The sequence below is a fragment of the Novosphingobium colocasiae genome, assembly GCF_014652555.1.
In the GTDB taxonomy this organism is placed as follows: Bacteria; Pseudomonadota; Alphaproteobacteria; order Sphingomonadales; family Sphingomonadaceae; genus Novosphingobium; species Novosphingobium colocasiae.
In genome coordinates, this window is sequence record NZ_BMZA01000007.1 from 1 (window position 1) to 115,343 (window position 115,343).

Here is a 115,343-nt window from a genome sequence, read left to right on the forward strand (position 1 = left end):
TCAACCACACGGAATCACACCTGCTCCCTCCTTTCAATCACGATGTGTGCATCCGGTAGCTTACGGACGGGGAGCCGAGTGGCTCAAGAGGCGGGGTGAGCTGCCGCCTGCTGCGCGCTGTCGGCACCGTGCGCGGCAATGCCCGGCCGCGCCATGGCTTCTCCGATCAGCAGCAGCGCCGGGCCATCGCCGAGCGCCGTGCGGGCGGCAAGCGGCAGCAGGTCGAGGCGGGTGTGGAACTGCCGCACGTCCGGCAGGCTGACATTCTCCACCAGCGCCACCGGCGTTGCCGGAGGGAGGCCGGCGGCGATGAGCCGGGCGGAGACTTCGGACGCCGCAGCCTTGCCCATATAGACCGCCAGCGTGGCTTCGGGATCGGCCAATCGCTGCCAGTCGATGTCCAGCGTTTCGCCGGCGCGGGCGTGCGCGGTGACGAAAGTGAGCTTGCGGGCAAGGCCGCGCAGGGTGAGCGAAGCTCCCAGGCTGGCGGCCGCGCCGCTGGCGGCGGTCACCCCGGGGCAGATCCGGATGGGCACCCCGGCCGCGCGCGCGGCGTCCAGTTCTTCGGTCGCGCGGCCGAAGATCGAAGGATCGCCGCCCTTGAGCCGCACGACATGCTCACCCGCCAGCGCCGCCTCGACGATCAGCGCGTCGATCGTCTTCTGGTCCTTGGAATGACGGCCCGAGCGCTTGCCGACGGCAACCCGGCGGGTTGCAGCGGGGATGAGGTCCATGATCCCGGCACCGACGAGGGCGTCGTAGAAGATGACCGTAGCGCTGCGGATCAGCCGTTCGGCCTTGCGGGTGAGGAGTTCGGGATCACCGGGACCGGCACCGACCAGCCAGATCGAACCTTGGGGGAAATCGGTCACTGCGCAGCCTCCATCAGGGGGGTGGAGAAAGAATCGAGCAATCGGGCGATGGCCGGGCGGCACGAGCCGCAGTTGGTGCCCGCGCGGGTGCATTCGCCGACCTGGGCGACGGTGGAGGCCCCGCTTTCGGCGGCGGCGGTGATATCGTTCTCGCCCACCCCGTGGCAGACGCAGACGATCGGCCCGCGATCCGGCAACGGCGTGCTGGGGCGACCGGCGAGCAGTTCCGCAGCCATCGCTTCATCCGAACCGAGCTGCGCGGCGATCCAGGCACGCGGCGGCAGTTCGCCCGATCGCGTGACATAGGCCGCGCCGACCAGTTCCCCGCCCTGCCCGCGCACCGCGATCCGACGCATGCCGCGCACCAGATCGACCACTTCGAAACGCTCACCCGCAGGCAGCAGCGCATCGACATCGATCGCGCCGTCCCCGGCCAGTTCGTAAAGCCAGCCTGCACCTTGCCGGCTCCGCGCCCAGTAGACCAGTCCTTCCGGCTCGAGCACATCGGTGGCCACCACGAAGGCCCGCCATTCCGGGTTTACCGGGACGACACGCGCGGCGCTGTTCTTGAAGCCGGGCTGGCCGGACACCGGATCGACCGCCTGCGACGGCACCCGGTTCGACCGGCCACCCCCGGCCATGGTGTCGGTCCAGTGCATCGGCACGCATAGTTCGCCGCGCCGCTGGCCCTCGCTGAGCGAAACCCGGAACACCGCCGATCCATGCGTGCTTTCCACGCGGGCAAGGCCACCGTCGGTCAGCGCCGCGGCCAAGGCGTCTTGCGGGTGGATTTCCAGCAAGGGCTCCGGCCGGTGCTGCGAAAGCGTGCGCGACAGGCCGGTGCGGGTCATCGTATGCCACTGATCGCGATAGCGCGCGGTGTTGAGCCGGAACGGATAGACCGGGTCCGCCGCGATCGTTGCCGGTTCCACCCGCACCATCCGCGCCTTGCCGCTGGCGGTCGGGTAGCCGGCGGCCAGCGGATAAGTCCCGCCCCACTGGAACGGCTCCATCGCCGCATATTCGGCATCCGTCACCGCGCCCCAGGCGGTAAGATCGAGCAGCTTGCCGCGCGCTGCCGCGAGCGCGGTCATCTGCGCGTATTCACGGAACACGTCGGCCGCCGAAGCCCACCCGAAGCCGTCGCCCCAGCCCATCCGCTGCGCGACCTGGGCGATGATCTGCCAATCGGCCCGCGTTTCGCCGGGCGCGGCGAACAGCGCGCGCTGGCGGCTGATGCGCCGTTCCGAGTTCGTGACGGTGCCGTCCTTTTCGCCCCAGCCGTGGGCGGGCAGCTTGATATGGGCAAAGCGCGCGGTGTCGGTATCGGCGATGATTTCGGACACCACCACCGTCGGGCAGCGCGACAGCGCCTCGCGCACGAAACCGCTGTCGGGCAAGGACACCGCCGGGTTCGTCGCCATCACCCACAGGAAGCGGATGCGCCCGTCATGGACGGCGCGGAACATCTCCACCGCCTTGAGGCCAGGACGGGTGCAGATGTTGGGCGCGTTCCAGAACCCGGCGACGTCGGCCAGTTCGTCTTCGCCGAAGCCCAGGTGGCAGGCCAGCATATTGGCCAGCCCGCCCACCTCGCGCCCGCCCATGGCGTTGGGCTGGCCGGTGATGCTGAACGGTCCCGCCCTGGCGCGGTTGATACGTCCGGTGGCGAGGTGGAAGTTGATGATCGCGTTGCCCTTGTCGGTCCCGCTGACAGACTGGTTCGCGCCCTGGCTGAACAGGGTGATCGTGCGCGGGGTGGCGGCGACCAGATCGCACAGTTGCGCGAACAGGGCGTCGGGGATGCCGGTTTCACAGGGCAGCGCGTCCCAGAACCCGGCATCCGCCTCTACGTGTGCGGCGAGGTATTCCTCGTCCACCAGATCGCGCCGTCGCATCTCTGCCAGCAGCGCGTTGAACAGGGCCACATCACCATCTGGGGCAACGGGAATGTGCAAGTCCGCCTGCTCGGCGGTTTCGGTGCGGCGCGGATCGACGACAACGATCTTCGTGCCCCGGCGCTGGCGGCTCTCCTCGATACGCTGCCACACGACCGGATGACACCACGCGGTGTTGGAGCCCACCAGCACGATCAGATCCGCTTCGTCCAGATCCTCGTAGGAACACGGCACCACGTCTTCACCGAAGGCGCGATTATGCGCTGCCACGGCGCTCGCCATGCACAGCCGCGAATTGGTATCGATGTTGCCGCTGCCGACATAGCCTTTCATCAGCTTGTTGGCGGCGTAGTAATCCTCGGTCAGCAACTGGCCCGAGACATAGAGCGCCACGCTGTCTGGCCCATGCTCGGCGATGGTCTGGCGCATGCGGGCGGCGACGCTGTCGAGCGCTTCGTCCCAGCCGACCTGTCGGCCGTCGATAACCGGATGGAGCAGCCGCCCTTCCAGCCCCACCGTCTCCCCCAGGTGCGTGCCCTTGGAGCACAGCTTGCCGGCGTTGGCGGGATGCGAACGGTCCCCGGCGATGGAGACCCCCCGATCCCCACCGCCGGAAACCTCGGCCACGATCCCGCAGCCGACCCCGCAATAGGCGCAAGTGGTTCGGACCGCCCCCATGGGACCCGCCCCCCTCAAGCCGCCCGGGCGCCGGCTTCGCCGCCGCCGATCACGGCAGAGCGGAGAAGATAGAGCCGCCCGGCATCGACCTTGAGCGGGATGGTCGGCACGCAGCCTTCATCCTCGCCCAGCGCCTTGCCGTTGCGCAGCGAGATGTTCCAGTTGTGCAGCGGGCAGGTCACCACATCGCCATGGACGATGCCCTGGCTGAGCGGCCCCTGCTTGTGCGGGCACTTGTTGACGAGCGCGAAGAATTCGCCGCACAGGGTGTGGAACACGGCGATCTCTTCACCGCCCTGCACCGGCAGGGTGCGCGCGGTGCCCGCTTCGATCTGGTTGATCGGGCCGATATCCAGCCAGTTGCCGATCATCACGCGTTCTCCATCTGGATCGCAGGGAAAGGACGCACCTCCGCCAGGTGCTGGTGCAGCTTGGCTTCATCGCCTGCGGCGCGTTTCGCCCAGGGATCGTCCTGCATGAACTGCTGCGAATGGCGGAAGCGGGCGGCATACCGGCCTATCGCGCCTTCCGCCTCCAGCTTGTCCTTGACGTATTGCAGCCCCACCCGCTCGATCCACGGCGCGGTGCGTTCCAGATAGTGCGCATCCTCGCGGTAGAGTTGGATGAACGCGGCGCACACCTCCAGCGCCTCCTCTTCGGTGGCGACCTTCATCAGCAGGTCGGTAGCGCGCACCTTGATGCCGCCGTTGCCGCCGACATGCAGTTCGTAGCCGGAATCGACGCAGACAATGCCGAAGTCCTTGATCGTCGCTTCGGCACAGTTGCGCGGGCAGCCGCTGACGGCGATCTTGAACTTGTGCGGCATCCAACTGCCCCAGGTCATATGTTCTATCTTGACGCCCAGCCCGGTCGAATCCTGCGTTCCGAAGCGGCACCATTCCGAACCGACACAAGTCTTCACCGTGCGCAGCGACTTGCCGTAGGCGTGGCCCGAAACCATGCCGGCGGCATTGAGATCGGCCCAGACGGCGGGCAGGTCTTCCTTCCTGATCCCGAAGATGTCGAGTCGCTGGCCGCCGGTCACCTTGACCATCGGCGCGTTGTACTTCTCCACCACATCGGCGATCGCGCGCAGTTCCTGCGGATTGGTAAGCCCGCCCCACATGCGCGGGACGACCGAATAGGTGCCGTCCTTCTGGATGTTGGCGTGCATGCGTTCGTTGACGAACCGGCTCTTCTGGTCATCGACATACTGGCCGGGCCAGGCGCACAGCAGGTAGTAGTTCAGCGCCGGGCGGCACGAGGCGCAGCCATCGGGGGTGGACCAGTGCAATTCCTGCATGACCTGCGGGATCAGCCGCAGTTCCTTTTCGACGATCAGGCGGCGCACATCGTCATGGGTGAAGCTGGTGCACTTGCACAGCGTCTTCGGCCCGCTGTCGACATTGCCGCCCAGCGTCAGCGCCAGCAGGCTCTCCACCAGCCCGGTGCACGACCCGCACGAGGCCGAAGCCTTGCAGCCGGACCGCACCGCGTCGAGCGAGTGCGCGCCACCTTCGATGCAGGCGACAACCTTGCCCTTGGACACGCCGTTGCAACCGCAGATTTCCGCATCGTCGGAAAGGGCGGCAACGGCGGCATTAGGGTCCGCAAGGGCACCCCCGGCGGCAAACGCCTGGCCGAAGATCAGCGCCTCGCGAATGTCCGAGACATCCTCGCCGCGCTTTATCATGTCGAAATACCAGGAACCGTCCGCCGTATCGCCATAGAGCACGGCACCGACGATCTTCGCGTCCTTGACGATGACGCGCTTGTACACCCCGCGCGAAGCATCGCGCATGACGATATCCTCGCAGCCTTCGCCGCCCGAGAAGTCGCCGCCCGAGAACAGGTCGATCCCCGAGACCTTGAGCTTGGTGGACGTAACGGAACCCTGGTAGCCGGCCGATTCCGGGGCAGCCTCGGTCGCCTTGTCGGCCAACACGCGGCACATGTCCCAGAGCGGCGCGACCAGACCGTAGCAGGCACCGCGATGTTGCACGCATTCGCCGACCGCCATGACCGCCGGATCGGATGTCACCATGTGATCATCGACGACGATGCCCCGCTCGACCGTGAGGCCGGATGCCGCTGCCAGCGCGGTGTTGGGGCGGATGCCCACCGCCATCACGACGATATCGGCATCGATGACGCTGCCGTCCTCCAGCCGCACGCCGGTGACCTTGCCGTCTGCCCCGAGGATTTCCTTGGTGTTCGCGCCGGTCAGGATAGTCTGGCCGCGGCGTTCCAGTTCGGTCTTGAGGAGATACCCCGCCGCTTCATCAAGCTGGCGTTCCATCAGCGTGGGCATGAGGTGGATGACGGTGACCTTCATCCCGCGCAGGTTGAGGCCATGCGCCGCTTCCAGCCCGAGCAGGCCGCCGCCGATGACCACCGCGCTCCCGCCGCGTTCCGCTGCGGCGAGCATCTTGCCGACATCGTCGAGGTCGCGGAAGGTGACGACGCCTTCGAGATCCTTGCCCGGTACCGGGATAATGAAAGGATCGGAACCGGTGGCGATCAGCAGCCGGTCGTAAGGCTCGGCGCGCCCAGAAGCGGCGATGACGGTCTGCGTGGTGCGATCGATCTCCACCACCCTGTCACCGGAGACCAGGGTGATGCCGTTATCATCGTACCAGCCTTGTGGATTGATGACGATCTGTTCGAAGCTCTTGTCGCCGGCCAGCACCGGGGAGAGCATGATCCGGTCATAGTTGACGCGCGGTTCGGCACCGAAAATGACGACATCATAGCGGCCCGGATCGCGGGCGAGGATTTCCTCTACCGCGCGGCATCCGGCCATGCCGTTGCCGACCACCACCAGCCGCTCGCGGGGCGGGCCGGACTGGGGGCCCGGCGCATCGCCCGCCTCGATCTTGCTCGGTGCATTCACGTCACGTCTCCATCCGCAACGCGCACAAAAAAACCGCCTCGGGCATTCCCCTGAAGGGCAATGCACGGGCGGCTTCGTTGCCACGCGTATGTCAATCTGAATGCGAGGGCACCGTAACGGTCCAACGCTGGACCGGCGCACTCAATCGCTGATTACTCTCTAACCGATTCGGCAGGCCGGGAGCAAGCGGGTTTTTGCATTGCAGCAGACTTTGGCGATCACGCCAAAGTCTGCCGAAATCCGGGAGAGCGCGGCGTGCCCTCCCGGATCGGTGCCAAGGGGATAGCCTGGCGAGCCGGAAAAACTGTGCACCGCAAAATGCGCGGCGGGCGGATCAGTAGGCGAATTCGAGCTGCAGCCAGAACACGTCCTTGTCGGCCAGCGCGAACGGACCGGAATTGTTGCCGTTGAAGCTGGCGTATTTGCCCAGCACCGAGAACTGCTGAAACTTGAAGCCGAGCTGCGCATCCCATTCGGTGCCGTACTTGAGGTTGGCGATGGCGCTATCGAACTGATGGTACACCACCGTCGCGGCCACGCCCTTGATCGCCCCGAAATCGCCGACCTTGTAGGATGCCGAACCATAGGCGTCCTGCAGGCCGTTGACGGGGGTGTTCAGGAACACGTCGGCCCAGCCGTTGAACTTGTGCAGCGTCGCCATCGGCGTCTGCATCGCACGGCCCTTGTCCGTCCCGAGCTTTTCGTAGCCGCCGGCCAGCCGGAAGCCGGAGACCGTCACCCCCGCCTCGGCAGCGATATAGACCGCGTCGAAGTTCAGGCTGCCCTTGTAGTCCGACTGGCGGGCATAGGAGCCCATCAGGTCAAGCTTGACCGTCTTCGCCAGCGGCAGCTCGGTGGTTGCCCGCGCGCCCAGGGTCTTGCTGGAAAGCGGTGCGCCCGGCTCCAGATCATAGTCGAGATAGTACCCGAAGCCCTTGAGGTTGACCGGCCCCAGCTTGACCCCGGCCCCCATCATCAGGAAGCTGCCACCCCATGACTGGCGGTTGGCGGCATCGACGCCGAAGATCGTGCGCTGGCCCCAGGAATAGATCGCATCGAGCGAAACCGGCCCGACCTTGGCCTCGCCGCGCACGGCATCGAAGGTCTGCTCGTCCTGACGCCAGGCGACCGAGCCGACCCAGCGCTGATCGTCCAGATTGATCCGCTGCCGGCCGAAGGTCACGCCATTGCCCTTGTTCTTGTAGGAGAATTGCAGGCGGTTGAGCCCGATCGTCTCCGGATCGGGAACCACCGAATAGAGGCCCGGCTTGGACTGGCTTTCGCCCGGCACCGGGAACGGAAAGGCGTTGTAATCGTGGCCGAACGCCAGGGTCCCCTCACCCTCGACCAGGATCGAGAGGTTGTTCATCTTGAACTCGGCCCCGGCGCGCAGGCGCATAGTCACCGCATCGGCATCGAGCGGCACGGCCAGCTTGTCCTGATCGACATGCTCGTAGCGCAGCCGCCCTTCGACGATCGGATCGATCGTCAGATCGTCGCTCACCTTGATCGGATCGCCGGGCTTCGCGAATGCCGGCGCGGCGGCAAGCGAAAGCGCGAGAACGCCAGCGGAAAGAATGGTCGTCTTCATGGTTTGCGTCCCTCCAGAGGCGTCCCCCACGGACGCCTTTGCAAAAGCGGTGATGAAGACAGACGCCGTTGCCTGCCGATGCGTAGCGCCGGTTCCCTGACCGGCGTGGTCTAGCGCGTCGGACAGCGGAGCGCCTTTGCCCCGCCGCCGCCCCTCATGAGCGCGCGCATCGTCCTGCCGGTTCGTTGACCGGCGCGAATTGATTGCCCTGCGACAGGTGCCGTGGGGCGAAACGATGTGGGTCAGGTCGAGCCCCAAGTGGGCTCGCCTCCCCTGTTCCGTTCGTGTCGAGCGAAGTCGAAACACCTTGCTGCAGCGTGTCTCGACTTCGCTCGACACGAACGGGGTTATGTCAGGAAACCTGCCGAGCCTCAGGCCGCCTTGGCCGTCGGGCCGTGATCGTATTCGGCAAGGAAATGCAGCACTTCCTGGCGGTATTGGTAGAACTTGGGGTGTTCCAGCAGCTCCTTGCGGTCGCGCGGGCGCGGCAGGTCCACCTTGAGGATCTTGCCGATCGTGGCGTTCGGACCGTTCGTCATCATCACCACGCGATCGGCCAGCAGGATCGCCTCGTCGACATCATGCGTGACCATGATCGCGGTGACCTTGGTGCGGTTCCACGTTTCGACAAGAACGTCCTGCAAATCCCAGCGGGTCAGGCTGTCCAGCATGCCGAACGGCTCGTCCAGCAGCAGCAGGCGCGGGCTGAGGGCGAAAGCACGGGCGATGCCGACGCGCTGGCGCATGCCGTTCGACATTTCCGCCGCCATTTTGTCCTTTGCATCACCGAGGCCCACCCGATCGAGATAGTAATCGACGATATCGCGCCGTTCCGCCTTGGAAGCGTGCGGATAGACCCGCTCCACTCCCAGCGCCACGTTCTGGCGCGCGGTCAGCCATGGCATCAGGCTGGGGGCCTGGAACACCACCGCCTTGTCCGGCCCGGCCACGTCGATCTCGCGGTTGTCGAGGATGATGCCGCCCTTGCTGATCGCGTTGAGACCCGCCGCCATCGTCAGCACGGTCGATTTGCCGCACCCCGAATGGCCGATGAGGGAGATGAATTCGCCCTTGTCCATCAGGAGGTTGAAGTCCTCGACCACGGTCAGCGGGCCGTTGGGCGTGGGATAGACCTTGTGCAGCTTGAAGAATTCCAGATAGCGCCGCTCCACCGCAGACTTTCCGGCCGCCAGATAGGCGGCGGGCAATTCCACCGAAGGCGCGGCGGCAAGGTCCAGCGGCGTCACTTCGGGCAGCGCCACCGAACTTTCGCCCACGCTGGACCCTTCCTCGTTGAGAATGCCGAGGTAGCCGACGATCTGCTTGCGCAGCGCCTGGAAATGCACGTCATCGTTGACCGCCTCACGATCGCGCGGGCGCGGCACATCGACGGTGAAGATCTTGCCGATCCGCGCCGCCGGAGCCGGGGTGAGCACCGCCACCCGGTCAGCCAGCAGCAGCGCCTCGTCAACGTCGTTGGTGACGAGGATGATGGTGCGCTTCTCTTCCTTGCGGATACGCTCGATCTCGTCCTGCAGCTTGGCCCGGGTCAGCGCATCCAGCGCCGACAGCGGTTCATCGAGCAGGAGGATTTCCGGCTCCATCGCCAGCGCCCTGGCCACCGCCACGCGCTGGCGCATGCCGCCGGAAAGCTGCGCCGGCTTGCGATCCATCGCGTGGCCCAGGCCGACGAGCTGCACCTTCTGGCGCACCAGCGCGGCGCGATCTTCCTTCGAACGATCCTTGTGGACGGAGTCCACCGCCAGCGCGACGTTCTTCTCCACCGTCAGCCAGGGGAACAGCGAATAGGACTGGAACACCAGGCCGCGATCCTTGTCCGGCCCGTCGATCGCCTTTCCGCGCAGTTCGATCGTCCCGTTATCCGGCTCGATCAGGCCCGCAACGGCGGAAATCAGCGTGGTCTTGCCTGCGCCCGAAAAGCCCAGGATGGCGATGAACTCACCCTCTTCCACATCGAGGTCGATACCGTCGAGGACGTGGCTCACCGCACCGGTCTTGCTGCGGTAGGACTTGGTGACGCCCTTGAGCGAAAGGATCGTGGCCATGGCTGCTGTTCCTGTGCTGGTCGCTGGATCGGGGAGGAAAGCGACGGATCGGGTCAGACGGTGCGGTTGCGGCTGACGAAGGTCTGGAGGGCCATCATGATCCGGTCGAGAGCGACGCCGATCAGGCCGATCACCACCACCGCCACCATGATCCGGGCGAGCGACTGTTCGTTGCCGTTCTGGAACTCGTCCCACACGAACTTGCCGAGGCCGGGGTTCTGGGCGAGCATTTCGGCGGCGATCAGCACCATCCAGCCCACCCCCAGCGACAGCCGCATGCCGGTGAAGATGAAGGGCAGCGAGGACGGCAGGACCAGCTTGGTCAGGCGCTGGAACCAGGACAGGCGCAGCACCCGGCCAACATTGATCAGGTCCTTGTCGATCGAGGCGGTGCCGATGGCGGTATTGATCAGTGTGGGCCAGAGCGAGCACATCATGACGACGATGGCCGAGATGATGAAGCTCTTGGGCAGTGCGGGATCATCGCTGGAGACGGCGGAGGAAACCACCATGGTCACGATCGGCAACCAGGCCAGCGGGCTGATCGGCCGCATGACCTGCACCAGCGGATTGATCGCCGCGTTGAAGCGCTTCGACATGCCGGCGACGAGACCGAGCGGCACGGCAGCGATGCTCGCCAGCACAAAACCGAGACCGACCGTCTGCAGCGAGGTCAGGATCTGGTCGAAGAAAGTCGGCGCGCCGGTGTAGATCTGGCCGGCGGCTTCGGTCGCGGCCTGATCGGCGCGTGCCGCCGCATACTCGGTGGTCAGGCCGAGAAACGCATGCCAGACGTCGAGCGGTCCGGGCAGCGCGCCCAGCGACGTTTCGACCATCGGCGCGAGCAGGCCCCAGAGCAGGATAAAGGACATCACGCCCACCACCGGCGGCCAGGCGGCGTCGAACGTCGCCTTGCCGATCGGCAGCTTGAACGGGGCAGCCTTGGGCGCAACCGGCTCCGGTGCGCTGGCGGCTTCGGCCACGACCGCGGTGTCGACGGAGGGTTCGACTTGTGAACTCACGGTGAAATCGCCTTTGACGAGAACTGCGGCGGTCATGGCTCTACCTCTTACTTGACGCCTGCGGGCGTAACTTTTTGACCGTCCTTGAGACCGATCGCGAAGCCTGCGGCATAGGCGGCAGGGTGATGGGCATCGAACGCAACACCATCGATGGCCTTGCGCGAATAGGCGCGGAACCCATCGGTCTTCGGGAAGGCATCGGCAGGCGCCTTGCCGCCATCGACCAGCGCCTTGGCGGCGGCGTCGTAAAGGTCTGGGCGGTAAGCGGCCTTGACCGTATCGAGGTACCACTGATCGGGCTTGGATTCGGCGATCTGGCCCCAGCGGCGCATCTGGGTCAGGAACCAGATGCCGTCCGAATACATCGGGTAGCTGGCCTGCTGGTCGAAGAACATGTTGAATTCGGGCGTGGCGACCGTCTTGCCACCGGCGAAGGTGAACTTGCCGGTCATCGACGCCAGCAGCACCTTCTCGTCAGCGCCCACATACTTCGAATTGCTGAGCAGCTTCACCGCTTCCGGCCGGTTCTTGCCGCCATCGGCGTCCAGCCACATCGACGCGCGGATCAGCGCGCGCAGCAGTGCCTGCACCGTCTTGGGGTTCTTCGCGGCGAAAGCTTCGGTCATGCCGAAAACCTTGTCGCCGGTGGTGCCGGCAATATCGGGATCGACGATCACCGGCGCGCCGATCTTCTTGGCGACCGCCGCCTGGTTCCAGGGCTCGCCCACCGAATAACCGCTGATCGTGCCCGCCTCCATCGTCGCCGGCATCTGCGGCGGCGGCGTGACGGAGAGCTGGACATCGGCACCGGTCAGACCGGCGGTATCGCCGGGCAGATAGTATCCCGGATTCATGCCGCCGGCGGCAAGCCAGTAGCGCAGCACGTAGTTATGGGTCGAGACGGGGAACACCATCCCCATCTTGAACGGCTTGCCCTCAGCCTTGAACTTGGCGACGACGGGCTTGAGGACCGCGGCCGAAACCGGCCCGTCCGGCAGCGTGCCGACCATGCCGAGGACCTGGTTGGACAGGGTGATGCCCTTGCCGTTAAGATCGAGGCTGAACGGTGCGATCAGCCTGGTCTTCGCGCCGATGCCGGCGCTGGCGGCGAGCACCTGGCCGGCCAGCATGTGCGAAGCATCGAGATCGCCACTGACGACGCCGTTCAGAAGAACCTTCCAGTTCGCCTGCGGCTCCAGCGTCACGCTCAGGCCTTCGTCCGCGAAAAAGCCCTTTTCCTTGGCCACCACTAGGGGCGCGATGTCGGTGAGCTTGATGAAGCCGAGCTTGAGGTTGGGCTTCTCGACCGCGCCGGCGGTCGCAGCGGGCTTGGCCGCATCATTGCTCTTGCCGCAGCCTGCCAGCGCAACGCTGGCCATGAGCGCGACAACCGCTGCCCTGCGCGTGAAACCGTACCCCCGAACCTTGCTCATCTGAACCCAACCCCGCGATGTGTGAGCAAACGCAAAAAAGCCGCCTCGACGTTGGTCTTGGAAGACCACATCGGGCGGCGACGTTGCCACTGATTGCTGAAAACGCCGCAGATCGGCCATCGGTTTGTTTCCGTCCTTGGAAACCGACCGGTCTGCGTCGAGACCTGTTTAAGCGATTCGCACGTGAAGCGGCAAGCGTTTTTTGCAGCGCAGCAGATTTAGCCGGTCACGGCAGGCTGGCGAAATAGTCCGCGATGTGATGCGGATCGAACACCTTCCCGTCGAAGAAACTGTTCTGTTCCAGAACCATGGAACCCTGCTGCGTTCCGACCGCCGTGGGCGCGCCAAGGCTGCCTTCAACCTTCGAACTGGCCCCCGGCAGCGGCTCTCCGGTGCCCAGCAAGGCGCTGCGATAGACGTCCGGGCGGAACACCCGCCCGGCCCGCGCGGCATCCTCGCCATCGAACGCCATCCCGTCCCAGCGGACCATCTGGGTGTAGAGCCACTCGGCCTGGCTGACCCACGGGAAATTGGCGGCTTCGCGGTACTGGAACATGAAATCGGGATATTCCACGACCGCCCCGCCGCGCGCGATCAGCATCTGATCGGCGATGGCGCGCTGGATCAGCACCGCCGAGCCATCAAGGTATTCGGCCCGCGCCAGAATCGCGGCATTCTGCGCCGAATTCACCGGATCGACGAAGTGCGCGGCTGCCTTGCACAGAGCCCGGATCAGGCGCTGGACCTGATCGCGCTTCTCGTCGAGCACCGGTTCGCGCAGCGCCAAGACCTTCTCCACCCCGCGCCGCCAGATCTGCGACGTAGCCAGGATGATCTCGCCCGCCCCCTGCTCCACCGCCACGCTGTTCCACGGCTCGCCCACGCAGATGCCGTCAACCTCGCCCTGCGCCAGTGCATCGGCGCAGAACGGGGGTGGCACGGTGGTGATCTCGACGTCCTCGTCCGGCTTCACGCCGCACGCGGCCAGCCAGTAGCGCAGCATGTAGTTGTGGCTCGAATAGCGGTGGACGACCCCGAACGTCAGCGGCCGACCCGCCGCCTTGCGCTCGGCCACGATCGTGCGCAGCGCCGCGCCCACCTTGAACGGATCGCCGATATGGCCTTCCGGGCGCACCTGCCGCGCCAGTTCGGGGCGCAAGGTGATGGCATTGCCGTTAAGCCCCAGCACGAACGGCACGCTCAGCGGCTGCGCCGGCCTGCCGCGGCCCAGCGTCGTCGCGATCGCCAGCGGGGCGATCATGTGCGCGGCGTCGGAATGGCCATAGAGCAGGCGATCGAGCACGGTGGCCCAGCTCATGTCCTTGACCAGCCGCAGCGCGATCCCTTCGTCCTCGGCGAACCCGTGCTCATGCGCGAGGATCGGCAGGCAGGCATCGACCAGAGGCAGGAAACCGATCGTCAGTTCGTTAGTCACGTCAGCCATCTCCCAGCAGGCGCTGCGCCGTCACGATCGCCTCGGCAATATCGACGATGCGCTTGCCCTGGTTCATCGCCGCCTTGCGCAGCTCGGCATAGGCCTTGGGCTCGGGCATGCCGCGCGATTCCATGAGGATGCGCTTGGCCTTGTCGATCGTCTCGCGCTCGGCCAGCTTGCCCTGCGCTTCGGCCAGATCCTGCTGCAGGCGCGAAAAGGCATGGAAGCGCCGCACCGCCAAGTCGATGATCGGGCGGATGCGGCCCGGTGCCATGCCATCGACCACATAAGACGACACCCCGGCATCGACCGAGGCGGCAATCGCCTCGTCATCCGATTCGTCCACGAACATGGCGATCGGACGCGCCAGCGCCCGGCTGACCGCAAAGTATTCCTCCAGCACGTCGCGCGAGGGGTTTCCGAGGTCCATCAGCACGATGTCGGGATTGATCTCGCCGATGCGCGACAGCAGCCCGCGCCGTTCGGTCAGCACGAACAGTTCGCAGTCGTCGAAGGTCGCGAGGCCTTCCTGGATGATCGAAGCGCGCGCGGCGCTTTCGTCGATGATGGCAATGCGCATGGCTTCGTGTCTTTTGCAGCGCAGCAGGGCACATGCGCAAGACGGGAATTTCATGTGATACGCGATTGGCCGACAACAACGCCCAGATCGTGAAATATCGGGAGATGGACCTAATTCGCCATATGGATGCGACGTTCCTGACTTCCCGGGGGGCCATAGCGAAGCACAACCGATGCGTGCTCGGAAAAGGAATTGTGCCTGAGAATCTTCCGTAGATGAGCGTAGATTTCGTCGGCGCTCTCTCCGAAAATGGCGCCAGTGGCCATTTCTGCATTTACGCTGACGTCGCGTACTTCGCCCCTATTTCCTAACGCCCATTGCAGACGATCCACGAAATTCTCAAATTCCAGTCGATTTTTATGCCTGCTTTCAATTGTCGCTCCGTGCATAAAAAGTGTAACCGCCTGATCATCAGGCTCTTCAAGAGCGGTGAAGGCTTTCCGTTTCTTGATGAACGCAATATATACAATATAGGCCACGATCCCGGCAGGAAGCGCGAATCCGATCACCAACAGGAGCAGTACAGCCATACCTCCGTTTGCCTTCCGTGAATGCAAGGCGCAATATCGGATTTCCTATCGAGGCCAATCGCTATCAAGCCCCCCGCGTTCGCGCCGCTGGAGTTCTAGGCTTGCTCGGCTGATTAAGTATTCGCCCTCATTTCCAAGGCCCCGCCGCGCTTCTATCCTGCCCACTGTCGAGGAGCAGGTCCGGCATGTTCGGCAAGGCGTTCACTACCGGTTCCCTGCTCAGACGCCGATCGCCTGGCGCGATGCTGCGGGTGCGCGATTGTGATGAAGCGGCGGTCAGGCCCGGCGATCTGTCGCAAGAGCCGTTCGCCGGCCGGGCCATTCCCGCCGGCAAGCGCATCTACGCGATCGGCGATATCCATGGCTGTGCCGAGCAGTTTGAACATCTGCTCGATCTGATCGCCCGCGACAGTTGCGGCATGCCCACGCGCGATACCGTGATCGTGCTGCTGGGAGACCTGATCGATCGCGGACCTGCCAGTTGCCGGGTGCTGCAACTGGTCCAATTGCTGCGCGCGTCGGGCCTCCACGTCGATGCGATCATGGGCAATCACGAGGAAGTCCTGCTCAACCTGCTGGCCGCACGCACCGCACCGCTGGGCAATTTCTTCCTGCGCATCGGCGGCCGTGAGACGCTGCTGAGCTATGGCGCACCGCCCGAGCTGATCGATCGCCTGCCGCCCGAAGCGATCGCCGACGCGGCGGAGCTGTGCGTCCCGCCCGATCACATCGCGCTGATGGCAGGATTTGCCGATGCGGTGGAATGGGGAGACTTTTTCTTCACGCACGCCGGCATCGATCCCGCCCGCGATCTGGCCGATCAGAACCCGGAGACGCTTCGCTGGATTCGCGGCCCTTTCATCGATTGGCGCGGCCGCAAGGACAAGACCGTGGTCCACGGCCACACGGTGATGGCGCAAGTCGGCACCGCACCGGGCCGGGTCGGCATCGATACCGGCGCTTACCTCACCGGCACCCTCACCGCGCTGGTGCTGGAACAGGACCGCCACTGGCTGCTGCAAACGCCGCCTGCGGACTGACCGGTTCGCACCCCTCAGGCAGCAGTCGCGCGGGCGGCAGCGGCAACGGCGGGCGGGCAATCGCTTCGCGCAGGAAACCCCAGGACCAGCCGAAGTGCATGATCGCAGCGGCAACGCCCGAAGCGCAGGCACAGCGATCGCCCTGCTTCATCCCCAGCGCCACTCCGCCAACCAGCACCAGCGCCAGCCAGATCAGCCCCGGCGCGGCCAGCACGGCAGCGGGCCGGAGCCACGGCACCAACGCCGCGCCGAGCACGGCTGCGGCCACCGCCGGCACCACGCCCACCGGCAGCATCTGGCGCAGCCGCAGCGGCACCCGATGGCGGCGCAGGTTGCGGGCGCGGCCGATGCCGTAATGGCGGTACTGGCGGAACAGCGCCAACGGGCTGCGGCGCGGATAGTAGGTGATGGCGCAAGCCGGCTCCAGCCATATGCGCGCGCCGGTAGCCGCCAGCCGCCGGTCCAGCTCGGCATCCTCGTTCGCGGTGAAGTGCTCGTCATAGCCGCCGACGGCAAGGTAGCGCGCCATATCGAACAGCGCATGGTGGCCATGATCCACCCATTGCCCCCGGCCCAGGTGCCGATGCGGCGAGCCGCCCGTGCCCAGCACCGAATTCTGCGCCGCCGCCGCCGCGCGCTGGAAGCACCCGCGCCCGACGGACACCATCGGCACCACTACCGAGGTCGCGCGCCGAGCCATGGCCGCAGCCAGCAGCGCGCCGACATAATCGTCCGGATAATCGCAATGCGCATCGATCCGCACCAGCCAGCGCGCCCCTGCCCCGAACCGCCGCGCGGCAAGGTTGACGGCGGCACTCTGCAACTTCGCCGGATTGTCCAGCAGGTGCAGCCGGGACGACCGGCGCGCCAGATCGGCGACGATCCTGCGGCTGCGATCGGTGCTGCCGCCATCGGCGACGACGATGGTTTCGCCGCGTGCATGGCGCAGCAGGCCGTCGAGCAGCCGGGGCAGATGCGCCTCCTCGTTCAGGCAGGGGATGACGACCAGCACATCCTCACGCATGGCCGCCGCCCAGGATTGCGGCCATGATCGCGCGGCGCTCCGCCCCGGTCTGGAACACCGCCGCCGGATCGATCGCGCCAACAGCGGCGCGCATTGTGGTCAGCGCCGGATCGCCGCGCAGCGGCAACCGGCCGGGCAGATCGCGGGCGGGATCGTCGATCAGCAGGCCCACTTCATGCCGCGCCAGCCAGCGGCCGGTTTCCACCCTCGCCAGCGCGATCGGCACCGCGCCGTGCGCCAGCCCTTCGTAAAGCCGGTTCGGCAACAGCCAGTCCGAGTTCAGCCCTTCCTCAAAATAGTCGATCGCCCAGACGTAATCGACGCGGGCATAGAGGCCCGGCAGATCTTGCGGCTGGTAAGGGCCCAGGAAGGTGACGCCGGCCATCCCGGCCACTTGCGCCGCGAAGTCAGGGAATTCCGCCAGGCTGGGCCGCCCGGCGATGACGACGCGCACGCTTCCGGCGGACTGGCGGACGATCCGCGCCAGGTGATCAAGCGTGCGCCGGCACCGCAGCATTCCGAACCAGCCGATCACGCATGTACCCTCGGGCCGGACTGCCCCGGCTTCCTGCACGGGTTCGACCACCGGCGCTGCCGGCACCTTGTTTTCCACCAGCAGAACCGCATTGCCGCGCCCTTGCCGCTGCTGGAAATAATCGCGCGCGAACGCCGGGGAGCTGACGATCACCAGATCGGTGCAGGCCAGCAGCCGCCGCTCGATCCAGCGGATGAGCCGGGATTTTGATCCGTTTCCGAGCATGATCCGATGAACGTCAAGGCACTCGTACACCAGCCGCTGGTTCCCGCGCCGCACCCGCGCTGCCAGCGCCAGCATTTCGAGGTTCCGCGCGACAAGCACCTGGGCATCGGCCCCCAGCGCACGGATGGCGCGTGGTGACAGCAGGTGGCGCAGCACCGCGATTGTGCGCTGCAACAGCCGGGCGTCGCCGGTCTGCCCCAGATCGACCACCCTGCCCCCGCAGGCACTTGGCACCGCCGACACAGCGCGCCGGAAACCACCCAGGCGCACCGGAATTCCGGCCTCTGCCAGCATCGCCACCCGGCGCTGGATAGCGGCATCGTTCACGTCATGACCGAAATACGCGACGCCGGACGCCACCGTCTGGTCCGATTTCATCGTGTTCCCCCTCAATTCACGCTCATTTCCGAGCAAACTCGCGTTCCCTCCAACGGTGGACGCGGGCACTCTACTGAGCGGCGCAGGACAAATATCTTGCGCACCCAGACTTTGCGAAAGCGCCATGACTTTCAATCGACACAAGATCAGTTTTGGAGATAGACCTTGAAGAACGCGGCAATCACTGCCCCTTCGGACGAGGTGTACACCGCATCGAAAGGTGGAATACTTCCTGATCCGGGACGAATTCAGGCGTTCTTCATGCGACGGCGCAGGATCATGATGGTCGTCTTCATCGTCACGGCGCTGGTCGCGGCGGCTGGCCTGGCGCTGATGCCGCGCACCTATTCCGCCACGGCCGCACTGCTGCTTGAACCGCGCGAGGAGCAGCCGGTCAAAGTGGTCGATCGCGGCGTCCTCGCTCCGGCGGATGACAATCTGATCGATACCGCCGTCCAGATCATCCGTTCACCCACCGTCGCACTTGCCGTGGTGCGCCGCCTGCACCTGGCCCGCCGGCCCGAATTCGCGGCGACCGGCGATGCCGATGCGGCCCCGGACGCGCCCGCATCTGCGCCCGGCGGCGAAGGCACATCCGCTGCCGAGCGCCGTGCGATGGCGCATCTGCTGGGATCGACGGCGGTCAAGCGGATCGGCGTTACCTATTTGGTCGAGGTGTCGGCTTCGTCCCGCGACCCTCAGCTTGCTGCGGGCATCGCGAACGAGATCGCGCAGGCCTACATCGATCTGGAGACCGAGCAGCGCCTTGCCAGCAGCTCGCGCACCACCAGCCTGGTGCAGGACCGCGCCGGCAGCCTGCGCCATCAGGCGGTGTCCGACGATGCGGCGCTGCAGACCTACATGGTCCGCAACAACCTGATGAGCGCCGAAGGCGCGACGATGGCCGAGCAGGAGGTTTCCGAACTCAACCGCCAGATCGCCCAGGCCCAGGCCGAAGTGGCCGAACAGCGCGGCCGGCTTGCCGCGGCCACCGGCCAGATCGCGCGCGGCGGCGGCGGCGCGGATATCGGCGCCGCGCTGGCTTCGGATACCGTGCGCCAGTTGCGCCAGCAGGAGGCGGAAACCAGCGCGCGGCTGGCCCAGCTTGATGCCCGGTACGGCGATCGACACCCCGAAGTGGTCCAGACCCGCGACGAGCTTTCGGACATCCGCAGCCAGCTCAACAGCGAACTTGGGCGGATCGTTTCGGGCCTGCGCGGCGATGTCCAGATCGCCGAATCGCGGCTCTCCTCGCTGCTCGCCAGCCGCAACCGGGCGCGCGGCGCGCTGGCGCAGAACGGCTCGGCGCAAGTCGGCCGCTTCGAACTGGAACGCCGCGCCGAAGCCAGCCGCGCGATCTACAACGCCTATCTCACCCGCGCCAAGGAGACCGCAGAAGCGGGCGAAATCCCGGACACCGAGGCCCGCATCGCCTCGCCCGCCCGCACCCCCGGCGCGCCGTCATCGCCCAACTACCCGCTGGGGGCGCTGGCCGCGCTGGTCGCGGCGATAATGGTGGCGGGGCTCGCGGCCGGGGTTGCCGAATACGTCGAAAGCTCGGTGTCCACCAAGCATGACATCGTCGATGTGCTGGGCGCGGCTTACGCGGGCGCTGTGCCCAGCCTGGAATCGGCGACGAAGGCGCAGATCGCCGGGATCGACCCGCAGGACTATGTGCTGATGCGGCCGATGTCGCTGTTCACCGAAAGCCTGCGCGCGCTGGCCACCTTCCTCGATCTTGGCACGCCCGATGGCAGCCGGGTGGTCACCATCACCTCGCCGCTGCCGCGCGAAGGCAAGTCAACCCTGTCGATGAGCCTGGCCCGCACGCTGGCGATGGGCAAACGCCGCGTCGTGCTGATCGATGCCGACGTGCGCCACCATTCCACGTCAGACGCGCTGGCTCCCGATCGCCGCGCGGAAGGGCTGTTCCGCGTACTCGACGGGACGCGCGCGTTGGATGAGGCGCTGATCCTCGATAAGCGCAGCGGTCTCCACGTGCTGACCACCATGGGGCAGACCGGCCCGGAAGACGCTATTACCGAAGATGCGCTGGCCGCACTGATCGCGGCCTTGCGCGCACGCTTTGACATCGTAATGTTCGATTCCGCGCCGCTGCTCGGGATTGCCGAAACCCGCGTCGTCACCCGGCTTTCGGACGTGACGCTGGTGGTCGCGCGGTGGCGGCGGACGCCGATCAAGGCAATCCGCGCCGCGCTCGACCTCTTGGGCCAGGGCGGCACCCGGATCGGCGGCGTCGCGCTCAACGTCGTCAACATCCAGGAATACGCCAGCGCCGGGCTGACCGACGCTTTCAGCTACTACAAGAAGTTCAAAGGCTATTATGTCGATTGAGCCGGGCGCGATCGAGCGGGGCGGGGTGGCCGGTCGCGAACGCTATGTCGCCTTGGACGCGATCCGGGGCGCGGCGGCGCTGGCGGTGCTGTTCTATCATTTGCGCAACCTGAAGCCGGACGGGATCACGCAACCGGACGGTGCAGAGGGCGCGATGTTCGCCTCGGGCTATCTGGCGGTCGATCTGTTCTTCGTGATGAGCGGGTTCGTGATCGCGCATGCTTATGGCCACCGGCTTGGCCCGGCGCTGCCGCCCGGACGGTTCCTCGCCTTGCGCTTCGTCCGGCTGCAACCGGTGATGGCGATCGGCGTCCTGATCGGCTTCGGCTTTGCCCTCGTCCAGCGGCTGGCCGGGCTGCCGGACGCGCCGGGGCTGTTCGCCATCGCCACCTCGCTGCCGTTCAACCTGGCGATGCTGCCGAACCTGCTGCTGCCGTGCAGCCTGTTCCTGTTCAACGCGCCGGCATGGTCGCTGTTCTTCGAATTGGCCGCCAATGCCGGGTATGGCGTGCTGTTCGCCAGAGCGCGACCGATCGCGCTACGGGTATGCGCCGGAACCTGCATGGGCGGACTGGTTGGACTGGTGATCGTCGGCTGGCAGATCGGCGATATCGATCATGGCGTCGATCTGATCCACTGGCCGGTGGCGCTGGTGCGGATCGGCTTTTCGTTTCCGCTCGGGGTGCTGCTCTACCACGCGCGGGACCGCTGGGCGCGGCATATCCCGCGCTTGCCGGTCTGGCTGCTGCTAGCGGCTTGCGTTGCCGCGCTCGCCCCGTCGCCGCAAGGGATGTGGCGCGGGCTCTATGACATCGGCTTCGCCACCGTGCTGTCGCCGCTGCTGGTCATGCTGGGGGCGGTGGCGCGGCCCGGCTCCCGCAGCCTTGCCGCCGCGTCGTGGCTGGGTCTCATCTCCTATCCGCTTTATGCCCTGCATGCGCCGATCAAGCACATCGTCGAAGCAGCGGTGCCGCTGGGCTTCGCCGGATTGTACTGGACCGCCACGGTTGCCGCGCTGATCGCGGCGCATGTGGTGGCGACGCGGGTGGACGAGCCGGCGCGGGCGCTGCTCGGTCGGCTGCTTGATCGGCTGATCCAGTCGCCGCCGGCAGCCGCAACCACGCGGCGCGGGGCTCAGCCATGAGCGCCATAGCAGAGCGCGCCACCGCATCCCGCGTTATCGCCGAAGCCCCGGAGCCAGCCCAGCCCCGCGCCACGCCATCGCCCCCGCGCGGCGATGTCCTGTTCGTCAGCCGCCAGCGCATCACGGGGCCCAGGAACGGCAGTTCGGCCTACCTGCTCGATCTGGCGCAGGCGGTGCGGCGGGCCGGATATACCCCCCACCTGTTGCAACCCTCGCCCGATCTGATGGGCCGCTGGCCGTGGCTGCGGCTGGGATCGGAGCTGAGCGTATTCGCAAGCCATCGCATTCGCGGCGTGATCCGGATGGGCCGGTGGGTTATCGCCCCCGATCCCCGCGTTGGGCTGGCTGGGCTGCGGGGCCTTGCCGGCCGGCTGCTGCGCCGCCTCGGGTTCGCGCACCCGCTGCTGGCAGACCGACCACACCCTTACGCCGTCGCCGCCCCGTGGACCGCGCGCGATCACGCCTTTCTGCGGCACGGGCAGCGGCGCGCGCCGGCCATCGTGATCGCCGATTATGCGTTCCAGACCCCGGCCTTCGCCGCCTTCCCCGGCGTCCCGACCGCCGTGGTGATGCACGACCTGTTCCACCGGCGCGATGGCAACGGGCAGGATTCAGTCGCCCTGCTGACACAGGAACAGGAACTGGCCCTGCTCTCGCACGCCGATGCAGCAATCGCGATCCAGTCGGCCGAGGCCGGCTTCGTTCGCGATCATCTGCCTGGCGTGCGACCGCTGCTGGTGCCGATGGCCGTGCGTCCCGCCCCCGCTCCGCAGCCCGGAGCAGACGATCGCCTGCTGTTCGTGGGCAGCAACACCGCCCCCAATGTGGTCGGACTGCGCTGGTTTTTCGATCAGGTCTGGCCCTCCATTCGCCGGCAACGTCCGGATACGCAGCTCGATATCGCCGGCTCGGTCGCTTCGGCCTTTCCCGGCGGGGGACCGCCGGGGGTGCACTTTCACGGCATGGTCCCCGACCTTGCCCCGCTCTACGCTGCCGCCGGAGTGGCGATTTCGCCGCTGACCTTCGGCTCCGGCCTCAAGATCAAGCTGGTCGAAGCGCTGGCACACGGCAAAGCCGTGGTCGCGACGGCGACCACCCTGCAAGGGGTGGAGGACACGTGCGGTGGTGCCGTCATCCAGGCGGACGATGCGGCGCGCTTCGCCGATGCCGTGGTGGCGCTGGCGCAAGCGCCGGATCGCCGCGTGGCGCTGGCGGCGGCGGCGCTCGATTGCGCGCGGCGGCACTTTTCATCGCAAGCTTGCCACGCCGCCTTCATCGCCTGGCTGGAAGAACAGACTTCGCCCGCGAAGGTCCGGCGTTGACCACAGCCGCCCCGTCCGCCCCGGCCATCGCCGCGCCGTTGCTCTGGTCCACGCTGGCGAGCCTGGGCACGCAAGTGCTCGGCTTCGGGACCTTCGCCATCCTCGCCCGCCTGCTCGGCGCTCAGACGTTCGGACTGGTGGCGCTGGCAGCGCTGGTGATCGATCTGCTGCTGGTCATCAGCACCGCCGGCATCAACGAAGCGGTGATCCAGCGCCGCCATCTTGACGAGGTGGACGCCGATACCGCGTTCTGGGGCAATCTGGCGATGGGCACCGCGTTCTGCATCGCGACCATTGCCGGTGCCCCGCTGATCGCCACCGCGTTTCACCAGCCCGCGCTGAGCCAGGTCATCATGGCGCTGGCGGCGATCTTCGCAATCACCCCGCTCGGCGCGATCCACACCGCGCGGCTGACGCGCGACTTGCGCTTCCGCGCCGTCGCTTCGCGCAACCTGATCGCGGCGCTGGCGGGCGCGATCGCCGGAATTCCGCTCGCCTTCCTAGGCTTCGGGGTATGGGCGCTGGTGGCGCAACGCATCGCCAGCACCGCCGCGCTGGTCCTCGCGTCCTGGTGGTCATACCCTTGGCTGCCGCGCTTGCGCTGGCACCGGCAAAGCCTGATCGAGATGGTCCGCTTCGGTGCCTATCTCGGCGCATCGCGCACGCTCAACCAGCTCAACATCCGCGCGGCGGAGATGATCAGCGGCGCGCTGGTCGGGCCGGTAGCGGTCGCCTTCATCCGCGCCGGATCGCGCGTGGTAGAGGTGGTCAACCAGGTGACGTACATGCCGGTCCAGCAGATCGCCATGCCGATCCTGACGCGGGTGAACCACGATCCGGCCGCCCTGCGCGAAGCTTATCTGAAGCTCAGCCGCCTGTCCGCATTTCTGATGTTTCCCGCATTCTTCGGCTGTCTCGCCATTGCCCCGTTGATCGTGCAACTGGTGTTCGGGCCGGGTTGGGAGCCGGTGGCCGATGCCTTGCGCATCTTCACGCTGGCCGTGGTCGCCTCGCAGATCAACAACCTGATCGTGGCGGTCATTGCCGCGTTGGGGGAATCACGCGCGGTGCTGTCGTGGACGGGGGCGCAGATCGGACTCGGCATCGCCGCAGCGGTGGCGGTGGCACCCTGGGGCTGGCAGGCCATGCTGCTCACCGGCGTGCTGCGCGGCTATCTGGTCCTGCCTTATGGCTTCCACCTGCTGCGCCGCCACGCCGGCATCCGCTTTCGCGACGTGCTGTCCAGCATCGCTCCGGCGCTGGCCAGTTCGCTGCTGATGGCGATGGCGGTTGCCGCCGGGCTGCACTGGTCTCCTGCCGCCTTACCATTGCCGGCACTGCTGGCGCTGTGTTTGCCGGCGGGAGCGCTGGTCTATCTTGCCGCTTACCTGTGGCAGGATCGCACGATTCTGGCCCAGCTTTCGGCCCTCCTCGCCACGCGCCGTGCCCGTGCGGGGGTGTAACCCCCACATCATCCACAGCCGCCGATTGGCAGATTGTAACTTGTCCGCCGCTGCGCCATCCTTGATGCCATGACGCTGCCGCGAAAGGCGGGCGAAGGGGGACGAGGGATGAGGTATCTTTGGGCATGGCCCACGATGGCGCTGCTGGCTTGCACACCGGCGCTGGCCCAGGATCAGGACGATCAGAACCAGATCTATCTGGGCGACATCATCGTCACCGCCGCGGTCCGGCAAGGCGGCGCGCAGGACATCCGCCATTTCCGCCAAACCGCAGCCACCGGCATGCCCCGGCCGGAGATGCTGACGGTCGAAGGGTTGATGGGCGAACATGATCTGACCATCGCCCCCGCCCATCCCTGCAACCAGATGTTCTGCCTCGTTACGGAAGCCATGTCCGCAGACCTGCCGTTGCGGCCCCAGGACAAGCTGTTCGTCGGGCTGGGTTTCGCCACCAACATTGATGAAAAATCGTACCGCCGCCCGCCGCTCAACCTTGTCGCCGTGGTCGACAAGTCGGGCTCGATGGATGGCGAGCCGCTGGAACTGGTTCGCCGGAGCCTGCGGCAGATCGTCGGGCAGATGACCGATGAGGATCAGCTTGCCATCGTCCTCTATGGCGATCGTTCGCACGTCTGGATGACCCCGACCCGGATCAAAGGCCACCGCCAGGATATCCTTGCCAAGATCAACGAGATCGAAAGCGCCGGATCGACCAACATGGAGGAAGGGCTCAAGCTGGGATATGCCACCGCCTTTTCCGGCCAGGCGAGCTTCAAGGGCCAGACCCGGCTGATGCTGTTCACGGACGAAAATCCCAATGTCGGCGATGTTTCCGCCGAAGGCTTCATGGGCATGGCGCAGGCCGCATCGGCGCGCAATGTCGGGCTGACCACCATCGGCGTCGGCCATATCTTCGACGATCAACTGGCCACCCGCCTGTCCAGCGTGCGCGGCGGCAACCAGTTCTTCATCGATAGCGCCGCCGCCGTAACGGACGTGTTCTCGAAGAATTTCGACATGATGGGCGGCGAACTGGCGCATGACCTGACGATCACGATGAAGCCGGCCGCCGGCTGGGCGGTTACCGGGGTGTTCGGAGTGCCGGACAACCTGATGACCAGCGGCCAGGACGGCGCGATCACGGTCTCGGTTCCCACGGTTTTCCTCAGCACCAACGGCGGCGGCATCTACGTAACGCTGGGCAAGGCAGGCGAGCGCGCCGACTTGCCCGCCGCCCCGCTCAGCGGCGGCACCCCGCTGCTCGACGCCAGCCTGCGCTATACCGAAGCTCGATCGCGTCAGGTGGGCACGGAGCAGGTCAGCGTTGCCCCTCCCGCACAAAATGCCAGCGCACCGCTGCGCATGGCGCAACGGCTGGTGGATCAGTTCCTCGCCATGCGCGATGCCACCACGGCCTATCACATCAACCACGATCCCAAGCGCGCGTTCACCCTGCTGTCCGAGCTTCAGGCGCGGCTGGGATCGGCACAGCTCCCCGGCCTCAAGCCCGAGATCGCGCTGGTGGACACGATGCGCGCCGAAGCCGCCTATTTTTCCGGTTACTCCAGCGAACTCCCCAAGGCGGTGCGCCAGATGGGGCTGGCCGGCCGCTGGCTGGTGATCAACGCCGATGGTTTCACGGACATCCGCAACGGCGATGTGCTGACGTTCGCTGACGGCACCATGACCACCACCCGCAACGGCAAGCCGCATGGCGATGACGAGGAAGACGAAGACTTCCAGGCCAACGAGCACCAGGTATTCCTGCGCCAATCGGACATCGTGTTCAACTATGTGCTCAAGGGCGATCGGCTGACGTTGTCCGATGCAGAGGCCGGCAGCACCGCCCGCATCGCGCTGAAGCGTGAGCGGGACGGTGCCGAGGCGAGGGTCAAAGCGCCGCCGAAGTAGCCGCGCCCGTTCAGGCGTCCGCGCGGTGCGAGCTGGCGGCGGCGTGCATCCTGTCGCCGAAGGTGTTGGCCCACTGTTCGGCGGTAAGCTGCGCGCGTTCCTGCATGTATTCGGGCGGGACGCCGGTTTCCTTGCCGGCCAGCGCCGCGGCAACGGCGGGGCGGGCCCCGACTTCGGCGTGCCAGCGCGCCAGCGAGGGGAACTCGGCGATGTCGATCCCGATCAGCGCCGCGCCGCCTGCCCACGGCCAGGCGGCCATATCCGCGATCGAATATTCATCGCCGGCCAGAAAACGCGCCTCGCTCAACCGATAGTCCAGCACGTTGAGCAGGCGGCGCGCCTCGCGGGTGTAGCGGGTCACCGCGTAATCGATTTTTTCGGGTGCATAGCGGACGAAGTGGTGCGCCTGCCCGTGCATCGGGCCCAGCCCTGCCATCTGCCAGAGCAGCCATTGCTGCGCGACGGCGCGATCGCGCGGGGCGGTGGGCAGGAAGCGTCCGGTCTTTTCCGCCAGATACATGAGCACCGCGCCGCTTTCGAAAACCGGCAGCGGCTCGCCGCCATCGGCTGGGGCCATGTCGATGATCGCGGGCAGCTTCGAATTGGGATTGATGCGGCGGAATTCAGCGGTCAGGTGCTGGCCACCGAACAGATCATAGTTGACCACGCGGTAAGGCAGACCCAGCTCGGCCAGCATGATGGCAACCTTGAGACCATTGGCGGTCGCCACATAGTGCAATTCGATCATCGGCCACTTCTCCTGCCCCATGGCACCCGGCCGCGATCTGCGCGGCTCTTGCCTTACGAGCGTGAGGGTCGCCTAATTGGACCTTATGGTCAATGGTGAGTAGTGGGACGGGTGTGCCTCACTATGCTCGACACGAACGGAGCTTGGGGTAAAGCAGAATGACCTTCCCCCTCCCGTTCGGGTCGAGCGTAGTCGAGACCCGTTGCGCTGGGTTTATCGTGGGCGCAGAAACTTAAGCCTCTGCGGGATAGACCGCGCCCAGCACCTTGTGGAAGTGTTCGGCCACCTGATCATTGCAGCTACAGGCGCGACCGCTCAGTGCATCGCGATCAAGCACTTCGATGCCGCCGCGCCGGGTGCGGACGAGGCAATCGGCCTTGAACCGCTGCAGCACGCGGCTGGCATAGCTGCGGCCGATGCCCATCATGGAGGCGAGTTGTTCCTGCGTCATCGTTACCTGGTTGCTGCCGATACGATCGACAGCCGCGACCAGCCACTTAGCGGCGCGTTCCTCGATCGTGTGGACAGCGTTGCAGGCGATGGACTGGAAGACCTGCGCCATCACGCAATCGGCATAGCGGTTGAACAGGTGCGCGATGGACGGGCGATCGAGCTTGATCGCCTCCAGATCGCGGATCGAGATCTTCAGCGCATCGCCGCCGTGAAGCACGTTGGAGCGGGCGAAGGCAGGCAGATTGCCGTGGCTGACGATCCCCCCCAATGCACCCTCGCGCCCGACCATTATCGTTTCCACCGCGATGCCGCTATCAAGCAGCACGAAGTAGGAGCACAGGGTCCCGCCCAGCGGGAAATAGCACCACTCGACGTTATCGCCCGGCTCGAAAATGACCGCTCCCGATGTCAGCCGGCAAGGTGCCATGTGGGCGCGCAGGGCGGCGATATCTTCGGGGTGAAGGGCGCTCAGCAAGTCGCTGCTTTCAGTCATGCTATTCCCTGGCGCTTGGCCGCCACGATGGGTGCGGCGCCCTGTACAAAACAATTATCGAGCGCGACCGGTGCGCGTTCGTCCGGGTACAACTTCCGGAAACTTCGCAAGTTCCCCGCAAAAGCGGTCAAAAGTGGACAGACAGTGCCGATCGGGCTTGCTAGTTGCGTGACTCAGGAACATTTCCCGGCGCCGAGGGTTGTTCAGCACGTGGGAAGCGGCGCGCCTTGCCGCCTTTCACGATCGACCAGCCTTGCACGGGAGCGCCGATGTCGCGCAGTGATAATGCCTTGAATGCGACCTCCACCTCACCCCCGGTAGTGCTGGAAGCGTTGCGTTGCGCGACCGGCCCGGCCCACGACAAGCTGGACGCCGCGTTTGGTTCGCTGGACTTGACCCGCAAGGACGACCTGGCCCGCTTCCTGCGCGGTCATGCTACCGGCATGGCGGCGATTTTCGCCCCATTCCGCGCTTTTGTAGCTGGCGAACTGGATTTGAGCTGCCCTGATTATCCCGCAGCCCTGCGCGCCGATCTGACGGAGCTGGGCGAAGATACGACCACCCTGCCCCGCATTTCCAGCCCATGGCTGGCTGCAGACGGTGCCGCGCTGGGCCTCGCCTATGTCGTTGCCGGATCGCGCCTCGGCCTCGCGATGCTGCGCAAGCGCGGATATCACGGCCAGTCGGCCGGGCTGCGCTCGCGCTACATGGAGGACGAAAGCGGCATCGGCATCTGGCGGGCGCTGCTCGCACACATGCGCGCGGCAGAGCTGGACGATGCGCACATCGCCGCCGCCTGCACCGCCGCGCGCGATACCTTCACCTGCTTTGCCGAGGCGTTCGATGCATCCGCCCGCAGTGGCGAACGCATAGTCGAGCCTGACGCTGCATGATCGACGCTGCCCCCCCGGTAGACCTCACCACCTGCGACCTCGAACCGATCCACGTGATCGGCCGCATCCAGAGTTTCGGCTGGCTCCTGTCGTTTTCGAGCGACTGGATCATCAACCACGCCTCGCTCAACTGCAGCGATCTGTTCGGCTGCGATGCGCGCGAGCTGATCGGCGTTCCTGCCACGCGCTTCCTTGCGCCCAGCGCGCTGCACGATCTGCGCACGCGGTTGCAGATCCTGGGGGCAGGCAGCGCGGTGGAGCGGGTGTTCGAAGTGGACCTGCTGGGTGACGGGCGCGTGTTCGATGTGGCCGTGCACCCTTCGGGCCGTTCATTCGTCCTCGAAATCGAGCCGCACGAAGGCGGCCGTCGGCGCGATTATGTCAGCTATGTCCGGCCGATGATCGATCGCATGCGCCAGGCCCCCACGGTCGAGCAACTGTGCGCCAGCGCGGCGCGCCACTTGCGCGGGCTGACCGGGTTCGACCGGGTGATGATCTACCGCTTCGAGCCGACCGGCGCGGGCGAGGTGATTGCCGAAAGCCGCAACGGCACGGTAGACAGCTTCAAGGGCCTGCATTTCCCGGCGAGCGACATCCCGGCGCAGGCGCGGCGGCTTTATGCCCGCAACATGCTGCGGATCATCACCGATATCGATGATCCGACGGTGCAGATTTACCCCGCCGTCGGCCCCAATGGCGATCCGCTCGACCTGTCGATGTCCGGTTTGCGCGCGGTATCTCCGATCCACATCGAATACTTGCGCAACATGGGCGTCAAGGCGTCGATGTCGGTATCGATCATGCATCGGGGCAAGCTGTGGGGGCTGATGGCCTGCCACCATTATGCGCCGCTGGTGCTGTCCTATTCGGTCCGCACTGCCAGCGAACTGTTCGGCGAATTCTTCTCGTACCTGCTGGAACAGCGGGTGGCCGACAGCACCATGGAAAAGCGCATCGACGCCGTGAAGCTGCACGACGAGATCATGGCCCGCGTTGCCGGTGGCGGCACCCTGCTCGAAGCCTTCGGCGAGTTTTCGGAATCGATCCGCAAGGTGATCCCGCACGATGGCATCGTCGGCTGGGTCCACGATGAATATGTGTTCGAAGGCGAAGTGCCCACCCGCGCGCAGTTCGAGGAACTGGCCCGCTTCCTCAACACCGCTGGTGCCAGCAGCGTCTGGGCATCGGACAACGTGGTCAGCGCGTTCGAACCGGCGGCCGCATGGCTGGACAAGGCGGCCGGGGTGCTGGCCCTGCCCGTCAGCCGCAGTCCGCGCGACTATATCGTGCTGTTTCGCCGCGAACAGCTTCGCGAGGTGCATTGGGCCGGCAATCCCGAAAAGCCGGTGGAACTGGGCCCTAATGGGCCTCGGCTGACCCCGCGCAAGAGTTTCGAGTTGTGGAAAGAGGAAATGGGTGGCCACGCCCGTCCCTGGACCATCGACGAGATCAACGCGGCGGAATCGCTGCGGATCACCCTCTTGGAAGTGGTGCTGCGCTTGGCCGATGCCGCCAATGCCGAACGGGATCGCGCGCATCGCCAGCAGGACATGCTGATCGCGGAACTGAACCACCGCGTGCGCAACATCCTCAACCTCATCCGCGGCCTGGTCAGCCAAAGCAAGGAAGGGGCTGCCTCGATCGACGATTTCGCCGAGATCATCGGCAGCCGCATCCAGGCCCTGGCCCGCGCCCACGATCAGGTCACCCGCACCGACTGGTCGCCCTCCTCGCTCTACAACCTGATCCGCACCGAGACCGACGCCTACGCTAGCAAAAGCCAGGATCGCGTGCGTATCAGCGGCCCTGATGCGCTGATCGCGCCCACCGCCTTCACCACGCTGGCGCTGGTGATCCACGAACTGATGACCAATTCGTGCAAATACGGTGCCCTGTCAGACTCGCGCGGGCTGGTGCAGGTTACGCTCAGCCGCGGTGACGATGGCGGGTTGCGGATCGACTGGCACGAAAGCGACGGCCCGGCCGTCAAAGCGCCTACCCGGCGCGGATTCGGCTCAACGATCATCGAACGCACGATCCCGCATGAACTGGGCGGGTCGGCGGCGGTGGACTTCCCGACGGACGGCCTGCGCGCCACCTTCCTCGTGCCGGACGAGCACATCTCCTCGTTCGAAACCCCCAGCGCCGTGGTGCGCGAGCCGCAAGTCGAGCCCGACTCGGGTGCCAGCATCGCCGCCGGGCTTGGCGGCGGCACCGCGCTGATCGTCGAGGACAACGTCATCATCGCCATGGAAGCCGAAGACCTGCTGCGCTCGTTCGGCTTCCGCGATTGCCGGATCGCCGGCTCCGTCGCCGAAGCGCTCCACCAGATCCGCGACGGCGAGGTGAGCTTCGCCATGCTCGACGTGAACCTGGGCAAGGAAACCAGCGACGCGGTGGCCGCCGAACTGATCGCCCAAGGCACTCCCTTCATTTTCGCCAGCGGCTACGGCGAACGCCTGTCGACCACCAGCCGCTTCGGCAACGTCCCGATGGTGACCAAGCCGTACAACGAACGCGACCTGCGCGGCGCGGTGACGAAACTGCTGCGTGGGCGGGGGTGAAACGCAGGGGCTAACTTAAAATGCCGGTCTAAGCGGTCCGCGCGCTTTTCCCGTTCGCCTCAAACAAGCGCTCCTCCAAACCACCCACATCTAACCGCGCTATTCACTGGTCCTTAAGCGAGGCGCTTCCTATACCGTCGTGATGACCAGATCCCCGCGCGCCGCCCGTTCGCTCGTCCTCTCGCTCCCGCTGCTGTTCGTCCTGCCTGCGGCAACGGCGGAGGCGCGGGCCAAGCCGGTGGCTTCGGCACCTTCGAAGGCGCAAGCACCCGCTTCTTCGGGGGCGCAAGTGCCGTGGCTCTACAAGGGCAGCGACGTGCCGCCGGATCGGGAGTGGATCTTCGGCCGGCTGCCGAACGGGCTGCGCTATGCGGTGCGGCACAACGGGGTGCCGCCGGGGCAGGTATCGATCCGGGTGCGGGTCGATGCCGGGTCGCTCTATGAGGCGGACAGCGAGCGCGGGTTCGCGCACCTGCTCGAACACATGCTGTTCCGTCAGTCGAAATATATCGCCGAAGGCAGCGCGATCACCACCTTCCAGAAGCTGGGCGCATCGTTCGGTTCGGACACCAACGCCGAGACGACGACGACGCAGACGGTGTTCAAGCTGGACCTGCCCGATGCCAATGCCGCCTCGCTCGATGAAGCGATGAAGCTGCTTTCGGGGATGGTCTCGGCCCCTACGCTTTCGGCTGCCAACCTCAAGTCCGACCTGCCGATCGTGCTGGCCGAAATGCGCGAGCGCGGCGGGGCGTCGAAGCGGGCGCAGCAGGCGATGCAGGATACGCTCTATGCCGGCCAGCCGCTCTCGGTGCGCGAGCCGATCGGCACGGTGGAGACGCTGACTGCCGCCACGCCGGAAGCCGTGCGGGCGTTCTACCAGCGCTGGTACCGGCCCGAAAACGTCGTGGTCATCCTTTCGGGCGATCTGCCCCCGGCCGAGCTGGAGGCGGCGGTGACCAAGTGGTACGCCGGGTGGAAGGGCGTCGGCCCGCTGACCCCGCAGCCGACGTTTGGCGATCCGGTGGTGCATCCGGCCGCTGTAACAGCCGATCCGGCGGCACCGGCCGGCGATCCCGCTGCCGCCCCGGTCGATATGGCGCGGGTTCTGGTCGAGCCGGATCTGCCGCCCTCGCTGCTCTATGCAGTAGAGCGGCCATGGCGGCAGAAGAACGACACGATCGTCTACAACCAGGGCAAGATGATCGACAATCTGGCCCAGTCGATCATCAACCGCCGGCTGGAAACCAAGGCGCGGGCCGGCGGCAGCTTCCTGACCGCGCAAGTCAACCAGGACGATGTATCGCGCTCGGCCGATGTCACGTTCGTCTCGCTCACCCCGCTGACGGACGACTGGCAGGCGGCGCTGCGCGATGTGCGCGCGGTGATCGCCGATGCCATGCAGCGTCCGCCGACGCAGGAGGAGATCGATCGCGAGGTGGCCGAGCTTGACGTCGCCTTCCAGGTGCCGGTGGAACAGCGCCGCATCCTTCCCGGCAGCCAGCTTGCCGACGATCTGGTGATGGCGCTCGATATCCGCGAGACAGTCGCCTCGCCCGAGGCGGTGCTCGATATCTTCCGCCGCTCGCGCCCGCTTTTCACCCCGCAGGCGGTGCTTGAACATACCCGCAAGCTGTTCTCGGGCACCGTCAGCCGCGCCGTGTTCACCACACCCAAGGCCGGGATGGCCGATGCCGGCGCGCTCAAGCTCGCGTTGCAACAGCAGGTCGCGCCCGATGCGCCGCCCACCGCCGTTGCCGCCGCGCCGGTCTCGTTCGACAAGCTGCCCGCCATCGGCAAGGTCCAGACCCCGGCAGCGCAGGTGCAGACCGGGCTGCTCGGCATCGAGGAAGTGGTGTGGCCCAATGGCGTCAAGGCGCTGCTGTGGCCGGTGGTCGAAGAGCCCGGCCGGGTCATGGTCAAGGTCCGTTTCGGTGGCGGCACCCGCGCCATCGATCCGGCGGACGCGCCCTATATCGCGCTCGGCAAGATCGCGCTGGTCGGCTCGGGCCTCGCCAGCCTCGATCAGGAGGATCTCGATCGCATCTCCACCGGGCGCAAGATGGGTTTCGATTTCGACGTCGATGACGCCTCGTTCCATTTCTCCGCCGAAACTCGGCCCGCCGATCTCGCCGATCAGCTCTACCTGTTCGCGGGCAAGCTGGCACTGCCCCGCTGGGACCAGTTGCCGTTCCAGCGCGCCAAGGCTGCAGCGCGCATCCAGTATGCCACTTTCTCCACCTCGCCGCAGGGGGTGCTGAACCGCGATCTGTCGTTCTACCAGCGCGGCAAGGACGCCCGCTTTGCCACCCCGACACCCGAACAGACCGAGGCGGCCACGTTCGAGCGCTTCAAGAAGGTCTGGGGCGATGCTCTGGGCCAAGGCCCGGTCGAAGTGCAGATATTCGGCGATTTCGACAAGGCGGCCGCGATCACCGCGCTCAACCGCACCTTCGGCGCGCTCCCCGCACGGGCCGCACAGCCTGCCGGCCCGCCGCCGACGCGCGATGTCGCCGTCTCCAAGCCCTCGGCCCAGCCGGTGGTGCTCTATCACCACGGCGATCCCGATCAGGCGGCGGCGGTGGTATCCTGGCCCACCGGCGGCGGCTCGATGGGCATCAGCGAATCGCGCCAGTTGGAAATCCTGACCCAGTTGTTCTCCAATCGCCTGCTCGATGCCGCGCGCGAGAAGCTGGGCGTCAGCTATTCGCCCTATGTCTATTCAAGCTGGCCGGTGGACCTCAAGGCGGGCGGGGCGATCACCGCCGTCGCACAGGTCGATCCCAAGTCGGTCCCGGTGTTCTTCCAGACCGCGAGCGAGATCGCGCAGGACCTCATCGATCACCCGCCCAGCGCCGAGGAACTGGCGCTGGTCACCGAACCGATGCGCCAGCAGGTCACCCGCGCCGCTTCCAGCACCGCGTTCTTCATGAACCAGCTCGAAGGCGCGACCACCGATCCGGTGCGCTTCGGCAGCATCGGCACGGTGCTGGCTGACTATACCGAAACCACCCCGCAAGCAATGCAGGCGCTGGCCGCGCGCTACCTGGGCAAGGGCAATTCCTGGCGGCTCGAAGTGCTGCCCGCCGAAGGACAGGGCGACGGTACTACGGTGGCGAGCGCGAAGGTGACGGCGACGCCGTGATGTGTATTTCCAAAAACAATATCGTCATTCCCGCGAACGCGGGAACCGATCTGATGCCGGTGCAATTTGAAGCGTCAGGAGATGGGTCCCCGCCTGCGCGCGGATGACGAAGGGTAAGAGGCGGGTGGGCTCCCCCCTCCCCCCGATCACAGTGATCGCCCAAACCGCCTTTGCAAATCGGTCGCCGCCCCGCTAAAGGGCGCCCCTTGTCCCGCGCGCGGGCGATCTTACGTTCGGCGCAGGGCTTCGGGGAAACCTCCCCTTGAGGAGTAGCGTGACGTGGCGAGCAAGTGGAACCCGGAAAGCTGGAAAGCGCAGGAAGCGCGCCATCTGCCGGACTATGGCGATCTGGAACAGTTGAGCGCGGTCGAAGGCCGGCTCGCCACTTTCCCGCCGCTCGTCTTTGCCGGTGAGGCGCGCGCGCTCAAGGCGGACCTCGCCGAAGTGGCGGCCGGGCGCGGTTTCCTGCTCCAGGGCGGGGATTGCGCCGAAAGCTTCGTCGAATTCAGCGCCAACAACATCCGCGATACCTTCCGCGTGCTGTTGCAGATGGCAGTGGTCCTCACCTTCGCCAGCAAGCAGCCGGTGGTGAAAGTCGGCCGCATGGCCGGCCAGTTCGCCAAGCCGCGCTCCGCGCCGACCGAGACGGCAGGCGGGCAGGAACTGCCCAGCTACTTCGGCGACATCATCAACGGCATCGAATTCGATCCCGAAACCCGCCGCAATGATCCCGAACGCATGGTGCGCGCCTATGGCCAGTCGGCTTCGACGCTCAACCTGCTGCGCGCCTTCGCCAACGGCGGCTATGCCAACCTGCGCCAGGTCCACCAGTGGACGCTGGAGCATATCGGCCGTTCGCCCTGGGGCGAGAAGTTCGCCCAGATGGCCGATCGCATCGGCGAGGCGCTGGACTTCATGCAGGCCTGCGGCGTCGATCCGATGACCGTGCCGCAACTGCAGGGCACCAGCTTCTACACCAGCCACGAAGCGCTGCTGCTGCAATACGAACAGGCGCTGACCCGGCAGGATTCGCTGACCGGAGACTGGTACGACTGTTCGGCGCACATGCTGTGGATCGGCGATCGCACCCGCTTCGAAGGCTCGGCGCATGTCGAGTTCCTGCGCGGCGTCGGCAACCCCATCGGCATGAAGTGCGGCCCCAGCCTGGAACCGGACGCGCTGCTGCGCATGCTCGACACGCTCAACCCCGCGCGCGAGCCCGGCCGGATGACGCTCATCAGCCGCTTCGGCCATGACAAGGTCGAAGCCGGCCTGCCCAGGCTGGTGCGCGCCGTCCAGCGCGAAGGGCACCCGGTGGTGTGGTCATGCGATCCGATGCACGGCAACGTCATCAAGTCCGAAAGCGGCTACAAGACGCGGCCGTTCGAGCGCATCCTCGCCGAAGTGCGCGGCTTCTTCGCGGTCCACCGGGCAGAGGGCAGCCATGCGGGCGGCATCCATGTCGAGATGACGGGGCAAGACGTGACCGAATGCACCGGCGGCGCCGTCGCCATCACCGACGCCGCGCTCGCCGACCGCTACCACACCCACTGCGACCCCCGCCTCAACGGTGCTCAGTCGATCGAACTGGCGTTCGAGATGGCGGACCTGCTGAACCTGGAAGCAGACGCGCGGCATAAGCAGGCGGCTTGAGGGGGGGGCGGCGTGGACGGCCCTCCCGGTTGCGGGAGGGCTGATTGGTAACGGCATGGATAGTCGATCAAGGGATCGATTTCGAGGATGTGAAAGTATAACCCGCCTCTGCACGCTGAGCGTCAAAGCGGAATCCCACGTCGTCCCTTATCCTTGATCCAAGCACCAACCTTGTCGAGAAATGCCCAGACATCGTCGTCATCGGGATGAACATAGTTGGGAGCTTTCGGGTCGTTGCCCAGTGCCTCGAAGATGTTCCGCAGCCACCTTTTGCTTCTGGCGACATTCAATTCAGGCAGCCAGTGCTCAACCTCGCCATGCCTCGTGACGAACAGGCCATATTGATCGAGGCGATCGAAAAGGTTCTCAGCCTTTTCCTTCGCAGCGCCAGTGAGCAAGGCAATTCCGCCATCCGACTTGGGTTTTTTGTCGTTTGAAACAAGGTCTGACCAGACGTCCACGCGCTCCGAACTTATGGATCGGTGGGGCTTCGGGTAATTTGTGGCTTTCAGAAGAACTGGGAAGTTGGTCTCGGGGTTGAGTGCGTCGATGTCCAGAATTGCGGCAACGGGTATGCCGAGTGCCCGAAGCGGCCCGACGATCTTGTTCACTGAATCCTTCCCGTTGGCGTTGAGGAAGAGGGTGTTCGGCGCGCCCCGTCCAGATTCCCCCGCCAAAAGCCGCTCGTTGAGCTCTTGGTAGAAGGCGCGGTCCGCGTCCGCTTCGGCGACCACGACGCCTTCGTAAAAGACGCCCGACAGAGCATTCGCAGACCGCAAAAGGGGTTCTTGCATCATGACACGGATATCGTCGTTCGAAAGCATGCGAGCAGTGGCACTGCCTTGCTGATAGGTCAGGCGGACGACATTGATCTTCGCGCCCGACTGGATCGCGCCCATCAGGAACTGGCTGCTATGGGTCGATACAAAAACCTGCTTCTCGCCTTGGCTCGCAGTCTGGGCAATTTCGCGACCAAGTTTGTAAGCCAGGGTAGGGTGCAGAAAAGCTTCCGGCTCGTCGATTATTATAATCTTCGGGTCGCCTGCGCGCAGTACCAACAGCATGCCCGTAAATGCCTTCATGCCGTCGCTCCACTGATGGACGGGACGAGCATTCCTCATCCATTCCAGTGTAGCATCCTCTACGGTGCGCTCGTTTGGGGGGGCACTATTCCCGTATCGCAGGTGGATTGACGCACCTTCGGAAATGTCCATACCTAAATAAAGGCCGAACGCATCGAAAAGTACATCCCGTAGCGATTCACGGCGAGGATCGTCCGTTAGAAGTCGAGCAAAAGTGCTTTGCGGGTCCTTCAGGTCGCCTCTTTCCTGTGCCGCGGTCAGGCCAATCCTGCTTGGCCCATCGAGAATGAGCATATGATGGGCCGCGTATTGTTCAGCGAAGAAATTTGTGTCCTCCTCCGGATTCTGCAGAACTCGGCGGAAATCCGGAACGTGGATTAGCGTCCGCCAGGCCCCAAACTTGAGGTACTCGTGATCAGGGTAGTCCATTTCTCCCGGACTGCGACTGTCGTCAATCCAGACTTCAAGGATCGCATCGATTTCTTCAACCGATTGCTTGCGGAACTTGAGCCCACCAAGAATGGTACGATGCGTATCTCCGTGGCGGCTGAATTCGGCAATTTCGCGCAGAACCATACTCTTCCCCGAGTTGTTTGGTCCGACGAAGATGGTGACGGCAGGCTCATCCAAAACCAGTGGGCCTGATTCTTGCCCCGCACCAAAACGAAGCCTTAATTCTTTAATGAGCACCGAAACCCTTTCAATCCTAATCATTGCACAACGGAAGTTGACAACGTATCAACACCTTCGCCTCCCATGCGTTTGGCTGCAAGTTGTATGCCGGTCTGGCGGTTCTTATCCCAATGATGGACCGTCCGTTAGCACCGGTTACCCCCCAATGCAGACATCTGTCGCCGTCGGAGCGATCAGCAGAAATGTCCCGACACCCCCACCAAACTCCCCCCTATCCCCCCGCGCATCCCGCGCCTATCCTCCCCCCACCGGACTCAAACAGACACCGCGATCACGCGGGGCAACCGGGGGAGAATTGCCATGGCCATTTCGGACCACGTCGATTTCAATACGTTCATGGAAGGCGTCAAGCGCCGCAATCCGTATCAGCCTGAATTCGTCCAGGCGGTGCAGGAAGTGGCCGAGGACATCTATGCCTTCATCGCCGACAAGGAGGAATACCACGCCCAGCAGATCCTGCGGCGCATCGCCGAGCCGGATCGGGTGGTTTCGTTCCGCGTCTGCTGGGAGGACGATGCCGGGCACATCCGCGTCCAGCGCGGCTGGCGGGTGCAGAACAACAACGCCATCGGGCCTTATAAAGGCGGCATCCGCTTCCACCCATCGGTCACCGAAAGCGTGCTCAAGTTCCTCGCCTTCGAGCAGACCTTCAAGAACGCGCTGACCGGCCTCCCCATGGGCGGCGGCAAGGGTGGTTCCAACTTCAACCCCAAAGGCAAGTCGGTGCGCGAGATCATGCGCTTCTGCCAGTCGTTCATGACCGAGCTCTATCGCCACATCGGCGCCGATGTGGACGTGCCGGCGGGCGATATCGGCGTGGGCGGGCGCGAGATCGGCTTCATGTTCGGCCAGTACAAGCGCATCACTAACAACTTCACCGGCGTGCTCACCGGCAAGGGCCTCGAATGGGGCGGCTCGCTGATCCGCACCGAGGCAACCGGCTATGGCGCGGTCTATTTCCTCGAAAACATGCTCGCCACCCGGGCCGACGGGGTGAAGGGCAAGGTGGCGGTCATCTCCGGCTCGGGCAACGTGGCGACCCATGCGGCGGAGAAGATCGTGCAACTGGGCGGCAAGGTCGTCACGCTGTCGGACTCGGCCGGCTTCATCCACGATCCCGATGGTATCACGCAGGACAAGATCGATTGGGTGAAGGCCCACAAGACCCACCGTCGCGGCCGGATCGAGGACTATTGCGCCGCCTTTCCCGGTACCACCTTCCACGCCGGCAAGACCCCGTGGGGCGTCCCCTGCGATCTTGCGCTGCCCTGCGCCACGCAGAACGAGCTGCTGGGCGACGACGCTCGCACCCTGGTCGCCAACGGCTGCATCGCCGTCTCCGAAGGGGCCAATATGCCCACCGATCTCGATGGCGTCCACGTGTTCAAGGCGGCCCGGCTGCTCTATGCGCCGGGCAAGGCGTCGAACGCGGGCGGCGTTGCGGTCTCGGGGCTGGAGATGAGCCAGAACTCCGGCCGCCGCGCCTGGAGCGAGGCGGAACTGCAGCAGATGCTCAAGGACATCATGGCCGGCATCCACAAATCGTGCCTTACCTGGGGTGATCAGGGCGGCGGCTATGTCGATTACGTCAAGGGCGCCAATATCGCCGGCTTCAAGAAGGTGGCCGATGCGATGCTGGCGTTCGGGGTGGTGTAGGATTGCGTAAGGACAGGCCCTCCCCCGACCCGTCCCGTAAACGGGAGGGGAGAAGGTGACTTGCCCTCCCGTGTACGGGAGGGCCGCGAGACTTGGGCCGCAGGCCGTAGTCGCAGCGGGGTGGGCCGCGCGCCCGCCTTCCTTGACTCCGCGCACCTTCCCGCTTAAGTGGCCGGTTTTCCCGCTTTACCGCTTTTGCACGGAGTGCCCATGGCGCGCGTTACGGTCGAAGATTGTGTCGACAAGATCCCCAACCGCTTCGATCTGGTCCTGCTGGCCGCCCAGCGCGCGCGCGAGATTTCGGGCGGCGCGGAGCTGACGCTGGAGCGCGACCGCGACAAGAACCCCGTCGTCGCCCTGCGCGAAATCGCCGAGGAAACGGTGACCCCCTCGATCCTCAAGGAAACGCTGGTCTCCTCGATGCAGCGCGTCCTGCCCGAGGATGACGACGAGATGGACGATGTCGGCTCGCTCAGCCAGTCGGCCGAAGCGCTGCGCATCACCGCCGCCGCGCCGACCCGCAACACCTCGCTGGGCGGCGATTACGACGGTTGATCGTTTTCGTTGACTGTTGCGCAAGGCCGGTGAAACCTGCCTTGCGTGAATACGAGAAAGTCGAAGTTACCGCGTATTGCGGGCCTTTCCGCAAAAGCCTTCGCCAAAGGGCAGGACCCCGCGCCCGCCCCTGAAGCGCCTGCTGCCGGTGCGGTCATTGCGGTCTACAGCGTCAAGGGCGGCGTCGGTAAGACCACGCTCGCTGCCAATCTCGCATGGGTTTCGGCCACGGCGGGCAGCCATTCCACCTTGCTATGGGATCTTGATGCCGCCGGCGGATCGGGCTTCCTGTTCGGCGTCGAGCCGAGCGAGCGGCGGCTGGCCGAAGAGGTATTCTCGCGCGATCGCCCGGCCGCCAGCCTGATCCGCCCCACCGGGTGGGAGCGGCTCGATCTGCTCCCGGCCGACGAAAGCATCCGCACGCTCGATGCGCAATTGCTGCGCATCGGCAAGCGCAAGCGGCTGGCGCGGCTGACGCAGGAACTGGCGGCCGGCTATGCCCGCGTCGTCCTCGATTGCCCGCCGGTGCTGAACGAGCTGTCGGCCCAGATCATCCGCGCCGCCGACCTGGTGATCGTCCCGCTGCCGCCTTCGCCGCTCTCTGCCCGCGCCTTCGATCTGGTGGTGCGCGAGATCACCGGGGCCGGCCGGGGCCATCCGCCGATCCTGCCGGTGCTCTCGATGCTGGACTTGCGCCGCGCCTTCCACCGGCAGGCGCGCGAAGCCCACCCGGACTGGCCCGCCGTTCCTTACGCCAGCGCCGTGGAACAATGCGCCGTCCACCACCAGCCCGTCGGCGCGCTGGCCCCGGCCAGCCCGGCGGCGCAGGCCTTCGCGGCGCTGTGGCAGGCGATCGACCGGAAGCTGGCGGAGCGGGGGTAAGGGCCGGCCAGCCGCGGGGCATCGCGGACAACCGTCCCAAAACCTTGCCCCTTGCGCCCACTAGGCCTACATGCACAGGCACCATGTATATCGAAACCGAAACCACGCCGAACCCCGCCACGCTAAAGTTTCTGCCGGGCCGCGAAGTCATGCCTGCGGGCACGCGCGAGTTTACCTCGCACGAGGATGCCGAGGCGTCGCCGCTGGCCGAGGCGCTGTTCGCGCTGGGCGATGTCACCGGGGTGCTGTTCGGTGGCAGTTTCGTCGCCGTCACCGCCGCGCCGGGCGTCGCCTGGGCCGAACTGAAACCGATGGTGGTTTCGATCCTGCTCGATCATTTCGTATCCGAAGCGCCGCTGTTTGCCGGGGGCGATGCCAGCGGGTTCGCGGTCCCGGCCGACGACGCCGACACCGTTGTGGACGATGATCCCGCCGATGCGGATGTGATCGACCAGATCAAGGACCTGATCGAGACACGGGTGCGCCCGGCGGTGGCGAACGACGGCGGCGATATCGTCTATCGCGGCTTTCGCGAAGGGGTTGTCTACCTGGCGATGAAAGGGGCCTGCTCCGGCTGCCCTTCGTCCACCGCCACGCTGAAAAACGGGATCGAGACGCTGCTCAAGCACTATGTCCCCGAAGTGACCGAAGTCCGCGCCGCCTGATCCTGACGGCGATGGGCATGGCCGAACGCACCCTCGTCATCGACAGCGCGACCGAGGCCTGCTCGGTTGCGCTTTTCGATGGCGCGGCGCTGATCGCGGGTGATTGGCAGAAGCTCGGGCGGGGCCACGCCGAACGGCTGGTGCCGATGATCGCCGCGCTGCCCGCCAACGGCCGTGCCGATCGAATTGTTGTCGCGCTGGGTCCGGGCAGTTTCACCGGCGTGCGCGTCGGCCTTGCCGCCGCCCGCGCGCTGGGGCTGGCGTGGGGCGCGGCGGTGCTGGGCTATTCCACGCTGGCGCTGGTTGCCGCTATGGCACGCGATAGTGCCGAGGCCGAGGCGGGGATCGACGTGGCGATGACCGGTGGGCACGGTGAATGGTTCATCGAAAGCCATGGGCCCGATGGTGCGGCCGGCCTGCCGCTCGCATCCCTGCCCCCGGATGAAGCTGTATCCGCCTGCCGCAACCTGCTGGTCGCCGGTTCGCAGGCGCGCGCGCTGGTGGAGCGGCGGGGGTTCGGTACGGCGCTGGATGTGCTGCCCGATGCCCGCTGTTTCGCGCTGCTGCCCGCTACTGCGCTGCTGACGGACACGTCTCCGCTTTACGGCCGCGCGCCCGATGCTCGCCTGCCGGGCGCAACCGCAGTCCGGACCGCAGCCCAGCCCGCGCAATGATGGACGATGTCGACCGCATCATGGCGGTGATGGCCGCCGCGTTCGATCCGCATTATGGCGAGGCCTGGAGCCGCCGCCAGATCGAAGACGCACTGACGCTGGGCAATTGCCACTATCTGCTGATCGACGCCGCAGAAGGCCCCGCCGGCTTCGCGCTTTCGCGCACCGGGTTCGAGGAAGAAGAACTGCTGCTGCTCGCGGTGCGGCCCGAATTTCGCGGCCGGGGACTGGGCCGCAGCCTGCTGGATCACCTGGAACAAGCCGCGCGGAAACGCGGAGCGCGGCGAATCCTACTCGAAATGCGCAGGGGAAATCCTGCAGAACGCCTTTATAGTACCTTTGGGTTCCTCAAAATCGGCGAACGGAAAGACTATTACCGCCTATCTGACGGCAGCCGCGTTGACGCGATTACATTTGCAGCCGCCCTCTCTCCTGCCACCCCAGCCGGCTGATCCCGCCGTCGCAGTTGTTACAATAAAAACCGACGATAGTTTGTAAAACAACCTTGTAATCTTGGCTGAAATGGTACAGGGACCGTGCGCAGGTAATTCTGCCCCCTCATAACAATGACAAAACAGGTCGCCCCAAAAAGAGGTTACGATGGAAACGGTTCAAACAGACACCAACGAAACGCTGATCACGCTGACGTCCGATATCGTCGCCGCGCATGTCAGCAACAACAGCGTCACTGTCGATGATCTCCCCACGCTGATCACCGCCGTATACGGTGCGCTTTCCGGTCTTGGCGGCCCCGCCCCGATAGTAGAGGAAAAGCCTGAGCCCGCCGTTTCGGTGCGCGCCTCGGTAAAGCCTGACTACATCGTCTGCCTTGAAGACGGCAAAAAGCTCAAGATGCTCAAGCGCCATCTGATGACGCACTACAACATGACCCCGGAAGACTATCGCGCTCGCTGGAATCTGCCGGCCGATTACCCGATGGTCGCCCCGAATTACGCCGAAAAGCGTCGCGAACTGGCCAAGAAGATCGGCCTGGGCCGCAAGCCCAACGCCAAGCGCGGCCGTCGCACCAAGGCTGCTGCTGCAGCCGGCTGATCCGGGGAAAGCCCGGCACCGGCGAACTTGTGATTGCAGGCGCACCGGCCTAGAATAGCCGGTGTCGCCTCTTTCGCAGCCATAGGGTTCCCGTGCACCAACCTATCGACATCGAAGCTCTCTGCGCCGAGCGCGGCCTGCGGATCACCGAACAGCGCCGGATCATCGCCCGCGTCCTGTCGGAAAGCACGGACCATCCCGATGTCGAGAAGCTGCATGAACGCGCTACCGCGATCGATTCCGGCATCTCCATCGCCACCGTCTATCGCACCGTGCGCCTGTTCGAAGAAGCCGGCATCCTCGATCGCCACGATTTCGGCGATGGCCGCGCCCGTTACGAAGCGTCGCCCGAAGCGCATCACGATCACATGATCGACGTGGAAACCGGCGCAGTGATCGAATTCGTCGACCCCGAGATCGAGGCGCTGCAGCGGCAGATCGCCGAAAAGATGGGCTTCCGGCTTGTCGATCACCGCATGGAACTGTTCGGCGTGCGCATCGAGAGCGACCGCTCGACCCGCAAATGAGCGCAGGCCGGGCCATCGGGCCCGCCGGCTGGCTGCGCATCATCCTGCGCGCACTGGCCATGATCGCGGCGCTGGCCCTGGCGGTGCCGGCCTTCTACGTGTTCAAGCCGTTCACCCGCCGCAACCCGGTACCACGCCGGTTCCTCGCCGCACTCGGCCGGATTTCCGGGATGACCGTGCGGCGCACCGGCCCGGCACCACAGCCGGGCAGCTTCCTTATCGCCAACCACGTAAGCTGGCTCGACATTCCGGCGCTGGCCGGAGCCACCGGCAGCGCCTTCGTCGCGCACGATGGCCTTGCCGCTTTTGCGCCGCTGCGCTGGCTGTGCGACAAGAACGACACCGTGTTCATCGCCCGCCACGACCGCGCGAGCGTCACCCGCCAGATCGAACAGGTGCGCGCGGCGCTCGCCGAAACCGGCGCACTGACAGTGTTCCCGGAAGGCACCACCAGCGACGGCACCGGCCTGCTGCCGTTCAAGTCCGCGCTGCTTTCGGCATTGGAAACGGATGCCGACCATGTCCCGGTCCAGCCGGTGTGGCTGGACTATGGTCGGGAGGTGGCGGACATCGCCTGGGTCGGGGTAGAGCCCGGCCTCGACAACGCCCTGCGCGTGCTGGCGCGACGCCGGCCTGTGACGCTGACTTTGCACTTCCTGCTGCCCCTGGAACCGGCAGCGCGGGCTAACCGCAAGACTATGGCGAAGGCGGCGCAGGATGCGATCCAGGCGGCGATCGACAGGCCCGCGTAGAAAGAAGAATTGGTTCGCGCGGAGGCGCGGAGGCGCAAAGGGGTTGCGCAACGCACTCCGGCATTTCGCCGCTTTGACTGTGCGCCAAATCCACTGTTGACGTATTGGTCACGGTACACTCCCCCAAAACGCAACACCTTTGCGCCTCTGCGCCTTTGCGCGAACCTCAACGGTTTTAGCCCATTGGGTGCAGCGCAGCATGCTGCTATGGGGCCGTCATGCTTACGATCGACGGTATCACAGTCCGGCTTGGTGGCCGGCCCATTCTTGAGCGCGCCAGCGCCACTATCCCGCAGGGCGCGCGCGTTGGCCTGATCGGGCGGAACGGGGCGGGCAAGTCCACCCTGATGAAAGCGCTGATCGGCGAGATCGAGCCGGACGACGGCACGATCGGCAAGCCGTCTCGGGCACGGCTGGGCTATATCGCGCAGGAAGCGCCGAACGGAGCCATCACGCCCGAGGAAGCGGTGCTGGCCGCCGATACCGAGCGCGCCGCGCTGCTGATCGAGGCGGAGACCTGCACCGATCCGGATCGCCTGGGCGATGTGCACGAGCGGCTGCTGGCGATCGATGCCTATAGCGCCCCGGCGCGGGCGGCGCGCATCCTGTCGGGCCTGGGCTTCGATGAAGAGATGCAGCGCCGCCCGCTCGACAGCTTTTCGGGCGGGTGGAAGATGCGCGTGGCGCTCGGCGCACTGCTGTTTTCCGAGCCCGATGTGCTGCTGCTGGACGAACCCTCGAACCACCTCGATCTCGAAGCGACGCTGTGGCTGGAGAACTTCCTCAAGTCCTATCCGGCGACGCTGCTGGTGATCAGCCACGAGCGCGATCTGCTCAACAAGGTGGTGGACCATATCCTGCATCTGCAGGGCGGCAAGCTGACGCTCTATCCCGGCGCTTACGACGCCTTCGAGAAGCAGCGCGCCGAGCGCGCGGCGCAGGCCGCCGCCGCCAAGGCCGCGCAGGATGCCCAGCGCGAGCGGTTGCAGGACTATGTGGCCCGCAACAGCGCCCGTGCCTCCACCGCCAAGCAGGCGCAATCGCGCGCCAAGATGCTGGCGAAGATGCAGCCGATCGCGGCGCTGATGGAAGACCCGTCGCTCTCGTTCGACTTCCCCTCGCCGGGCGAATTGCGCTCGCCGATGATCAACGTCGATGGTGCCGCGGTGGGCTATGACCCGGCGGTGCCCATCTTGCGCCGCGTCTCGATGCGGATCGACGCTGACGACCGGATTGCACTGCTGGGTCGCAACGGCAACGGCAAGACCACGTTCGCCCGCCTGCTGGCCTCGCAACTCCAGCCGCTGGAGGGCACGGTCAACGCGCCCGGCAAGCTCAAGGTCGGCTATTTCACGCAGTATCAGGTGGAGGAACTGCCCCGCGATTCGACCCCGCTCGATCTGATGACGCGGGCGATGGAGGGCAAGACCCCCGCCGCCGTGCGCGCGCAACTGGGCCGCTTCGGCTTTTCCGGCCCCCGCGCCACCGGGGTGGTGGAGAAACTGTCGGGCGGCGAACGGGCGCGGCTGGCGCTGGCGCTCATCACCCGCGATGCGCCGCACCTCTTGATCCTCGACGAGCCGACGAACCACCTTGACGTCGATGCCCGCGAAGCGCTGATCCAGGCGCTGAACGACTATACCGGCGCGGTGATCCTGATCAGCCACGATCGCCACATGGTGGAACTGACCGCCGACCGCCTGGTGCTGGTCGATGGCGGGACCGCCAAGGAATATGCGGGATCGATGGACGATTACATCGACTTCGTACTGGGCCGCAATCAGCCGAAGAAGGACGTAAAGCCGGCGGCTGGTCAGGCGGGGACTAAAGCACCGGCACCGAACCGGGCCCGGTTGAAGTTCGTCCAGTCGGAACTGGCGCGGGCGGAAAAGGCGATGGCGAAACTGCAGGCTGCCTGCGCCGATCTCGACAGCGCGCTATGCGACCCGGCCCTGGCCAGCGATCGCGAAGGCGCGCGCAAGATGGAAGAACTCGCCGCGCGCCGCGCCAGGGCAGGCGACCAACTGGCCGACGCGGAAGCCCAATGGCTCGACTTGGGCGAGCAGTTGGAAGGGCTCGGCCTGGTATAACGCCTCTCGTTGCGCGGGTGATGGCCGGCCTTCGTGGTTCGCGAAAACCACGAAGGCGCAAAGCATCACAACAGAACGAAATCGTCCGCAGTCAGATTGGCCTTGTCCGTCCCGACCAGGATCAGCGTCGCATCGGTGGACAGGCGGAACACGGTGTCGGACCCCACCGTCTCAGCGATCCCGATAAGCTGATCGGCCGAGGTGAACGCGCCGTTGAGATCGAGGTAGATGGTGTCGTCGGCGATGGAGAAGTCCATCACCCGCTCTTCGCCTGAATCGTAATTGAAATAGAAAATATCGTGGCCTTCGCCGCCGAACAGGCGGTCTGACCCGCCGCCGCCGTTAAGGAAATCATCGCCCGCGCCGCCCTCGATCCGGTTGGCGCCGGCGTTGCCGACGAGGGAGTCCCCGAAGGCGCTGCCCCGGATGTTCTCGATATCCGTGAAGGTATCGCCGAAGGCGTCACTGCCGAACACGAAACCGCCATCGAGCACCACGGTGACAGCGGTCTGCGCGTTGGCATAGCTCACCGTGTCTATGCCAGCGCCGCCATCAAGGTGATCCGCACCGGCCCCGCCTTCCAGCACATCGTTGCCGCCGCCGCCCATCAGCGTATCGTCGCCGGCGGAGCCGCGCAGCTCGTTGTTGCCGGCATTGCCGGTAATCAGGTCGTTGCCGTCACCGCCCTCGACGCTCTCGATGTCCGAGAAATGGTCACCCTGCGCATCGCCGCCGCTGGCGGTTCCGGCACCAAGGTCGATCGTGACCGCCTGCGCCGAACCGAGGTAGGAGATCATGTCGATGCCGTCGCCGCCGATCAGCACATCCGCGCCGGCTCCGCCACGAAGGGTATCGTTGCCACCCCGGCCATCGAGCGTGTCCGCGCCCGCGCCGCCGATCAGCACATTGGCGATGCTTGACCCGTATAGCTTGTCGTTGCCAAGCCCACCCTCGACCCGCTCGATGCCCAGCAGGGTATCGCCGGCGGCCTCGCCGCCGAGGGCAGTCTGCGCCTGCAGATCGACGATCACTGCGGATCGCGATGCGGCGTAGCTCACGCCGTCCATCCCGCCGCCGCCGCTCAGAACGTCCGCTCCAGCGCCGCCCACCAGCCAATCGTCGCCATTACCGCCGATCAGCACGTCGTCGCCAAGGCCGCCCTCCAGGCGGTTGGCACCGGCATCGCCGGTCAGCCGATCGGCGAAGCGGCTGCCGATCAGGCCTTCGATGCTGTTATAGGTATCGCCCAGCGCCTCGCCCGAAGTGCCCTGCCCGCTCTGCAGGCTCGCGGTGACGCCACCGGTGGCGTGGGCGTAGCTCGCCAGGTCGAAGCCTGTGCCGCCGATCAGATGGTCGGCACCGGTATTCCCCTCCAGCACGTCATCGCCGGCACCGCCGTCCAGCGTGTCGTCGCCGGCCAGGCCGACCAGAATGTCCGTGTTATAGCTGCCTGTCATGCTATTGGCAGCGGCGTTGCCGGTACCCTGGAAAGACGCTCCGCTGCCGATATTGACGAGGTTTTCGACCCCGCCCTGCAGCATGTACGACGCCAGCCCCAGCACGCGCGCGGTATCGGTGCCGCCGTTCGTCCGCTCGATAATCTTGTCGCCGGCATTATCGACCACGAACGTATCGTCGCCGGCATCGCCGTACATCAGGTCCGCGCCTTCGCTGCCGTCCAGCGTGTCGTTCCCCTCGCCACCGCGCAGCGTGTCATCACCGCCGTTTCCGACCAGCAGGTCGTCCCCGCCCCGACCCGAGAGCAGGTTCGCATCGGGCGTGCCGTAAATCCAGTTCTGCTGGTCATTACCCACGCCGGTGTCCGGACCGGCTCCGGTCAGGTAAAGCTCCTCGACATACGCGCCGAGCTGGTACGAGACGGACGAGAACACCCGATCACGGCCCTGGTCCGCCAGCTCGACCACGACGTCCGCGCTGTCATCGACCCAATAGGTGTCATCACCATCGCCGCCGGCGGAAGTATCAACGCCGAGCCCGCCGATGAGCGTATCGTTGCCGTCGCCGCCGTCCAACTGGTCGGCCCCGTCGCCGGCATCGATATAATCGTCCTGACCGCCGCCCGAGAGGATGTCAGCGCCGTAGCCGCCGATGACAATATCCGCATCCACGCCGCCCGCGATCGTCACGCTGCCTTGCGAAAGCCCGGAATTGAGGATGTGCCAGCGGTACGAGACATTCTCGCCGCTGAACCAGTTCATCGCGCTCAGATCGAGGGTGGCATCGGTGACGATGCCTTCGCCGGGAAACCCGAGGTCGATATAAGCGGTTCCGGAATCCCACCCGGTGCCGCTAGTCCCCCCGGTGTTGCCGGTTACCGTGTCGGTGTACGTGAAGTTCCAGTAGGTCTCATAGAACGATTCGCCCGTTTCCGGATCGTTATAGCCGGGGACGTAGTAATCCGCATTTAGGTAGAAATACCCGGATTCACGTTCGATGTTCAGGCTGTAGGAGGTTAGATAGCCGGTCATGAGCACTCTCCTGCAATGGATTGCGGCATGGTATGTCGCACCTCACGCCGTCTTCCTCTAAGCTATTGACTAGCTGGATGACATTACTTTGGCGAGTCCCAACAATGTACTTTGCGCGAAACTGTTTTGCGCCAATGCTGCTACCGCGGGCGTGATCCGGTTGGAGGAGCTTTCGCCCAATTGCGGTTCGGAACGCCGGCGTCTCAAAGTGCTGAAATGTCGCGGCCGCAAGGTCTGGGGCGGCTTCCACGACTATGTGATCGACACCGAATGATCGAGGCGCATTCGGGCAAGGCAGCGCTGGACCTGCTGCAAAAGTACCCGGACATCGAACTGCCGGTGACCGACCAGGCCATGCCCGGCATGACCGGCGCGCAGCTTGTCCAGGAAGCGACGGTCCACCGCCCCAACCTCCCGGTCATCCTCGCCACCGGCTACGGCGAACTGCCGCCGGGGTTCAAGCCGACGGTCGTCAAGCTGTCGAAGCCGTTCAGCCAGGCGGCGCTGGAAGCGGCCCTACTCCAGGTTATGGGGTCTGTGGCGTAAGGCGGGCGGCCCCTCTCTCCGCTTCGCCTACTCCGCATCACCGGCTATGGGCGGGCATGCTGCAGATTCTGATCGACGCCGATGCCTGCCCCGTCAAGGACGAGACCTACAAGGTCGCCGGCCGCTACAAGGTGCCGGTGGTCGTGATCAGCAACAGCCCCATCCGCGTCCCTCAGGACCCGCTGATATCGCGCAAGGTCGTGAGCGATGCGTTCGACGCGGCGGATGACTGGATCGTCGAGCACACCGATCCCCGGACGGTGGTGGTCACAGCGGACATCCTGCTGGCGGATCGCTGTCTGAAGCTGGGAGCGACCGTCATCGCCCCGAACGGCAAGGCTTTCACCCCATCATCCATCGGCAGCGCTATCGCCGTGCGGGCGATCATGGCGGACTTGCGCGCCGGGGGCGACGTCGTGGGCGGACCGCCACCGTTCCGCAACACCGATCGCTCGCGCTTTCTGTCCGCTCTCGATCAGGCGCTGGTGAAATTGCGGCGCTCGCTTTGACCCGGCGTCGGCCGCGCGCCGGCTCCGAGTTCAACGGCAGGGAAACACCCGTCACGATCGGGCGCACGCTTGTATCGACCAACCAGATACCCGACATTGGCGACTGGACCGCGCCCGAGGAGACTTGACCATGAGCGTAGCTTTTCGCCGCGAGAATGACGACGAACACCTTGAACCCAAGTTCGAAATACCCATCCCGCCCGGCCCGAACCTCGTCACCACGCGGGGACTGGCACAGATCCGGACCCGCGTTGCCGAACTGGAAGCCTTGCTGCCGGAATTGGCCGACGAAGACGCGAACAAGGCTGCGCGGCGCGAATTGCGCTACTGGAGCACGCGCCAGTCCACGGCGCAACTGGTGGAGAAGGCGGACGGCTCGCGCGTTGCGTTTGGCTGCACGGTCACCTTCAGGATGAACCGCAAACAGCGCATGATCACGATCGTCGGCGACGACGAGGCCGACCCTGCGGCAGGCCTGCTCTCCTTCTCCGCCCCGCTCAGCCGCGCCCTGATGGGTGCCGAGGCGGGCGAAGTGCTGGATTTCGCAGAACGACAAGACGCGATCGAGGTCATTTCCGTCGGCGTGCCCTACGACTAATACGTAGTCTCAGTAAATTTGGCTCATGCCGGTCTCTCCCCTTGAGGGGAGAGATATGCAGGCTTGGCGGCTTGTCCGTCTAGCCGGAGTAGAGAGGGGAGGAAACGACACCATCCCCCTCTCCCAACCCTCTCCCCTGAAGGGAAGAGGGCTATGCCGGTGAAACCTCCGACGGTTGATCGTCCGAGGGCGGCACGATGCGGTACCAGAGCGCATAGAGCGCAGGCAGGAACAGCAGCGTCAGAACTGTCCCGCCCAGCGTGCCGCCGATAAGCGTAACCGCCATCGACCCCCAGAAAACCGAACTGATGAGCGGAACGAAGGCAAGCACTGCCGCCAGTGCAGTCAGGATGACAGGCCGGGAACGCTGGACCGTCGCCTCGACAATCGCATCGAACGGATCAAGGCCCGCCCGCTCATTGTCATGGATCTGACCCATCAGGATGAGCGTATTGCGCATGAGAATGCCGGCGAGCGCGATCAGCCCGAGGATGGCGTTGAAGCCGAAGGGCTGCCCGGTGACCAGCAGCGTCGGGACAACACCGATCACGCCAAGCGGCGCGGTCAGGAGCACGATCCACATCGCCGAGAGGCTGCGGACCTGGATGATGATGACGATCATCATGAGGATGATCATGATCGGGAAGATCGGGGCCAGCGCGGCGTTGGCTTTTCCTGCCTCCTCGATCGAGCCCGCCATGTCGATGTGATAGCCGGCAGGCAGACTGTCGATGATGGGCTGCAACTTCTTCAACATGGCCGACGAGACATCCGGCGGTTGCAGGCCATCGGCAATATCGCCGCGCACGGTGATCGTGGGCACCCGGTCGCGGCGCTGGAGGATCGGGTCTTCCATGCGCACTTCGACCCGCCCGATCTGGCTGACCGGCACGCGCTGTCCGGCATTTCCGACGAGCGTGTAATCGCCGATGCGCGCCGGATCGAGCCTGTCCGCCCCGGCCGACCGGACCACGACATCCACGGTGCGGATATCCTCGCGCACCTGGCTGACTGTCACTCCATTCAGCAGGAACTGCAATTGCTGGGCGACATCAGCAGAGGTCAGCCCCATGGCGCGGACCCGGTTCTGGTCGATCACCAGATGCACGGCCGGCGCCCGTTCGCCCCAATCGGCGTTGACGGTGCGCATCATGGGGTCATCCTCCATGACCTTCTCCACCTTTGCGGCCACCTCCCTGACCGTGGCAAGGTCCGGACCGCCAACCCTGAAGGCCACGGGGAATGGCGATGGAGGACCGAACACAAGCTGGGTTACCCGCACCCGTGCTGTGGGGGCGAGCCCATTGGCAGCCACCTTGCGCAACCGGGCTTTCAGGGCATCGCGGGCGTCCTGATCGGGGGTGCGGACGATGATCTTGGCAAACGACGGGTCCGGCAGCTCCGGCGAGAGCGACATGAAGAACCGCGGCGCGCCTTCGCCAATGTATGTGGTCACGATCCTGGCCTCGGGTTGGCGGCGCAGCCATGCTTCCACCTGACGCGCGGCGGCGGCGGTCTGCGCGATGGCAGTGCCCTTGGGCATCTGCACCTCAACGAGCACTTCAGGTCGATCCGATGTCGGGAAGAACTGCTTCTTCACCAGCGGCATGCCGGCACCGGCGATCAGGAAGGCTGCCAGCGTTGCAGCCGCCACCAGGCGCTTGCGTCGCACCGCCCACCCGATGAGGCGGCGAACCTTCTGGTATCGCGGCGTTTCGTAGATGGCCGAGTGCCCGCCTTCGACCGCCTTGATGTCGGGAAGCAGGCGAACGCCCATATACGGCGTGAAGATGACGGCCACGAACCAGGAAGCGATCAACGCGAAGCCGACCACCCAGAAAATGTTGCCGGCATATTCACCAGCACTAGACTGCGCGAAACCGACCGGCATCAATCCGATCACGGTGAGCAAGGTCCCGGCCAGCATGGGCGCAGCGGTGTGGCTCCATGCATAGGCCGATGCGGTGATGCGATCGAAACCTTCCTCAAGCTTCACCACCATCATCTCGATGGCGATAATGGCGTCATCGACGAGCAGGCCGAGCGCCAGGATGAGAGCACCCAGTGTGATCCGGTCAAGCACGCGGCCGGTCGCCCACATGATTACCAGCACGACCGCGAGCGTCAGCGGCACGGCAGCCGCCACGACTATGCCTACGCGCCATCCCAGGCTCACGAGGCTGACAATCATGACAATTGCCAGCGCCTCAAGGAACGTGTGCATGAACTGGTCCACGGCAGCACTGATGTTCACCGATTGGTCGGTCACGGGCGTGAGGCTCATGCCCAGCGGCAGTTCCGCAGTGATCTTCCCGATTTCCGCCTTGAGTGCCTTGCCAAGGTCAAGTCCGTTCCAGCCCTGGCGCATGACGACGCCGAGCAGGAGCGCCGGCTCACCCTCGCTACGCACAAGGAACGTGGCGGGATCCTCGTAGCCCCGCTCGACGCTCGCGATATCGGCCAACCTTAGCGTCCGGCCGTTCGACACGATCGGAATCTCGCGAATCTTCGCGAGGTCATCGAACGCGCCATCCAGACGCAAGACCGTCTGCTGACCCTTGGTTTCTATGGCCCCTGCCGGCGTTATGAGGTTCTGGCTGGAGAGGGCCGCGAATATCTCGCGGGGGGATACACCCAGCGTTGCCAGTCGTTCCTGGCTGAATTCCACGTAGATGCGCTCGGGCTGTTCACCGACGATGTTGATCTTGTTGACGCCGGGCACATGAAGCAGCCGCTGCCGCAAAGCCTCTGCCTCGCGCGCCAGCAACCGTTGTGGCTCGCCCTTGGCCTTCAAAGCGTAAAGCGCGAAAGTCACATCGCCGTATTCATCATTGACGAAAGGGCCGACGACACCCTGCGGCAACCTGGCCGCTTCATCGCCCAGCTTCTTGCGCGCCTGATAGAATTGCTCGGGCACTTCGCGTGGCGGAGTCTTGTCGAGCAGCGTCAGGGTGGTGAAAGCAAGGCCGGGCCGCGTAAAGGTTTCGCTGCGGTCATACCAGCGCAACTCCTGGAGCCGCTTCTCCAGCGGCTCGGCGACCTGGTCCTGCATTTCCTGCGCGGTCGCTCCCGGCCAGGCGGTGACGACGGTCATCACCTTGATGGTAAAGCTGGGATCTTCGGCGCGCCCAAGGCTCAGGAATGAGAAAATCCCCGCGCCGACGATGGCGATCAGAAAGAACAGAGTGACGGATTTCTCGCGCACGGCGAGCGCCGAGAGGTTGAACCCGCTGCTCTGAGGGGTCGGCTCATTCATCGTGCTGCTCCCGGTGCGGGAGGGGCGATGCGGACGGGCTGGCCCTGATGCAGCAGGTGCGCCCCCATCGCCACGAACCGGTCACCGGTGTTCAGTCCGGACGCGACGGTCGCAGTCTCGGCGCCGATCGCGGAAATCCGCACCGGCCGCCAGACGACTGTGGCGGGCGATCCCGCCCGGATCAGCCAGACGCCCGGCCCCTTGCCGGCATCGCGGATTGCGCCAAGTGGGACAGTCGTGGCGCGAGCGTCACCCGGTGCAGCAAGTGTAACGGTCACGGTTGCACCGAGCGGTGCGCCGGCAGGTGCCCCTTCGAGCACATAGCGCGCCTCGAATGTCCGCGTTGCCGGATCGGCGGCATTGGAAAGCTGCCGAAGGTGCGCCGGCCCGGTGGCACCGCTGTAAGTCCGCGCGATCGCGCTCGATCCGATCGCAGGCCGAACCGTTTCGGGCAACTGGATCAAGGCCTCGCGGGCACCGGACCGCGCCAGCCTGACCACGACCTGTCCCGCGGCTACAACCTGCCCCGGTTCGGCGAGCGTCTCGACGACGGTTCCGTCAGCATCCGCAACAAGAACGCTATATCCGGCCTCATTGCGGGAGACGCGCGCCTGCGCTTGCGAAGCGGCTAGCTGGGCGCGCGCGGAATCGGCTGCAGCCTTCGCCTGATCGTAAGCCGACGCGGAAACCGCTCCCGCTCTTACCAGATCGCGCAGCCGCTGTTCATCGGCGGCAGTCTGCAATGCGCGGGCCCGTGCCGCCTGTACGGATTGCTGGGACGCCTGGGTGGCAAGCGCCAGATCGGTAGAATCTATTCGCATCAGCGGCTGCCCGCGCCGCACGAACTGCCCGGCGTCCACCAATCGCGCGATCACCTTTCCGCCGACGCGGAACCCCAGATCGCTCTGAACACGCGCCGCGACCACGCCTGAAAACTGGTGATCCGATCCGGCATCGCCGGACGGGGTCATGACCCGCACAAGGGGGGGAAGCGTCCGCGGATCGACTTCGGCGCTGTGGCAAGCGGACAGGGCAAGTGCAAGCGTGGCACAAAGCGACCCCGCTACGATGATACGACTCGACAAGGCGTGAATCCTCCGAACTTTGGAGGACCATTGTTTTCATGTGACCATTTTGTCAATAGGTCACATGACTGTCAGGGCGCAAGGCTCCGCAGAATGAGGGAGGTCAACTCCGCCTGGCCATCGGGCAGCAGATCCAGGTTACGCTCAAGCTGCAGCGGATCGACAAAGGGCGACATCGCATAGAAGATGGCACGACAAGTCTCATCCAGCGGCGTCTTGCGCTCAAACTCTCCGCTTTCGCGGCCCCTGCGAACGATCTCCTCCAGCATTTCCCTGAGGGTTTGCCGATAGGACATTGCAGAACCCCACCCCTCGGCTGCCGAATGAGCCGCGATATCGTAGAGCTTCCGGTCCTGGAAAAAGAGTTCGACACTCAGTGTCGTGATAGTCCTGAAAAGACGACGGAAATGTTCTGCCGAACTTCCACTCACATCAATAGACGCCCTCGCTTCGGCGACGATTTTCGCCAGGCAAGAACTGCAAATTGCCTCGCCGATCGCCTGCTTGGACTCGAAGAAGCGATAGATGTACGCTTTGGAAAAGCCGATCTCCCTGGCCAGATCGGCCACGGTCGTTTTTGCATACCCGTATCGCGCGAAGCATTCATGCGCCGCCACGATGATCTGATCGCGCACGGCATGTTCGGCCGGGCCTCTCGTCGATGTTTCGATGCTGGTATCACTCATCCGATCAGCATAGAGCCACACGGCACTGTTGACAACATGTGACTAGTTAGAATATTAGTCACATACATCGAACCTGCCAGAGGAAGCAATGCGGCCCCTTACCCACATCGTTCTCGCAAGTGCCGGATCCCTGCTCCTGGCAGGCTGCGCCGTTGGACCGCGCTATGTCCCGCCGGCGTCGATGCAACCGGCTGAATTCCGGGGCAGTCCATCAGTCGAGGCGCGCCCCGCAAACGGCGTGGCAGACATGGCGGTATGGTGGCGATCGTTCAACGATCCCATGCTCACAAGCCTCGTCGAGAGGGGACTTGCACAAAACCTCGATATTCAGCAGGCCAGTGCGCGGGTATTGCAGGCCAGGGCTGCGCTGAGGAATGCGAATTCCGCGCTCCTTCCCTCGGCGCAGGTGACCGGATCGGGCGGTGAAGTCTATCAGTCGCTGGAAACACCGAACACACGGGTCGGCAGTTCCTCCCCGCAGTTCGACCGGTCCGTGCAGACTTACGAGCTCAACGCCGGAGCCAGTTGGGAGCTTGACTTGTTCGGGGGCAACGATGCCCGGCGCGATGCCGCACGGGCCGAGTGGCAAGCCTCTCAGGCCGGTGCCACCGCCACCCGCTTGTCAATCGCAGCCCAGATCGCCGATACCTATGTCGCGATCCGGATGCTCCAGGCCCGGCTTGACGTCGCCCGTTCGCAACTGGACACGCAGCAACGCTTGGTCGATCTCGTGGCGCTTCAGTACCGCAAGGGGGTCGCCGCCGAACTGCAGTTGCGGCAAGCCGAGGGTGCATTGGCCCCGGTACGCGCGTCCGTGCCCTCCCTTCAGAACCAGCTCGAGATCGCGATGAACGCGCTCGACGTGCTCATCGGGACCCAACCCGGCACGACCCGCGCCGATCTGGCTGTCGCGACGCCGATACCCACGCCGCCGGCCATCTCGGCGGCCGGCGGGCCTGCCGCGTTGCTGCGGCGGCGACCCGACATCGTCGCGGCAGAGCGCACGCTTGCCGCATCCAATGCGCGCATTGGCGCGGCAATGTCGGAATACTACCCCAAGTTCTCGTTAAGCGGCCTCCTCGGGACGGCGTCAACGGCAACGGGAGGGCTCTTTGGCGCAAGCTCCGTGCAGGCCAACGGCATACTGGGCCTGCGCTGGCGACTGTTCGACTTTGGCCGCATCGATGCCGAGATCAAGGCGGCCGAAGGTCGCAACGCCGAAGCGCTCGCGATCTATCGCCTCACGGTGCTGCGCGCCTCGCAGGATGTCGAGGATTCATTCTCGACACTGGTCCAGCAAGAATCCCGCGCGGCGGCGCTCGTTCAAGGTCAAGCGTCACTCGCCCGGGCGCGGGACGCTTCGACGGCGGCCTACAAGGGGGGTGTGGCAAGCCTCGTCGAGGTGCTCGACGCGGATCGTCGGCTGTTGGAAGCCCGGGACGGTGCGATCGAGGCGCAGGCCTCTGCGGCCAGGGCCGCGATCGCCTCCTTCCGCGCACTGGGTGGCGGCTGGAATGCGCCGACGGCCGGGGGCTGAGTGGGCTGTGGGCATTGGAAAGGAAAATTGATGTCGCAGGATGCACTGCCTCAAATCGACAGCCTGGACCAGGTCCGCGCGATGCTCGCAGCGGGGCGACAGCCTCCGCTGACAGAGAAGCTGGGAATCTTTCTGGTCGAAGCCGACTATGGACATTGCGTGTTCGAAGCGGTTCCGGATGGCAGCTCATACAACCCCATGGGAACGGTCCATGGCGGCTTTATCGCAACCATGCTGGACAGCGCCTGCGGAATCGCGGCGCATACGGCACTGCCGCCCGGAAGTTCGTACACGACCCTCGAGCTGAAAGTGTCTTACATGCGCGCCTTGAGCAATCAGAGTGGGACAGTCAAAGCCATCGGGCACTTGTTGTCCTTGGGCAAGCGCGCCGCGTTCGCCGACGCCAGACTTTATGACGGCAAAGGCAAACTGTGCGCAACGGCCACATCAACGCTGCTGATTTCAGGTAGCGCCGCCAAGTCGTGATGGATTTCGGCCATGGCCAAGGCACCGCAACTGAACGCGCCTGACATGAGAAACGGCGGCCGGGGAAGCCGGCGCAGCCCTCTCCCGACCCGTCGGCGATACCTGGCTCGTGCGCGCTGCCAGGCTCGGACCCCGATTTCACCATCCACAACACGGAACCTGTCACCATGGATGACGTCATCATTATTGGCGGGAGCTTCGCCGGCCTCGCCGCCGCGCTGCAACTCGGCCGCGCCCGGCGCAAGGTCACCGTTCTCGACACCGGCCTGCCGCGCAATCGCTTTGCGGGCCGCTCGCACGGTATGCTCGGCCACGATCACAAGCCACCGCTGGATATTCTCACCGAGGCGCGGCAGCAACTGGCGCGCTATCCCGCGATCAGGCTGGTGAATGCCCGCGCCGACAGTATCTCCGGTTCCATCGACAAGTTCGTCGTCACGGCCGAGGGCGAAACCCTTGGCGCGCGCCGCCTGATCCTTAGCTACGGCATTGTCGACCAGATGCCGGATGTTCCTGGTTTCGCCGAAAGCTGGGGCACATCCATCGTGCCGTGCCCCTATTGCGATGGCTTTGAGGTGGCGGACCAGCATTGGGGGCTGGTCTGGTCGGGCCCGCAATCCCACAATCAGGCAAGGTTGTTCCATGATTGGACCGACACGCTGACGGTCTTGAGCGACGGTCATGAAATTCCATCCGAGGTCCGAGCCGATCTGACCCGCCGCAAGATAGCCATCGTCGATGGCCGGATTGTCGAGGTCGTCCGTCAGAACGGCCACGGCGCCATCCTCGGGCTCGATACCAACTCAAAGGTCTCCGTCGACATCCTTTTCGCGCATCCGCGCAACAATCCGTCCGCAAGCCTGCACGAAGCGCTGGGCCTCGCCATGGCGGACACGCCGCTCGGCGTCGTCCTCAAGGTCGACGAGCGTCGCGAAACCAGCATGCCCGGCATCTATGCCGCCGGCGATCTTACCAACCCCACCCTGCCGTCGGTCACCACGGCGTCATGGCAGGGCGCAATGGCCGGCATCTTCGCGCAGCAGTCGATGCTGGCCTGAGAGCACAGGGTAGCTGCGATAGCATCAAGCCCGCTTCGCCGATGATGCGAAGCATGGACGGGTTGCTACGGGTCGCTAATGCCCGATGCAGGCCGGGCGCTGACACGATTTCGCCGGGGCCGCGAATTTCGGCGATCAGCGGGAACGATGCGATAAGAGGCGTCAACAGCCGCGAGATACCATTTGGGGCTTGCTCTTTACCGCTGCCTGTTGGCGCGACGTTCAAAAGATATTGGTTCAGCCCCAATCCGTTGATGTTGTGCGACCGTCCGACGATGGCGGCGACAAATCCCATGCCCGCGACAGCGGCGATGGCTTCGTTCGGGTATGGCGCGGCGTGATAAACGAAGCTTGCTACGTCCCGCATAAGGCCGGGCGGCATTCCAAGAAATGTGGGCACGAAGCGCCCCCCTACGCGGCGTTGGCGCGCTGGCGCTGAAGGTCGTCCACAAGGACGCGGATTTCTTCGTCGGACTTCCCGGCGATACGTGCGGCGATGATGGCGTTGACGGCATCGCTAGGCCATGCAGACACGCGGCCAAGCTTGACGGGGCGGGGGAATAGGCCGCGCTTCATGTCGCGATAGAGTGTGGGCCGGGCAAGGGCCGTCGCGGCCATCACGTCGGGCAAACGGAGTAGGGTTTGCATCGGTAGCTTCCTGTATCGTTCCATAGACGACACAGGGATGGCACCGGCCCTATGGGCAGTCCGCCCGCAAACCCGGCGAATTACTGGCGGTTGGCTTCAGCATGGGCGGCGCGGTATTCATCGCGCCACCGTTGCAGCGTCGAACGCGACGGCGCTTCGCCTTCGTTCTGTGCTTCGTATTCGCCCAAGACGGCGCTGATTGCCGCGTCGGGCGCATCGCCGGTGTCTTCACGGTGGCATACGGCTTGGCCAAGGCGGTAGGCGTGTTCGGCGGTCCAATGGCCCGGATTACCCCGCCCCGTCTTCAGGCCAAGACGAAGCAACAGTTCGTTGGGGTCGCCGCTGGCATATTGGACGGCCAATCCGAGCCATTGCGCCAAGTGCGACGGAACCGCCGTCCCGGCGTCCAAGTGTTCGGCAATGGTCGCAAGCTTCGTCCAAGGGTCGTCGTCGCGCCCTTCCGTCGAAGTATCGAACCGCATTGTGGGCATTATGCCGCCCCCTTGATTGCGACGACGTTCGCCGTGCGCTGTTCGACGGTCGCGCAATACGTTGCCCATTCAGCCATAAGCTTGACGCGGTGCGGCAGTTGGGTGCGGCGCTGATACGAAGCTTCGACCTTGTTCGGCAGTTGGTGCGCCAATGCGTGTTCAGCGATTTCGCGCGGATAGTTCGTCCGGTCGGCAACCCATTCGCGGAAGGTGGACCGGAAGCCGTGGACCGTCACGCCGGTCTTGCCCATGCGCTTCAGGACCGCCGCCAGCGTCATATCGGACATGGCACCGCCCCTTGGGGCCGGGAAGACGTAGTTGGACCCCTTCAGGCGCGGCGTGGCCTGTAGCAGCGCCACAGCGGCATCGGACAGCGGAACGACGTGTTCCTTGCCCGCCTTCATGCGGTCGGCGGGGATAGTCCACAGGCGCTTTTCTAGGTCGATTTCATCCCATGTCGCGCCGCGAACTTCGCCGGAACGTGCGGCGGTCAATATGGCGAACTCCAATCCCCGCGCGGCCATGCCAGCCCGCTTGCGAAGTTCGACCATGAACGCGCCAATGTCGGCGTAGTCCATCGCGGCGTGATGTTCGACCTTCCGAACCTTGCCGCGCTTCGACAGGACGTTATCAAGATGCCCCTTCAGCCGGGCCGGGTTTTCGGCGCTGCGAAGCTGGCGAACCGCCGCCGAACCCAAGATGCGTTCAATACGACCGCGAACACGGTTGGCCGTTTCATTCTTGGCATCCCACAGGGGCTTTGTGCCGTCCTTCGTTTCCACGTCCTGTTGCAACACGCGCAAAACGTCGTCGGTGTTCACCGCGTCAATCGGCAAGTCGCCGATGTAAGGATAGGCGTAAGTTTCCAGCGTCGCCGACCATTGCTTGACGTGCTTTGCATTGGAGTTGGCCCATTCGCCTTCCTGCGACTTCAGATATTCAATCGCACATTCCTTGAACGTCTTCGCCCGAACCAATTCGACGCGCTGGCGCTGTGCGTCAATTCGACGCTGTTCGATAGGGTCAATGCCGTCGCGAACCATGCGGCGAAGCTTGCGGGCTTCAATGCGGGCTTCGTCCAACGACAGGCCGGGCAGTTGATTGGCTTCTTCGTCGGTCGCCCCGATTTTGCCGTTGTAGGGTCCAAGGCCAACGTCGCGGCGCTTGTCGCCAAGCTTGTAGCGTAGCGCCCAAGACTTCGTTCCGCCTTCAATCCGAAGGTGCAACCCGGCGCAATCGGCGGGTCCGACCATGACGCGACGGTTCTTCGAACCATCCGACCTAAGCTTGTCCACCGCCAACGGCGTAAGCGCCTTCAACTGTTTCGGCATACCATCAAATCCTTGGCCAACTTACCGGCCAACATAAAATCAGGGATTTGGGTAGCAGTCAAGAGTCTGCAATAGGCGCAAGAAAGCGTTAACCCCCTTGTTTTCCGACGGTTTCGTAGCTGTCGGTAGATAATGGCAGATGGCTAGGTGGCGGAGCGGGAGGGATTCGAACCCTCGATACGCTTTTGACGTATACTCACTTTCCAGGCGAGCGCCTTCGACCACTCGGCCACCGCTCCGCATGCACTGGAAGGCGGCGCACTAGCGTGGTGGCGAGGGTTTCGCAAGCGGTTGGAGCGTGGCACAAGCGGCGCATGTACAAATTCCTTTCCGGGCTGGCGCTGGCAGCCCTTTCCGTGTCGCCGCTTGCCGCCGAGGAGGCGGCCAAGGCGCTTACGCCCGGTGACATCGTCGATGCGGCGCCGGCGGCGGACTGGGCGCCGATCGCCCCGTCGGACGTGATCGTGATGGACCTCGCGCCCGGCGCGGGCGGGCAGGCGCGGCGGGTGGTGATCCAACTGATGCCGGCGCCGTTCTCGCAAGGGTGGGTGGCTAACATCCGCAAGCTGGTGGCAGCGCGCTGGTATGACGGGATCGCGGTGGTGCGGGTGCAGGACAACTATGTCGTGCAGTGGGGCGATCCGGATGGGGAAGACCCAAGGAAAGCGAAGCCGCTGCCGGGCGGGTTGGGCATCGTTCCGGAGTCAGATTACGTGGTTCCGGCGCGACAATTTCCATTCCGGGTGCAACTGAAATCTAACCGTTCCACCGATGCTTACGCGAAGGCCGCTCTGGCGGTGACCGGCTGGCCGGTGGCCTTCGGAGAGGATGGAGCCTGGCCCATCCACTGCTACGGCATGGTCGGCGTTGGCCGCAATCTTTCGCCCGATACCGGCAGCGGGGCTGAACTCTACGCCGTGATCGGCACGCCGCCGCGCCAGATCGATCGCAATATCGCGCTGGTCGGGCGGGTGATTGCCGGGATCGAGCACCTCTCCTCGCTGCCGCGCGGAACCGGGCCGTTGGGGTTCTATGAGACGCCGGCGGAGCGCGTGCCGATCCTCTCGGTGCGGATGGGGAACGAGGTGAGCGGCCTTCCGGCCTACGAATACCTTTCCACCGAAAGCGCCAGCTTCGCCGCCTATGCCGACAAGCGGGCGAACCGGAAGGACGATTTCTACATCCGGCCGGCGGGCGGGGTGGATATTTGCAACGTGCCGGTTCCGGTGCGTGTTGCAGGCGGCGGGGTTAAGCGGGTGGGGATGTGAGGGTGCACGCGGAGGCGCGGAGACGCGGAGGAGAAGAAGGTTTCGCGCAAAGGCGCGAAGGCGCAAAGGGGTTGTCTGGTGCCGCAGGCATTGCTCCCTTTCCATGGTTGGCACAGGCGCAGCGTTCGATGCGATTGCGGCTTCGCCGCGAAGACATCTTTGCGCCTTCGCGCCTTTGCGCGAGCCCCTTTCGCCTTTTTTCCTCCGCGTCTCCGCGTCTCCGCGCCTCCGCGTGACCAGTAAATGACCGAACACCTCCACTTCACCGCCCGCCTGTGGCGCTGGACCGGCGCGACCAACGGCACCTGGCATTTCGTGACCATCGACGGCGAGCTCGGCGCGCAGCTTTCCGCCACCGCGCTGATGCGGCGGCTGGAGGGCAATGCGCGCGGGTTCGGCTCGCTCAAGGTCAAGGCGCGGATCGGCGTCACTCGCTTCGTGACTTCTGTGTTTCCCAGCAAGGCGGCGGGGCTGAATGGCCAGCCGGGCTGGCTGCTGCCGGTCAAGCGCGCGGTACGACGGGCCGAGGATCTGGCCGAGGGCGATGCGGTGGAGCTGTTCCTGGAGTTTTGAGACAGGGCCTCCCCCTCCCCCCGTCATTCCCGCGAACGCGGGAACCCACTTTCAGCGCTTCGGGTCGAACAGTGGGGAGATGGGTTCCCGCATTCGCGGGAACGACGAAGAGTTTGGGGCCCAAGGGGAGAGGAAATTACAAGCGCTCGGCATCCGCCACGGCCTCGCTCGCGCGCAGCGCGCCGACGATGCGGGTCAGGTGGGCGAGGTCCGACACTTCAAGGTCCACCTCATACGTGCCGAAAGGCTCGTCGCGCTGGACCATGTTGAGGGCGGAGACGTTGGCGCGGTTGCCGGCGAAAATCTGGGTCACTTCGGCCAGCGTGCCGGGGCGGTTGTAAAGCACCAGCCGCAGCCGGCCGACCGCGCCGGTGGTGCGTTCGCCCCATGACAGGTCGAGCCAGTCGGCGTCGACGCCATTGGCCAGCGTCAGGCAGTTGATGTTGTGCACTTCCACCTTCTGGTCCGGCCGACGCAGGCCGACGATGCGATCGCCCGGCACCGGGTGGCAGCAATCGGCCAGTTCGAAGCCCATCCCCGGCGTCAGCCCGCGGATCGAGATCGCGCGTTCGGTGCGGGTCCACTGCTCGTCATCGGGGAGCTGCGCGGTGCTGCCGGGCAGCAGCGCCTCCATCACCTGCCGGTCGGTCAGCCGGGCCGAGCCGATCGCGAACATCAGGTCTTCCTCGTCGCGCAGTTCCAGCCGGCGCACGGCGGCAGCGATGGCCTTCTTGCCGATGCGCTGCGGCAGGCGGCCGACGATCTCGTCAAACAACTTGCTGCCGATGGTGGCGACCTCCTGCCGCTCCTTGGCGCGCACCGCGCGGCGGATCGCCGCCCGCGCCTTGCCGGTCACCACGAAGCCGAGCCACGATAACTGCGGATCGGTGTGCTCGCTCTTGATGATCTCCACGACATCGCCGTTGGCCAGTTGCGAGCGCAGCGGCATGTGGCGGCCGTTGATCTTGGCACCGACGGCGGCATGGCCAAGATTGGTGTGGACGGCATAGGCAAAGTCCACCGCCGTCGCCCCCTTGGGAAGCTGGAACAGCGCGCCCTTGGGGGTAAAGGCGAAGATGCGGTCCTGATAGATCGCCAGCTTGGTGTGTTCGAGCAGTTCCTCGGGATCGTGGCTGGCATCGATGATCTCGATCAGGTCGCGCAGCCAGCCAACCTGCCCGTCCGGACGCAGCCCGCCCTGCTTGTAGGCCCAGTGCGCGGCGAGCCCGAATTCGTTGAGCTGGTGCATGTCGCGGGTGCGGATCTGCACTTCCATGCGCATGGATCGCTGGAAGATCAGCGCGGTGTGCAGCGACTGGTAGCCGTTCGACTTCGGGGTTGAGATATAGTCCTTGAACCGGCCCGGGATCATCTGCCAGGCCTGATGCAGCACGCCCAGCGCCTTGTAGCAATCTTCCACACTGTCGGTCAGGACGCGGAAGGCCATGATGTCGGTGATCTGCTCGAAGGTGACGTGGCGTTCCGACATCTTGTGCCAGATCGAATAGGGGTGCTTTTCGCGGCCCGACACTTCCACGGACAGCCCCGCCTCCGACAGCGCCTGCTTGATTGCGAAGGCGATGGCATCGACCTGGCCGCCTTCCTCGCTGCGGATCTGGGCCAGCCGGCCGGTAATCGTGGCGTAGGCTTCGGGCTCCAGTTGCTCGAACGCCAGAAGCTGCATTTCGCGCATGTATTCGTACATGCCCACCCGCTCGGCCAGCGGGGCGAAGATATCCATCGTCTCGCGCGCGATGCGCATACGCTTGCCCGGATTCTTGATGAAGTGGAGCGTGCGCATGTTGTGCAGCCGGTCGGCCAGCTTGACCAGCAGGACGCGCAAGTCCTCGCTCATCGCCAGCAGGAACTTGCGCAGGTTTTCGGCCGCGCGCTCGTTCTCGCCCATCGATTCGATCTTCGACAGCTTGGTCACGCCATCGACCAGCCGCGCCACTTCGGGGCCGAACAGCCGCTCGATCTCGTCGATCGTCGCCAGCGTATCCTCGACCGTGTCGTGCAGCAGCGCGGTGATGATCGTCTGCTGGTCCAGCTTCAGCTCGGTCATCAGGCCGGCAACTTCGACCGGATGGCTGAAATAGGGATCGCCGCTGGCGCGCTTCTGGCTGCCGTGCTTCTGCACCGTGTAGACGTAGGCACGGTTGAGCAGGGCCTCGTCGGCCTGCGGTGCGTATTCGAGGACGCGTTCGACGAGTTCGTATTGGCGCAACATCAGATGGGTTTCATGTGACGTTTTTTTGCGGCGCGGCAAGGGCCGAGACGGCAATTTGCAGATTTTGCAACGGAAATGCGCTTCAACGGCCCTGGAGGAGGTGTTGCTGCTTGACGTTACCAGCGATCAGGGCCTTGATCGGGCGCAATGAAGCGGGGGCGCGACCGGTGCATCACAGCTTCATGACGGGAAAGGGGATACACATGTTCAAGACCAATGTTGGCGGGATCGATCGGGCGCTGCGCATCCTGGTGGGCGTGACGCTGGTGACGCTGGTTTTCGTGGGTGACAAAGTGGGCCTGCCGATCGGCAACTGGGGCTGGCTCGGGCTGATCCCGATCACCACCGGGCTGTCCCGCACCTGCCCCGCCTATGCCCCCTTCGGGATCAGCACCTGCCGACGCCGATAAGCGGCCCGCCGGTGCTTGCGCGGGGGGCCGCGAAACGGCATAGCCCCGCGCCATGCACGACATACGCCTGATCCGCGAAAATCCCGAGGCTTTCGACGCCGGCCTGGCCCGGCGGGGGATGGAACCGCAAGCCGCGCGCATCCTTGCGCTGGATGAGGAGCGCCGCGCCGTCGCCACCCGCATGCAGGAGGCCCAGAGCCGCCGCAACGATGCGAGCAAGGCGATCGGCAAGGCGATGGGCCAGGGCGATACCGCCACGGCCGAGGCGCTCAAGGCTGAAGTGGCGCAACTGAAGGACACCCTGCCCGCGCTCGAAGCGCAGGAAAAGGACCTGACCACTCGCCTGCAGGACGAACTGGCGCGCCTGCCGCAGATTCCGGTGGCGGAAGTGCCTGACGGCGAGGACGAGAGCCAGAACGTCGAGGTCAGCCGCTGGGGCACCCCGCGTACCTTCACCTTCACACCGAAAGAGCACGCCGATATCGGCCCCGCGCTCGGCCTCGATTTCGAGACCGGAGCGCTGCTGTCGGGCGCGCGGTTCACCTTCCTCAAGGGCCAGATGGCGCGCCTGCACCGGGCGCTGGCGCAGTTCATGCTGACCTCGCAGGCTGATGCTAACGGCTACGTGGAATGCAACGTGCCGCTGATGGTGAAGGACGAGGCGATGTTCGGCACCGGGCAATTGCCCAAGTTCGCCGAAGATCTGTTTCAGACGAACAAGTCCAGCGCACGTGAGCAAGCGATCGCACGCTTGATAGCGCTTGACAAAGAGTCCCCGCAGTGGGCCACAGCAGCGCGCGAAGCGCTAGCGGACGACGAAGCAAAAATTTCTCGTCTCTGGCTGATCCCCACCGCCGAAGTCTCGCTCACCAATGCCGTGCGCGACCAGATCGTCGATGCCGCCGCCCTGCCCCTGCGGATGACCGCGCTGACCCCGTGCTTTCGCTCCGAAGCCGGCGCGGCGGGGCGCGATACGCGCGGGTTCATCCGCCAGCACCAGTTCGAAAAGGTGGAACTCGTCTGCATCGCCCGGCCAGAGGATAGCGAGGCCGAACACGACAAGATGGTCCGCGCAGCCGAAGGCATTCTGGAGGCGCTGGAACTACCCTATCGCAAAGTGCTGCTGTGTTCGGGCGACATGGGCTTCACCGCGCGCAAGACCTTCGATCTCGAAGTCTGGCTGCCGGGCCAGCAGGCCTATCGCGAGATCAGTTCGATCTCCAACTGCGGCGATTTCCAGGCCCGCCGCATGAACGCGCGCTACCGGCCCGAAGGATCGAAGAAGACCGAGTTCGTCCACACGCTCAACGGCTCGGGTCTGGCGGTTGGCCGCACCTTGGTTGCGGTGCTGGAAAACTACCAGCAGGAAGACGGCTCGGTCACGGTGCCCGAAGCGCTTAGGCCGTGGATGGGCGGGATCGACTGCCTGATACCCGTCACTTGAAGGCTCCCGCAACTCGGAATTCAATGTAAAATGCGCATTCTTCTGACCAACGACGACGGGATCAACGCGCCCGGCCTTTACGTGCTGGAAAAGATCGCCGCCCGGCTGTCGGACGATATCTGGATCTGCGCGCCGAGCGAGGAGCAATCGGGCGCGGGGCACTCGCTGTCGCTCAGCCGCCCGGTGCGGCTGCGCCAGCACGCCGAGAAGCGCTTTTCCGTCACCGGCACGCCGACCGATGCGGTGACCATGGCACTGCGGCGGGTGCTGCCCGAACCGCCTGACCTGATCTTGTCGGGGGTCAACCGGGGTGCAAACCTGGCCGATGACGTGACCTATTCAGGCACCGTATCGGCGGCGATGGAGGGCGCGCTGGCAGGCATCCGGGCGGTGGCGCTCAGCCAGATCTACAGCCGTGAAGACGCCGGCGAGGACGTCTCGTTCTCTGCCGCCGAGGAATGGGGCGAGCGGGTGCTGCGCCCGCTGGTGGACATGCCGTTCGCGCCGCGCACGCTGATCAACGTCAACTTCCCGCCGATCGCCGGCAGCAAGGTGCGGGGCATCCGCGCCGTGCGGCAGGGTTTCCACGATTACGGGCGCGGCACGGTTGTGGAAGGAACCGACCCGCGCGGTTTCAAGTACTACTGGTTTGGTTTACACGGCATAGAGCATACGCCGGGGCTGGAAACCGACCTGGAAGCCGTCGCCGATGGCTTCATATCAGTCACCCCGCTGCAGCTTGACCTGACCCACGCGGCATCGCTCGCCGCGTTATCGGAGCGTTACAGTCGATGAGGCATCTGCTCTTCCTTGCCGCACCGGCGGCGCTGATCGCAAGCAGCCCGGCGTGGGCCGCCGATCCCAAGGAAGAGACGGTTCACGTGGTGGCCGAGGGCGAAACGCTGAACGGCATCGCCAACCGCGCCGGGGTATCGGCAGCGGCGATCATCACCGCCAATGCGCTGAAGGCCCCCGGCTATCCGGTGCGAGTTGGCCAGAAGCTGGCCATCCCGCGCAAGTCCGCCGCTAAACCGGCAGCAACCAAGCCTGCGGGCCCGGCCACCAGCGAGAGCGTGCACGTGGTCGGCGATGGCGAGACGCTGGGCGGCATCGCCAACCGCGCGGGGGTTTCGCGCACCGCCATCGCGCAGGCCAACGGGCTCAAGGGGCCGGACTATGCCGTCCGCGTCGGCCAGAAGCTCACCATTCCGCGCCCCGGCGGCACCCCGGCGGCCTCGGCTTCGGCCACCAAGACCCGCAGCGGGTCCGCCAAGGCCACCGCACCCGAACTGGAAACCCGCCATGTGGTGACCGAGGGTGAGACGCTGGGCGGCATCGCCGCGCGCGCCAAAGTGCCGCGCGTGCTCATCATCGAGGCGAACGGCCTCAAAGCGCCGTATGACGTGCGCCCCGGCCAGATACTGATGCTGCCGCGCACCCGCCGCCACACCGTGGCGCAGGGCGAAACCGGCTTCACCATCAGCTACAAGTACGGCGTGCCGTGGGACAAGATTGCCGTCGCCAACGGTATCGACGCGACGGCAGCGGTCAAGCCGGGGCAGGAACTGCTGATCCCCACCCTGCTCGATCCGCCCACCGTTTCCGCACCGGCTGCCACGCCGTCCCCGCAGCCCAGCGCAACGCCGGTCGCCGCGCGGCCTGCCGCCGCGCGCTTCGCCTGGCCGGTCGCCGGCAATATCCGCCGCGAGTACGCGACCGGGGCGGATTATCACAACGGCATCGATATCACCGCGCCGAAGGGCACGATGGTGCAGGCCGCCGCCGCCGGTACGGTCAAGTTCGCCGGGCTCGAAAAGGAGCAGTATGGCAACCTCGTCGTGCTCGATCACGGCGATGGCTGGTTCACCGCCTATGGCTTCCTCAGCCGGGTCACGGTGAAGGACGGCGCGAAAGTGGCGGCCGGGGAACGGATCGGGCTGGTCGGCAATACCGGGCAGGCCAAGGGCAACGAACTGCACTTCGAAATCCGCAAGGACGGCAACCCGATCGACCCGCGCGACCAGTTGCCCAAGGCGCAATAGAGCCCGTCCGATGGCCCGGCTGCGCAACCGGTCGGAACCGGCCAACCCGCTCCGCCGCGCCATCGCCATGCCGGTGTGGGCCGATGTCGGCTTGCGGATCGGTGCCGCGCTGGGGCTGATCTGCGTGGTCGTGCTGGTGCACTGGCTCGACCGCGATGGTCTCAAGGACAGCCACGACGGCACGATCAGCCTGCTCGACGTGGTCTATTTCACGATGATTTCGATCACCACCACCGGCTTTGGCGATATCGCCCCGGTCAGCGATCGCGCGCGGCTGATCGAAGCGGTGATCGTCACGCCGATCCGGCTCGCGGTGATCTACATTTTCGTCGGCACCGCATACAACTTCCTCATCAAGCGTAGCTGGGAGACATGGCACATGCGGCACATCCAGAACCGCCTCGAAAACCATATCGTCGTGCTGGGCTTCGGGGTCAGCGGATCGGAAGCCGTGTGCGAACTGATCGCGCGCGAGGTTGACCGGCAACCATCGTCGTCATCGACCAGCACGCCGGCCGGCTGGCCGAGGCGAGCAAGATGGGCTGCAACGTCCTTGAAGGCGATGCCACCCGCGACGAGACGCTGGCCGCCGTGCGGATCGAGGCGGCGCAGTCCATCCTGGTATCAGCCGGGCGCGATGATACGTCTATCCTGATCGTCCTCACCGCCCGCCATCTTGCCCCTGACACACCGATCACGGCGGTGGTGCGCGCCGCCGACAACGAATTGCTGGCGCGCCAGGCCGGGGCTTCGAACGTCATCAACCCGGTGCGCTTCACCGGCCTCCTGCTCGCGGGATCGGCGGGTGGCGAGCACGTGTCCGATTATCTGGCTGATCTCGCATCGGTTTCGGGCAAAGTGCACCTGATCGAGCGCCCGGTCTCGGCGGAGGAGGTCGGGCGGCCGCTTGATCAGCTCGCATCGGGCGGGCGTGGACTGCGGATATACCGGGGCGCAAAGGCCTTCGGTTTCTGGGAAGATCAGGCCGGCCGACTTGAGGCCGGTGACGTGGTGGTCGAAATCGTGCCGACCTGAAGCGTCACCCCAGCGCCCAGAACACCGTGCCCATCGCCAGGAACACCACGATCCACAACAGCGCGTCGCCGGCGCGGCGGCCGTACAGCGTTTCTCCGCCCTGATAGGTCAGGAGCACCGCCGGAGCGATGAAGGTCAGGGCAAAGCCGCCTGACTGCATCCAGTACAGCCACGGCTTCACCGCCAGCGTATCGGCCCCAAGCCGGGCAAAGTTGTGGCCCAGCATCGCGGCGGCGATCAGGAAGACGACGATCGGCAGCGGCAGGCGCGCGGCCGGGCCGGTGGGGGGCGGGGCCAGCAGGCCGCGCCGGACGGGGAACAGCAGGCTGTGCCCGAGCAACCACAAGATGATCGCCAGCGCAGCGGCGGCGAGTACGGCCAGCCAGTTGATCGGACCCAAGAGAGTGCTCCCGCTCGTTTGGAGCATGATAGCCGCCAAATCGGATCAAGCCCAGCCCAACCGCTGCAAGCAAGTCGATACGTGACTCCGCCGCCCAACCGGCGTATCGGGCCGCTCCAATGGCCATTGAAATCCCCTCGCCGCCCAAAGTCGGCATGGTCAGCCTCGGCTGCCCCAAGGCGCTCGTCGATAGCGAGCGCATCCTCACGCGCCTGCGCGCCGACGGTTACGCGATGAGCCCGGATTATGCCGGTGCCGACGTGGTGCTCGTCAACACCTGCGGCTTCCTCGATTCCGCCAAGGAAGAAAGCCTGGCCGCGATCGGCGAGGCGATCGCCGAAAACGGCCGCGTGATCGTGACCGGCTGCATGGGCAACGAGGCCGACGCCATCCGCGCGCGCTTTCCCGACGTGCTCGCGGTAACCGGCGCGCACCAGTACGAAGCGGTCGTCGAAGCGGTCCACGATGCCGCGCCGCCCGAACTGTCTCCCTATGTGGACCTGATCCCCCAGGCCTATGACGAGGCCGGGGTGAAGCTGACCCCGCGCCACTACAGCTATCTCAAGATTTCCGAAGGCTGCAATCACGCCTGTTCGTTCTGCATCATCCCTTCGCTGCGCGGAAAGCTGGCAAGCCGCCGGATCGACGCCGTGCTGCGCGAGGCGGAAAAGCTGGTGCAGGCCGGCACCCGCGAGCTGCTGGTCATCAGCCAGGACACCTCGGCCTATGGCGTGGACGTGCGCCATGAAGAACGGATGTGGAAAGACCACCCGGTCCGCACCCATATGACCGACCTCGCGCGCGAACTGGGCGGCTTGCGCGATGGAAGCGGCCAGGCACCGTGGGTGCGGCTGCACTATGTCTATCCCTATCCCCACGTCGATGCGGTGATCCCGCTGATGGCCGAAGGGCTGATCACCCCCTACCTCGACATCCCGTTCCAGCACGCCAGCCCCGCCGTGCTCAAGCGCATGAAGCGGCCCGCGAACGAGGCCAGGGTGCTCGAACGGCTGCGCGCCTGGCGCGACATCTGCCCGGACATCGCCATCCGTTCCAGCTTTGTCGTCGGCTTCCCCGGCGAGACCGAGGCCGATTTCGAATACCTGCTCGACTGGCTGGACGAAGCGCAGCTTGATCGCGTGGGCGCATTCCGCTTCGAACCCGTCGCCGGGGCCGCGGCCAACGACCTGCCGGATGCCGTGCCCGAATCGCTCAAGGAAGAGCGCTATGCCCGAATCATGGAAAAGACCGCCGCGATCAGCGCCGCCAAACTTCAGGCCCGGATCGGCCGCGTCCTGCCGGTGATTCTCGACGAAGTGGGCGAGCCGGACGAAGATGGCGATATCGGCGCTACCGGCCGCTCGCAGGCCGACGCTCCGGAAATCGACGGCGCGGTCTACTTGCGCAACGTGCCCGCCGATTCGGCACCCGGCGATATCCTGAATGTGCGCATCGAGGATGCAGACGAACACGATCTATTCGGCGCACCATCGTAAATTAGTTCACAATATCATGGGATTACCGCCGACTTGCGGATTTCGCAACAGAAGGGGAGCTTTTCGCATTTGCGAGATGAACCTCCATTCGACATATGGGAGTTGCCTTTCAGGCATCCTCTCCCAAACACTTCCAAGGGCTGGTCTTCGGACCAGCCCCTTTTTTTGGCACTTTACTGCGGGGTGTCGCAGCGGATTTATCCTTTAGGTCGGCTATAGTGCATTTTATGCAACTGGTTTTGACGCATGTGCATTTGCGGAATCAGAGCGCTTGAGACACATAGAACAGGCCTTTCAGGCATCCTCTCCCAAACACTTCCAAGGGCTGGTCTTCGGACCGGCCCCTTTTTTTGCCTTTCGATGCAGCCTCGCCGCAGGAAAGCGCACTGGCCGGATCCCGTCAGGCTGCCTCGAACGCGGGTTCAGCCGGCCCCCTGAACGGCACGGGTGGCGCATCGGCTTCAATTGTCCTAGCCAGTCGGCATGACCGAACCCGCGCGAATCTTCACCGCCGCCCTCGTCGTCATCGGCGACGAAATCCTGTCCGGCCGCACGCATGACAAGAACATCGCCCAGGTCGCCACGTGGCTGCAGATCCAGGGCATCCGCCTCAAGGAAGTGCGCGTGGTGGCCGACGATACCGCTGCCATCGTCGAGGCGGTGAACACGCTGCGGGTGCGCCACGATTACCTGTTCACCACCGGCGGCATCGGCCCCACGCACGATGACATCACGGTGGACGCCATTTCCGAGGCGCTGGGGGTGGACGTGGTGGTCCACCCGGATGCCCGCGCCATCCTCAACGATTATTACGAGACGCGCGGCGGGCTGACCGAGGCCCGCCTGCGCATGGCCCGCACGCCCGAAGGCGCGGACCTGATCCCGAACCGCTTCACCGGCGCGCCGGGCATCCGCTGCGGCAACGTGTTCATCATGGCCGGGGTGCCCACCATCGCCGCCGGCATGCTCGAAGGGCTGGTCGGCCAGCTTGAAGGCGGCGCACCGCTGCTGTCGGAAACGGTCGGCTGCTGGGTGGGCGAAAGCGAGGTCGCCGATCTGCTCCATGCGACCGAAAAGGCCTTTGCCGGCTGCCAGATCGGCTCTTATCCATTCTGGAAGAACGGGGTGACCGGGGCCAACTTCGTGATCCGCTCCACCGATCCCGAGGTGCTGGCGGCCTGCGCCCGATCGCTGGTCGTTGGGCTGGAGGATCGCGGGAAATCGGCAATTCCCGGTGGCATCTAGGTGACATCGAAACTCCCGCCACTTTCGTCACCCCGGGCTTGCCCCGGGGTCTCGCTTTCGGCGCGCCATGGCCGCAGGCAAGCGGGGTCCCGGATCAAGTCCGGGACGACGAAGCGCGCAAGTGTTGGGTTCGGGTGACCCGGTCGCGTCGCCTGTTCCCGGCGGCACTGCTGCCCCTTGCCGCGGCGGGGTGCAGCCCGACGGCGCTGCGCGAGCTGGAACGCCTGCTCAACAGCCGCGATAGCGCCACGGCTGCGCTGGCTCAGTGGTGCGCGGCGCGCGGGATCGCCGCGCCGCCCCGCATCGTCGCGCAGCCGGTGGTGGGTGACGATGCGCCCCTGCCATCGGACGCCCGCAGGCTTCTGTCAGTGCCCGAAACGGCAAGCCTGGGCTATCGCCACGTCCGCCTTGCTTGCGGCGACGTGATCCTGTCCGAAGCGCACAATTGGTTCGTCCCTGCCCGGCTCACTGATGACATGAACGCCGCGCTGGCCACCACCAACACCCCGTTCGGCACCGTGGTCGCCCCGCTTCATTTTACCCGCGAGCGGCTCGACACACGGCGCGGGCGCGAGGAAGGCTGCCCGCCCGGCACGGTCCTGGCCCAGCGGGCGCTGTTGCGCCGGCCCGACGGGCAGCCGATCAGCCTGGTCGTCGAATGCTATCAGGAGGATGCGCTGGTCCGATCGGGCTGAGCGGCCCTTCCCGCGATCACCAAAAAGGCCGGAAGGGTTTCCCCTCCCGGCCTTTTTCTTGTCGGTCGAGCCGAAGATCAGGCGTTGGTAAGCTGCGCCGTATCGATCTTCAGACCCGGGCCCATCGACGAGGACAGCGTGACCTTGCGGACATACTTGCCCTTGGCACCCGACGGCTTCGCCTTGATGATCGCATCGACGAAGGCACCGAAGTTGGTGGTGAGATCGGCGTCCGAGAAGCTCATCTTGCCGATGCCGGCGTGGATGATCCCCTGCTTTTCGACGCGGAACTCGATCTGGCCGCCCTTGGCGTCCTTGACCGCCTGCGCGACGTTCGGGGTGACGGTGCCGAGCTTCGGGTTCGGCATCAGGCCCTTGGGGCCCAGCAGCTTGCCGAGACGGCCGACCACGCCCATCATGTCCGGGGTGGCGATGACGCGATCATAGTCGAGGTTGCCGGCCTGCATGTCGTCCATGAGGTCTTCGGCACCCACCTTGTCGGCACCGGCGGCCAGCGCTTCAGCGGCCTTGTCGCCCTTGGCGAACACGGCGACGCGCACGGTCTTGCCGGTCCCGGCGGGGAGCGACACCATGCCGCGCACCATCTGGTCGGCGTGACGCGGGTCAACGCCCAGGTTCATCGCGACTTCGATGGTCTCGTCGAACTTGGTGGTCTTCAGGTCGCGCAGCGCCTGGAGCGCTTCACCGACGCCGTAGAGCTTGAGGTTATCGCCCAGCTTTTCGTTCAGCGACTTCTGCTTCTTGGTCTGCTTGGCCATCGTCTCAGCCCTCCACCACTTCAAGGCCCATCGAACGCGCGGAGCCTTCGATGATCTTGGTTGCCGCCTCGATGTCGTTGGCATTGAGGTCAGCCATCTTGACCTGCGCGATCTCGGCAAGCTTCGAACGTGCGATCTTGCCGGCCGAATCCTTGCCCGGGGTCTTCGAACCGGACTTGAGGTTGGCAGCCTTCTTGATGAGGAAGCTGGCGGGCGGGGTTTTGGTGACGAAGGTGAAGCTGCGATCGGCGTAGACGGTGATGATCGTCGGGATCGGCATGCCGTTTTCGAGTTCCTGCGTGGCAGCGTTGAACGCCTTGCAGAACTCCATGATGTTGACGCCGCGCTGACCCAGCGCCGGACCGATCGGCGGCGACGGATTAGCTTTGCCGGCCGGCACCTGCAGCTTGATGTAACCAGTAATCTTCTTGGCCATGAGGCCGCTCCTTTTCACACTTTCGCGCCCGGTTCGAAAGGAACCGGTTGCTCATGTTAAGCGGTCAAACAGGCGGCACGCCGCCCTCCCGCAATGGAATCGGACAGCCCCGAAGGACTGCCGAAGGGCGCGCCCCTAACCGAAAACCCGAAGAAAGGAAAGCGCGGAGTTTCCCCGCGCAAACCTCAGGCGGCGGCTACCGCACGGTCCCGCCGCGCCGCCCAGACCGCTCGGATGGCGCGGCGCGCTGGGACTTCGACCAGCCGGAAGCTCAGATCGGCCAGCACCAGCACCAGCGCCGCGAAGCCCGCCGTCCATAGCGCCGCCGTTCCGGGTCCGCCGGAAACCTTGCCCACGTTCATCTCGATCAGCTTCAGGACCGGCATGTGCAGCAGGTAGATCGCATAGGACCGGTCCCCCAGCCAGCGCATCGGTGCCGATCCCGCAAAGCGCGAGCGCAGCGCCAGCAGCAGCGCGGCAGGCCAGGCGATCAGGCACAGCGGCAGCAGCGAACTGCGCTGTCCCATGTCGATCATCAGGCCGCCGATCATCAGCGCCGCCAGTACCGGCACGGGTATGCGCGCCAGCCGGCCCCGCGCCAGCCACATCGCCTGCCCCAGGAAAAAGCCCAGCAGCCCACGCGAGAGATCGTCCGACGTCCACGGCCCCCCGGCGCGGCCCTGCAGAATGAAGTGGACCAGCGCCCCGGCGATCGCCAGCCCGGCCACCAGCCGCACCCGCCGCAGCCCGCCGACCGCCGCCATGGCGAACAGGAGATAGCAGACGCATTCGACCGAGATCGACCAGCTCGGCCCGTTGAACGCCTGCGCTTCGGGCGGATAGAAGCCCTGCAACATCGCCAGATTGGCGACGAAAGCCAGCGGCGTGTTGGCGGGATCGGCGGCGAACAGCAGCGCGCACAGGCACAGCGTCAGCAGGTGCAGCGGATAGAGCCGGGCCAGCCGCGCCACCGCGAATTCGCGCAAGTGCCCTTTTTCCAGCGCGCCCGCCGCCAGGTAGACGTGCGCGAAGATATAGCCCGAAATGAGGAAGAACAGGTCCACCATCGTCCAGCCCCAGTCGCGAAACCAGGCGAACGGCTGTGGCAAGGCGACCATCGCGGCGGGGGCGAACAGGCTTTGCGGGTGATAGAGAAATGCCACGCCGCAGGCCGCCAGCCCGCGCAAGCCGTCAAGCCGGTGCAAGCGCACCGGCTGTGCGGGATTGTCTCCCAGACGCGAAAAAGCCCCGGACATGTCCGAGGCTTTGCGCCGGGAATGGTTAATTCCCGATTGAGAAGCGCCGGAACGCCTGCCCGTTACTTGCTGAGTTCCCGTTACTTGCTGAGTTCGACGTGTTCGAAGTCCAGCTCGACCGGGGTGGCGCGGCCGAAGATCGAAACCGAGACCTTGACGCGGTTCTTGTCGAAATCGAGTTCCTCGACCAGGCCGTTGAAGCTGGCGAACGGACCGTCCAGAACCTTGACCGAATCGCCGATCTCGTAATCGACGCTGACCTGCTTGCGCGGTGCGGCGGCGGCGGCTTCGGCGGCACCGAAGTAACGCGAAGCCTCGCTCTCGCTGATCGGCTGGGGCTTGTTGTTGTTGCCCAGGAAGCCGGTCACCTTCGGCGTGTTCTTGACGAGGTGATAGACATCATCGTTCATCGACAGCTTGGCGAGAACGTAGCCCGGCATCGTCTTGCGCTCGACCTGGACCTTCTTGCCGCGCTTCACCTCGGTGATGGTTTCGTGCGGAACCTGCACGTCCTCGACGAGCTGCGACAGGCCGATCCGCTCAGCCTCGGCGAGGATCGATTCCTTCACCTTGTTCTCGAAGCCGGAATAGGCGTGGATGATGTACCAGCGGGCCATGGTTTTCTCTATTTTGTGACGGGTTGGCGGCGAAACGGCGGATTACAGCAGCGACAGCAGCGAGGTGACGACCCAGCCGAACAAAGCATCGATGCCCAGGAAGAACACCGCAAGCAGCACGGTCATCAGGCCGACGAAGATCGCCGTCGTCACCGTTTCCTGGCGCGAGGGCCAGTGGATCTTGGACGCTTCGACGCGCACCTGCCGGATGAATTCGCCGGGAGTGGTCTTGGCCATGTCAGTCGCTTCTTTCGCCTTGCTGCGGCAACGGGTGATCTCTTGCTTCCGCCTAGGGCTCATCGCCGCCCCGGCCGTGGCCGGGAGGGGCTTCGAGATATCCGAATGTCGGAAGAGTTGCGCGATTTAGCCGCCGTCGACCGGATTTGCAAGACGCGCGAGGAAAGAGTGCTCGGTGCTGTAGATCACGTGTGCGCCATCGGGCAGCGCCACCGGCTCCACCGTGCCGATGAACCACAGGAAATCGGCGTGGTTGGCGGGACGGAACTTGCGCAGATCGATCTGCTGTCCGCCCGAATAAAGGATGCGCTGGGTGGGATCGGCAAAGCGATAATCGCTGTCGCGCATCGACAGCATGTGAACATCGGGCAGCGCGAAGTTGGAATTCTCCATCGCGCTGCGTCGGACCACCGCATAGCTGCCGAAATGCTCGAACGGGCCGAACTTCCACTGGCTGCGCGGGATCGCGACGGCTGTTGCCACGCGCGCCCCTTCGGGCACGTGATCGAGCGCGGCGATCAGGTCGCGCGCTTCCTGCGCATCGCGGTGCCAGGCGACCGTTGTCACCCCGGTGCGGGTCAGGAACAAGGCCGAAGCCAGCACCAGCGCCCAGACCGGCGTTGCCAGATCGACCGCCAAGCATGCAACCATCAGCGCGGTGGTGCTCAGCCGGTAGTCCGCATAATCGCCGCCGAAGATCTGGCGCGGCACCACCAGCGTCAGCACCAGCAGCAGCAGCGCCGCCCAGCCCATCCGCGCATCGAAACGGCGCAGCAGCAGCGCCAGCGCCAGCACCGCCAGCACCGCGCACAGGCTGGTCACGTCCAGCCAGTAGATGTTGCTGCGCATCGCCTTGTAGAGGATGCCCCACTTGTACTGCATCACCCAACTGCCATAGGAAACCTTGTCGTTCGACCCGAGGCCCAGCAGCATCGGCAGCAGCGGAAAGATCATCGGCCAAGGGGCGAGGAACGGCCGCCAGTCCTTCCACGACCGGCGACGGCTCCATTCATAACCGAACACCAGCACGCCCATCACGCCCCAGCCCGAGACGTGCGACAGCCAGACCACGAAGCCGACCAGCACGAACACCACCGGACGCCAGGCCTTGCCCTCCATCACGATCCACAGCGCCAGCGCCAGCAGCGCCAGCGCGAGGCTGAGCGACCAGTTGAGGAATCCCATCAGCAGCGATGGCGACCAGATGGTGCACAGCGCCAGGATCGCCCCCACCCCGACGCGGCGATAGAGCGCCATGGAAACAGCCATGATCGCCAGCCCGGTCAGCGCCGGGATCAGTGCCACCACGATCCGCCCGGCCGCTTCCACCCCGAACACGGCAGACAGCGGCACCATCAGCAGTTCCGCGCCAAGGTTGCCGGTCCACTCCCAGCGGAAGGTGAAATAGCGGGTGAGGAACGGGTCCAGCCCGTAGTCGACGGCGATCTTGTACCCGGCGAGATGCGAGGGATAGTCGGTCATCTGCGGTGCCCAGGCGACCAGCGCGGGCAGGCTTGCGAGAAGCGACAGCGCCAGGCCCAGCCACAGCGCAAAGCCGCCCGGCAACCGGCGAACTACCGCAATCTCACCCGGTTCGGGCTGCGCTGTACCGTGCATCTAAGCTCCGAAAAATCCCTTGCCCGCCGTGCCTGCCAGCAACCAGCCCGCGATGTCGGCCAGCACCGCCCGAATCGCGGACGAAGCGCTCTCCTAACCGCAGGACCGCGATTGACAAGCCGCAGGCGATACCATCCCCCGCGCGCGATGTCAGCCGCAGCGCTGCCGGCCGCGCCGAGCGGCAAGGCAATCCGATCAAATTGTGTTCAAGCGCCGGCAGACGGGATGACGCCGGCGTTTCGTCACCGCGTAGCGTTGTAGGCCAGCTGGGTTTCGGTCAGCTGGAAGCCGACCAGCACTTCGAACGTGGCGCGGGCGACCGCAGCCTTGATTTCGGGGGCCGCGAGCGGATCGACGGCGGCGTCCGCATCGCCGGCCTTGCGCTTGCGGGTGATGCGTTCGCGGATGTCCTGCGGCAGCGTGGCGGCGGCGCGATCAACATAGGCGGTGCCGGTGGCGGTGGCCTGTGCCCGGTCCTGCCCGTCCGCGAAGTTCAGCGTGATCTGGCCGACGCGCTTGCTGGTGACGGCGGAGCCGCCCTGAAGCACCGAAACGAAATAGGGCAGCGTGACCGTGCGCGCCCCGCGCGCATCGTTGCGGCGGCCGAGGACCTGGAAGCTGACCTGCGCGCTCACCTTGTCGCCGCCGACATCCTCGTTGCACTGGCTGCGCACGTCGGTCATCGCCGCGACGACGTCGATGTTGTCGGCGGTCTGGCCGGCACCGGGGCCGAACACCGTCATGTCGCCGGTATAGTCGGGAATGCCGACCGCCGGGCACTTGGAACGGACCGCAGTGATGCCCACGCCTTCGTCCACCACGATATCGCCCTTGGACTTGCACCCGCTGAGCGCGGCAAGCGCGGCGGCGGAGCACAGGGTTGTGGCGATCAGACGGCGTGCTTGCATCAGGGCATCCTCGATTGGGTGCGCTTGCCCTAGCGACGCAAGCTGGAAAACGCTAGAGGCGGCGAGATGAATGCGCCATTTCCCAACAGCCCGCCGCTGACGCCCGCCGCCGCTTCCCGCGCCCCGCTGCGCCTCCTGATCGCCGCGCCGCGCGGGTTCTGCGCCGGGGTGGACCGTGCGATCGAGATCGTCGAACTGGCGCTGCGCCGCTATGGCGCGCCGGTCTATGTCCGGCACGAGATCGTGCACAACAAGTTCGTGGTCGATACGCTGCGGGCCAAGGGCGCGGTGTTCGTCGAAACGCTGGACGACGTGCCGGACGGCGTGCCGGTGATCTTCAGCGCCCACGGCGTACCGAAATCGGTGCCCGCCAAGGCCGAGGCGCGCGGGCTCGAATACCTCGACGCCACCTGCCCGCTGGTCAGCAAGGTGCACCGCCAGGCCGAGCGCCAGTTGGAAGCGGGCCGCCACATCCTGTTCATCGGCCACGCCGGCCACCCCGAGGTGATCGGGACGTTCGGCCAGGTGCCCGACGGGGCGATGACGCTGGTGGAAACGCTGGCCGATGTCGCCGCCCTGCCCTTCCCGACCGATTCGGCGCTGGCCTATCTGTCGCAGACCACGCTGTCGGTGGACGACACCGCCGCCATCATCGACGCGATCCGCGCGCGCTATCCCGATTGCGTCGCCCCGAAAGCGGAAGACATCTGCTACGCCACGTCAAACCGGCAGACGGCGGTCAAGCAGATCGCGCCGGAATGCCAGTTGGTGCTGGTGATCGGCGCGCCGAACAGCTCGAACTCGCTGCGGCTGGTCGAAGTGGCGGAACGCACCGGTGCCCGCGCCCACCTTATCCAGCGCGCCGACGACATCGCGGACGAGTGGTTCGACGGCGTGGACACGGTGGGCCTTACCGCCGGTGCCTCCGCGCCCGAGGAACTGGTGCGCGAAGTGGTGGCACGACTGAACACCCTGCGCGAGGTGCGCGAGGAGGAAGTGGTCACCGCGCAGGAGCGCATCACGTTCAAGCTGCCGCGCCAGTTGGTCGGCTGATCCGATGGCCGTCTATACCCGGCTGGGAGCGGAAGACATGGCCGCGATCCTGGCCCACTTCGATGTCGGCACGCTGACGCTGGCGAAGGGGATCGCGGAAGGTGTTTCGAACAGCAACTGGCTGATCGAAACCACGCAGGACGGTGCCGCACGGCGGTTCATCCTGACGATCTACGAAAGTCGCACCCATATCGGTGACCTGCCGTTCTTCTTGGACTTGCTGGACTGGCTGGCGACTCACGACTGCCCGGTGCCGCGCACGATCCATGACCGCGATGGTGCGAGCTTCCGCTATCACGACGGTGCCGACGGCCGGAAGGCGCTGGCGCTGATCGAATTCCTGCCCGGCATTTCGGTGAGCGAGCCGACCGAGGGGCAGGCCCGGTCGGTCGGCGCAGCGCTGGCGCGGGTGCATCTGGCCGGTGCGGGGTTCCCGACCGAGCGCGCGAACGGCATGGGTATGGCAACCTGGAAGCAGTTGCTGGGCGATTGCGGGGCCGAAGGGCTGGCGCGCATCCATCCCGAACTGCCGCGCATCGTGGAACGCGAACTGGCGCTGCTCGGCGCGCAGTGGCCCGCCGGGCTGCCACGCGGGACGATCCACGCCGACCTGTTTCCCGACAACGTGCTGATGCTGGGCGAGACGGTAACCGGGCTGATCGACTTCTATTTCGCCTGCACCGATCTGTATGCCTACGATGTCGCCGTAACCCACGCCGCGTGGAGCTTCAGCAATGACGGGCGGCGGTTCCTGCCGGAAATTTCGGCGGCACTTCTGGCCGGTTACGAGAGCCTTCGGCCGCTCAGCGCGCCGGAGCGCGCGGCGATGCCGCTGCTGGCGCGCGGGGCGGCGATGCGCTTCCTCTCCACCCGCGCCTACGACTGGATGAATACCCCGGCCGACGCGCTGGTCACGCCCAAGGACCCGCTGGCCTTCGCCCGCCGTCTGGAATTCTATGCCGCGTCGGAAAATGCCGGGGTGTTCGGATGAAGCAGGTCGAAATCTTCACGGACGGCGCGTGCAAGGGCAATCCCGGCCCCGGCGGCTGGGGGGTGCTGCTGCGAATGGGCCCGCACGAAAAGGAAATGTCGGGCGGCGAGCGGGATACCACGAACAACCGCATGGAGATGACGGCGGTGATCAAGGGCCTCAACGCGCTGATCGAGCCTTGCGCCGTCACCCTCTACACCGACAGCCGCTATGTCATCGACGGCATCACCAAGTGGGTCCACGGCTGGAAAAAGAAAGGGTGGGTCAACGCCAGCAAGCAACCGGTGCGCAATGCCGACTTGTGGCACGATCTGATCGAGGCCGAGCTGCGCCACCAGGTCACCTGGAACTGGGTGCGCGGCCACGCCGGCCATGTCGAGAACGAACGGGTCGACAAGCTCGCCAGCGACGCGGCGCTGGCCGCCGCGCAAGGCTGACCTGACGAGGCGGGGTCGATGGCGACGACAACCGCCGATCCGGTGTCTCCGCCGCGCCTGCGCGAAACCCTGCGCTCCGAATTGCGCGCGCTGATAACCCCGGGCCCGCGCATGCTCGATGAATGGGCCTGCGTCGCCTCGGTCATGCTGGCGATCCTGTTCGCGCACCGGATCGAGGCGGGCATGATCTCCTGGGCCGCGTTCACCGCCTTCGTCCTGCTCAAGAGCGCGCCGGGCGAGACGATGGTGCGCGCGGTGTTGCGGCTGGTGGGATCGGCGGCGGGCGTGGGACTGGCGCTGGCGCTGGTGCCGCTGGCAGCGCAATCGCTGCCGCTGGCGATGCTGACCGCCGGCGGGATCAGCGCGCTCGGCCTTTACGGCATGCTGACCGCGCGGCGAGCCTATGCCTGGCTGCTGTTCGGCGTGACTTTCGCGATGATCCTGCTCGACAAGCTGGAGCGCCCCCATCTCGACACCATGGCCTTCGCACGCACGCGGATGCTGGATGTGCTGGCCGGGATCGCCGCCTGCACGCTGGTCAGCGTGACGGTGGCGGTGCTGTCGCGCAAGAGCTGGCTGGCCGGGCGGCCACCGCTGCCCCAACGGATGAAGTGGAACCCGGTGGCGGCGCGGCACGCGGCGCAGGCGGGGATCGCGCTGGCGCTGCTGCCGCTGCTGCACGCCCGGTTCGGCCTGCCGGAAATGGCGCAGGCCGGGGTGACGATCATCGCGGTGATGATCGTGCCGGTGGCGGGCATCGGCTCCAGCGGGTTCGTACCCGTGACCCGGCGGCTGCTGCACCGTGCGGTCGGCTGCATCGCCGGCGGCGCGCTAGCGGTGGCCGTGCTGTTCCTGGCGCAGGGCAGCGCACCGATCCTGATCGCCGGGACGGTGATCGGCATCGTCATCGGCCGTCACATCGAGAACAGCGGCAGCAGCGCCACTTATGTCGGGCTGCAATTCTCGCTGGTGGTGCTCGTCACCCTGGTGCCTGACAGCTATGCGCGCGCCGAAATCCTCCCGGCGATCCAGCGGCTGGCGGCGATTTTCATCGGCATGGCGCTGCTGGAGCCGGTGCTGCTGGCCTGGCACTTCATCGCCCCGCACCGCCAGCGCGCGGTGCCCGGCGGCGATCTGAGCGAATAATCCGTCTCAGGTAGGGCGGGCCCGCACGGTTGGACATTAATTGATGCATTCTATTTACATCAATTGCGCGTACCCATATTGATGCATTCACAATGCATAATAGGGATTCGCAATGACCAAAGCTCTGTCACCGGAAGCCATCGTCCTTATCAAAGCCACCGCTCCGGCCCTGCGCCAGCATGGCCTGGCGATCACACAGCGGATGTACGAGCGCATGTTCGCCGCCCATCCCGAAGTGAAGGACATGTTCGATCAGGCCGCGCAGGAATCGGGCGAACAGCCCAAGCGGCTGGCGGCGGCGATCCTTGCCTATGCCGAGAATATCGACAAGTTGCAGAACCTGGGCGGGCCGGTGCAGCGCATGGCGCAGCGCCACGTGCAGACCGGCGTGAAGCCGGAGCATTATCCTATCGTCGCCGTCAATCTCCTCGCCGCCATCGCGGATGTGCTGGGCGAAGCGGCCACGGAAGAGGTGCTGAGCGCCTGGAGCGATGCATACTGGGTGCTGGCCGAAATCCTGATCGGCACCGAAACCGAACTCTACGCCGAGCCGGCCTGAGCGGCGCGATCAGCCAAACCGCAGCGGGCTGAACGGCGCGGGATCGACCGCCCCCGCGCTTTCGCCCAGCAGCAGCCGCGCAGCGAGATCGGCCGCGGCCGGGGCGGTCTGGATGCCGAAGCCGCCCTGCCCGGCGCACCAGAACAGGCCGGGCACCGCGCGATCGAACCCGAAGACCGGCGTGCGATCCGGGGCGAACGAGCGCAGGCCCGCCCACTTGTGTTCGACCCGCGCGACCGGCCAGTCCACCACCTGCTCGAACCGGTCGATAGCAATCGCCACGTCGATCTCCTCCGGCGCGGCATCGCATGGTGGCGAAGGCGTCTCGTCGTGCGGGCTGAGCCAGATGCGTCCGCTTTCGGGCTTGAAGTAGAATGTCTCGGCAATATCGAGCACCAGCGGCATGGCATCGGGCACCGGCGCGCCGACCGCAAGCTGCGCCATCGTGCGCCGATAGGGGCGGATGCCGAGCGGGCGGGCACCGGCCAGCACCGCCACTTGGTCAGCCCACGCGCCGGCGGCGTTCACCAGGATCGCGCAGTGCATCTCCCGACCATCCGTCAGCGTCAACGTCCACCCCTGCGTCCCCCGCGATGCGCCAATAAGGCCCGCGCGGCACCACACTTGCGCCCCGGCCTTGCGCGCTGCAGCTAGATAATGCTGGTGCAATGCGCCCACATCGATGTCGCAAGTGCTGGGCTCCAGCGCGCCGCAGGCCCAGTCCGCACGCAGACCCGGCACTCGCGCCGCGATCCCGGCGCGATCGAGCAGGCTGATTTCCACCCCGACAGCATCAAAAGCACGGGCGAAAGCCGCCACCTCCGCTTCCTGCCCGGCCCGCGCGATGGTGAGCGCTCCACGGCGGCGCAACAGACCCATCCCGGCCAAGACTGGCCCGGATGCCGTCGTCAGCGGCTGCACCGCCAAGCCGCCGTAACTTTCGGTCCAGAACGCGGCGGAACGGCCGGTGGCATGATAGCCCGGGTGATCTTCCGCCTCGACGATCAGCACTCGCGCCCGGTCGCCCAGCGCGGCGGCCAGCGAGGCCCCCGCCATCCCGGCACCGACAATGGCGATATCGAAGCGCTCGATCATGTCCACCCGCTGGATCGCGTATCCCGTCAGCGCCTAGGCTGCGGGTCGGCCCCTAGCCGGAACCGTGCGATCAAGGAAGGCCGCGATGGCGCCGAGTGCATGGTCGCGCACGGCATCCACCTCGCGCAGGATCTCGTGGCGCGCTTCGGGACCGTAAGCGACGAGCTCGCAATGCGGCAGCCGCCGCGCGGCGCGGGCGATGGCCGGCCACGACACCAGCCGGTCAGCCCGCGTGGCGAGCATCAGCACCGGCGTATCAACCGCTTCCAGCACCCCCGGCCGTTCGAGGCGGCGGATCGAGGCCAGCGCCCGCTCCACCCAGCCCCAGCTTGCCGCGCCCATGCGGATCAGCGGGCGACGGGACCGCCAGAACTCCTCATCGCCATAGCGCCGGGAATCGTGAGTGAGCAGCATCTGCCGCGCCATGTGCACCAGTTCGGGCTTCTCGTCCCCCCGCCACGCGGGCCGGCGCGGATCGCCGAGCGCGGTGATTACCCGCGCGATCGGGTGCAGCACCCGGCTGGGCACCCAGGCCGGGTTGATGCCCAGCATCGGCGCGGTCATCACCAGTGCGTCCGGGCGCACCCGCTCCTCCACCACCGCGCGCAAGGCGAGGTGGCCGGCCATCGAATGCGCGACAAGGACGTGGGGGGCCGGATGGCTGGCGCAAAACGCGGCCCAGAGCCCGGCCAGATCGTCCACCCAGATCGCGAAGTCATCGATGTGGCCGGTGAGGTCGCCCAGCCCCAGTCGCCCGCTCAGCGCCTGGCCGCGCCAGTCCGCGCTGGCGCAGTGCCATCCCGCCGCGCGCCAATGTGCGAGCGTTTCCAGCCATTTCTCATAGGCATCACCCCGGCCCGGCAGGAACAGGATCGAGCCGCGCAAGGGAGCGGCCGGGGCACCGTAATCGAGCAGGCGGATCGCCGCGCCGTCCGCAGCCCGCCACTCGCCTTCGACCGCGTCGGCCGGCAGGGCGCGCGCGGCATCGAAGCCGGGCGGATCGGAAAGCGCGTCTTGACCGTGCAGCATGCCTAACCTCGGCCTCACCCGCTTGGTTACCAGTTGGTAAGTGATACCCTTTAGACAAGTCCCCGATTGCGGGGAGCTTTTCGCGCTATGGGCGTCGTTTTTTCGTATGCATTGCTGGCCGGCTTGGCAATCGCGCTGATCGTGGCGGCGGTGACGGACCTGCGCAGCAGGACCATCGCCAACCGGCTCAACCTCGCCATCGCGCTCGCAGCGCCGCTTTACTGGCTGGCAGTGGGCTATAGCTGGGTCGACCTGGTATTCATGCTCGGCCAGACCGCGCTGACCTTCGTGTTCTGCACCGCCCTGTTCGCCGCGCGCCAGATGGGCGGCGGCGATGTCAAGCTGCTGACCGCGCTGGCCTTGTGGTTTCCCCCGCTCGCCTTCTTCGAACTGGTGTTCATGATGGCGGTGCTGGGCGGCGGCGCATCGGTGGCGATGGCGCTGGCGAACATGCAGCGCCGCCCCGGCGAAACCGTGCGCGATGCTATCGGTGCGCTGGCCACGGGCCTGTGGGTCAGTGCCGCAGCCGGAATCGCCTTCTCGCTGATGACCGGCCGCCCCGTTTTCGGTGATCCGGCAGGCATTGCCGGAAACATGATGAAAAATACCGCCCTGTTAGTTGCCGCGACTGCCCTTGTCCTGGGCGTGACCCTGTTTGGTCTGTTCCACGTCGTGCGCCGACAAAAGGGAGCGCTTAGAGTGCCTTACGGCATCGCGATCTCGGCCGGAGGGCTATGGATCCTGGGCGAACAAGCGGTTTCTACGGCCCGTTTTGGTGCCAATTTGGGGTGAACCTGATCTTAACCAATTAGTCCCAAGGTGTGCGGAACCATACCGGGGATTTCTAGGGGGCTTGATTAGCCATGGATAGAAAGAAGTTGATGCTGCTGGTCGTCGCGCTGTTGATCGCGACCGGCACGGCGTTCATGGCGCGATCCATGCTCTCCGGGACCGGCGCGCCGCAGGCCGATGCCGTTCCCGTGCAGCAGACAGGGCCCAAGGTCCTGGTTGCGCAACGCGCGCTTCCTGTCGGCACGATTGTTACGGCCGATGCGATGTCGTTCCAGGACTGGCCCAAGGAGCTGGTCAAGGATGCGTACTTCCTTGACGGCACGGCGGACATGAGCAAGCTGCTCGGCACCGTCGTCCGCTTCCCCATGACGGCGGGCCAGCCGATCACCCAGGGCGCACTGGTGGCCCCGGGTGATCGCGGCTTCCTCGCCGCCGCGCTCGCCCCCGGCATGCGCGCCGTCACCATCCCCGTGAACGCCAAGACCGGCGTCGGCGGCTTCATCTTCCCGGGCGACCGGGTGGACCTGCTGCTGACCCAAGAGGTACGCGGCAACGACGGTGGCCAGGCGCTCAACGCGGCCGAGACGATCCTGCGCAATGTGCGGGTGCTCGCGACCGACCAGTCCACCGAGAACGAGATCGTCGATGGCAAGACCGTGGTCCACGCCTTCCAGACGGTGACCATCGAAGTGACCCCGCGCATCGCCGAAAAGGTGGCCGTGGCGCAGGAGTTCGGCAAGCTCAGCCTGTCGCTCCGCTCGATCGCCGACAACCAGGGCGAATTCGACCAGATCCTCGCCAGCGGCGACGTCAAGGTTCCCGAAGGCGCGACCAAGAAGCAGGAAGAAGACCTCATGCGCCAGGCGATGAGCCGGCCGGTCGAGGGTGCCACCACCTACGTCACCGGTGGCGACGTGTCCCGCTTCCAGCGCACCACGCGCCCCTCGATGGCTGCCCCTGCCCCGCAGATGGCCGCCCCCCAGATGGGCCAGGTTGCCAGCGCCCCCGTCGCCGTCCGCAAGGGCCCGGTGGTCCGTGTCACCCGCGGCAAGGAAACCGTCGAAGAACCGGTGGGGAGCAAGTGATGAGCCACTCCGCACCCCACGCCACCCGTTTCAACCCTGCTGAGGGCCAAACCATGAAACCGCGTCTTCTCAAGACCCTGCTTACCGCAGCTTGCGCCATGGCGCCGCTGGCCCTCGCGGCCCCGGCTCCCGCCGCTGCCCAGTCGGTGATGCGCCCTTCGCAGGACATCGTGATCGGCATCGGCAACGGCCAGCTTGTCTCGGTCCCGGGCAACATGACCGACGTGTTCGTCGCCAACGACTCGGTGGCGGATGTGCAGGTCAAGTCGGCCCGCCAGCTCTACGTGTTCGGCAAGGCTGGCGGCAGCACCACCGTCTACGCCAGCAACTCTGCGGGTGACACGATCTGGTCCGCCAACGTCCGGGTCGGCTCGAACATCGACAGCGTCGACCAGATGCTGCGCATGGCGATGCCCGAAGCGCGCATCGGCGTCTCGACCATGGGCACTGACACCTTCCTGCTGACCGGCACGATCGCGACGCCGGAGGACGCCAGCGAAGCCGAGCGCCTCGTCAAGGCCTATGTCGGCGACAAGGCCAACGTCATCAGCCGCCTGCGCATGGCGACCCCGCTGCAGGTCAACCTGCAGGTGCGCATCGCCGAAGTCAGCCGTTCGCTTGTCAAATCGATCAGCACCCGCTTCTCGACCATGGACTCGACTAACGGCTTCCAGTTCGGCATCGGCCAAGGAACTGCGGTCGGCGAACAGTGGGTACCGAAAACTGTGTTGGGCGTGGGCGTAAACCCGTCCTACTACGGCATTGATCCGATCAGCGGTACGATCAAGCAGTTGCCCGGGACCAACGTAGCCCAAGCGGCCACCGGGACCACGCTGGCGCTTGGCACGAAGTTCCTGGGCCTCGACATCCTCGGCGCGCTCGATGCGGGCGAGACGGTCGGCCTCGTCACCACGCTGGCGCAGCCGAACCTGACCGCGCTCTCGGGCGAGACGGCGGACTTCCTGGCGGGCGGCGAATATCCGATCCCGATCAGCCAGGGCCTCGGCTCGACCTCGATCGATTACAAGAAGTACGGCGTGTCGCTCAGCTACACCCCGTTCGTGCTGGCCAACGGCCGCATTTCGCTGCGGGTGCGCCCCGAAGTGTCGGAACTGTCGAGCCAGGGCGCGGTCACGCTCAACAACTTCGAAGTTCCCGCTCTCACCATCCGCCGCGCTGAAACCACGGTGGAACTGGGTTCGGGCCAGAGCTTCATGATCGCCGGCCTGCTGTCCAACAGCTCGCAGAACACCATCCAGAAGCTGCCGGGTGCCGGCGATGTCCCGATCCTGGGCTCGCTGTTCCGCTCGACCAGCTATCGTAGGGGCGAAACCGAGCTGGTCATCATTGTCACCCCGTATCTGGTGAAGCCGGTCAACGCCAACCAGATCGCGCTGCCGACCGACGGCTTCCGCGCGCCGAACGAACTGCAGCGCCTGCTCGGCAACATGTCGAGCGACGGCGTGAGCGGCGACAAGCGGCCCGAGGCCAAGTCCGCCGATCCGGCCGACGCAACTGCGGCACCCGGCCTGGGCGAACTCGAACTCAACACCAAGGGCAAGAAGGCCAAGTCGAAGGCGCAGACCGCGTCAGGTGACAGCGCCAAGCCCGGTTTCAACCTCAAGTGAGAAAGGCAAGCACGATGCGCATTCTCAGCAAATCCGGCCGCACCCCGGCCGTCCGCCCGCTCCTCGGCGGCGCGCTTGTCCTCTCGCTCGGCCTGACGCTCGGCGCTTGCGGCGGCATTTCGGGCAACCGCTCGATGTACCCGACGCCCGAGCACATGCCGGTGGTGGAAAAGGTCAACTACACGCTCGACGTATCGACCGGCGGCAGCGGTCTCGCTTATGGCGAACAACGGCGCCTGGGCGACTGGTTCGAGACGATGAACGTCAAGTACGGCGACAAGGTCTATCTCGACGATCCGACGCATAACCCGTCGACCCGCACCGCGGTGGAAGCGCTGGCCACGCGCTATGGAGCGCAGCTTGGTGCCGAAGCGCCGGTGACCGACGGCTACATCCGTTCGGGCGCGGCCCGCGTGGTCGTCACCCGCGCCAAGGCGAGCGTGAAGGGCTGCCCGGACTGGTCTACCCGCAACGACTTCAATCCGAACAACGGCCTTTCGGGCAACTACGGCTGCGCCACCAATGCCAACCTCGCCGCGATGGTCGCCGATCCCGAGGATCTGCTGCGCGGTGCCGATACCCAAGGCAACACCGTGGTCATGAGCTCGTCCAAGGCGCTCGACTCCTATCGCAAGCAGACCCCGAGCGGTGCCGAAGGCATCGCCGCGACCAGCAGCAAGGACAACTGAGCCATGAACGCACCCTGGAAATCCGGCAGCACCAACGGACGGGACCAGTTCGCCGCTTACCTGTGCGACGAAACCTCGCTCGACGTCCTGCGCCCGGTCGCGATCGAAATGGGCTGGCAGCCCGAGAAGTGCAACAAGGGCGGCCTGCGCAACGCGGTGCAATCGCTGTCGATCGCGGCCAGCCCGAACATCCTGCTCGTCGACCTGTCGGAAAGCGGTGATCCGCTGAACGACATCAACGCGCTGGCTGAAGTGTGCGAGCCCGGAACGGTGGTCATCGCGGTGGGCCAGGTCAACGACGTGCGCCTCTATCGCGATCTCATCGCCAGCGGCATCCACGATTATCTGCTCAAGCCGCTGTCCCACGGCCAGTTGCGCGATGCGCTGACCCACGCCCAGGCGGTGTTCTCCCAACCCCGCGCGCATGACAGCGGCGGCGTCAAGCAGCACATCTCCACCGCCGTGATCGGCACGCGCGGCGGGGTCGGCGCTTCTACCGTGGCGACGAGCCTCGCCTGGCTGTTCAGCGCTGACGAAAAGCTGCCGACCGCGCTGCTCGATCTGGACATCCACTTCGGCACCGGGGCGCTGTGCCTCGATCTCGAACCGGGCCGCGGCCTGACCGACGCCATCGAGAACCCCAGCCGCATCGACGGCCTGTTCATCGAACGCGCCATGATCCGCGCCAATGACAATCTCGCCATCCTGTCCGCCGAAGCGCCGATCAACGCGCCGCTGCTGACCGACGGTGCCGCCTTCATCCAGTTGGAGGAAGAGTTCCGGCAGGCGTTCGAGATGACGATGATCGACCTGCCGCGCAACATGCTGATCAACTTTCCGCAGTTGGTTGCCGATGTGAACGTGGTGGTGCTGGTCACCGAACTGACGCTCGCCTCGGCGCGCGACAGCATCCGCCTGCTGTCCTGGCTCAAGGTCAACGCGCCGCACGCGCGGGTGATCGTGGTGGCCAACAAGGTCCAGCCGGCGGTGACCGAGATCAGCAAGTCGGACTTCGAGGCATCGATCGAAACCAAGATCGCCTTCTCTATCCCCTACGACATCAAGGCCGCATCGACCGCCGCCAAGCTGGGCCAGACTTTCGTTGACGCCAATCGCGCCGGCAAGGGCGGCGCGGTACTGCGCGACCTGTCGAACACGATCATCAGCGTGGGCGGCGAAAAGGCGGCTCCGGCCAAGAGCGGCGGCAAGTCGCTGCTCGGCAAGATCGATTTCAAGGCGCTGATGGCAAAGGGCAAGAAGGCTCCGGCCAAGGCGGGTTGATCCAGCCCGGCGCACCGGGCGGTTCGCACCGCCTGACACGCCGGGGTCATCCCGGCCCGATCGGGCGGGGACGGCACGCAGGAAAAGGTGAACGACGGCAATGAATCCACTGCAGCTTCTGGTCGTGGCAGTTGGCCTGATGAGCGTCATGGCGCTCCTGTGGTTGGCTTTTGCCGGACCCTCGGTCGGCAAGGAATCCGCGCGCCGGCTCAGCGCCGTGCGCTATCGCCATTCCGACAGCGCCACCACCCGGGTCGAGGCGCAGATGCGCCGCGCCATCGCCTCGCGCAAGCCCAAGATGCACCGCGTCGCGGGCAGCAATTCGCGCATCGATGCGCTGGCGCTGCGCCTGTCGCGCTCCGGCAAGAGCTGGACCTTGCAGCAGTACCTGTACGGCTCGCTCGGCATCGCCGCGGTCATCGCCGTGATCCTTTTCCTCAAGACCGGCGCGCCGATGCTGGCGCTGGGTATCGGCCTTGCCGTCGGCGCGGGCGTGCCGCACATGGTGCTCAACTTCTTCATCAAGCGCCGCACCACCGCTTTTACCGTCAAGTTCCCTGACGGCATCGAACTGCTCGTGCGCGGCCTGCGCTCGGGCCTGCCCGTCTCGGAAACGCTCGGCGTCGTCGCGCAGGAAGTGCCGGGGCCGGTGGGTGAGGAATTCAAGCTGGTCACCGAACGCATGAAGATCGGCAAGACTATGGAGGACGCCCTCCAGGAAACCGCCGACCGGCTTGGCATTCCCGAATTCAACTTCTTCTGCATCACCCTGGCGATCCAGCGCGAGACCGGCGGCAACCTGGCGGAAACGCTGGCGAACCTCGCCGACGTGCTGCGCAAGCGCGCGCAGATGAAGCTCAAGATCCGGGCGATGAGCTCGGAATCCAAGGCTTCGGCCTATATCGTCGGGTCGCTGCCCTTCATCGTCTTCGTGCTGATCTACTGGGTCAACCCGGGCTATGTCGGCCAGTTCTTCGTCGATGAACGCCTGATGGTGGCCGGCATGGGCGGCATGGTGTGGATGAGCATCGGCGGCTTCATGATGGCCAAGATGGTCAGCTTCGAGATCTGAGACGAGGGAACCGGAAACCATGTTCGACCAACCGACCGGACCGACGATCCTCGGCTTCAACGTCATCCTTATCGGCACCTTCCTGGCATTCATCGCCGCCGGTGCCATGGTGCTGGCGATCTATGCCGCGATCACCGTCAAGGACCCGATGGCCAAGCGCGTCAAGACGCTGACCGCGCGGCGCGATCACCTCAAGGCCGGCATCGTCGGCACCTCGCGCAAGCGCCAGTCGCTGATCCGCAAGAACGACACCACCGACAAGATGGGCGAGTTCCTCGGCGCATTCAAAATGCTCCAGGACAGCCAGCTTCGGGAGATCGAGCAGAAGCTGGCGCAGGCCGGCATCCGCAACAAGGAATGGGCGGTGGCGGTGGTCTTCGCCCGGCTGGTCGCGCCGATCGTTCTCGGCGCGCTGGCGGCAGCCGTGATCTACTGGATCGACTATTTCCCCGAATGGTCCAGCTTCAAGCGCTTCATGGGCTTCGCCGCCGCCGTCGGCCTGGGCTACAAGGGCCCGGACATCTTCATCAAGAACATGATTACCAAGCGCACCGATGCGGTCCGCAAGGGTCTGCCCGACGCGCTCGACCTGCTGGTGATCTGCGCCGAGGCCGGTCTGACCGTGGACGCCGCCTTCGAGCGCGTCAGCCGCGAACTGGGCCGCGCCTACCCTGAACTGGGCGAGGAATTCTCGCTTACCTCGATCGAGCTGTCGTTCCTGACCGAACGGCGCATGGCGTTCGAGAACCTTGCCTACCGCGTCGCGCTCGATGCGGTGAAGGGGGTGGTGACGACCATGATCCAGACCGAGCGCTATGGTACCCCGCTGGCATCCGCCCTGCGCGTGCTGTCAGCCGAATTCCGCAACGACCGGATGATGCGCGCCGAGGAAAAGGCCGCACGCCTGCCCGCGATCATGACCGTGCCGCTGATCCTGTTTATCCTGCCGGTGCTGTTCGTCGTCATCCTCGGCCCGGCCGCCTGCTCCATCGCCGACGCCTTCCACGGCGATGGCCCGAGCGGACCTTCGGGCTGAGGCTTCGGGACACAAAGAAATCCGGGACCCCTCTCGCACGATGCTGCGGGAGGGGTTTTCGATTCCAGCGGGCGGATTGGGCCCACCCCCCTCAGTCCCGCTCGCCGAACAGCCGGCAGGCAACCGCGTCGAGCCGGGCGATCAGCGCCGGATCGCGCGCTTCGGGGGCGGTGATCAGCGCTTGTTCCAGCGCGGTGTCGATCGGGCTGGGATCACGCCGTTCGGGCAGCCGGGCGGCCAGCGCGCGCACGGTCTGCCGGGCAAGGCCGGCGTTGTGGTGCATCACCGCCAGTACGTCGCTCACCTCGACCCCGGCGGTGTCGGCGCGCCAGCAATCATAGTCGGTGACCATGCCGAGCAGGGCATAGGGCAACTCGGCTTCGCGGGCGAGGCGGGCTTCGGGCATCGCGGTCATGCCGATCACGTCCGCGCCCCAGGCCCGGTACATGTGGCTTTCGGCGCGGGTCGAGAATTGCGGCCCCTCGATCGCCACATAAGTGCCCTGCGGATGGACCGCCGCGCCGCCGGCCTGTGCCGACGCCGCGGCCAGCGCCGACAGGCGCGGGCATACCGGATCGGCCAGGCTGACGTGCGCGACCAGCCCGGTGCCGAAGAACGATCCGGCGCGTCCGGCCGTGCGATCGATGAACTGATCGACGATGACGAACTGCCCCGGTGCCATCTCCTCGCGCAGCGAGCCGATGGCGGACAGCGACAGGATGTCGGTCACGCCGCAGCGCTTCAGCACGTCGATATTGGCGCGGTAGTTCACCGCCGAGGGCGGGATCGCGTGGCCGGCCCCGTGGCGGGCCAAAAACGTCATCCGCACCCCTCCCAGCCAGCCGGTGACGACCGGGCCTGAAGGCTCTCCGAACGGGCTGGCCACGCGGATTTCCTGCGCGTCATCCAGCTCGATGCCGGCGGCAAGCCCGGACCCGCCGATGACGCCCAGGTGCCAGTGCGTCCCCTTGTCAGCGCGCAAGGATGCCGGCCATGATGATGTCGATCACATGCTCGCGATAGCGGTCGCGATGGCGTTCGGTCAGCGTGTCCTGATCGAAGCAGTGCTTGAGCACCAGCCGCGCGGCAAAGAAACGGTCGACCGCGCCGGTAACGGTGAAATAGAACAACTGCGGATCGATCGCCCGGAACAGGCCCTGGCGGACGCCTTCGCCGATCATGCTTTCATAAGCGCGGTACATCGGCGCGAGGTAGCAATCGGCGATCCGCCGCGCCTCGCTCTCGCTGCTCTCACGCACCATGCGCAGCGTCAGCGGATTGAGATACGGCACCGCGAAGAAGGTATCGACCACCTTGGAGATGTGGCGACGCATCTTGGTTTCCGCGTCCCAGTCCTCCTTGTGGACCAGCGCATCGACGCTGGTGACGATGGCCTGCCAGTCACGATCGAGCAGCGCCTTGAGCAGGCCGGCCTTGTTGCCGAAGTAATACTTCACCAGCGCCGAATTGAGCCCTGAACGGACTGACAGCTCGGCCAGCGAGATATCGATCACATCACCTTCGCGCATGAGCTGGCTGGTCGCTTCCAGCAACTGCTCGCGGGCACCGGGAAGCGCGTTGATGCGAGCGGCGGGGGCAACGGTCATGCCGGTATCCCGCCCTGCCCCGGCTGCTGCCGCAAGGGCCGCGCATTGCCCGCGATGTGCCGATTCGTTCCCACCATCAGGCCTTCCGCGCCACCATGCAGCTCAATTCCACAAACCGGAGCCAAACGCCGCCCCAAACGGCGACACTGCCTTAATCGACCGACTAAATGCCTACCCCGGCAAGGTCAATCATTTGTCGGACGAGCCGTGAGCCTGCGGCGGGTGGAGAATCTTGCGGCCGGAGCGCCTGACGGGACATTTTGCAACACGCGCACCGCTCACGCACGAAGCAATCGGGCCTGCCGTGCCCCAAACGGCTGCGGCCCGCGCGGTTCGGCCCCGCCGCGATGCGTTGCAGCGATGCCACAGTGTGGAAACAAGTGTTACCGAAACGAAAATGAAAGTTGATTCGTATTTCGCGAATTGGGACAGGTCTGCCTCGGCCGGTTCACCTTCGGGCACCGTTCCGGCCACATCGTCCATCCGGCAGGCCTGGTCACGCTCCTGCCTTGTGGACTGAAACGAAAGGGACACACCAAGTGAAAACCACGCACTTCAAGGCCGCGTTGCGCAGCGCATCGTGCCTTAGCGCCGCGTTGACGTTCGGAACCGCGGTTTCGGCGCAAGCGCAGGATGCAGCACCACAGTCGGCAGCCAGCGATGATGCCGGGGAAACCATCATTGTTACCGGTTCGCGCATCCAGCGCCCGAACATGACGGCGAACAGCCCGGTGGCGGTCGTCAGCGGTGAAGAGACAGTCAAGCGCGCGGACATCACGCTCGAAACCTTCCTGAACACGCTGCCGCAGGTCAATCCGGCCGGCACCAGCACCTCGAACAACCCCGGCAACGGCGGCCAGTCGAACATCGACCTTCGCGGCCTCGGCACCAACCGCAACCTCGTCCTGATCGACGGCCGCCGGCCGATGGTGTCCGCATCGGACCAGACGGTTGACCTTAACACCATCCCGCAGGGCCTGATCGACCGGATCGACGTGCTGACCGGCGGTGCCGGTGCCACATATGGCGCGGACGCCATCTCCGGCGTCGTCAATATGCGCCTGAAGCGCGATTTCTCCGGGCTGGAAGCCCGGGCGACTTATTCCAATTCGGTTCCCTACACCGATTCGCGTGAGTGGCAGATAGCCGCTACAGCCGGCATCAACTTTGCTGACGGCCGCGGTAACATCGCTGCTTCGTACGAGCATTCCGAGCGCGAGGCGATGATCAAGAGCCAGCGCGCCTTCGCCGCTACGGCAACGTCGACCACCGGCACCTTCCCGACCGGCAAGCTGGCGGAAAGCTCGACTAACGGCATTTCGCAGGCTGCGATTGACGCGCTGTTTTCAAGCTATGGCGTCACCGCAAAGGACGTACCCGTTGCCGGCACGTCAAAGCTGGGCTTCAACAATGACGGCTCGCTGTTCGCTGTGGGTGTGTTCAACGATCCGCATGACGTGGCGAACTTCCGCTACGATTTCAATTCGGCGGCCAATCCTAACGGGAACTACTATCCGGACTTCTACACCTACAACTTCGACATCATCAACCTGCTCGTCCTGCCCGTAAAGCGCGATACCGGGTTCGTCACTGGGCATTTCGAAATCTCGCCCGCCATCGAAATTTTCGGTCAAGGCCAATACACCAAGTACGAAACGTCGAGCGCACTGGCACCGACCCCGGTCGGCACCCGCATCGGCAACACGCTCACCAACACCAACCCCGCCAACGCGGTTTCGGATTTGGTGGAACCCGGCAAGCAGACCACTGCGCTGCTCGTTCCGATAACTAACCCATTCCTTCCAGCAGACCTCGCAACTTTGCTGGCCTCACGCACCGGTGATGACGCCAACATCGTAGGGTCCGGAGCGACTGAAGCATTCCGCATTTCCAAGCGGTTCCTCGACACCGGTCTACGTCAGGAAAACTTCTCTAACGAAGTCTACCAAGGTCTGCTCGGGCTGCGCGGCGAGATTGCGCCCGGGTGGCGCTATGAAGCCTATGCCTCTTACGGCAAAACCACGATTAACGACAACCAGACCGGCAACGTCGATGTCCAGAAGGTTCAGAACCTGCTGGAAGCAGCCGATGGTGGCGCATCGCTTTGCGCTGGTGGCTTCAATCCCTTCGGTATCCATCCGCTTTCACAGGAATGCGTGGATTATATCGCCGTCGGTACGGAGACCAAGACTACCTTCACGCAGAAGATCTATCAAGGCTATGTCCAGGGCGATCTGTTCGAAATGCCGGCCGGCAAGCTTTCGGTCGTGCTGGGTGCCGAACACCGCAGCTTTAACTATCGCTACGACGCCGGAACGGCTGCCGGCCCGATCGCCGGCTTCAACAACGGCACCAACGATCACGGCACAAACACCTTCACCGACATCTTCGGCGAAGCGTCGATCCCGCTGCTGAAGGACAGCTTTGTCAACTATGCCGAACTGACCCTGACTGCCCGTCGTTCCACCAGCAAGTTCAATGACATCGAAAATGGGATCAAGGGCGACTCGCAAAACTCGTGGGCTTATGGCGGCACCTTCACCGTCGAGCCGATCGACGCCGTGCGGTTGCGCGCTTCATACCAGCATTCCGTCCGTGCTCCGAACTTCGGCGAACTGTTCTCGGGGGGCAGCAACTTCCCGTCGTACTTCGATCCGTGCTCGATCGGCACGAATTTTCGGAAGAACGGTGGAGCGGCCGCGCGCGACCTGTGCATTAATGCCGGTTCCGGCATCGACCCGGGCGGCGTTGACAACTATCAGCAGGGTCCGGGCAGCCAGGTCTTCCTGGGCTATGTCGGCAACCCCAACCTGAAGCCGGAAAAGAGCGACGCGATCACGCTCGGCACCGTGTTCCAGGTGGGCCGTCTGACCGGCTCGATCGACTGGTACTCGATCAAAATCAAGGACACGATCATCCAGCCGGATCCGAACCTGGTGATCGCGGCGTGCTATGGCTATCATGGCAAGAATCCGAGCCTTGACCCCACCAGCGTCTATTGCTCTGGCCTGTCGCGCACTCCGGACATCAGCTTCATCTCGGTGCCGACCGCACTGGGTGGCGACGGTTCGGGCTACTTCCAGTTCGTGAACCAGGGCAAGATCAAGACTTCGGGCATCGATTTCCAGCTTGCCTATACCCTGCCGACGGAGTTCATCGGCCCTGACGCCGCGCTGACCTTCAACCTGATGGGCAACTACCTCATCGACTACAAGGTTGAGGAACTGCCCGGCGTCACGATCGACTACGCTGATACGATTTCATATTCGGGCTTGGGCACTTCGTTCCCCCGCTGGCGCGGTGTGCTCGAAACGACGTTTGCCGTCAGCAAAGCCGTGTCCTTCGATCTGCGCACGCGCTACATCGACGGCATGAAGAACCGGGCTGCCGCCCAGTTCCCGGGTGAAGTCTTCGACAAGGTGGATCCGGTCTTCTATTTCGACCTTGGCGCCGAAGCCAAGATCGACAAGCTGACCCTGCGCATCGGTGCGAACAACCTGTTCAACCGCAAGCCGGAACTCTATTCGCCGAACATTCAGTCGGGCACCGATCCGTCGCTTTACGACGTTGTCGGCCGCCGGCTCTACGTGTCCGCCAAGGTCAAGTACTGATCCCTGGCAAGCGCGAGAAGAATGGGGGGATGGGGCAACCCTCCCCCCTTTTTCTTGCCCCGCCCGGCCCTGCCCCCTATCCTGACAGGGCATAGCCGGTCGCAGCCCGTATCCGCCGGGAGACGTTTTCAGTCCGATGAATACCATCCAGCAAAGCATGAACTCCGCCGTCGCGGCGTTTCAGCGCGGCGATTTCGAGAATGCCCGCGCCATCGCCCAGCGCGTCCACCGCGATCAGCCGCGCAACATGCAAGTGCTGCAATTTCTCGGCATTGCCCAGTGCAAGGCCGGCAACCCGCGCGAAGGGCTGGCCAGCCTGCAACGCGCCCTGCGCAGCAATCCGCAGGACAGCGCCCTGCGGCTCAACGCCGCCCAGGCCGCGCTTGATGCGGGATTGCCCGCCGAAGCGGAGGAGCTGTGCCGCCCAATCGCGTCGCAGCCGCAAGCGCTGCAGGTCCTCGCCCTGGCCGCCAAGGCGCGCGGTGACGTGGAATTGGCCGCTACCCGTCTGGAAGAGCTGACCCGCACGAACCCGCGCGATGGGCGCTTGCTCAACAACTACGGCAACGCCCTACTGGAATGCGGCGAGGCGGAGCGCGCCATCGAAGTGCTGGCGACGGCGGGATCGCTGATCCCGGACGAGGCCGGGGTTTGGCTCAATCTCGGCCGGGCGCTGACGCTGGCGAAGCGGTTCGACGATGCCGAAGCGGTGTTCAGCCGCGCGATCGCCACCGCGCCGCAGGATGCGCAGACCAATTTCGAGCTCGGTCAGTCGCTTTATCGGCATGGCCGCGCGGCGGAGGCGCTGATCCGGTTTTCCGCTGCCGCGCGGGCAGGCCGCCAGGACGCCCAGACCCTGGTACTGATCGGGCTATGCTATGCCGCGCTGGACCAGAAGACCGAGGCCGAGCGCGCGTACAAGACCGCGCTGGCCGTCGAGCCCGACAGTGTGCGGGCCATGCTGGCGCTGGCTATCCTGTACGAACAGGGTAACCGCCTGACCGATCTTGAGGAACTGGAAGCGCTGGCCCGCCGCAACGCGCCGCCCAGCGACGATCGTGCCTATATCGAAGCGCTGACCCTGCGCCGGCGCGGCAACCTGCGCGAGGCGCTGGACCTTGCGCTGGCTTCGCACCCGGCCACGCTCGATACATCGATCCGCGCGCAGTTCATCGGCCAGGTTGCCGACCAGTTGGGCGAGGTCGATCTGGCCTTCGCCTCCTTCTCCGAAATGAACGAAGCCATGGCCGCGCAGCCCGACGCACTGCGGTTCGACGGCACCGAACAATCCACGGTCATCTCCGGTCGCACTGCCGCGATTTCGGCACCCTGGTTCGCAGGCTGGAACGATGTCGAGTACCACGACGGACTGCCCTCCCCCGCCTTCCTCACCGGCTTCCTCCGCTCGGGCACCACGCTGCTCGACACCATCCTGATGGGCCACCCGGACACCGAAGTGCGCGAGGAGGAAGCGATGGTGTCCGTCCTCGAGGAAACGGGCGGGCCGATCGCCCAGCTCGGCACCTTGGACGCGGAAGCGGTCTCCCGCATGCGCGCGGGCTATTTCGACGAGGTTTCACGCGGCGGCACCCTGCCAGATGGCAAGCTGCTGATCGACAAGTATCCGCTCGCCACCCTGCGCGCCTCCTACATCCACCGCGCCTTTCCCGATGCCCGGTTCATTTTCGCGCTGCGCCACCCCTGCGATGTCGTGCTGAGCTGCTGGATGCAGAATTTCAAGGTGACCCGCGCCATGGCAAGCTTTCTGACTCTGGAAAACGCGGCGCGAATGTATGCGCTGACGATGGAACACTGGATGCGCGCGCGCGAGGTGATGCCGCTCAGCGTCCACACTGTGCGGTACGAGGATCTGGTCCAGGACCTTGAGGGCACCATGCGCCCGCTGCTCGACTTCCTCGGTCTAGACTGGACGGACGATGTGCTTGACCATCAGCGCACGGCGGCGAACCGCGGGTATATCCGCACCCCCAGCTACGCGCAGGTGACCGAGCGCATCTACACCCGGTCCAAGGGCCGCTGGGAGGCCTACCGCCCTTACCTGGAGCCGATCCTGCCGATCCTCGAACCGTGGATCGAACGCTTCGGGTACGAGCCGCTGTAACTCCTAACCCAGCACGCGCAGCCAGCCGGTGATCGATAGCCGCGCTTCCTCCACCCAGGATGCCACCTGGGTGACGCAGTGCTGGCGCGGCACCGCGAACAGCCGCATGCTGTTGAACGCCGGCACGAACCCGCGCAGGTCATCACCATCGGGAAACAGCAGCAAGCCGCCCCAGTCGGGCTGCCAGCCCCGGCTCAGCCCGACGACATAGGCGGCCTGGCGATTCTTGCCGGCCACATCATCATCGTGGCTGCTCAGGAAATGCCCGGCGGCAAACAGCGTCGCCTGGGCGTCCAGCAGATTGACCCGATCGCGGCCGGTCACCGCCTTGAGCAGTTCCAGCACCGCCGCGCTGTTGAGAAACCGGGCGAAGCGATCGACCAGCAAATCACGCTCCCGGCGCGCGGCGTCATCGTCCGGCACGCGAATGGTGCGGAAATGAAACTGAAACCCCTCGCGCGCCGAGCGGGCAACTGCTTCTTCAAACGTCTTGCGCGTTCCGGGATCGAAGCCCCGATAATCGCTGAGCGCGATCTCGTAGACCTTCTCTCCGGCGTTGAGCACTTCGACCCAGCTCTCGTCCCGCCGAAGCGATGCGGCCAGCGCCTCGGCCTGGTCATCTGGCAGCAGCCCATCGATCGAAACGAAGCCTTGTGACGCGAAGCGCTGCGCCAGAGCGGCAATATCGGAGCGGGGAGCCAAGGCGAACTGCATGACGATTGTCTAGCCGAGGCACCGGCCCGAAGCCAGAGCCCGACCCGATCGAGTCGCCGCAGTTGGCCGAAATTGTCGATCGAAGTGTCAGAACAGTAACCGATTATGAACCATCCGGCCCTAGGGTCGAGCCCGAAGGCAGTCAAAGCTGATTCCGCACGCTTGTTGCAACAGTGCAACAGTTGCCGGCGCAATTCCGGGGCGAGGGCTTAAAATGTTGAATCAAGATTCAGGTCACGCAACAAGAAGCAATTGACGGCGAAAGAGCATCACCATGCCGGGCTGTCGCCGATCGGGTCGCACATCGTGGATGGTCACGCTGGCCGATGGACGGACCCAGAGAAAACCAAGGGGCACACCATTATGAGATCTTCCTACCGCAAGTCCGCGCTGCGCAGCGCCACCTGCCTGACCCTCGCGGCAATATCGCTGGGCGCTGCCGGCGAGGCGATGGCGCAGGATACCGCGGCGGCCGATGACGCGGCAGTGGCCGAAGACACGATCATCGTCACCGGCTCGCGGATCAAGCCGATCCCGGGATTCGATGCTCCTAACCCGATCGTGGCGATCACCTCGGCCACGATCGAACGCTCGGGCAAGACCAACCTGACCGAATTCCTCGCGGATTCGCCCGCGCTCCTCGGATCGACCCGCAGCATCGACAATGGCGGCGGCAACAGCGTGAACGCTGATGCGGTCGGCACGAACTTCCTCAACCTGCGGAATCTCGGCGCGGATCGGACACTGGTCCTGGTCGATGGGCGGCGGCATGTGTCCGGTTCTCCCGGTACCGCAGCCGTGGACATCAACACGATCCCCACCGATCTGGTCGAGCGCGTCGATGTGCTGACCGGCGGCGTCGGCGCGATCTATGGTGCGGACGGCGTCTCCGGCGTGGTCAACTTCATCATGAAGAAGGACTTCGACGGTCTCAACCTGCGAGCCCAGAACACGATCTCGCAGCGTGGCGATGCCGGCCAGCGTTTCGGTGCCGCTACGTTCGGGAAGAATTTTGCGGACGGTCGCGGCAATATCACCGTGGCCTATGAGTTCAACGAAACCGATCGTTTTTCGCAGAGCCAGCGACTCAACTACGGCAAGACCGGCCCCAGTTATTCGTTGCAGCGCAACCCTGCCGATGGCTCGCCCGGCTCGGCGGGCGACGATCCCAATGTCCCCGATCGCGTGCTGATGACCGGCCTGCGCTGGGCGGACAGTTCGCCGGGTGGCGCGGTTGACGTGGATTTCGACGGGCTGTCTGACTACACGGGTGAAGGCACCGTATACGATCGGGGCACCTATGTTCCCGGCACGGCATTCACGATCGGCGGCGACAGCACTCCGCGGGAAACCTATTATGGCGACTTTGTGCCGTATACCCGCAAGCATATTGCGAACGTGCTGGGTCACTATGAATTCAGCCCGGCATTGAACGTGTACTTTGAGGGCAAGTACGTCAAATCGCACTCGGACACGCTGTCGCAACCAAGCTACGATTTTTATACCGTTCTCGCTCCCGACAATTTCTATCTCAACGAAAAATTCGGAGCGCTGGCACCTGGCGGAGCACTCGTCAGTCGGGACAATTTTGACTACGCACGGTCAAAATACTCGCTCAACCGGGAGCTGTGGCGCGGCGTGATCGGTGCCGAGGGTGACCTTTCCGACCATCTGCGCTACGATGTTTCGTTCGTTTATGGCAGATCGACCCAGAAATCGACCACCACGAACGCGCGTATTGCCGATCGATACTACGCGGCCCTGGACGCCGTCGATGACGGCACCGGAAATGTGACTTGCCGGATCAATCTGCCGGGCCAGACATCGTTCTTCTCGGAAAACTACGGCGGCGTGCCGTTCCTGCCGGGCACTTACGATCCTGCAACCTCGACATCCACGCCGATCACGTTTGCTCCGGGCGAATGCGTGCCGCTCAACATCCTGGGCAACGGCTCTCCCTCGCCGGAAGCCGCTGCTTGGGTTTCGGCGACGCTTCACGAACTGGCTCGGCTTGAGCAATACGTGGCATCGGCATCCATTTCCGGGGACACCGGCGCGTTCTTCAATCTGCCCGGCGGTCCGGTCGGGTTTGCCATCGGTGCGGAATATCGCAAGGAGAAGAGCCTGTCCGTCCCGGACCCGTTGCGTCAGGCCGGACTTCTCGCCAGCTACGGCGCATCCACCGTCGATCGCGGCTCGTTCGATGTCAAGGAAGTCTACGGCGAAGTCAGGCTGCCCTTGCTGGCCAATGTTCCGTTCGCCAAGGAACTGAGCGCCGGCGGTGCCGTCCGCTTCTCCGACTATTCGACTGTCGGATCGACAACCACATGGAGCGTCAACGGCACATATTCGCCGATTTCGGACATCACCATTCGGGGGACCTATTCGCAATCGGTTCGGGCCCCCAACATCTCGGAACTGTTCGCGGGCGCGAGCACCGGTTTTGACTTTGTCGTCGATCCATGCGGTCCGGAACGCCTGGCCGAGGGGACTTCAACGCGCGTTGCCAACTGCACAGCGGCACTTGCCGCCTTGGGCATTGACATCAATGCCAAAGACGGCGCTGGCAATTACCTGTTTGACCCCGCCAATGACACGACCTCTCCCCAGAACAGCAGCATTCCGGGGACAGTCGGCGGGAATGCCAATCTCAAGGCAGAAACCGCCAAAACATGGACCGCCGGTCTGGTTCTGCGGCCCAGCTTCCTGCCCGGCTTCACGGCCAGCGCGGACTGGTACAACATCAACCTGACCAAGGCGATCAACTACGCGCAGCTCCAAAAGGTCGTCGATCTGTGCTATGATGGCGCAACACTGGATAACCAGTTCTGTGATCTGATCGGACGCAGCAGCACTAACGGCTACGTCAACGACTGGACCGTTCTGCCGTTGAACGTGGCTTCTTACAAGACCGCAGGTCTCGACCTGACGGTGGTGTACAGCTTTACGCCAAAAGCGGACATCGGCACTTTCACGCTCAGGCTAGTCGGTAACTATCTGGACAAGCTTTCGATCGTGCCTGACGTGGGTGCGGAAGCGGAAAATCAGGTCGGAAACGGCCCCAACGGCACCGTGCTTGTCTATCCCGCCCCGAAGTACAGCGGCAATCTGGACCTCACCTGGACCCGCAACGCCGTTACCATCAATTACGGAATCAACTGGTGGGACAAGACCCGCCGGGCCAGCGCCGCGCAGGCCAAGGCAAACCCTGACTACTTCCCCAGCGAATACATGTGGTACAAGGAGAAGTGGGAACACAACCTCTACATGGCCGTCGATGTGGCGGACAATTTCACCCTTTATGGCGGTGTCGACAACGTGCTCGATACCAAGCCGGACGTCGGTGCAGTCGCGTATCCGGTCGATGCCACCGGCCGTTCGTTCTACATGGGCGTGAAGGCCAAACTCTGATTTATCGACAAGCATGAAAAAGGGCCGGGAAGCATGTGCTTCCCGGCCCTTTTTGCTCGGGCACATCCGATCGCAATCACCCCACGCTGATCGCCAGCGCCCCCTCACCCTCATCGATGTGCACGGTCGCGCCATCCGGCACCTCACCGGCCAGCAGGCGTTCCGCCAAGGGGTCCTGCAAGTAGCGCTGGACGGCGCGCTTCAGGGGGCGGGCGCCATAGACCGGGTCGTAGCCGACGCGGCCGAGCCAGCGCTTGGCGGCGTCGGTCAGGTCGAGGACGATCTTGCGGTCCTTCAGCAGCTTCTGCACCCGGTTCACCTGGATATCTACGATCGGGCCCATGTGTTCCTGGCCGAGGCGGTGGAACAGCACGATCTCGTCCAGCCGGTTGAGGAATTCCGGCCGGAAATGCCCGCGCACCACTTCCATCACTTGCGGCTCCACCGTGTCCACGTCCTGCCCGTCCGGCAGGTTGGCGAGGAACTGGCTGCCCAGGTTGCTGGTGAGGATGATGAGGGTGTTGGTGAAATCCACCAGCCGGCCCTGGCCATCGGTCAGCCGCCCGTCGTCGAGCACCTGGAGCAGCACGTTGAACACATCGGCGTGCGCCTTCTCGACCTCGTCGAACAGGACCACCTGATAGGGCCGTCGGCGAACCGCTTCGGTGAGCACGCCGCCTTCCTCGTAACCGACATAGCCCGGAGGCGCACCGATCAGGCGGGCGACCGCGTGCTTTTCCATGAACTCCGACATGTCGATGCGCACCATCGCGGTGTCATCGTCGAACAGGAACCCGGCCAGCGCCTTGGTCAGTTCGGTCTTGCCGACGCCGGTGGGGCCGAGGAACAGGAACGAGCCGAGCGGGCGATTGGGGTCCTGAAGCCCGGCGCGGGCACGCCGCACCGCCTTGGATACCGCCACCACCGCATCGCGCTGGCCGATCACGCGCTCGCCCAGCACCTGCTCCATGCGCAGCAGCTTCTCGCGCTCGCCCTGCAGCATCTTGTCGACCGGCACGCCCGTCCACTTGGAGACGACCGAGGCGATGTCATCCTCGGTCACTTCCTCGCGCAGCAGCGCATTGGTTGCCTCGCCCTGCGCGTCGGCCAGTTTCTGCTCCAGCGCCGGGATCGTGCTGTAGGACAGTTCGCCCGCCCGCGCATAATCACCGCCGCGCTGCGCCTGCTCCAGTTCGCTGCGCGCGGCGTCTAGCTGCTCCTTGAGCTTGCCCTCAGCGGCGATCTTGTCGCGCTCGTTCTGCCAGCGGGTGGTCAGCTCGCTCGACTGCTGTTCGAGATTGGCGAGATCCTCGCGCAGGGTGGCAAGGCGGTCCTTGCTGGCCGCGTCGCTCTCCTTGCCGAGCGCCATCTCCTCGATCTTGAGCTGGACGATGCGGCGATCGAGCTTCTCGATCTCCTCGGGCTTGCTTTCCACTTCCATGCGGATGCGGCTGGCGGCCTCGTCCATCAGGTCGATCGCCTTGTCGGGCAGGAAGCGGTTGGTGATGTAGCGGTTGGACAGCGTGGCCGCCGCCACCAGCGCGCCATCGGTGATGCGCACGCCATGGTGCAGCTCGTACTTTTCCTTGAGCCCGCGCAGGATGGAGATGGTGTCCTCCACCGTCGGCTCGCCCACGAAGACCGGCTGGAAACGGCGCTGCAGCGCGGCGTCCTTTTCGACGTACTTCTGGTATTCGTCGAGCGTGGTCGCGCCGATGCAGTGCAGTTCGCCACGCGCCAGCGCCGGCTTGAGCAGATTGCCGGCATCCATCGAGCCTTCGGAAGCGCCCGCGCCGATAAGCGTGTGCATCTCGTCGATGAACAGGATGATCTGGCCTTCCGCGCCCTTCACTTCGTCCAGCACCGCCTTGAGCCGTTCCTCGAACTCGCCGCGATACTTCGCGCCGGCGATCAGTGCGCCCATGTCGAGCGCCATCAGGCTGCGGTCCTTGAGGCTGTCGGGCACGTCGCCATTGGCGATGCGCAGCGCCAGGCCTTCGGCGATGGCGGTCTTGCCGACGCCGGGATCACCGATCAGCACGGGGTTGTTCTTGGTCCGCCGCGCCAGGATCTGCACGGTGCGCCGGATTTCCTCGTCGCGGCCGATCACCGGATCGAGCTTGCCCGAACGCGCCGCCTCGGTCAGGTCGCGGGCGTACTTCTTCATCGCGTCGTAAGCGTTCTCCGCCCCGGCGCTGTCGGCCTTGCGGCCACCGCGAAGCTGGGTGATCGCCGCTTCCAGCCCCTGCGGCGTGACATTGGCGGCCTTGAGCGCCTGCCCGGCGGGCGTGGTGGTGGCGAGCGCGAGGGCCAGCAACAGCCGTTCCACGGTGACGAAGCTGTCGCCGGACTTGGTGGCTGCCTGTTCGGCCGCATCGAGCACGCGGATCGCTTCGGCATCAAGCCCCGGTGCCCCGGCCGCGCCCGAACCGGAAACGGCGGGCAGCTTGGCCAGCGCGCGGTCCAGTTCCTGGATCGCATAGCCGGCATTGCCGCCGCTGCGCTGGATCAGCCCGGCAGCCATGCCTTCGGGATCATCGAGCAGCGCCTTCAGCACATGTTCGGGGCCGATCCGCTGATGGTTGAGCCGGATCGCCACAGTCTGCGCCGCCTGCAGAAAACCCTTGGCGCGATCGGTGAACTTTTCGAGATTCATGAGACGAATTCCTCCTGACCCAGAGGATGTAGTGTTGCATTTTTACAACACAAGGGCAGTGTGTTTGATTTTTTGCTGCCGGTCGCCCCAGGTCTCCGCACGCAAGATGGGATTGGACCCCAATCTATCAAGCCCCCGCCCGACATACCCCGTTGTGGTGATGTGGCAGCACAGCAACGCCACGAGGAAATGTGCACATCTGCAATTAGCGTTAAAAAGCCCGCTATTCCCAAATGCCGAAAAGCGAATTAGTCGCAATTACATAGATCAGGCGCGGCGGGGCTTTACGCGCGCCTGGGTCGGGGCAGAGGGGCAAGTTCACATGTTCGATACCAGATCCATCGTCGTGGCCGGTGCAGTCGTCGGCACCGCGCTGGCCATTCCCAGCGTCGCATTCGCCAACACGTCGTGCGCCGGCGCGCCGACGCTGACCATCGCCAACGGCGGCGGCTTCATTCCCAACGGCAGCTATCACGTCGTACCGCGCCCATCGGACGGGGTGCCGGCAATCTTCGTTCCCCAGCCGGCTCTGCCCGCCGGCGGTTTCTACATCCCCGTCACGCAGCTTTCGGCGCTGGGCATCCCGTTCACCCAGCAGGCGGGCGGCAACCCGTTCCAGTTCACGTGCGGTGCCCCGGTCGGCGCGACCTACACTGCGGTTGCCGATGCTCTCGACATGAACTTCGATTTCGACGCCAAGGGCGATTCCAGCGTGCTGGGCGGATCGATCACCCAGTGGGGCGTCGCCAATGAGGACGGGCAGCGCGCCGAACTCAAGTATGGCCGCGGCTTCCAGCTTTCCGAGGGCAGCCGCACCCGGCTGACCATCACCGTGCCGGTAAACTACGTCCGCGTCGGTTCGGCCAAGGGCGGCATCGCCGGAGCGCATGGCAGCCTGTCGGCGTTCTCGGCCGGGATCGGCGTCGGATTAAGCGTTCCGGTCTCGAACAACTGGTGGATCACCCCCCGCGTCAGCTACACCCTGACCAAGGCCAGCGATGCGATCGGCGGCGATGGCGAACTGGTGGCGGCAACGGTGTCCAGCAACGTGCGCCTCGCCGGCTTCGGCCGTGGCGAGCTGACGATGGGCAACATGGTCGGCTACACCCAGACCGTGCGCGCCGGCCTTTCGGGGCAGGACAAGGCCGATTACCTCAAGCAGCAGAACTTCTGGTTCCGCAACGGCCTCGCGTACCAGTTGCCGCTCAAGAGCCGGGTGTTCGGCCGCGATACTTCGGTGCGCGCCAGCTATGTGTTCACGCTGGGCACCAAGGATCAGCTTTCGTACCGCAAGATCCACGAAGGCGCGATCAGCTTCGGCCTGCGCATGCGCGAAACCGAACAGCGCACCGACGCCGATCTGCTGCGCGTGGGCGTGATGTATACACATGCCGGCAACGACATGATGAAGAAGGCCGATTACGATTCGGTCAGCCTCTTCATCGGCTACCGGTTCTGAAAAGACGCGTCCGCGCCACCCCGTAAGGTCCGGGGTGGCGCGGACGGGATAACGACTCTATTTGTGATTGCAACCGAAGAGGGCGCGCCGCATACCCCGTTCGAGCGATGTTGCTCCACAGCAACATCGGTTTGAAATAAGGTCTGCGAACTCCGGCCCGTTTCCAGCGCGTATTTCCGAATCATTAAACGCCGATTAGCCATCTCTACTTGTCGAAACAGTCGCCACGCGGGCATGGCGACTGCTTTGCAGTATTCGCGGGGCTATTCGAAATGATTGATAAAAAATCCATTTTTGTGGCTGGTGCAGTCATGGGCACGGCATTGGCGATACCGGGCGTGGCCTTTGCCAATACATCGTGCGACGGCGCTCAATCTGTTACGATCACCGCACCCCAGCCGTTCCTTCCTGCTGGCACCTATCCGGTCGTCGAACGTCCCGGTGATGGGCAGCCTTCCATCGCCGTCCCCGGGTCTGACCAGCAAATTGTTTATGTCCCCGTCGCGCAGCTCGGACAGCTCGGCGTGCCGTTTGAAACCAATCAAGGCGGCAATCCCTTCCAGGGTACATGCGGCGTGCCGGCCGGGCCGACGTTCAAGTCCATCGCCGACGGGCTCGACATGGATTTCAACTTCGACGCCAGCGGCGATTCCAACGTCGTCGGAAGCACGATATCGCAATGGGATGTCGCCAACGAAAGCGGTCAGCGGGTCGAAGTGCGCTACGGTCGGGGAATCCAGTTATCCGAGGGCAGTCGCACGCGGCTGACCATCGCCGTTCCGCTCAATTACGTGCGCGTCAACAAGTCCAAGGGTGGCATCTCCGGCGCACATGGCAACCTCTCATCGTTCTCCGGCGGGCTGGCCGTCGGCCTGAGCGTGCCGCTCAAACCAAACTGGTGGGTTACGCCGCGCCTCGCCTATACGATCACTTCGGCCGACAGCACGCTGGGCGGCAATGGGGAAGTGGTTACGGCCTCCCTAGCGAGCAATCTTCGCATCGATGCGGCGGGGCGCGGCGAAGTCACGCTGGGGAACATGGTCGGTCACACCCGATCCGTCCGCACCGGCATCGCCGATCAGGACAAGGCCAACTTCTTCAAGCAGCAAAATACCTGGTTCCGTAACGGTATCGCCTATCAGTTGCCAATCAAGGGGCGGGCTCTGGGCCGCGACACTTCTATCCGCGCCAGCTACGTGTTCACCCTCGGCACTGGCGACAAGCTCGCTTACCGCAAGATTCACGAAGCCTCGATCAGTTTCGGCCTGCGCATGCGCGAGGCCGAGCAGCGTACCGACGCCGATCTGCTGCGTCTGGGCGTCCTCTATACCCATGCCAATAACGAGATCGTCCACAAGGCCGGTTATGACAGCGTATCGCTGTTTGTGGGCTATCGGTTCTAGCAAATTCTTGCAGCGCGGCGGGCGGGAGTTGCTATGGTGGCACCATGGCTTTCCCCCCTGCCGCGCGCAAACGCGCCGTCGCCGCCCTGCTTGCCTCGGCCCTGACCCTCAGCGCCTGCGCCCATGTCCCGCCTCAGGCACCGCAAGCGGCCGGCGAATCTGCCGTGCAGCCCCCTGCTCCGGCCACTCCGCAGCAGCTCGTCAGCAAGGTGGCGATCCCTTATGAGAAGTTCGTCCTCGCCAATGGCCTGACGACGATCGTCCACACCGATCGCAAGGCCCCGATCGTGGCGGTCACGATCTACTACAAGGTCGGCTCCAAGCACGAACCGAAAGGCCGCACCGGGTTTGCCCACCTGTACGAACACCTGTTCTTCGGCGGTTCGGCCCACGTTCCCAACTTCGACATTCCGCTCGAAGCCGCCGGTTCCACGCCGACCAACGGATCGACCGCGTTCGACCGCACCAATTATGTCGAGACCGTGCCCACCGGCGCGCTGGACCTGGCGCTGTTCATGGAAAGCGACCGCATGGGCTATCTCCTGCCGGCGGTGACGCAGGACAAGCTCAACAAGCAGCGCGGCGTGGTGCAGAACGAGAAGCGCCAGCATGACAATCAGCCCTATGGTCTGTTCGACTATGCGCTGGCCGAAGGGCTGCTGCCGGTGGGGCATCCCTATCGCCACAGCCCGATCGGTTCGATGGCCGATCTTGACGCCGCCAGCCTTGCCGATGTGCGGGCATGGTTCACCGATCACTACGGCCCGAACAACGCGGTGCTGGTGCTGTCGGGCGATATCGACGCTGCCACCGCCCGCGCCAAGGTGGAGCAGTGGTTCGGCGGCATCCCCCGCGGCCCCGATGTGGCCCCGGTGACGGCCGGGCCGGTCACTCTCCCCGCGCCCGTCCACCGCGACCTTGCGGATCGGGTCGAAGTCCTGCGCCTGACCCGCAACTGGACGGTGCCCGGAATGAACGAGGCCGATACCACCGCCCTGCAGGTTGGCGCATTCATCTTGGGCGGGCTGGCCAGCTCGCGGCTCGACAACGAGCTGGTGCGCGGCAAGCAACTCGCGGTGGCCGTCACCGCATCGGTCGATGCCCAAGTCAGCACCAGCTTCCTGCAGGTGACGATGGACGTGAAGCCCGGCGTCGCCCGGGCCGATGCCGAAGCCGCCCTTGATGCCGAGATCGCCCGCTTCCTGCGCGACGGGCCGAGCGAAGACGAAGTGCGCCGTGCGGTCGTCACCACCCTGTCCGCCCAGATCGGCGCGCTCGAACAGGTCGGCGGGTTCAGCGGCAAAGGCGCGACGTTGGCGGAGGGGGAGGCCTATGCCGGCGATCCCGGCCGCTTCGCCAAGGACCTCGCCGATATCGCGGCGCTGACCCCGGAAACGATCCGCGCGGCAATGAACCGCTGGATGGGGCGTCCGGCGCTGGCCCTCGCGGTGGTGCCCGGTGCCCGTACCGACAGCGGCGATGCGATGGGCGGCTGGGGCGATGAACCGGCCTCACTCGCGCACAAGCCCCAGCGCACCACCAAGGCTGCCCCGCTGCCCCCGCCGCCGCCGCGCTCCGCCCCGCCGGTCGCACCGATCGGCGATCCGGTATTCCCGGCGATCGAGCACGCTACCTTGTCGAACGGCATAACGGTGGCCCTGGCCCGGCGCACCGCCGTTCCCAAGGTCCTGCTCTCGCTCGATTTCGATGCCGGCACCGCCGCCGATGCACTCGACACGCCGGGCACGCAGGGGTTCATGCTGGCCATGCTGGAACAGGGTGCCGCCGGCCGCGATGCCACGCAACTGGCGGAGGATCAGGAACGGCTCGGCGCGTCGATCGATGCGGGTGCCGATACCGATACCAGCTCGGTCCGGCTCTCGGCGCTGACCGACAACCTTGGCCCCTCGCTCGACCTGATGGCAGATATCGTCCGCCGCCCGAGCTTCGCGGGGCCCGATTTCGCCCGCATCGCCGACCAGCGCCGCGCCGCGCTGGCGCAACTGGGGTCCGATCCCGATGCGCTCGCCGCGCGCACGCTCGGCGCGGCGATCTATGGCACCCATCCTTATGCGCAGGCGGAAGACGGCCTTGGCGATGCCGCCGCGCTGGCGGCGATGACGCCGGAGACGCTGCGTGCCGCCTGGACGCGCTGGCTGCGCCCGGACCTGGCCCGCATCACCGTGGTCGGCGATATCGGCATGGACCAGTTGAAGCCCCTGCTCGAACGCGCGTTCGGAAACTGGGCGGTCCCCGCAGGCGCGGCACCGGCCAAGCCGCTGGACGCCGCGCCCCCCGCTGCCACGCGCCGCGTGATCCTCATCGATCGCCCCGGTTCGCCGCAGTCGGTGATCCTCGCCGGCCGGGTGCTGCCGGTGGCGGGGCGCGGCCCGGCGCAAGTGCCGCTGGCGCTGGCCAACGACGTGCTCGCCGGCGGCTTCCTGTCCCGCCTCAACCTCGATCTGCGCGAGCAGAAGGGGTGGAGCTACGGCGTCTACAGCAGCATCCCGCTCACCACCGGCCCGCGCGCGTTCCTGGTCAGCGCGCCGGTGCAGGCCGACCGCACCGCCGACGCGATCCGCGCGATCGTGACCGACATCGATGCCCTGCCCGCCAGGCAACCGGTGAGCGCAGAGGAACACCAGCGCGTCACCGAAGGCGCGATCCGGGCAATGCCCGGCCAGTTCGAAACCAACGCCGCGGTACTGACGGCGATGCAGGCGATCGGCCGGCTTGGCCGCCCGGATGATTACTACGCCAGGCTCGCCCAGGCCTACCGCGCCACCGGATCGACCGACATCGACGCGGCGGCGCGGACATTCATCACCAGCAAGGACATGACCTTCGTCGTCGTGGGCGATGCCGGGCTGGTCGGCCCGCAATTGAAGAAGCTGGGCTGGCCGATCACGATACAAACGGTCAAGGCGGCACAATGATGAAAGATTCGATGAGCGGCGTCGCCGGCACGTGGACGTGCGCGATCGCAACCCCGATGGGAACGCAAAAGGGGGTGCTCGAAGTGACGCCGATCGACGCCGTCCGTTTCGTCGGCCGGATCTACGGCGAGATGGGCAATCTCGAAATTTCGGGCGGCTGCATCTCCGGAACTACGCTGTTCTGGCAGATGAAGCTTTCGAAGCCGCTCCCGATGACGCTGGACTGCACAGCATTGATCGAGGGCGAAGTATTATCAGGCCACGTAAAGGCGGGGATGTTCGGGACGATGGCACTAACGGGCAGTCGCCGAGTATAGCCGGATGAAATTATAAGGCCCCGCGTCCGCCCGTAAAGTCCTGATCATCGACGAAAAGTCCTGCCGGCGCAGCGGCACCGGCGGGGCTTTTTCATGGCCGGGCGGCGCGCACCATCACCCCAGCTTCGCCTTCAGTATCTCGTTCACAACCTGCGGGTTGGCCTTGCCCTGCATGGCCTTCATCGTCTGGCCGACGAAGAAGCCGAACAGCGCGACCTTGCCGTCCTTGTACTGGGCAACCTTGTCGGCGTTAGCGGCGAGGATTTCGTCGACCTTGGCCTCGATCGCGCCGGTATCGGATTCCTGCACCAGCCCCTCGCGTTCGACGATGGCGGCGGCGCCGTCTCCGGTTTCCAGCATCTTCTCCAGCACCTGCTTGGCGATCGATCCGGAAATCGTGCCCTTGCTGACCAGCGCCAGCAATTCGCCGCCCTTTTCCGGCGTCACCGAGGACTGTTCCAGCGAGCTGCCAAGCTTGTTGAGCGCGCCGAACAATTCCGAGATCAGCCAGTTGGCCGCCTGCTTCGCGACTTCGGCGGGCTGCTTCGCAGCGGCCTTGGCGGTTTCGCCCAGCAGCCGCTCGAACCAGCGCGCGGTCTCGACATCGGCGGTCAGCACGCCGGCGTTGTAGGCCGACAGGCCAAGTTCGGTTTCGTAGCGATGGCGCTTCGCATCGGGAAGCTCGGGCAGCGAGGCGCGGCATTCTTCGACAAAGGCATCGTCCAGCACCAGCGGCAGCAGGTCCGGGTCAGGAAAGTAGCGGTAATCGTGCGCGTCTTCCTTCGAACGCATCGAGCGGGTGGAGCCGGTGCCCGGATCGAACAGCCGGGTTT

Annotated in this window: 95 protein-coding genes, 1 tRNA gene and 1 pseudogene (1 of these 97 running past the window's edge); 56 read left to right on the forward strand and 41 right to left on the reverse strand. The window is 65.3% G+C overall.

What is annotated here, in order from left to right; translation table 11 throughout:
- Nucleotides 1-83: 83 nt before the first annotated feature.
- The 11 genes from cobA to IE122_RS10595 form a co-directional block, all read right to left on the reverse strand.
- Nucleotides 84-872: a uroporphyrinogen-III C-methyltransferase gene (cobA, locus tag IE122_RS10545; RefSeq protein WP_229814020.1), complete on the reverse strand. Its 789-nt coding sequence runs from the start codon at nt 870-872 to the stop codon at nt 84-86.
- Entirely contained in the window at nt 869-3,448 is a 2,580-nt protein-coding gene (locus IE122_RS10550) for a nitrate reductase (RefSeq protein ID WP_189621140.1), read from the reverse strand. Before IE122_RS10550 ends, cobA begins: the two co-directional genes overlap by 4 nt.
- Nucleotides 3,449-3,462: 14 nt before the next feature.
- Complete coding sequence (nirD, locus tag IE122_RS10555; RefSeq protein WP_189621141.1) at nt 3,463-3,819, reverse strand: nitrite reductase small subunit NirD; 357 nt, start codon at nt 3,817-3,819, stop codon at nt 3,463-3,465.
- On the reverse strand, nt 3,819-6,341 hold the full coding sequence (gene nirB / locus IE122_RS10560; protein WP_373299132.1) for a nitrite reductase large subunit NirB: 2,523 nt from the start codon (nt 6,339-6,341) through the stop codon (nt 3,819-3,821). The genes nirD and nirB overlap by 1 nt, the downstream gene beginning before the upstream one ends.
- 334 nt (nt 6,342-6,675) lie before the next feature.
- Complete coding sequence (locus IE122_RS10565) at nt 6,676-7,932, reverse strand: alginate export family protein (RefSeq protein WP_189621142.1); 1,257 nt, start codon at nt 7,930-7,932, stop codon at nt 6,676-6,678.
- A 371-nt stretch (nt 7,933-8,303) separates the two neighbouring features.
- Complete coding sequence (locus IE122_RS10570; RefSeq protein WP_189621143.1) at nt 8,304-9,998, reverse strand: ABC transporter ATP-binding protein; 1,695 nt, start codon at nt 9,996-9,998, stop codon at nt 8,304-8,306.
- 53 nt (nt 9,999-10,051) lie between these two features.
- On the reverse strand, nt 10,052-11,056 hold the full coding sequence (locus IE122_RS10575) for an ABC transporter permease (RefSeq protein WP_189621144.1): 1,005 nt from the start codon (nt 11,054-11,056) through the stop codon (nt 10,052-10,054).
- An 11-nt stretch (nt 11,057-11,067) separates the two neighbouring features.
- Nucleotides 11,068-12,453: a CmpA/NrtA family ABC transporter substrate-binding protein gene (locus IE122_RS10580; protein WP_229814022.1), complete on the reverse strand. Its 1,386-nt coding sequence runs from the start codon at nt 12,451-12,453 to the stop codon at nt 11,068-11,070.
- A gap of 226 nt (nt 12,454-12,679) precedes the next feature.
- A complete protein-coding gene (locus IE122_RS10585; RefSeq protein WP_189621264.1) occupies nt 12,680-13,888 on the reverse strand; it encodes an ABC transporter substrate-binding protein in 1,209 nt (402 codons plus the stop codon).
- A gap of 1 nt (nt 13,889) precedes the next feature.
- The gene (locus IE122_RS10590; RefSeq protein WP_189621145.1) at nt 13,890-14,468 is read right to left on the reverse strand and encodes an ANTAR domain-containing response regulator; all 579 of its coding nucleotides are present in this window, start codon (nt 14,466-14,468) and stop codon (nt 13,890-13,892) included.
- Between the two features lie 110 nt (nt 14,469-14,578).
- On the reverse strand, nt 14,579-14,998 hold the full coding sequence (locus tag IE122_RS10595; RefSeq protein WP_189621146.1) for a hypothetical protein: 420 nt from the start codon (nt 14,996-14,998) through the stop codon (nt 14,579-14,581).
- A 185-nt stretch (nt 14,999-15,183) separates the two neighbouring features.
- Here IE122_RS10595 and IE122_RS10600 point away from each other — a divergent pair, with 185 nt between their 5' ends.
- A complete protein-coding gene (locus tag IE122_RS10600) occupies nt 15,184-16,038 on the forward strand; it encodes a metallophosphoesterase (RefSeq protein ID WP_189621147.1) in 855 nt (284 codons plus the stop codon).
- Here IE122_RS10600 and IE122_RS10605 read toward each other — a convergent pair.
- Together IE122_RS10605 and IE122_RS10610 are read right to left on the reverse strand one after the other, a co-directional pair.
- Nucleotides 15,977-17,062 carry a glycosyltransferase family 2 protein gene (locus IE122_RS10605; protein WP_189621148.1) on the reverse strand — a complete coding sequence of 362 codons (1,086 nt, stop codon included), beginning with the start codon at nt 17,060-17,062 and terminating at the stop codon, nt 15,977-15,979. The two genes, IE122_RS10600 and IE122_RS10605, sit on opposite strands and share 62 nt — an antisense overlap.
- Nucleotides 17,055-18,200: a glycosyltransferase gene (locus IE122_RS10610; RefSeq protein ID WP_189621149.1), complete on the reverse strand. Its 1,146-nt coding sequence runs from the start codon at nt 18,198-18,200 to the stop codon at nt 17,055-17,057. The genes IE122_RS10605 and IE122_RS10610 overlap by 8 nt, the downstream gene beginning before the upstream one ends.
- A 261-nt stretch (nt 18,201-18,461) precedes the next feature.
- On the opposite strand from IE122_RS10610, the gene IE122_RS10615 reads away from it, so the two are divergent.
- The 5 genes from IE122_RS10615 to IE122_RS10635 all read left to right on the forward strand — a co-directional run bounded on the left by IE122_RS10615 (nt 18,462) and on the right by IE122_RS10635 (nt 26,395).
- The gene (locus IE122_RS10615) at nt 18,462-20,555 is read left to right on the forward strand and encodes a GumC family protein (protein WP_373299133.1); all 2,094 of its coding nucleotides are present in this window, start codon (nt 18,462-18,464) and stop codon (nt 20,553-20,555) included.
- Entirely contained in the window at nt 20,545-21,699 is a 1,155-nt protein-coding gene (locus tag IE122_RS10620; protein WP_189621151.1) for an acyltransferase family protein, read from the forward strand. The genes IE122_RS10615 and IE122_RS10620 overlap by 11 nt, the downstream gene beginning before the upstream one ends.
- Nucleotides 21,696-23,021 (forward strand): glycosyltransferase, encoded by a 1,326-nt coding sequence (locus IE122_RS10625; RefSeq protein ID WP_189621152.1) that lies wholly within the window; start codon nt 21,696-21,698, stop codon nt 23,019-23,021. Before IE122_RS10620 ends, IE122_RS10625 begins: the two co-directional genes overlap by 4 nt.
- Nucleotides 23,018-24,484: a lipopolysaccharide biosynthesis protein gene (locus IE122_RS10630; protein WP_189621153.1), complete on the forward strand. Its 1,467-nt coding sequence runs from the start codon at nt 23,018-23,020 to the stop codon at nt 24,482-24,484. Before IE122_RS10625 ends, IE122_RS10630 begins: the two co-directional genes overlap by 4 nt.
- 108 nt (nt 24,485-24,592) lie before the next feature.
- On the forward strand, nt 24,593-26,395 hold the full coding sequence (locus IE122_RS10635; RefSeq protein ID WP_189621154.1) for a vWA domain-containing protein: 1,803 nt from the start codon (nt 24,593-24,595) through the stop codon (nt 26,393-26,395).
- 10 nt (nt 26,396-26,405) lie between these two features.
- On the opposite strand, the gene IE122_RS10640 is transcribed toward IE122_RS10635, so the two are convergent.
- Together IE122_RS10640 and IE122_RS10645 are read right to left on the reverse strand one after the other, a co-directional pair.
- Nucleotides 26,406-27,143 carry a glutathione binding-like protein gene (locus tag IE122_RS10640; RefSeq protein WP_189621155.1) on the reverse strand — a complete coding sequence of 246 codons (738 nt, stop codon included), beginning with the start codon at nt 27,141-27,143 and terminating at the stop codon, nt 26,406-26,408.
- Nucleotides 27,144-27,375: 232 nt separating this feature from the next.
- Nucleotides 27,376-28,089, reverse strand: a complete 714-nt coding sequence (locus tag IE122_RS10645; RefSeq protein WP_189621156.1) for a Crp/Fnr family transcriptional regulator — start codon at nt 28,087-28,089, stop codon at nt 27,376-27,378.
- Nucleotides 28,090-28,379: 290 nt separating this feature from the next.
- Here IE122_RS10645 and IE122_RS10650 point away from each other — a divergent pair, with 290 nt between their 5' ends.
- The 4 genes from IE122_RS10650 (at nt 28,380) to IE122_RS10665 (ending at nt 36,344) form a co-directional block, all read left to right on the forward strand.
- Entirely contained in the window at nt 28,380-28,982 is a 603-nt protein-coding gene (locus IE122_RS10650; protein ID WP_229814024.1) for a biliverdin-producing heme oxygenase, read from the forward strand.
- Nucleotides 28,979-31,546: an HWE histidine kinase domain-containing protein gene (locus IE122_RS10655; protein WP_189621158.1), complete on the forward strand. Its 2,568-nt coding sequence runs from the start codon at nt 28,979-28,981 to the stop codon at nt 31,544-31,546. The genes IE122_RS10650 and IE122_RS10655 overlap by 4 nt, the downstream gene beginning before the upstream one ends.
- 142 nt (nt 31,547-31,688) lie before the next feature.
- Nucleotides 31,689-34,691 carry a M16 family metallopeptidase gene (locus IE122_RS10660; RefSeq protein WP_189621159.1) on the forward strand — a complete coding sequence of 1,001 codons (3,003 nt, stop codon included), beginning with the start codon at nt 31,689-31,691 and terminating at the stop codon, nt 34,689-34,691.
- A gap of 279 nt (nt 34,692-34,970) precedes the next feature.
- The gene (locus IE122_RS10665; RefSeq protein WP_189621160.1) at nt 34,971-36,344 is read left to right on the forward strand and encodes a class II 3-deoxy-7-phosphoheptulonate synthase; all 1,374 of its coding nucleotides are present in this window, start codon (nt 34,971-34,973) and stop codon (nt 36,342-36,344) included.
- A gap of 122 nt (nt 36,345-36,466) precedes the next feature.
- Here IE122_RS10665 and IE122_RS10670 read toward each other — a convergent pair whose 3' ends face one another.
- Nucleotides 36,467-38,116 carry an ATP-dependent nuclease gene (locus IE122_RS10670; RefSeq protein ID WP_189621161.1) on the reverse strand — a complete coding sequence of 550 codons (1,650 nt, stop codon included), beginning with the start codon at nt 38,114-38,116 and terminating at the stop codon, nt 36,467-36,469.
- A 303-nt stretch (nt 38,117-38,419) separates the two neighbouring features.
- On the opposite strand from IE122_RS10670, the gene gdhA reads away from it, so the two are divergent.
- The 10 genes from gdhA (at nt 38,420) to IE122_RS10720 (ending at nt 46,973) form a co-directional block, all read left to right on the forward strand.
- Nucleotides 38,420-39,775, forward strand: coding sequence for an NADP-specific glutamate dehydrogenase (gene gdhA, locus IE122_RS10675; RefSeq protein ID WP_189621162.1), 1,356 nt, complete (start codon nt 38,420-38,422; stop codon nt 39,773-39,775).
- A 210-nt stretch (nt 39,776-39,985) separates the two neighbouring features.
- Nucleotides 39,986-40,330: a DNA-directed RNA polymerase subunit omega gene (rpoZ, locus tag IE122_RS10680; protein ID WP_189621163.1), complete on the forward strand. Its 345-nt coding sequence runs from the start codon at nt 39,986-39,988 to the stop codon at nt 40,328-40,330.
- Nucleotides 40,331-40,375: 45 nt separating this feature from the next.
- Entirely contained in the window at nt 40,376-41,212 is an 837-nt protein-coding gene (locus IE122_RS10685) for a ParA family protein (RefSeq protein WP_189621164.1), read from the forward strand.
- A gap of 83 nt (nt 41,213-41,295) precedes the next feature.
- On the forward strand, nt 41,296-41,877 hold the full coding sequence (locus tag IE122_RS10690; protein WP_189621165.1) for a NifU family protein: 582 nt from the start codon (nt 41,296-41,298) through the stop codon (nt 41,875-41,877).
- A 17-nt stretch (nt 41,878-41,894) separates the two neighbouring features.
- Complete coding sequence (gene tsaB / locus IE122_RS10695; RefSeq protein WP_189621166.1) at nt 41,895-42,551, forward strand: tRNA (adenosine(37)-N6)-threonylcarbamoyltransferase complex dimerization subunit type 1 TsaB; 657 nt, start codon at nt 41,895-41,897, stop codon at nt 42,549-42,551.
- Nucleotides 42,548-43,003 carry a ribosomal protein S18-alanine N-acetyltransferase gene (rimI, locus tag IE122_RS10700; protein WP_189621167.1) on the forward strand — a complete coding sequence of 152 codons (456 nt, stop codon included), beginning with the start codon at nt 42,548-42,550 and terminating at the stop codon, nt 43,001-43,003. The genes tsaB and rimI overlap by 4 nt, the downstream gene beginning before the upstream one ends.
- Before the next feature lie 148 nt (nt 43,004-43,151).
- Entirely contained in the window at nt 43,152-43,604 is a 453-nt protein-coding gene (locus IE122_RS10705; protein WP_189621168.1) for a Ros/MucR family transcriptional regulator, read from the forward strand.
- Between the two features lie 92 nt (nt 43,605-43,696).
- Complete coding sequence (locus IE122_RS10710) at nt 43,697-44,131, forward strand: Fur family transcriptional regulator (protein WP_189621169.1); 435 nt, start codon at nt 43,697-43,699, stop codon at nt 44,129-44,131.
- Nucleotides 44,128-44,883, forward strand: coding sequence for a lysophospholipid acyltransferase family protein (locus tag IE122_RS10715; RefSeq protein ID WP_189621170.1), 756 nt, complete (start codon nt 44,128-44,130; stop codon nt 44,881-44,883). Before IE122_RS10710 ends, IE122_RS10715 begins: the two co-directional genes overlap by 4 nt.
- 218 nt (nt 44,884-45,101) lie before the next feature.
- Nucleotides 45,102-46,973 carry an ABC-F family ATP-binding cassette domain-containing protein gene (locus IE122_RS10720; protein ID WP_189621171.1) on the forward strand — a complete coding sequence of 624 codons (1,872 nt, stop codon included), beginning with the start codon at nt 45,102-45,104 and terminating at the stop codon, nt 46,971-46,973.
- A gap of 65 nt (nt 46,974-47,038) precedes the next feature.
- Here the strand turns inward: IE122_RS10720 and IE122_RS10725 are convergent, their stop codons facing one another.
- A complete protein-coding gene (locus IE122_RS10725) occupies nt 47,039-49,462 on the reverse strand; it encodes a calcium-binding protein (protein ID WP_189621172.1) in 2,424 nt (807 codons plus the stop codon).
- An 88-nt stretch (nt 49,463-49,550) separates the two neighbouring features.
- On the opposite strand from IE122_RS10725, the gene IE122_RS10730 reads away from it, so the two are divergent.
- From IE122_RS10730 to IE122_RS10745, 4 genes are all read left to right on the forward strand, one after another.
- On the forward strand, nt 49,551-49,736 hold the full coding sequence (locus IE122_RS10730; protein ID WP_189621270.1) for a hypothetical protein: 186 nt from the start codon (nt 49,551-49,553) through the stop codon (nt 49,734-49,736).
- Nucleotides 49,733-50,008, forward strand: a complete 276-nt coding sequence (locus IE122_RS10735; protein WP_189621173.1) for a response regulator — start codon at nt 49,733-49,735, stop codon at nt 50,006-50,008. The genes IE122_RS10730 and IE122_RS10735 overlap by 4 nt, the downstream gene beginning before the upstream one ends.
- A gap of 56 nt (nt 50,009-50,064) precedes the next feature.
- On the forward strand, nt 50,065-50,517 hold the full coding sequence (locus IE122_RS10740; protein ID WP_189621174.1) for a YaiI/YqxD family protein: 453 nt from the start codon (nt 50,065-50,067) through the stop codon (nt 50,515-50,517).
- Nucleotides 50,518-50,647: 130 nt separating this feature from the next.
- Nucleotides 50,648-51,115: a GreA/GreB family elongation factor gene (locus IE122_RS10745; protein ID WP_189621175.1), complete on the forward strand. Its 468-nt coding sequence runs from the start codon at nt 50,648-50,650 to the stop codon at nt 51,113-51,115.
- A gap of 151 nt (nt 51,116-51,266) precedes the next feature.
- Here the strand turns inward: IE122_RS10745 and IE122_RS10750 are convergent, their stop codons facing one another.
- The 3 genes from IE122_RS10750 to IE122_RS10760 form a co-directional block, all read right to left on the reverse strand.
- On the reverse strand, nt 51,267-54,371 hold the full coding sequence (locus IE122_RS10750; protein WP_189621176.1) for an efflux RND transporter permease subunit: 3,105 nt from the start codon (nt 54,369-54,371) through the stop codon (nt 51,267-51,269).
- A complete protein-coding gene (locus IE122_RS10755) occupies nt 54,368-55,342 on the reverse strand; it encodes an efflux RND transporter periplasmic adaptor subunit (protein ID WP_189621177.1) in 975 nt (324 codons plus the stop codon). The genes IE122_RS10750 and IE122_RS10755 overlap by 4 nt, the downstream gene beginning before the upstream one ends.
- Before the next feature lie 185 nt (nt 55,343-55,527).
- The gene (locus tag IE122_RS10760) at nt 55,528-56,142 is read right to left on the reverse strand and encodes a TetR/AcrR family transcriptional regulator (RefSeq protein ID WP_189621178.1); all 615 of its coding nucleotides are present in this window, start codon (nt 56,140-56,142) and stop codon (nt 55,528-55,530) included.
- An 88-nt stretch (nt 56,143-56,230) separates the two neighbouring features.
- Here IE122_RS10760 and IE122_RS10765 point away from each other — a divergent pair, with 88 nt between their 5' ends.
- From IE122_RS10765 to IE122_RS10775, 3 genes are all read left to right on the forward strand, one after another.
- On the forward strand, nt 56,231-57,679 hold the full coding sequence (locus IE122_RS10765) for an efflux transporter outer membrane subunit (protein WP_189621179.1): 1,449 nt from the start codon (nt 56,231-56,233) through the stop codon (nt 57,677-57,679).
- 30 nt (nt 57,680-57,709) lie between these two features.
- The gene (locus tag IE122_RS10770) at nt 57,710-58,165 is read left to right on the forward strand and encodes a PaaI family thioesterase (protein ID WP_189621180.1); all 456 of its coding nucleotides are present in this window, start codon (nt 57,710-57,712) and stop codon (nt 58,163-58,165) included.
- Nucleotides 58,166-58,332: 167 nt separating this feature from the next.
- Entirely contained in the window at nt 58,333-59,223 is an 891-nt protein-coding gene (locus tag IE122_RS10775) for an NAD(P)/FAD-dependent oxidoreductase (RefSeq protein WP_189621181.1), read from the forward strand.
- Here the strand turns inward: IE122_RS10775 and IE122_RS10780 are convergent.
- From IE122_RS10780 to IE122_RS10800, 5 genes are all read right to left on the reverse strand, one after another.
- On the reverse strand, nt 59,159-59,623 hold the full coding sequence (locus tag IE122_RS10780; RefSeq protein ID WP_189621182.1) for a hypothetical protein: 465 nt from the start codon (nt 59,621-59,623) through the stop codon (nt 59,159-59,161). The genes IE122_RS10775 and IE122_RS10780 overlap by 65 nt on opposite strands.
- An 11-nt stretch (nt 59,624-59,634) precedes the next feature.
- Nucleotides 59,635-59,871, reverse strand: coding sequence for a helix-turn-helix transcriptional regulator (locus IE122_RS10785; protein ID WP_229814026.1), 237 nt, complete (start codon nt 59,869-59,871; stop codon nt 59,635-59,637).
- 80 nt (nt 59,872-59,951) lie between these two features.
- On the reverse strand, nt 59,952-60,353 hold the full coding sequence (locus IE122_RS10790; protein WP_189621184.1) for a hypothetical protein: 402 nt from the start codon (nt 60,351-60,353) through the stop codon (nt 59,952-59,954).
- Nucleotides 60,354-60,361: 8 nt separating this feature from the next.
- Entirely contained in the window at nt 60,362-61,693 is a 1,332-nt protein-coding gene (locus IE122_RS10795) for a tyrosine-type recombinase/integrase (RefSeq protein WP_189621185.1), read from the reverse strand.
- Between the two features lie 148 nt (nt 61,694-61,841).
- Nucleotides 61,842-61,932 (reverse strand) — tRNA-Ser (locus IE122_RS10800).
- Between the two features lie 75 nt (nt 61,933-62,007).
- On the opposite strand from IE122_RS10800, the gene IE122_RS10805 reads away from it, so the two are divergent.
- The gene (locus IE122_RS10805) at nt 62,008-62,961 is read left to right on the forward strand and encodes a peptidylprolyl isomerase (protein ID WP_189621186.1); all 954 of its coding nucleotides are present in this window, start codon (nt 62,008-62,010) and stop codon (nt 62,959-62,961) included.
- A gap of 243 nt (nt 62,962-63,204) precedes the next feature.
- On the forward strand, nt 63,205-63,534 hold the full coding sequence (locus IE122_RS10810) for a DUF1905 domain-containing protein (protein ID WP_189621187.1): 330 nt from the start codon (nt 63,205-63,207) through the stop codon (nt 63,532-63,534).
- 136 nt (nt 63,535-63,670) lie between these two features.
- Here IE122_RS10810 and IE122_RS10815 read toward each other — a convergent pair whose 3' ends face one another.
- A complete protein-coding gene (locus IE122_RS10815) occupies nt 63,671-65,764 on the reverse strand; it encodes a RelA/SpoT family protein (RefSeq protein ID WP_189621188.1) in 2,094 nt (697 codons plus the stop codon).
- Between the two features lie 203 nt (nt 65,765-65,967).
- Between IE122_RS10815 and IE122_RS10820 the strand changes: the two genes are divergently transcribed.
- From IE122_RS10820 to IE122_RS10840, 5 genes and pseudogenes are all read left to right on the forward strand, one after another.
- Complete coding sequence (locus tag IE122_RS10820) at nt 65,968-66,174, forward strand: YgaP family membrane protein (RefSeq protein WP_189621189.1); 207 nt, start codon at nt 65,968-65,970, stop codon at nt 66,172-66,174.
- A gap of 52 nt (nt 66,175-66,226) precedes the next feature.
- Nucleotides 66,227-67,618 (forward strand): serine--tRNA ligase, encoded by a 1,392-nt coding sequence (gene serS / locus IE122_RS10825; protein ID WP_189621190.1) that lies wholly within the window; start codon nt 66,227-66,229, stop codon nt 67,616-67,618.
- A 30-nt stretch (nt 67,619-67,648) separates the two neighbouring features.
- Nucleotides 67,649-68,413, forward strand: coding sequence for a 5'/3'-nucleotidase SurE (gene surE / locus IE122_RS10830; RefSeq protein ID WP_189621191.1), 765 nt, complete (start codon nt 67,649-67,651; stop codon nt 68,411-68,413).
- Nucleotides 68,410-69,660 (forward strand): LysM peptidoglycan-binding domain-containing M23 family metallopeptidase, encoded by a 1,251-nt coding sequence (locus IE122_RS10835; RefSeq protein WP_189621192.1) that lies wholly within the window; start codon nt 68,410-68,412, stop codon nt 69,658-69,660. Before surE ends, IE122_RS10835 begins: the two co-directional genes overlap by 4 nt.
- A 10-nt stretch (nt 69,661-69,670) precedes the next feature.
- Nucleotides 69,671-70,695 (forward strand): annotated as a pseudogene (locus IE122_RS10840) (potassium channel family protein).
- 4 nt (nt 70,696-70,699) lie between these two features.
- Here the strand turns inward: IE122_RS10840 and IE122_RS10845 are convergent.
- Nucleotides 70,700-71,095: a DUF1761 domain-containing protein gene (locus IE122_RS10845; RefSeq protein ID WP_189621193.1), complete on the reverse strand. Its 396-nt coding sequence runs from the start codon at nt 71,093-71,095 to the stop codon at nt 70,700-70,702.
- A 119-nt stretch (nt 71,096-71,214) separates the two neighbouring features.
- Here IE122_RS10845 and rimO point away from each other — a divergent pair, with 119 nt between their 5' ends.
- The 3 genes from rimO (at nt 71,215) to IE122_RS10860 (ending at nt 74,531) form a co-directional block, all read left to right on the forward strand.
- Complete coding sequence (gene rimO / locus IE122_RS10850) at nt 71,215-72,591, forward strand: 30S ribosomal protein S12 methylthiotransferase RimO (protein WP_189621194.1); 1,377 nt, start codon at nt 71,215-71,217, stop codon at nt 72,589-72,591.
- A 483-nt stretch (nt 72,592-73,074) separates the two neighbouring features.
- Complete coding sequence (locus IE122_RS10855) at nt 73,075-73,836, forward strand: competence/damage-inducible protein A (RefSeq protein WP_189621195.1); 762 nt, start codon at nt 73,075-73,077, stop codon at nt 73,834-73,836.
- Between the two features lie 134 nt (nt 73,837-73,970).
- The gene (locus IE122_RS10860) at nt 73,971-74,531 is read left to right on the forward strand and encodes a hypothetical protein (RefSeq protein ID WP_189621196.1); all 561 of its coding nucleotides are present in this window, start codon (nt 73,971-73,973) and stop codon (nt 74,529-74,531) included.
- A 77-nt stretch (nt 74,532-74,608) separates the two neighbouring features.
- Here IE122_RS10860 and rplA read toward each other — a convergent pair whose 3' ends face one another.
- The 7 genes from rplA to IE122_RS10895 form a co-directional block, all read right to left on the reverse strand.
- A complete protein-coding gene (gene rplA, locus IE122_RS10865) occupies nt 74,609-75,310 on the reverse strand; it encodes a 50S ribosomal protein L1 (protein WP_189621197.1) in 702 nt (233 codons plus the stop codon).
- A gap of 4 nt (nt 75,311-75,314) precedes the next feature.
- Nucleotides 75,315-75,746 carry a 50S ribosomal protein L11 gene (rplK, locus tag IE122_RS10870; RefSeq protein ID WP_189621198.1) on the reverse strand — a complete coding sequence of 144 codons (432 nt, stop codon included), beginning with the start codon at nt 75,744-75,746 and terminating at the stop codon, nt 75,315-75,317.
- Between the two features lie 185 nt (nt 75,747-75,931).
- Nucleotides 75,932-77,002, reverse strand: coding sequence for an acyltransferase family protein (locus IE122_RS10875; protein ID WP_189621199.1), 1,071 nt, complete (start codon nt 77,000-77,002; stop codon nt 75,932-75,934).
- An 80-nt stretch (nt 77,003-77,082) separates the two neighbouring features.
- Nucleotides 77,083-77,619 carry a transcription termination/antitermination protein NusG gene (gene nusG, locus IE122_RS10880; RefSeq protein ID WP_189621200.1) on the reverse strand — a complete coding sequence of 179 codons (537 nt, stop codon included), beginning with the start codon at nt 77,617-77,619 and terminating at the stop codon, nt 77,083-77,085.
- 42 nt (nt 77,620-77,661) lie between these two features.
- Entirely contained in the window at nt 77,662-77,856 is a 195-nt protein-coding gene (gene secE, locus IE122_RS10885) for a preprotein translocase subunit SecE (protein ID WP_189621201.1), read from the reverse strand.
- A 126-nt stretch (nt 77,857-77,982) separates the two neighbouring features.
- Nucleotides 77,983-79,473 carry a hypothetical protein gene (locus tag IE122_RS10890; RefSeq protein WP_189621202.1) on the reverse strand — a complete coding sequence of 497 codons (1,491 nt, stop codon included), beginning with the start codon at nt 79,471-79,473 and terminating at the stop codon, nt 77,983-77,985.
- Between the two features lie 242 nt (nt 79,474-79,715).
- Nucleotides 79,716-80,381 carry a hypothetical protein gene (locus tag IE122_RS10895; RefSeq protein WP_189621203.1) on the reverse strand — a complete coding sequence of 222 codons (666 nt, stop codon included), beginning with the start codon at nt 80,379-80,381 and terminating at the stop codon, nt 79,716-79,718.
- 66 nt (nt 80,382-80,447) lie between these two features.
- Between IE122_RS10895 and ispH the strand changes: the two genes are divergently transcribed.
- The 5 genes from ispH (at nt 80,448) to IE122_RS10920 (ending at nt 84,567) form a co-directional block, all read left to right on the forward strand.
- Nucleotides 80,448-81,434: a 4-hydroxy-3-methylbut-2-enyl diphosphate reductase gene (ispH, locus tag IE122_RS10900; protein WP_189621204.1), complete on the forward strand. Its 987-nt coding sequence runs from the start codon at nt 80,448-80,450 to the stop codon at nt 81,432-81,434.
- Between the two features lie 4 nt (nt 81,435-81,438).
- Nucleotides 81,439-82,425 (forward strand): homoserine kinase, encoded by a 987-nt coding sequence (gene thrB / locus IE122_RS10905; RefSeq protein ID WP_189621205.1) that lies wholly within the window; start codon nt 81,439-81,441, stop codon nt 82,423-82,425.
- A complete protein-coding gene (gene rnhA / locus IE122_RS10910; RefSeq protein ID WP_189621206.1) occupies nt 82,422-82,862 on the forward strand; it encodes a ribonuclease HI in 441 nt (146 codons plus the stop codon). Before thrB ends, rnhA begins: the two co-directional genes overlap by 4 nt.
- Nucleotides 82,863-82,880: 18 nt before the next feature.
- Nucleotides 82,881-84,008: an FUSC family protein gene (locus tag IE122_RS10915; protein WP_229814028.1), complete on the forward strand. Its 1,128-nt coding sequence runs from the start codon at nt 82,881-82,883 to the stop codon at nt 84,006-84,008.
- 112 nt (nt 84,009-84,120) lie between these two features.
- Nucleotides 84,121-84,567 (forward strand): globin domain-containing protein, encoded by a 447-nt coding sequence (locus IE122_RS10920; RefSeq protein ID WP_189621207.1) that lies wholly within the window; start codon nt 84,121-84,123, stop codon nt 84,565-84,567.
- Nucleotides 84,568-84,576: 9 nt separating this feature from the next.
- On the opposite strand, the gene IE122_RS10925 is transcribed toward IE122_RS10920, so the two are convergent.
- A complete protein-coding gene (locus IE122_RS10925) occupies nt 84,577-85,662 on the reverse strand; it encodes an NAD(P)/FAD-dependent oxidoreductase (protein ID WP_189621208.1) in 1,086 nt (361 codons plus the stop codon).
- 33 nt (nt 85,663-85,695) lie between these two features.
- Nucleotides 85,696-86,691 carry an alpha/beta fold hydrolase gene (locus tag IE122_RS10930; RefSeq protein ID WP_189621209.1) on the reverse strand — a complete coding sequence of 332 codons (996 nt, stop codon included), beginning with the start codon at nt 86,689-86,691 and terminating at the stop codon, nt 85,696-85,698.
- Between the two features lie 87 nt (nt 86,692-86,778).
- Here IE122_RS10930 and IE122_RS10935 point away from each other — a divergent pair, with 87 nt between their 5' ends.
- From IE122_RS10935 to IE122_RS10965, 7 genes are all read left to right on the forward strand, one after another.
- The gene (locus IE122_RS10935) at nt 86,779-87,483 is read left to right on the forward strand and encodes an A24 family peptidase (protein ID WP_189621210.1); all 705 of its coding nucleotides are present in this window, start codon (nt 86,779-86,781) and stop codon (nt 87,481-87,483) included.
- Nucleotides 87,484-87,554: 71 nt separating this feature from the next.
- A complete protein-coding gene (cpaB, locus tag IE122_RS10940) occupies nt 87,555-88,568 on the forward strand; it encodes a Flp pilus assembly protein CpaB (RefSeq protein WP_189621211.1) in 1,014 nt (337 codons plus the stop codon).
- Nucleotides 88,569-88,621: 53 nt separating this feature from the next.
- Entirely contained in the window at nt 88,622-90,196 is a 1,575-nt protein-coding gene (locus tag IE122_RS10945; RefSeq protein WP_189621212.1) for a type II and III secretion system protein family protein, read from the forward strand.
- 14 nt (nt 90,197-90,210) lie between these two features.
- Complete coding sequence (locus IE122_RS10950; RefSeq protein WP_189621213.1) at nt 90,211-90,885, forward strand: CpaD family pilus assembly protein; 675 nt, start codon at nt 90,211-90,213, stop codon at nt 90,883-90,885.
- Nucleotides 90,886-90,888: 3 nt separating this feature from the next.
- Nucleotides 90,889-92,166 (forward strand): pilus assembly protein CpaE, encoded by a 1,278-nt coding sequence (locus tag IE122_RS10955; protein ID WP_189621214.1) that lies wholly within the window; start codon nt 90,889-90,891, stop codon nt 92,164-92,166.
- Nucleotides 92,167-92,266: 100 nt separating this feature from the next.
- Nucleotides 92,267-93,238, forward strand: coding sequence for a type II secretion system F family protein (locus IE122_RS10960; protein ID WP_189621215.1), 972 nt, complete (start codon nt 92,267-92,269; stop codon nt 93,236-93,238).
- A gap of 19 nt (nt 93,239-93,257) precedes the next feature.
- Nucleotides 93,258-94,274, forward strand: a complete 1,017-nt coding sequence (locus IE122_RS10965) for a type II secretion system F family protein (RefSeq protein ID WP_189621216.1) — start codon at nt 93,258-93,260, stop codon at nt 94,272-94,274.
- 91 nt (nt 94,275-94,365) lie between these two features.
- Here the strand turns inward: IE122_RS10965 and mtnP are convergent, their stop codons facing one another.
- Together mtnP and IE122_RS10975 are read right to left on the reverse strand one after the other, a co-directional pair.
- Entirely contained in the window at nt 94,366-95,256 is an 891-nt protein-coding gene (gene mtnP / locus IE122_RS10970) for an S-methyl-5'-thioadenosine phosphorylase (protein WP_189621217.1), read from the reverse strand.
- Nucleotides 95,246-95,881 (reverse strand): TetR family transcriptional regulator, encoded by a 636-nt coding sequence (locus IE122_RS10975; protein ID WP_189621218.1) that lies wholly within the window; start codon nt 95,879-95,881, stop codon nt 95,246-95,248. Before IE122_RS10975 ends, mtnP begins: the two co-directional genes overlap by 11 nt.
- A gap of 539 nt (nt 95,882-96,420) precedes the next feature.
- Between IE122_RS10975 and IE122_RS10980 the strand changes: the two genes are divergently transcribed.
- Both IE122_RS10980 and IE122_RS10985 read left to right on the forward strand, forming a co-directional pair.
- The gene (locus IE122_RS10980) at nt 96,421-99,492 is read left to right on the forward strand and encodes a TonB-dependent receptor domain-containing protein (RefSeq protein ID WP_189621219.1); all 3,072 of its coding nucleotides are present in this window, start codon (nt 96,421-96,423) and stop codon (nt 99,490-99,492) included.
- A 157-nt stretch (nt 99,493-99,649) separates the two neighbouring features.
- The gene (locus IE122_RS10985) at nt 99,650-101,614 is read left to right on the forward strand and encodes a tetratricopeptide repeat-containing sulfotransferase family protein (protein ID WP_189621220.1); all 1,965 of its coding nucleotides are present in this window, start codon (nt 99,650-99,652) and stop codon (nt 101,612-101,614) included.
- A 3-nt stretch (nt 101,615-101,617) separates the two neighbouring features.
- On the opposite strand, the gene IE122_RS10990 is transcribed toward IE122_RS10985, so the two are convergent.
- Nucleotides 101,618-102,328: a 2OG-Fe(II) oxygenase gene (locus IE122_RS10990; protein WP_189621221.1), complete on the reverse strand. Its 711-nt coding sequence runs from the start codon at nt 102,326-102,328 to the stop codon at nt 101,618-101,620.
- Between the two features lie 363 nt (nt 102,329-102,691).
- Between IE122_RS10990 and IE122_RS10995 the strand changes: the two genes are divergently transcribed.
- Nucleotides 102,692-105,739 (forward strand): TonB-dependent receptor domain-containing protein, encoded by a 3,048-nt coding sequence (locus IE122_RS10995; RefSeq protein WP_189621222.1) that lies wholly within the window; start codon nt 102,692-102,694, stop codon nt 105,737-105,739.
- 76 nt (nt 105,740-105,815) lie between these two features.
- Here the strand turns inward: IE122_RS10995 and clpB are convergent, their stop codons facing one another.
- Complete coding sequence (clpB, locus tag IE122_RS11000) at nt 105,816-108,395, reverse strand: ATP-dependent chaperone ClpB (RefSeq protein ID WP_189621223.1); 2,580 nt, start codon at nt 108,393-108,395, stop codon at nt 105,816-105,818.
- Nucleotides 108,396-108,717: 322 nt separating this feature from the next.
- Here clpB and IE122_RS11005 point away from each other — a divergent pair, with 322 nt between their 5' ends.
- From IE122_RS11005 to IE122_RS11020, 4 genes are all read left to right on the forward strand, one after another.
- Nucleotides 108,718-109,854: a hypothetical protein gene (locus IE122_RS11005; protein WP_189621224.1), complete on the forward strand. Its 1,137-nt coding sequence runs from the start codon at nt 108,718-108,720 to the stop codon at nt 109,852-109,854.
- Between the two features lie 272 nt (nt 109,855-110,126).
- Nucleotides 110,127-111,257 (forward strand): hypothetical protein, encoded by a 1,131-nt coding sequence (locus IE122_RS11010; protein ID WP_189621225.1) that lies wholly within the window; start codon nt 110,127-110,129, stop codon nt 111,255-111,257.
- A 44-nt stretch (nt 111,258-111,301) separates the two neighbouring features.
- Nucleotides 111,302-114,193, forward strand: coding sequence for a M16 family metallopeptidase (locus IE122_RS11015; protein ID WP_189621226.1), 2,892 nt, complete (start codon nt 111,302-111,304; stop codon nt 114,191-114,193).
- 11 nt (nt 114,194-114,204) lie between these two features.
- Nucleotides 114,205-114,510 (forward strand): hypothetical protein, encoded by a 306-nt coding sequence (locus tag IE122_RS11020; RefSeq protein WP_189621227.1) that lies wholly within the window; start codon nt 114,205-114,207, stop codon nt 114,508-114,510.
- A gap of 114 nt (nt 114,511-114,624) precedes the next feature.
- On the opposite strand, the gene gatB is transcribed toward IE122_RS11020, so the two are convergent.
- Nucleotides 114,625-115,343: the final stretch of an Asp-tRNA(Asn)/Glu-tRNA(Gln) amidotransferase subunit GatB gene (gatB, locus tag IE122_RS11025; protein WP_189621228.1), read on the reverse strand. 784 nt of this gene lie beyond the right edge of the window; the window shows 719 of its 1,503 coding nt (coding positions 785-1,503); its start codon lies beyond the right edge, outside the window — the gene reads right to left on this strand; it ends in the stop codon at nt 114,625-114,627.

What these genes read in the sequence shown, in the direction of transcription:
- IE122_RS11020 (WP_189621227.1), top strand. Translation starts at nt 114,205, where the DNA reads ATGAGCGGCGTCGCCGGCACGTGGACGTGCGCGATCGCAACCCCGATG.
- IE122_RS10720 (WP_189621171.1), top strand. Translation starts at nt 45,102, where the DNA reads ATGCTTACGATCGACGGTATCACAGTCCGGCTTGGTGGCCGGCCCATT.
- IE122_RS10875 (WP_189621199.1), bottom strand. Translation starts at nt 77,002, where the DNA reads ATGTCCGGGGCTTTTTCGCGTCTGGGAGACAATCCCGCACAGCCGGTG.
- IE122_RS10580 (WP_229814022.1), bottom strand. Translation starts at nt 12,453, where the DNA reads ATGAGCAAGGTTCGGGGGTACGGTTTCACGCGCAGGGCAGCGGTTGTC.
- IE122_RS10925 (WP_189621208.1), bottom strand. Translation starts at nt 85,662, where the DNA reads ATGATCGAGCGCTTCGATATCGCCATTGTCGGTGCCGGGATGGCGGGG.
- secE (WP_189621201.1), bottom strand. Translation starts at nt 77,856, where the DNA reads ATGGCCAAGACCACTCCCGGCGAATTCATCCGGCAGGTGCGCGTCGAA.
- IE122_RS10655 (WP_189621158.1), top strand. Translation starts at nt 28,979, where the DNA reads ATGATCGACGCTGCCCCCCCGGTAGACCTCACCACCTGCGACCTCGAA.
- gdhA (WP_189621162.1), top strand. Translation starts at nt 38,420, where the DNA reads ATGGCCATTTCGGACCACGTCGATTTCAATACGTTCATGGAAGGCGTC.
- serS (WP_189621190.1), top strand. Translation starts at nt 66,227, where the DNA reads ATGCACGACATACGCCTGATCCGCGAAAATCCCGAGGCTTTCGACGCC.
- IE122_RS10725 (WP_189621172.1), bottom strand. Translation starts at nt 49,462, where the DNA reads ATGACCGGCTATCTAACCTCCTACAGCCTGAACATCGAACGTGAATCC.
- IE122_RS11010 (WP_189621225.1), top strand. Translation starts at nt 110,127, where the DNA reads ATGATTGATAAAAAATCCATTTTTGTGGCTGGTGCAGTCATGGGCACG.
- IE122_RS10565 (WP_189621142.1), bottom strand. Translation starts at nt 7,932, where the DNA reads ATGAAGACGACCATTCTTTCCGCTGGCGTTCTCGCGCTTTCGCTTGCC.
- cpaB (WP_189621211.1), top strand. Translation starts at nt 87,555, where the DNA reads ATGGATAGAAAGAAGTTGATGCTGCTGGTCGTCGCGCTGTTGATCGCG.
- IE122_RS10995 (WP_189621222.1), top strand. Translation starts at nt 102,692, where the DNA reads ATGAGATCTTCCTACCGCAAGTCCGCGCTGCGCAGCGCCACCTGCCTG.
- nusG (WP_189621200.1), bottom strand. Translation starts at nt 77,619, where the DNA reads ATGGCCCGCTGGTACATCATCCACGCCTATTCCGGCTTCGAGAACAAG.
- IE122_RS10620 (WP_189621151.1), top strand. Translation starts at nt 20,545, where the DNA reads ATGTCGATTGAGCCGGGCGCGATCGAGCGGGGCGGGGTGGCCGGTCGC.
- IE122_RS10770 (WP_189621180.1), top strand. Translation starts at nt 57,710, where the DNA reads ATGTCGCAGGATGCACTGCCTCAAATCGACAGCCTGGACCAGGTCCGC.
- rpoZ (WP_189621163.1), top strand. Translation starts at nt 39,986, where the DNA reads ATGGCGCGCGTTACGGTCGAAGATTGTGTCGACAAGATCCCCAACCGC.
- IE122_RS10930 (WP_189621209.1), bottom strand. Translation starts at nt 86,691, where the DNA reads ATGCTGCACGGTCAAGACGCGCTTTCCGATCCGCCCGGCTTCGATGCC.
- rimO (WP_189621194.1), top strand. Translation starts at nt 71,215, where the DNA reads ATGGCCATTGAAATCCCCTCGCCGCCCAAAGTCGGCATGGTCAGCCTC.
- IE122_RS10690 (WP_189621165.1), top strand. Translation starts at nt 41,296, where the DNA reads ATGTATATCGAAACCGAAACCACGCCGAACCCCGCCACGCTAAAGTTT.
- IE122_RS10590 (WP_189621145.1), bottom strand. Translation starts at nt 14,468, where the DNA reads ATGCGCATTGCCATCATCGACGAAAGCGCCGCGCGCGCTTCGATCATC.
- IE122_RS10615 (WP_373299133.1), top strand. Translation starts at nt 18,462, where the DNA reads ATGCGACGGCGCAGGATCATGATGGTCGTCTTCATCGTCACGGCGCTG.
- IE122_RS10985 (WP_189621220.1), top strand. Translation starts at nt 99,650, where the DNA reads ATGAACTCCGCCGTCGCGGCGTTTCAGCGCGGCGATTTCGAGAATGCC.
- tsaB (WP_189621166.1), top strand. Translation starts at nt 41,895, where the DNA reads ATGGCCGAACGCACCCTCGTCATCGACAGCGCGACCGAGGCCTGCTCG.
- IE122_RS10975 (WP_189621218.1), bottom strand. Translation starts at nt 95,881, where the DNA reads ATGACCGTTGCCCCCGCCGCTCGCATCAACGCGCTTCCCGGTGCCCGC.
- IE122_RS10855 (WP_189621195.1), top strand. Translation starts at nt 73,075, where the DNA reads ATGACCGAACCCGCGCGAATCTTCACCGCCGCCCTCGTCGTCATCGGC.
- IE122_RS10950 (WP_189621213.1), top strand. Translation starts at nt 90,211, where the DNA reads ATGCGCATTCTCAGCAAATCCGGCCGCACCCCGGCCGTCCGCCCGCTC.
- IE122_RS10945 (WP_189621212.1), top strand. Translation starts at nt 88,622, where the DNA reads ATGAAACCGCGTCTTCTCAAGACCCTGCTTACCGCAGCTTGCGCCATG.
- IE122_RS10785 (WP_229814026.1), bottom strand. Translation starts at nt 59,871, where the DNA reads ATGCAAACCCTACTCCGTTTGCCCGACGTGATGGCCGCGACGGCCCTT.
- IE122_RS10765 (WP_189621179.1), top strand. Translation starts at nt 56,231, where the DNA reads ATGCGGCCCCTTACCCACATCGTTCTCGCAAGTGCCGGATCCCTGCTC.
- IE122_RS10570 (WP_189621143.1), bottom strand. Translation starts at nt 9,998, where the DNA reads ATGGCCACGATCCTTTCGCTCAAGGGCGTCACCAAGTCCTACCGCAGC.
- IE122_RS10890 (WP_189621202.1), bottom strand. Translation starts at nt 79,473, where the DNA reads ATGCACGGTACAGCGCAGCCCGAACCGGGTGAGATTGCGGTAGTTCGC.
- IE122_RS10575 (WP_189621144.1), bottom strand. Translation starts at nt 11,056, where the DNA reads ATGACCGCCGCAGTTCTCGTCAAAGGCGATTTCACCGTGAGTTCACAA.
- IE122_RS10960 (WP_189621215.1), top strand. Translation starts at nt 92,267, where the DNA reads ATGAATCCACTGCAGCTTCTGGTCGTGGCAGTTGGCCTGATGAGCGTC.
- rnhA (WP_189621206.1), top strand. Translation starts at nt 82,422, where the DNA reads ATGAAGCAGGTCGAAATCTTCACGGACGGCGCGTGCAAGGGCAATCCC.
- surE (WP_189621191.1), top strand. Translation starts at nt 67,649, where the DNA reads ATGCGCATTCTTCTGACCAACGACGACGGGATCAACGCGCCCGGCCTT.
- IE122_RS10755 (WP_189621177.1), bottom strand. Translation starts at nt 55,342, where the DNA reads ATGACCCCGTCCGGCGATGCCGGATCGGATCACCAGTTTTCAGGCGTG.
- IE122_RS10640 (WP_189621155.1), bottom strand. Translation starts at nt 27,143, where the DNA reads ATGATCGAATTGCACTATGTGGCGACCGCCAATGGTCTCAAGGTTGCC.
- IE122_RS10760 (WP_189621178.1), bottom strand. Translation starts at nt 56,142, where the DNA reads ATGAGTGATACCAGCATCGAAACATCGACGAGAGGCCCGGCCGAACAT.
- IE122_RS11005 (WP_189621224.1), top strand. Translation starts at nt 108,718, where the DNA reads ATGTTCGATACCAGATCCATCGTCGTGGCCGGTGCAGTCGTCGGCACC.
- IE122_RS10660 (WP_189621159.1), top strand. Translation starts at nt 31,689, where the DNA reads ATGACCAGATCCCCGCGCGCCGCCCGTTCGCTCGTCCTCTCGCTCCCG.
- IE122_RS10625 (WP_189621152.1), top strand. Translation starts at nt 21,696, where the DNA reads ATGAGCGCCATAGCAGAGCGCGCCACCGCATCCCGCGTTATCGCCGAA.
- IE122_RS10775 (WP_189621181.1), top strand. Translation starts at nt 58,333, where the DNA reads ATGGATGACGTCATCATTATTGGCGGGAGCTTCGCCGGCCTCGCCGCC.
- nirD (WP_189621141.1), bottom strand. Translation starts at nt 3,819, where the DNA reads ATGATCGGCAACTGGCTGGATATCGGCCCGATCAACCAGATCGAAGCG.
- IE122_RS10920 (WP_189621207.1), top strand. Translation starts at nt 84,121, where the DNA reads ATGACCAAAGCTCTGTCACCGGAAGCCATCGTCCTTATCAAAGCCACC.
- IE122_RS10595 (WP_189621146.1), bottom strand. Translation starts at nt 14,998, where the DNA reads ATGGCTGTACTGCTCCTGTTGGTGATCGGATTCGCGCTTCCTGCCGGG.
- IE122_RS10915 (WP_229814028.1), top strand. Translation starts at nt 82,881, where the DNA reads ATGGCGACGACAACCGCCGATCCGGTGTCTCCGCCGCGCCTGCGCGAA.
- IE122_RS10805 (WP_189621186.1), top strand. Translation starts at nt 62,008, where the DNA reads ATGTACAAATTCCTTTCCGGGCTGGCGCTGGCAGCCCTTTCCGTGTCG.
- IE122_RS10740 (WP_189621174.1), top strand. Translation starts at nt 50,065, where the DNA reads ATGCTGCAGATTCTGATCGACGCCGATGCCTGCCCCGTCAAGGACGAG.
- IE122_RS10835 (WP_189621192.1), top strand. Translation starts at nt 68,410, where the DNA reads ATGAGGCATCTGCTCTTCCTTGCCGCACCGGCGGCGCTGATCGCAAGC.
- IE122_RS10810 (WP_189621187.1), top strand. Translation starts at nt 63,205, where the DNA reads ATGACCGAACACCTCCACTTCACCGCCCGCCTGTGGCGCTGGACCGGC.
- IE122_RS10955 (WP_189621214.1), top strand. Translation starts at nt 90,889, where the DNA reads ATGAACGCACCCTGGAAATCCGGCAGCACCAACGGACGGGACCAGTTC.
- rimI (WP_189621167.1), top strand. Translation starts at nt 42,548, where the DNA reads ATGATGGACGATGTCGACCGCATCATGGCGGTGATGGCCGCCGCGTTC.
- IE122_RS10600 (WP_189621147.1), top strand. Translation starts at nt 15,184, where the DNA reads ATGTTCGGCAAGGCGTTCACTACCGGTTCCCTGCTCAGACGCCGATCG.
- IE122_RS10550 (WP_189621140.1), bottom strand. Translation starts at nt 3,448, where the DNA reads ATGGGGGCGGTCCGAACCACTTGCGCCTATTGCGGGGTCGGCTGCGGG.
- IE122_RS10705 (WP_189621168.1), top strand. Translation starts at nt 43,152, where the DNA reads ATGGAAACGGTTCAAACAGACACCAACGAAACGCTGATCACGCTGACG.
- IE122_RS10750 (WP_189621176.1), bottom strand. Translation starts at nt 54,371, where the DNA reads ATGAATGAGCCGACCCCTCAGAGCAGCGGGTTCAACCTCTCGGCGCTC.
- IE122_RS10715 (WP_189621170.1), top strand. Translation starts at nt 44,128, where the DNA reads ATGAGCGCAGGCCGGGCCATCGGGCCCGCCGGCTGGCTGCGCATCATC.
- IE122_RS10610 (WP_189621149.1), bottom strand. Translation starts at nt 18,200, where the DNA reads ATGAAATCGGACCAGACGGTGGCGTCCGGCGTCGCGTATTTCGGTCAT.
- IE122_RS10745 (WP_189621175.1), top strand. Translation starts at nt 50,648, where the DNA reads ATGAGCGTAGCTTTTCGCCGCGAGAATGACGACGAACACCTTGAACCC.
- IE122_RS10935 (WP_189621210.1), top strand. Translation starts at nt 86,779, where the DNA reads ATGGGCGTCGTTTTTTCGTATGCATTGCTGGCCGGCTTGGCAATCGCG.
- IE122_RS10605 (WP_189621148.1), bottom strand. Translation starts at nt 17,062, where the DNA reads ATGCGTGAGGATGTGCTGGTCGTCATCCCCTGCCTGAACGAGGAGGCG.
- IE122_RS10735 (WP_189621173.1), top strand. Translation starts at nt 49,733, where the DNA reads ATGATCGAGGCGCATTCGGGCAAGGCAGCGCTGGACCTGCTGCAAAAG.
- IE122_RS10895 (WP_189621203.1), bottom strand. Translation starts at nt 80,381, where the DNA reads ATGCAAGCACGCCGTCTGATCGCCACAACCCTGTGCTCCGCCGCCGCG.
- IE122_RS11015 (WP_189621226.1), top strand. Translation starts at nt 111,302, where the DNA reads ATGGCTTTCCCCCCTGCCGCGCGCAAACGCGCCGTCGCCGCCCTGCTT.
- IE122_RS10990 (WP_189621221.1), bottom strand. Translation starts at nt 102,328, where the DNA reads ATGCAGTTCGCCTTGGCTCCCCGCTCCGATATTGCCGCTCTGGCGCAG.
- ispH (WP_189621204.1), top strand. Translation starts at nt 80,448, where the DNA reads ATGAATGCGCCATTTCCCAACAGCCCGCCGCTGACGCCCGCCGCCGCT.
- IE122_RS10965 (WP_189621216.1), top strand. Translation starts at nt 93,258, where the DNA reads ATGTTCGACCAACCGACCGGACCGACGATCCTCGGCTTCAACGTCATC.
- clpB (WP_189621223.1), bottom strand. Translation starts at nt 108,395, where the DNA reads ATGAATCTCGAAAAGTTCACCGATCGCGCCAAGGGTTTTCTGCAGGCG.
- IE122_RS10635 (WP_189621154.1), top strand. Translation starts at nt 24,593, where the DNA reads ATGAGGTATCTTTGGGCATGGCCCACGATGGCGCTGCTGGCTTGCACA.
- IE122_RS10815 (WP_189621188.1), bottom strand. Translation starts at nt 65,764, where the DNA reads ATGTTGCGCCAATACGAACTCGTCGAACGCGTCCTCGAATACGCACCG.
- IE122_RS10790 (WP_189621184.1), bottom strand. Translation starts at nt 60,353, where the DNA reads ATGCGGTTCGATACTTCGACGGAAGGGCGCGACGACGACCCTTGGACG.
- rplK (WP_189621198.1), bottom strand. Translation starts at nt 75,746, where the DNA reads ATGGCCAAGAAGATTACTGGTTACATCAAGCTGCAGGTGCCGGCCGGC.
- thrB (WP_189621205.1), top strand. Translation starts at nt 81,439, where the DNA reads ATGGCCGTCTATACCCGGCTGGGAGCGGAAGACATGGCCGCGATCCTG.
- IE122_RS10795 (WP_189621185.1), bottom strand. Translation starts at nt 61,693, where the DNA reads ATGCCGAAACAGTTGAAGGCGCTTACGCCGTTGGCGGTGGACAAGCTT.
- rplA (WP_189621197.1), bottom strand. Translation starts at nt 75,310, where the DNA reads ATGGCCAAGCAGACCAAGAAGCAGAAGTCGCTGAACGAAAAGCTGGGC.
- IE122_RS10645 (WP_189621156.1), bottom strand. Translation starts at nt 28,089, where the DNA reads ATGACTGAAAGCAGCGACTTGCTGAGCGCCCTTCACCCCGAAGATATC.
- IE122_RS10820 (WP_189621189.1), top strand. Translation starts at nt 65,968, where the DNA reads ATGTTCAAGACCAATGTTGGCGGGATCGATCGGGCGCTGCGCATCCTG.